This window comes from Microvirga pakistanensis (assembly GCF_004458765.1).
Lineage (GTDB): Bacteria > Pseudomonadota > Alphaproteobacteria > Rhizobiales > Beijerinckiaceae > Microvirga > Microvirga pakistanensis.
The window spans coordinates 1-113,417 of the sequence record NZ_SPJX01000012.1 but is presented as its reverse complement, the minus strand read 5'-3'; the positions used below and the strand labels follow the sequence as shown (position 1 = coordinate 113,417).

Annotated in this window: 103 protein-coding genes, 2 tRNA genes and 3 pseudogenes (1 of these 108 running past the window's edge); 47 read left to right on the top strand and 61 right to left on the bottom strand. The window is 64.0% G+C overall.

The features are described 5' to 3' along the window. The 3 genes from E4K09_RS00585 to E4K09_RS00575 form a co-directional block, all read right to left on the bottom strand. On the bottom strand, positions 1–750 hold the 5' portion of the coding sequence (locus E4K09_RS00585) for a bifunctional riboflavin kinase/FAD synthetase (RefSeq protein ID WP_134494228.1). The gene continues 222 nt to the left of window position 1, outside the view; the window shows 750 of its 972 coding nt (coding positions 1–750); it begins with the start codon at positions 748–750; its stop codon lies beyond the left edge, outside the window. Between the two features lie 45 nt (positions 751–795). Then, positions 796–1,677, bottom strand: a complete 882-nt coding sequence (locus tag E4K09_RS00580; RefSeq protein WP_134494226.1) for a TIGR01459 family HAD-type hydrolase — start codon at positions 1,675–1,677, stop codon at positions 796–798. A 75-nt stretch (positions 1,678–1,752) separates the two neighbouring features. Next, on the bottom strand, positions 1,753–3,114 hold the full coding sequence (locus tag E4K09_RS00575; protein WP_134494224.1) for an EAL domain-containing protein: 1,362 nt from the start codon (positions 3,112–3,114) through the stop codon (positions 1,753–1,755). 158 nt (positions 3,115–3,272) lie between these two features. Here E4K09_RS00575 and E4K09_RS00570 point away from each other — a divergent pair, with 158 nt between their 5' ends. From E4K09_RS00570 to E4K09_RS00540, 7 genes are all read left to right on the top strand, one after another. Then, a complete protein-coding gene (locus tag E4K09_RS00570; RefSeq protein WP_134494223.1) occupies positions 3,273–3,494 on the top strand; it encodes a heavy-metal-associated domain-containing protein in 222 nt (73 codons plus the stop codon). 102 nt (positions 3,495–3,596) lie between these two features. Then, a complete protein-coding gene (gene aptA / locus E4K09_RS00565; RefSeq protein ID WP_134494221.1) occupies positions 3,597–4,946 on the top strand; it encodes an omega-aminotransferase AptA in 1,350 nt (449 codons plus the stop codon). A gap of 219 nt (positions 4,947–5,165) precedes the next feature. Continuing rightward, complete coding sequence (gene hisS / locus E4K09_RS00560; RefSeq protein ID WP_134494219.1) at positions 5,166–6,650, top strand: histidine--tRNA ligase; 1,485 nt, start codon at positions 5,166–5,168, stop codon at positions 6,648–6,650. 72 nt (positions 6,651–6,722) lie between these two features. Continuing rightward, a complete protein-coding gene (locus tag E4K09_RS00555) occupies positions 6,723–7,172 on the top strand; it encodes a hypothetical protein (RefSeq protein WP_134494217.1) in 450 nt (149 codons plus the stop codon). A gap of 236 nt (positions 7,173–7,408) precedes the next feature. Beyond that, positions 7,409–8,506: an ATP phosphoribosyltransferase regulatory subunit gene (locus E4K09_RS00550; RefSeq protein WP_134494215.1), complete on the top strand. Its 1,098-nt coding sequence runs from the start codon at positions 7,409–7,411 to the stop codon at positions 8,504–8,506. Beyond that, positions 8,503–9,477 (top strand): ATP phosphoribosyltransferase, encoded by a 975-nt coding sequence (hisG, locus tag E4K09_RS00545; RefSeq protein WP_134494213.1) that lies wholly within the window; start codon positions 8,503–8,505, stop codon positions 9,475–9,477. Before E4K09_RS00550 ends, hisG begins: the two co-directional genes overlap by 4 nt. A 152-nt stretch (positions 9,478–9,629) precedes the next feature. Then, positions 9,630–10,121 carry an META domain-containing protein gene (locus tag E4K09_RS00540; protein WP_134494211.1) on the top strand — a complete coding sequence of 164 codons (492 nt, stop codon included), beginning with the start codon at positions 9,630–9,632 and terminating at the stop codon, positions 10,119–10,121. A gap of 111 nt (positions 10,122–10,232) precedes the next feature. On the opposite strand, the gene E4K09_RS00535 is transcribed toward E4K09_RS00540, so the two are convergent. Beyond that, positions 10,233–12,329, bottom strand: coding sequence for an ABC transporter ATP-binding protein/permease (locus E4K09_RS00535; RefSeq protein ID WP_134494209.1), 2,097 nt, complete (start codon positions 12,327–12,329; stop codon positions 10,233–10,235). Positions 12,330–12,600: 271 nt separating this feature from the next. Here E4K09_RS00535 and E4K09_RS00530 point away from each other — a divergent pair, with 271 nt between their 5' ends. The 4 genes from E4K09_RS00530 (at position 12,601) to E4K09_RS00515 (ending at position 16,079) form a co-directional block, all read left to right on the top strand. Beyond that, positions 12,601–13,695, top strand: a complete 1,095-nt coding sequence (locus E4K09_RS00530; protein ID WP_134494207.1) for a methionine ABC transporter ATP-binding protein — start codon at positions 12,601–12,603, stop codon at positions 13,693–13,695. Further along, the gene (locus E4K09_RS00525; RefSeq protein WP_134494206.1) at positions 13,685–14,350 is read left to right on the top strand and encodes a methionine ABC transporter permease; all 666 of its coding nucleotides are present in this window, start codon (positions 13,685–13,687) and stop codon (positions 14,348–14,350) included. The genes E4K09_RS00530 and E4K09_RS00525 overlap by 11 nt, the downstream gene beginning before the upstream one ends. 40 nt (positions 14,351–14,390) lie before the next feature. Next, positions 14,391–15,176 (top strand): MetQ/NlpA family ABC transporter substrate-binding protein, encoded by a 786-nt coding sequence (locus E4K09_RS00520; RefSeq protein ID WP_134494204.1) that lies wholly within the window; start codon positions 14,391–14,393, stop codon positions 15,174–15,176. A gap of 117 nt (positions 15,177–15,293) precedes the next feature. Then, positions 15,294–16,079, top strand: coding sequence for a MetQ/NlpA family ABC transporter substrate-binding protein (locus E4K09_RS00515; RefSeq protein ID WP_134494202.1), 786 nt, complete (start codon positions 15,294–15,296; stop codon positions 16,077–16,079). A gap of 89 nt (positions 16,080–16,168) precedes the next feature. Here E4K09_RS00515 and E4K09_RS00510 read toward each other — a convergent pair whose 3' ends face one another. Next, positions 16,169–17,248, bottom strand: coding sequence for a flavodoxin family protein (locus E4K09_RS00510; RefSeq protein WP_134494200.1), 1,080 nt, complete (start codon positions 17,246–17,248; stop codon positions 16,169–16,171). A 194-nt stretch (positions 17,249–17,442) separates the two neighbouring features. On the opposite strand from E4K09_RS00510, the gene E4K09_RS00505 reads away from it, so the two are divergent. Next, on the top strand, positions 17,443–18,270 hold the full coding sequence (locus E4K09_RS00505) for an aldo/keto reductase (protein WP_134494198.1): 828 nt from the start codon (positions 17,443–17,445) through the stop codon (positions 18,268–18,270). 86 nt (positions 18,271–18,356) lie between these two features. Here E4K09_RS00505 and E4K09_RS00500 read toward each other — a convergent pair whose 3' ends face one another. Together E4K09_RS00500 and E4K09_RS00495 are read right to left on the bottom strand one after the other, a co-directional pair. Next, complete coding sequence (locus tag E4K09_RS00500; RefSeq protein WP_134494196.1) at positions 18,357–18,905, bottom strand: VOC family protein; 549 nt, start codon at positions 18,903–18,905, stop codon at positions 18,357–18,359. Positions 18,906–18,975: 70 nt separating this feature from the next. Further along, positions 18,976–19,455, bottom strand: a complete 480-nt coding sequence (locus tag E4K09_RS00495; RefSeq protein ID WP_244610294.1) for a MarR family winged helix-turn-helix transcriptional regulator — start codon at positions 19,453–19,455, stop codon at positions 18,976–18,978. Positions 19,456–19,549: 94 nt separating this feature from the next. Between E4K09_RS00495 and E4K09_RS00490 the strand changes: the two genes are divergently transcribed. Both E4K09_RS00490 and gstA read left to right on the top strand, forming a co-directional pair. Then, positions 19,550–19,999 carry a DoxX family protein gene (locus E4K09_RS00490; RefSeq protein ID WP_134494194.1) on the top strand — a complete coding sequence of 150 codons (450 nt, stop codon included), beginning with the start codon at positions 19,550–19,552 and terminating at the stop codon, positions 19,997–19,999. Between the two features lie 27 nt (positions 20,000–20,026). Further along, a complete protein-coding gene (gstA, locus tag E4K09_RS00485) occupies positions 20,027–20,644 on the top strand; it encodes a glutathione transferase GstA (RefSeq protein ID WP_134494192.1) in 618 nt (205 codons plus the stop codon). 71 nt (positions 20,645–20,715) lie between these two features. On the opposite strand, the gene groL is transcribed toward gstA, so the two are convergent. The 3 genes from groL to E4K09_RS00470 form a co-directional block, all read right to left on the bottom strand. Then, a complete protein-coding gene (gene groL / locus E4K09_RS00480) occupies positions 20,716–22,362 on the bottom strand; it encodes a chaperonin GroEL (RefSeq protein WP_134494190.1) in 1,647 nt (548 codons plus the stop codon). Positions 22,363–22,413: 51 nt separating this feature from the next. Next, entirely contained in the window at positions 22,414–22,701 is a 288-nt protein-coding gene (gene groES / locus E4K09_RS00475) for a co-chaperone GroES (RefSeq protein ID WP_134494188.1), read from the bottom strand. A gap of 193 nt (positions 22,702–22,894) precedes the next feature. Next, positions 22,895–23,740 carry a DMT family transporter gene (locus E4K09_RS00470; RefSeq protein WP_134494186.1) on the bottom strand — a complete coding sequence of 282 codons (846 nt, stop codon included), beginning with the start codon at positions 23,738–23,740 and terminating at the stop codon, positions 22,895–22,897. Between the two features lie 215 nt (positions 23,741–23,955). On the opposite strand from E4K09_RS00470, the gene E4K09_RS00465 reads away from it, so the two are divergent. Next, positions 23,956–24,702, top strand: coding sequence for a L,D-transpeptidase (locus tag E4K09_RS00465; RefSeq protein WP_244610293.1), 747 nt, complete (start codon positions 23,956–23,958; stop codon positions 24,700–24,702). 139 nt (positions 24,703–24,841) lie between these two features. On the opposite strand, the gene E4K09_RS00460 is transcribed toward E4K09_RS00465, so the two are convergent. From E4K09_RS00460 to E4K09_RS00450, 3 genes are read right to left on the bottom strand one after another with little or no spacing between them, the layout of a single operon-like run. Beyond that, positions 24,842–25,516 (bottom strand): DUF2076 domain-containing protein, encoded by a 675-nt coding sequence (locus E4K09_RS00460; RefSeq protein WP_134494184.1) that lies wholly within the window; start codon positions 25,514–25,516, stop codon positions 24,842–24,844. Between the two features lie 60 nt (positions 25,517–25,576). Continuing rightward, entirely contained in the window at positions 25,577–26,161 is a 585-nt protein-coding gene (locus E4K09_RS00455; protein ID WP_134494182.1) for an NUDIX hydrolase, read from the bottom strand. Then, positions 26,158–27,009, bottom strand: a complete 852-nt coding sequence (locus tag E4K09_RS00450) for an SDR family NAD(P)-dependent oxidoreductase (RefSeq protein WP_134494181.1) — start codon at positions 27,007–27,009, stop codon at positions 26,158–26,160. The genes E4K09_RS00455 and E4K09_RS00450 overlap by 4 nt, the downstream gene beginning before the upstream one ends. A gap of 376 nt (positions 27,010–27,385) precedes the next feature. On the opposite strand from E4K09_RS00450, the gene tyrS reads away from it, so the two are divergent. After that, entirely contained in the window at positions 27,386–28,636 is a 1,251-nt protein-coding gene (gene tyrS / locus E4K09_RS00445) for a tyrosine--tRNA ligase (RefSeq protein WP_134494179.1), read from the top strand. A gap of 82 nt (positions 28,637–28,718) precedes the next feature. Here the strand turns inward: tyrS and E4K09_RS00440 are convergent, their stop codons facing one another. The 5 genes from E4K09_RS00440 to E4K09_RS00420 form a co-directional block, all read right to left on the bottom strand. Then, complete coding sequence (locus tag E4K09_RS00440; protein ID WP_134494177.1) at positions 28,719–30,167, bottom strand: chromosome partitioning protein ParA; 1,449 nt, start codon at positions 30,165–30,167, stop codon at positions 28,719–28,721. A 173-nt stretch (positions 30,168–30,340) separates the two neighbouring features. Further along, positions 30,341–31,696: a glycolate oxidase subunit GlcF gene (gene glcF / locus E4K09_RS00435; RefSeq protein ID WP_134494175.1), complete on the bottom strand. Its 1,356-nt coding sequence runs from the start codon at positions 31,694–31,696 to the stop codon at positions 30,341–30,343. 9 nt (positions 31,697–31,705) lie between these two features. Further along, positions 31,706–32,320, bottom strand: a complete 615-nt coding sequence (locus tag E4K09_RS00430) for a DUF2585 domain-containing protein (RefSeq protein WP_134494173.1) — start codon at positions 32,318–32,320, stop codon at positions 31,706–31,708. A gap of 1 nt (position 32,321) precedes the next feature. Further along, a complete protein-coding gene (locus E4K09_RS00425) occupies positions 32,322–33,509 on the bottom strand; it encodes an FAD-binding protein (protein WP_134494171.1) in 1,188 nt (395 codons plus the stop codon). Continuing rightward, positions 33,506–34,939, bottom strand: coding sequence for an FAD-linked oxidase C-terminal domain-containing protein (locus E4K09_RS00420; RefSeq protein ID WP_134494169.1), 1,434 nt, complete (start codon positions 34,937–34,939; stop codon positions 33,506–33,508). Before E4K09_RS00420 ends, E4K09_RS00425 begins: the two co-directional genes overlap by 4 nt. Before the next feature lie 140 nt (positions 34,940–35,079). Here E4K09_RS00420 and E4K09_RS00415 point away from each other — a divergent pair, with 140 nt between their 5' ends. From E4K09_RS00415 to bfr, 7 genes are all read left to right on the top strand, one after another. Next, a complete protein-coding gene (locus E4K09_RS00415) occupies positions 35,080–35,469 on the top strand; it encodes a c-type cytochrome (RefSeq protein WP_134494167.1) in 390 nt (129 codons plus the stop codon). Beyond that, entirely contained in the window at positions 35,466–36,260 is a 795-nt protein-coding gene (locus E4K09_RS00410) for a (Fe-S)-binding protein (protein ID WP_134494165.1), read from the top strand. The genes E4K09_RS00415 and E4K09_RS00410 overlap by 4 nt, the downstream gene beginning before the upstream one ends. Positions 36,261–36,267: 7 nt before the next feature. After that, on the top strand, positions 36,268–37,701 hold the full coding sequence (locus E4K09_RS00405; protein WP_134494163.1) for a LutB/LldF family L-lactate oxidation iron-sulfur protein: 1,434 nt from the start codon (positions 36,268–36,270) through the stop codon (positions 37,699–37,701). Next, entirely contained in the window at positions 37,698–38,369 is a 672-nt protein-coding gene (locus tag E4K09_RS00400; protein ID WP_134494161.1) for a LutC/YkgG family protein, read from the top strand. The genes E4K09_RS00405 and E4K09_RS00400 overlap by 4 nt, the downstream gene beginning before the upstream one ends. Positions 38,370–38,431: 62 nt before the next feature. Then, entirely contained in the window at positions 38,432–39,001 is a 570-nt protein-coding gene (locus tag E4K09_RS00395; RefSeq protein ID WP_134494159.1) for a putative glycolipid-binding domain-containing protein, read from the top strand. A gap of 119 nt (positions 39,002–39,120) precedes the next feature. Then, complete coding sequence (locus E4K09_RS00390; RefSeq protein ID WP_134494157.1) at positions 39,121–39,378, top strand: (2Fe-2S)-binding protein; 258 nt, start codon at positions 39,121–39,123, stop codon at positions 39,376–39,378. A gap of 80 nt (positions 39,379–39,458) precedes the next feature. Further along, on the top strand, positions 39,459–39,944 hold the full coding sequence (bfr, locus tag E4K09_RS00385) for a bacterioferritin (RefSeq protein WP_134494155.1): 486 nt from the start codon (positions 39,459–39,461) through the stop codon (positions 39,942–39,944). 110 nt (positions 39,945–40,054) lie between these two features. Here the strand turns inward: bfr and E4K09_RS00380 are convergent, their stop codons facing one another. The 3 genes from E4K09_RS00380 to E4K09_RS00370 all read right to left on the bottom strand — a co-directional run bounded on the left by E4K09_RS00380 (position 40,055) and on the right by E4K09_RS00370 (position 46,290). After that, complete coding sequence (locus tag E4K09_RS00380) at positions 40,055–42,778, bottom strand: bifunctional acetate--CoA ligase family protein/GNAT family N-acetyltransferase (RefSeq protein ID WP_134494153.1); 2,724 nt, start codon at positions 42,776–42,778, stop codon at positions 40,055–40,057. 213 nt (positions 42,779–42,991) lie between these two features. Then, entirely contained in the window at positions 42,992–43,465 is a 474-nt protein-coding gene (locus E4K09_RS00375; protein WP_134494151.1) for a hypothetical protein, read from the bottom strand. Between the two features lie 62 nt (positions 43,466–43,527). Further along, on the bottom strand, positions 43,528–46,290 hold the full coding sequence (locus tag E4K09_RS00370; protein ID WP_134494149.1) for a PAS domain-containing sensor histidine kinase: 2,763 nt from the start codon (positions 46,288–46,290) through the stop codon (positions 43,528–43,530). Positions 46,291–46,488: 198 nt separating this feature from the next. Here E4K09_RS00370 and E4K09_RS00365 point away from each other — a divergent pair, with 198 nt between their 5' ends. From E4K09_RS00365 to E4K09_RS00345, 5 genes are all read left to right on the top strand, one after another. Continuing rightward, positions 46,489–46,869 (top strand): phasin, encoded by a 381-nt coding sequence (locus E4K09_RS00365; protein ID WP_134494147.1) that lies wholly within the window; start codon positions 46,489–46,491, stop codon positions 46,867–46,869. A gap of 35 nt (positions 46,870–46,904) precedes the next feature. Continuing rightward, positions 46,905–47,408: a phasin family protein gene (locus tag E4K09_RS00360; protein ID WP_134494145.1), complete on the top strand. Its 504-nt coding sequence runs from the start codon at positions 46,905–46,907 to the stop codon at positions 47,406–47,408. A gap of 43 nt (positions 47,409–47,451) precedes the next feature. Continuing rightward, the gene (locus E4K09_RS00355) at positions 47,452–47,895 is read left to right on the top strand and encodes an NUDIX hydrolase (protein WP_134494142.1); all 444 of its coding nucleotides are present in this window, start codon (positions 47,452–47,454) and stop codon (positions 47,893–47,895) included. A gap of 311 nt (positions 47,896–48,206) precedes the next feature. Beyond that, a complete protein-coding gene (locus E4K09_RS00350) occupies positions 48,207–48,914 on the top strand; it encodes an outer membrane protein (protein WP_134494140.1) in 708 nt (235 codons plus the stop codon). Positions 48,915–49,194: 280 nt separating this feature from the next. Then, complete coding sequence (locus tag E4K09_RS00345) at positions 49,195–51,756, top strand: sensor domain-containing protein (protein ID WP_166802083.1); 2,562 nt, start codon at positions 49,195–49,197, stop codon at positions 51,754–51,756. Between the two features lie 99 nt (positions 51,757–51,855). Here E4K09_RS00345 and E4K09_RS00340 read toward each other — a convergent pair whose 3' ends face one another. After that, a complete protein-coding gene (locus E4K09_RS00340; RefSeq protein WP_134494136.1) occupies positions 51,856–52,071 on the bottom strand; it encodes a hypothetical protein in 216 nt (71 codons plus the stop codon). Between the two features lie 347 nt (positions 52,072–52,418). On the opposite strand from E4K09_RS00340, the gene E4K09_RS28645 reads away from it, so the two are divergent. Together E4K09_RS28645 and E4K09_RS00335 are read left to right on the top strand one after the other, a co-directional pair. Continuing rightward, positions 52,419–52,586, top strand: coding sequence for a hypothetical protein (locus E4K09_RS28645; RefSeq protein WP_166802082.1), 168 nt, complete (start codon positions 52,419–52,421; stop codon positions 52,584–52,586). Positions 52,587–52,731: 145 nt separating this feature from the next. Further along, entirely contained in the window at positions 52,732–53,040 is a 309-nt protein-coding gene (locus E4K09_RS00335) for a hypothetical protein (RefSeq protein WP_134494134.1), read from the top strand. Between the two features lie 104 nt (positions 53,041–53,144). Here E4K09_RS00335 and E4K09_RS00330 read toward each other — a convergent pair whose 3' ends face one another. Then, positions 53,145–54,203 (bottom strand): calcium-binding protein, encoded by a 1,059-nt coding sequence (locus E4K09_RS00330; RefSeq protein WP_134494132.1) that lies wholly within the window; start codon positions 54,201–54,203, stop codon positions 53,145–53,147. Between the two features lie 630 nt (positions 54,204–54,833). Between E4K09_RS00330 and E4K09_RS00325 the strand changes: the two genes are divergently transcribed. Together E4K09_RS00325 and E4K09_RS00320 are read left to right on the top strand one after the other, a co-directional pair. Further along, on the top strand, positions 54,834–55,700 hold the full coding sequence (locus E4K09_RS00325) for a hypothetical protein (RefSeq protein WP_134494131.1): 867 nt from the start codon (positions 54,834–54,836) through the stop codon (positions 55,698–55,700). Positions 55,701–56,584: 884 nt separating this feature from the next. After that, positions 56,585–57,430: a lysine/arginine/ornithine ABC transporter substrate-binding protein gene (locus E4K09_RS00320; RefSeq protein ID WP_134494129.1), complete on the top strand. Its 846-nt coding sequence runs from the start codon at positions 56,585–56,587 to the stop codon at positions 57,428–57,430. A gap of 261 nt (positions 57,431–57,691) precedes the next feature. Here E4K09_RS00320 and E4K09_RS00315 read toward each other — a convergent pair whose 3' ends face one another. The 9 genes from E4K09_RS00315 to E4K09_RS00275 are packed head-to-tail and all read right to left on the bottom strand — an operon-like array spanning position 57,692 to position 65,884. Beyond that, positions 57,692–58,039, bottom strand: coding sequence for a RidA family protein (locus E4K09_RS00315; RefSeq protein ID WP_134494127.1), 348 nt, complete (start codon positions 58,037–58,039; stop codon positions 57,692–57,694). A gap of 28 nt (positions 58,040–58,067) precedes the next feature. Then, positions 58,068–59,186 (bottom strand): NAD(P)/FAD-dependent oxidoreductase, encoded by a 1,119-nt coding sequence (locus E4K09_RS00310; RefSeq protein ID WP_134494553.1) that lies wholly within the window; start codon positions 59,184–59,186, stop codon positions 58,068–58,070. A gap of 5 nt (positions 59,187–59,191) precedes the next feature. After that, a complete protein-coding gene (locus tag E4K09_RS00305) occupies positions 59,192–60,652 on the bottom strand; it encodes an FAD/NAD(P)-dependent oxidoreductase (RefSeq protein ID WP_134494125.1) in 1,461 nt (486 codons plus the stop codon). Next, a complete protein-coding gene (locus E4K09_RS00300; RefSeq protein WP_134494123.1) occupies positions 60,649–60,972 on the bottom strand; it encodes a (2Fe-2S)-binding protein in 324 nt (107 codons plus the stop codon). Before E4K09_RS00300 ends, E4K09_RS00305 begins: the two co-directional genes overlap by 4 nt. Further along, the gene (locus tag E4K09_RS00295; protein WP_134494121.1) at positions 60,953–62,089 is read right to left on the bottom strand and encodes an NAD(P)/FAD-dependent oxidoreductase; all 1,137 of its coding nucleotides are present in this window, start codon (positions 62,087–62,089) and stop codon (positions 60,953–60,955) included. The genes E4K09_RS00300 and E4K09_RS00295 overlap by 20 nt, the downstream gene beginning before the upstream one ends. A gap of 4 nt (positions 62,090–62,093) precedes the next feature. After that, complete coding sequence (locus E4K09_RS00290) at positions 62,094–62,894, bottom strand: ABC transporter permease (RefSeq protein WP_134494119.1); 801 nt, start codon at positions 62,892–62,894, stop codon at positions 62,094–62,096. Beyond that, positions 62,891–63,751: an ABC transporter permease gene (locus E4K09_RS00285; protein WP_134494117.1), complete on the bottom strand. Its 861-nt coding sequence runs from the start codon at positions 63,749–63,751 to the stop codon at positions 62,891–62,893. Before E4K09_RS00285 ends, E4K09_RS00290 begins: the two co-directional genes overlap by 4 nt. Then, a complete protein-coding gene (locus E4K09_RS00280; protein WP_134494115.1) occupies positions 63,751–64,803 on the bottom strand; it encodes an ABC transporter ATP-binding protein in 1,053 nt (350 codons plus the stop codon). Before E4K09_RS00280 ends, E4K09_RS00285 begins: the two co-directional genes overlap by 1 nt. A 37-nt stretch (positions 64,804–64,840) precedes the next feature. Then, the gene (locus E4K09_RS00275; RefSeq protein ID WP_134494113.1) at positions 64,841–65,884 is read right to left on the bottom strand and encodes an ABC transporter substrate-binding protein; all 1,044 of its coding nucleotides are present in this window, start codon (positions 65,882–65,884) and stop codon (positions 64,841–64,843) included. Between the two features lie 124 nt (positions 65,885–66,008). On the opposite strand from E4K09_RS00275, the gene E4K09_RS00270 reads away from it, so the two are divergent. Continuing rightward, positions 66,009–66,917, top strand: coding sequence for a LysR family transcriptional regulator (locus E4K09_RS00270; protein WP_244610292.1), 909 nt, complete (start codon positions 66,009–66,011; stop codon positions 66,915–66,917). A gap of 609 nt (positions 66,918–67,526) precedes the next feature. Then, positions 67,527–68,384 carry an efflux RND transporter periplasmic adaptor subunit gene (locus tag E4K09_RS00260; RefSeq protein ID WP_166802081.1) on the top strand — a complete coding sequence of 286 codons (858 nt, stop codon included), beginning with the start codon at positions 67,527–67,529 and terminating at the stop codon, positions 68,382–68,384. A gap of 1,527 nt (positions 68,385–69,911) precedes the next feature. Here the strand turns inward: E4K09_RS00260 and E4K09_RS00255 are convergent. The 7 genes from E4K09_RS00255 to E4K09_RS00225 form a co-directional block, all read right to left on the bottom strand. After that, on the bottom strand, positions 69,912–70,226 hold the full coding sequence (locus E4K09_RS00255) for a hypothetical protein (protein WP_134494105.1): 315 nt from the start codon (positions 70,224–70,226) through the stop codon (positions 69,912–69,914). Between the two features lie 163 nt (positions 70,227–70,389). After that, positions 70,390–70,650: a hypothetical protein gene (locus E4K09_RS00250; protein ID WP_134494103.1), complete on the bottom strand. Its 261-nt coding sequence runs from the start codon at positions 70,648–70,650 to the stop codon at positions 70,390–70,392. A gap of 158 nt (positions 70,651–70,808) precedes the next feature. Beyond that, positions 70,809–71,051 (bottom strand): helix-turn-helix domain-containing protein, encoded by a 243-nt coding sequence (locus tag E4K09_RS00245; protein WP_134494101.1) that lies wholly within the window; start codon positions 71,049–71,051, stop codon positions 70,809–70,811. Between the two features lie 671 nt (positions 71,052–71,722). Beyond that, positions 71,723–71,799 (bottom strand) — tRNA-His (locus tag E4K09_RS00240). Between the two features lie 121 nt (positions 71,800–71,920). Further along, positions 71,921–72,895, bottom strand: coding sequence for a tripartite tricarboxylate transporter substrate-binding protein (locus E4K09_RS00235; RefSeq protein WP_134494099.1), 975 nt, complete (start codon positions 72,893–72,895; stop codon positions 71,921–71,923). Between the two features lie 62 nt (positions 72,896–72,957). Continuing rightward, complete coding sequence (locus tag E4K09_RS00230; protein WP_134494097.1) at positions 72,958–74,460, bottom strand: tripartite tricarboxylate transporter permease; 1,503 nt, start codon at positions 74,458–74,460, stop codon at positions 72,958–72,960. After that, positions 74,460–75,128: a tripartite tricarboxylate transporter TctB family protein gene (locus tag E4K09_RS00225; RefSeq protein WP_134494095.1), complete on the bottom strand. Its 669-nt coding sequence runs from the start codon at positions 75,126–75,128 to the stop codon at positions 74,460–74,462. Before E4K09_RS00225 ends, E4K09_RS00230 begins: the two co-directional genes overlap by 1 nt. A gap of 475 nt (positions 75,129–75,603) precedes the next feature. On the opposite strand from E4K09_RS00225, the gene E4K09_RS00220 reads away from it, so the two are divergent. From E4K09_RS00220 to E4K09_RS00210, 3 genes are all read left to right on the top strand, one after another. Further along, a complete protein-coding gene (locus tag E4K09_RS00220) occupies positions 75,604–76,272 on the top strand; it encodes a TerC family protein (RefSeq protein WP_134494093.1) in 669 nt (222 codons plus the stop codon). A gap of 63 nt (positions 76,273–76,335) precedes the next feature. Then, positions 76,336–77,037: an AzlC family ABC transporter permease gene (locus tag E4K09_RS00215; RefSeq protein WP_134494091.1), complete on the top strand. Its 702-nt coding sequence runs from the start codon at positions 76,336–76,338 to the stop codon at positions 77,035–77,037. After that, positions 77,034–77,357, top strand: coding sequence for an AzlD family protein (locus E4K09_RS00210; RefSeq protein WP_134494089.1), 324 nt, complete (start codon positions 77,034–77,036; stop codon positions 77,355–77,357). Before E4K09_RS00215 ends, E4K09_RS00210 begins: the two co-directional genes overlap by 4 nt. On the opposite strand, the gene E4K09_RS00205 is transcribed toward E4K09_RS00210, so the two are convergent. The 6 genes from E4K09_RS00205 to E4K09_RS00180 all read right to left on the bottom strand — a co-directional run bounded on the left by E4K09_RS00205 (position 77,322) and on the right by E4K09_RS00180 (position 81,978). Further along, positions 77,322–77,801 (bottom strand): arsenate-mycothiol transferase ArsC, encoded by a 480-nt coding sequence (locus E4K09_RS00205; RefSeq protein ID WP_280177431.1) that lies wholly within the window; start codon positions 77,799–77,801, stop codon positions 77,322–77,324. The two genes, E4K09_RS00210 and E4K09_RS00205, sit on opposite strands and share 36 nt — an antisense overlap. A 3-nt stretch (positions 77,802–77,804) precedes the next feature. Next, on the bottom strand, positions 77,805–78,290 hold the full coding sequence (locus tag E4K09_RS00200; protein ID WP_134494087.1) for a UPF0262 family protein: 486 nt from the start codon (positions 78,288–78,290) through the stop codon (positions 77,805–77,807). Positions 78,291–78,306: 16 nt separating this feature from the next. After that, positions 78,307–79,599 carry a histidinol dehydrogenase gene (hisD, locus tag E4K09_RS00195; RefSeq protein WP_134494085.1) on the bottom strand — a complete coding sequence of 431 codons (1,293 nt, stop codon included), beginning with the start codon at positions 79,597–79,599 and terminating at the stop codon, positions 78,307–78,309. Beyond that, positions 79,599–80,036 (bottom strand): DUF2948 family protein, encoded by a 438-nt coding sequence (locus E4K09_RS00190; RefSeq protein ID WP_134494083.1) that lies wholly within the window; start codon positions 80,034–80,036, stop codon positions 79,599–79,601. The genes hisD and E4K09_RS00190 overlap by 1 nt, the downstream gene beginning before the upstream one ends. A gap of 408 nt (positions 80,037–80,444) precedes the next feature. After that, positions 80,445–81,734 carry a UDP-N-acetylglucosamine 1-carboxyvinyltransferase gene (gene murA, locus E4K09_RS00185; RefSeq protein ID WP_134494081.1) on the bottom strand — a complete coding sequence of 430 codons (1,290 nt, stop codon included), beginning with the start codon at positions 81,732–81,734 and terminating at the stop codon, positions 80,445–80,447. 61 nt (positions 81,735–81,795) lie between these two features. Further along, a complete protein-coding gene (locus E4K09_RS00180) occupies positions 81,796–81,978 on the bottom strand; it encodes a hypothetical protein (protein ID WP_134494080.1) in 183 nt (60 codons plus the stop codon). A 152-nt stretch (positions 81,979–82,130) separates the two neighbouring features. Between E4K09_RS00180 and hemA the strand changes: the two genes are divergently transcribed. Both hemA and E4K09_RS00170 read left to right on the top strand, forming a co-directional pair. Next, a complete protein-coding gene (gene hemA, locus E4K09_RS00175; RefSeq protein ID WP_134494078.1) occupies positions 82,131–83,357 on the top strand; it encodes a 5-aminolevulinate synthase in 1,227 nt (408 codons plus the stop codon). A 65-nt stretch (positions 83,358–83,422) separates the two neighbouring features. Beyond that, positions 83,423–83,497: transfer RNA gene (locus E4K09_RS00170), tRNA-Thr, on the top strand. Between the two features lie 401 nt (positions 83,498–83,898). On the opposite strand, the pseudogene E4K09_RS00165 reads toward E4K09_RS00170, so the two are convergent. From E4K09_RS00165 to E4K09_RS00145, 5 genes and pseudogenes are all read right to left on the bottom strand, one after another. Further along, positions 83,899–84,087, bottom strand: a pseudogene (locus tag E4K09_RS00165) (IS6 family transposase); the annotation flags it as partial. Positions 84,088–84,309: 222 nt separating this feature from the next. Beyond that, positions 84,310–85,596: a four-carbon acid sugar kinase family protein gene (locus E4K09_RS00160; protein ID WP_134494076.1), complete on the bottom strand. Its 1,287-nt coding sequence runs from the start codon at positions 85,594–85,596 to the stop codon at positions 84,310–84,312. Between the two features lie 14 nt (positions 85,597–85,610). Next, a complete protein-coding gene (locus E4K09_RS00155) occupies positions 85,611–86,876 on the bottom strand; it encodes a ribulose-bisphosphate carboxylase large subunit family protein (protein WP_134494074.1) in 1,266 nt (421 codons plus the stop codon). 8 nt (positions 86,877–86,884) lie between these two features. Next, a complete protein-coding gene (locus E4K09_RS00150) occupies positions 86,885–87,424 on the bottom strand; it encodes a VOC family protein (RefSeq protein WP_134494072.1) in 540 nt (179 codons plus the stop codon). A gap of 94 nt (positions 87,425–87,518) precedes the next feature. After that, positions 87,519–88,535, bottom strand: a complete 1,017-nt coding sequence (locus E4K09_RS00145; protein WP_134494549.1) for a TRAP transporter substrate-binding protein — start codon at positions 88,533–88,535, stop codon at positions 87,519–87,521. 105 nt (positions 88,536–88,640) lie between these two features. On the opposite strand from E4K09_RS00145, the gene E4K09_RS00140 reads away from it, so the two are divergent. Together E4K09_RS00140 and E4K09_RS00135 are read left to right on the top strand one after the other, a co-directional pair. Beyond that, a complete protein-coding gene (locus E4K09_RS00140; RefSeq protein ID WP_134494070.1) occupies positions 88,641–89,696 on the top strand; it encodes a LacI family DNA-binding transcriptional regulator in 1,056 nt (351 codons plus the stop codon). A gap of 105 nt (positions 89,697–89,801) precedes the next feature. Further along, positions 89,802–91,625: a TRAP transporter large permease subunit gene (locus tag E4K09_RS00135; protein ID WP_425293797.1), complete on the top strand. Its 1,824-nt coding sequence runs from the start codon at positions 89,802–89,804 to the stop codon at positions 91,623–91,625. A gap of 194 nt (positions 91,626–91,819) precedes the next feature. Here the strand turns inward: E4K09_RS00135 and E4K09_RS00130 are convergent, their stop codons facing one another. The 11 genes from E4K09_RS00130 to E4K09_RS00080 all read right to left on the bottom strand — a co-directional run bounded on the left by E4K09_RS00130 (position 91,820) and on the right by E4K09_RS00080 (position 102,702). Next, positions 91,820–92,677: a PPC domain-containing DNA-binding protein gene (locus tag E4K09_RS00130; protein ID WP_134494066.1), complete on the bottom strand. Its 858-nt coding sequence runs from the start codon at positions 92,675–92,677 to the stop codon at positions 91,820–91,822. Beyond that, complete coding sequence (locus E4K09_RS00125; protein ID WP_134494064.1) at positions 92,674–93,582, bottom strand: alpha/beta fold hydrolase; 909 nt, start codon at positions 93,580–93,582, stop codon at positions 92,674–92,676. The genes E4K09_RS00130 and E4K09_RS00125 overlap by 4 nt, the downstream gene beginning before the upstream one ends. Positions 93,583–93,594: 12 nt before the next feature. Then, on the bottom strand, positions 93,595–94,398 hold the full coding sequence (locus tag E4K09_RS00120; RefSeq protein ID WP_134494062.1) for an SDR family NAD(P)-dependent oxidoreductase: 804 nt from the start codon (positions 94,396–94,398) through the stop codon (positions 93,595–93,597). Positions 94,399–94,459: 61 nt separating this feature from the next. After that, positions 94,460–94,852 (bottom strand): PPC domain-containing DNA-binding protein, encoded by a 393-nt coding sequence (locus E4K09_RS00115; RefSeq protein WP_244610289.1) that lies wholly within the window; start codon positions 94,850–94,852, stop codon positions 94,460–94,462. Then, complete coding sequence (locus E4K09_RS00110) at positions 94,845–95,399, bottom strand: PPC domain-containing DNA-binding protein (protein WP_134494060.1); 555 nt, start codon at positions 95,397–95,399, stop codon at positions 94,845–94,847. Before E4K09_RS00110 ends, E4K09_RS00115 begins: the two co-directional genes overlap by 8 nt. Beyond that, complete coding sequence (locus E4K09_RS00105) at positions 95,399–95,941, bottom strand: gamma carbonic anhydrase family protein (protein WP_134494058.1); 543 nt, start codon at positions 95,939–95,941, stop codon at positions 95,399–95,401. The genes E4K09_RS00110 and E4K09_RS00105 overlap by 1 nt, the downstream gene beginning before the upstream one ends. An 11-nt stretch (positions 95,942–95,952) precedes the next feature. Continuing rightward, positions 95,953–96,747, bottom strand: coding sequence for an SDR family NAD(P)-dependent oxidoreductase (locus tag E4K09_RS00100; protein WP_134494056.1), 795 nt, complete (start codon positions 96,745–96,747; stop codon positions 95,953–95,955). 56 nt (positions 96,748–96,803) lie between these two features. After that, entirely contained in the window at positions 96,804–98,441 is a 1,638-nt protein-coding gene (locus E4K09_RS00095) for an acyl-CoA synthetase (RefSeq protein ID WP_134494054.1), read from the bottom strand. Next, a complete protein-coding gene (locus E4K09_RS00090) occupies positions 98,438–99,607 on the bottom strand; it encodes an acetyl-CoA acetyltransferase (RefSeq protein ID WP_134494052.1) in 1,170 nt (389 codons plus the stop codon). Before E4K09_RS00090 ends, E4K09_RS00095 begins: the two co-directional genes overlap by 4 nt. A 90-nt stretch (positions 99,608–99,697) precedes the next feature. Continuing rightward, positions 99,698–101,569: a TRAP transporter large permease gene (locus E4K09_RS00085; RefSeq protein ID WP_134494050.1), complete on the bottom strand. Its 1,872-nt coding sequence runs from the start codon at positions 101,567–101,569 to the stop codon at positions 99,698–99,700. 113 nt (positions 101,570–101,682) lie between these two features. After that, positions 101,683–102,702 carry a TRAP transporter substrate-binding protein gene (locus E4K09_RS00080; RefSeq protein ID WP_134494048.1) on the bottom strand — a complete coding sequence of 340 codons (1,020 nt, stop codon included), beginning with the start codon at positions 102,700–102,702 and terminating at the stop codon, positions 101,683–101,685. A gap of 173 nt (positions 102,703–102,875) precedes the next feature. Between E4K09_RS00080 and E4K09_RS00075 the strand changes: the two genes are divergently transcribed. The 6 genes and pseudogenes from E4K09_RS00075 to E4K09_RS00050 form a co-directional block, all read left to right on the top strand. Beyond that, entirely contained in the window at positions 102,876–103,733 is an 858-nt protein-coding gene (locus tag E4K09_RS00075; RefSeq protein WP_134494046.1) for an IclR family transcriptional regulator, read from the top strand. A 698-nt stretch (positions 103,734–104,431) separates the two neighbouring features. Continuing rightward, positions 104,432–104,815, top strand: a pseudogene (locus tag E4K09_RS00070) (DDE-type integrase/transposase/recombinase); the annotation flags it as partial. A 423-nt stretch (positions 104,816–105,238) separates the two neighbouring features. After that, complete coding sequence (locus tag E4K09_RS00065; protein WP_134494044.1) at positions 105,239–106,933, top strand: peptidase domain-containing ABC transporter; 1,695 nt, start codon at positions 105,239–105,241, stop codon at positions 106,931–106,933. Continuing rightward, the gene (locus E4K09_RS00060) at positions 106,933–109,101 is read left to right on the top strand and encodes a peptidase domain-containing ABC transporter (RefSeq protein ID WP_134494042.1); all 2,169 of its coding nucleotides are present in this window, start codon (positions 106,933–106,935) and stop codon (positions 109,099–109,101) included. The genes E4K09_RS00065 and E4K09_RS00060 overlap by 1 nt, the downstream gene beginning before the upstream one ends. Next, the gene (locus tag E4K09_RS00055; protein WP_134494040.1) at positions 109,101–110,483 is read left to right on the top strand and encodes an HlyD family type I secretion periplasmic adaptor subunit; all 1,383 of its coding nucleotides are present in this window, start codon (positions 109,101–109,103) and stop codon (positions 110,481–110,483) included. The genes E4K09_RS00060 and E4K09_RS00055 overlap by 1 nt, the downstream gene beginning before the upstream one ends. 12 nt (positions 110,484–110,495) lie before the next feature. Further along, positions 110,496–113,417: pseudogene (locus E4K09_RS00050) on the top strand (Ig-like domain-containing protein); the annotation flags it as partial.

The window sequence follows — 113,417 nt, the reverse complement described above, 5'->3', positions numbered from 1 at the left end:
GCCGAAGCTGGCGACCCCGTCGACCGGCTGTCCGTTCACCGATGCGCGCACCGCATAGATGCCGTGCCGCAGGCGGCAATCGTCGGGCAGCCGCATGTTGGCCGTGGGATAGCCGAGCTCCCGGCCCCGCTTGTCCCCGTGCCGGACCGGCGCGCGAACGAACCAGCGATATCCCAGCAGCGTGTTGGCGGCTGCGATGTCGCCCGCCTCCAGAGCCGCCCGGATGGCGCTGGAGGAAACGGGTTCCGAACCCTCCACGATGGCCGGCGCGATGAGGCAGTCGAGCCCCAGCCCGCGGCACAGGCCGCTCATCCGTTCCGGATTTCCCTCGCGCCCACGCCCGAAATGGAAGTCGTGTCCGACCACGACGCCGGAGAGCTCAAGTTCACCCTTGAGGAGGGTCACGAACTCTTCCGCCGTCAGGGAGGCGAGCCTGCCGTCGAAGCGGAGCACGAAGGCGCCCGCGAGACCCAGGCGCGCGAAGATGCCGAGCTTGACCGGCTCGGGCGTCAGGCGAAACAGCGGCCTGTCGGGCTGGAAGAAGCTGCGCGGATGCGGTTCGAACGTGAGAACCGCCGCGGGCCTGCCGGAGCGCAGGGCCATGTCGAGCAGGTGCCGGTGCCCGCGATGCACGCCGTCGAAATTCCCAATCGCCGCCACGGCTCCCTTCAGGCTTTCGGGCACGGGGTCGCCGTCGCGACGGACCACGAAGGAGGACGACACCGGGGCGTGAGGTTCGTTGGAGGGCATGGAGCGGGTCTCTACCTCAACCGGCGGCAGGGTCAAGCAGGCGCCTCACGCCTCCCAGGCGAGCACATCCATGATGGCGGTGGGGGTGACGGGCTGGCGATCCACCCAGTCCTGCACGTGATCGGAGACGAGATCGCCCTCGTGGAGCCCGAGCTCCTTCGCGTGGATGCCTCGCGCGATGAGCAGGGAATCGATGCCGAACCCGGCCGCCCCCGCGATGTCGGTGCGGATCGCGTCGCCGACCGCCAGCACCCGCTCCTTGGGGATGGCGCGTCCGCCGAGCTGCGACGCGACGGCGAGCGCCTTCTCATAGACCGGCGCATGCGGCTTGCCTGCGTAGAACACCTTGCCGCCCATCTCCTCGTAGGCGAGCGCGATCGTGCCTGCGCAGGGCAGGATCATGTGGCCGCGTTCCACGATGAGATCGGGATTGGCGCAGACCATGAGCAGGTTGCGGCGGAGCATGGCCTCGAGACGGGACCGGTAGTTCTCCACCGTCTCGGTCTCGTCGTCGTCGAAGCCGGAGCAGACCACGTAATCCGCCTCCTCGATGGAGCCGAAGCGCACGGCGAGGCCGTCGTACATCGGCATGTCGCGGGGCGGGCCGATGTGGGAGACGACCTTGTCGAGCCGCTCCGCGATGGCGAACCGCGTGAGGTCCCCCGAGGTGACGATGGCGTCATAGGCGGTGCGCGGAACCTTGAACCCGTCGAGCTGCGTCCCGACCGAGGCGCCGGGGCGCGGAGCATTCGAAACGAGAACGACGCGTCCCCCCTTCGAACGGAAGCGCGTGAGCGCGTCGCCCGCGGCCTCGTAGGCCTTCACGCCGTTGTGCAGCACACCCCACACGTCGCACAGGATGAGGTCGTAATTCTCGGCCAGAGGTTTCAGGCCCTCGACGAGAGCGGGACGGGAAGAGGCTGGCATGGGATCTCGCTGGTGGTGGAACCGGGCGGGTAGGCGCTTGCGCCCTCCAAGTCAACCTCAGTCGGCCGGCCGGGCTCAGCCAACGCGTCGCAGGAGCGGCTGCGCATCCTCCGGAGCCGCCGGCCGGGCGGCCGTGCCCAGCACCTCGGCCCTCACCGCGCGGGGCGCCGAGAACACGAAGCCTTGCGCCAGCGGCACGCCGATCTCGGCGAGGACCGGCACCATCTCCTCCTGCTCCACGTGCTCGGCCACGAGCCTGATGCCCTCGCGGCGCAGGGAGGCGGCCAGGTCGCGCACGCCCAGGTCCGGGCCCAGGTGTTGGCTCTCATCACGGCCGGCCGCCACCAGCAGGTCGGCCGGCAGCTTCACGAAGCGAACGCCGAGATCGGCGAGGCCAGGGGGATCGAGGTCGAGATCCGTTGCGGAATCGAGGCAGAGCGGCACGCCCTTGTCGCGCAGGACGCCCAGGGCCTCCCGGCTGTCCGGATCGAGCTCGCGCCAGCATTCCTGCGGGAACTCGAGCACGACCTTGCCCAGGGTCTCGGGTGCGGCGTCCATGACGCCCGTCAGCGACCACAGGAAGCCCGGCTCCCGAACGGAATGGGGCGTCAGATTCACTCCGACAATGGCCTCGCTGCCCTTGGTAATGAGGTGGTAGGCCACCGCCATGGCACGGTTCAGGACACGACGGTCGAATTCCGTGGCGCGGCCGAGGCGCTCGAGGGTCCCGACGAACTCGGAGGGGCCGAGGAGCGTCCCATCGGCCAGGCGCAGGCGCGCCAGGGCCTCGTAGAACCGGATCTTGCGCTGGGGCAACGCCACGATCGGCTGAAGATGCAGCTCGATGGCGTCCGCCTCGAAGGCCTGCATGATCAGCCGCATGCGACGGATCTCCTCCTCGGGCTTGCGGGGCATCGGCTCCGGGGCGGGCCGGCTCTCACTGAGCGACGGAACGGCGGTCTGGGGCAGCAGGACGGGAGCCACATGCTCCTGCCTGGCCTCCTCGGGATCCGGACCACCGTTCAGGCGGCCCTTCAGTTCGGCCACGGCACGGTTCTGGGTGGCGATGTTCTTGGCCAGCTCGCGCACCACGCCCCCGAGCAGTCCCACGGTCCCTTTCACCTCGGCCACGGTGGTGCGCAGAGCGGGCGTGCCCCCGGGCGCCGTCTGCAACAGCTCCTCGAGCTTGACGAGACGCTCGCTGACGAAGGCCAGGTCCTCCCTGGCGGAGTGGGCGACCCTCGCGGCCTCGTCGGCCCTCTTCCAGGCCAGAGCGAGGCCCGCGGAGGCCGCGATGCCGAGAAACGTCACCAGCGGCACCATGGTGGCGGGCGGCAGAAAGCCGACGGCCGCTCCCGTCATGGCAAGGCTTGCGAGCACGAGAGCGAACAATTTCGCCCTGAGCTCCTTATCGATCTGGACCTTCTCGGTCACCATGGGTGCCCCCGCTCCCCAGGTTTGGCGCATATTGGCGAATCACCAATGCAACGATGTTGTACAGACAGGGGCTCGGGCCACAAGCGTCGCATCGCCACGATAGACAACTTTACCGTCCTGCTGTTGCAGAACGCCCACGGTCTGGAAAGGAGACCCCGATGGAAGAACCCCGCAAGGACCTGCTGATGCAGGTGGACGGCATGACCTGCCAAGGCTGCGTCAACGCGGTCACCAAGGCGATCCAGCGCCTGGATCCGGGCGCCCGGGTCGATGTGGACCTGGACCATGGCCGTATTCATGTGGTCACCCATGCACAAAGCGTCGAGGTCGCCCGCGCTCTCGATGCGGCGGGCTATGAAGCTCATGCCATGACAGGCTGATGCGGGGCTTGCACCCCGCTCGCGGCTCTGACCAAAGTTCCTTTTGCGGCGACCGGAGGCGGCTGGTAGGCTTCGCGCGACCAGTCATGTTCGAGGACCATTATGACCGCCCAGACGTCGCGAGCCGCCAACGACATCTCATCACCGAACGACCTGGAGGCCTGGTGGCTTCCGTTCACGGCCAACCGCTCCTTCAAGCAGCGCCCCCGCATGATCGCCCGGGCGAAGGGCATGTACTACTACACGCCGGACGGCCGTGAGGTGATCGACGGCGCGGCCGGTCTCTGGTGCTGCAACGCGGGCCACAACCGGGACGAGATCACCGCCGCGATCCAGGCCCAGGCACAGGAGCTCGATTATTCCCCCGCCTTCCAGTTCGGCCACAAGGGCGGCTTCGCCATCGCGTCCCGCATTGCCCAGCTCGCCCCCGGGGACCTGAACCACGTGTTCTTCTGCAACTCGGGCTCCGAGGCGGTGGACACGGCGCTCAAAGTGGCCCTCGCCTATTGGAACGTGCGCGGACAGGGCAGCAAGACGCGCCTGATCGGGCGCGAGCGCGGCTACCACGGCGTGGGCTTCGGCGGGATCTCGGTCGGCGGCATCGTCAAGAACCGCCAGTTCTTCGGCACCCTGCTCGCGGGCGTCGACCACCTGCCTCACACCTACAACCGCGAGCAGCAGGCCTTCACGAAGGGCGAGCCCGAATGGGGCGCGCATCTCGCGGACGAGCTCGAGCGCATCGTGACCCTGCACGACGCCTCCACCATCGCGGCCGTGATCGTCGAGCCCATGGCGGGCTCCACGGGCGTCATCCCGGCGCCGAAGGGCTACCTGCAGCGCCTGCGCCAGATCTGCGACAAGCACGGCATCCTGCTCATCTTCGACGAAGTGATCACGGGCTTCGGCCGCCTCGGCACGGCCTTCGCGGCCGAACGCTACGGCGTCGTTCCCGACATGATCACCTTCGCCAAGGGCGTGAATTCCGGCACCGTGCCCATGGGCGGCGTGGTGGTGCGCGAAGGGCTCTACAACACCTTCATGAAGGGTCCGGAGCACATGATCGAGCTGTTCCACGGCTACACCTATTCCGGCCACCCGCTCGCCTGCGCGGCGGCGCTCGCCGCCCAGGACATCTACCGGGACGAGAAGCTGTTCGAGCGGGCGAAGACCCTGGAGCCGGTCTGGGCCGATGCGATCCATTCGCTGAAAGGCCAGCCGAACGTGCTCGACATCCGCACCGTCGGCCTCGTGGGCGCCATCGACCTGGCTTCGCGACCCGACGCCGTCGGCGCCCGCGCCTTCGAGGCCATGGACCGCGCCTTCAACGAATACGGCCTGATGATGCGCGTCACCGGCGACACCATCGCCCTCTCCCCGCCCCTCATCGTCACGGAGGAGGAGATCGGCGAGATCGTCGACAAGCTCGCCAAGGTGATCCGGGCGGTGGCTTGAGGCGCGAATAGCCTCCATCGTCGACACTCTTCGTCATGGCCGGGCTCGTCCCGGCCATCCACGTCTTGGGAACCGCGGCGGGACTAAAGACGTGGATCCCCGGGGCAAGCCCGGGGATGACGGTTGATATTGTGAATATGCCAACATCGCTTGCCCCTCCAGCCCGCACGGGTTAGGACGCAGCACGTTTTATCCCTGTAACGGCTGCTGTTTGAACCCATGTCCAAGGCCGACAAGATCAAGGCCCGCGCGCCGCGCGGCTTTGCCGACCGCACTCCCGCCGATTTGTCCGCCACCGAGCGCATGCTGGCGGCGATCCGCGAATCCTACGAGCTCTACGGCTTCGAGGGCGTCGAGACGCCCTTCGTCGAGTATACGGATGCGCTCGGCAAGTTCCTGCCCGACCAGGACCGCCCGAACGAGGGCGTGTTCTCGTTCCAGGACGACGACGAGCAATGGCTGTCGCTGCGCTACGACCTGACCGCGCCGCTCGCCCGGTACGTGGCCGAGAACTTCGACGCGCTCCCCAAGCCCTATCGCAGCTATCGCGCCGGCTGGGTTTTCCGGAACGAGAAGCCCGGCCCGGGCCGCTTCCGCCAGTTCATGCAGTTCGACGCCGACACCGTGGGGGCGGCCTCCGTCGCGGCGGATGCCGAGATCTGCATGATGGCCGCCGACACGCTGGAGAAGCTCGGCCTCAAGCGCGGCGAGTTCATCATCAAGATCAACAACCGCAAGGTTCTCGACGGCGTGCTCGAAGCCATTGGCCTCGGCGGAGAGGACAAGGCAGGCCAGCGCCTCACGGTGCTGCGCGCCATCGACAAGCTCGACCGTCTCGGACCCGAGGGCGTGAGCCAGCTCCTGGGCCCAGGCCGCAAGGACGAGAGCGGCGACTTCACGAAGGGCGCGGAGCTGTCGCCCGAGGCGATCGCGCGCGTGCTCGCCTTCACAGCCGCCAAGGGCGTGGACAATGCGGCGACAGTCGAAAATCTGCGCGGCGTCGTGGGCTCTTCGGCCCGCGGCCTCGAAGGCGCGGACGAGCTTGCGGAGATCGCCGCCCTCGTGGCCGCATCCGGCTACGAGGATCGCGTGATCATCGACCCTTCAGTCGTGCGCGGTCTCGAATACTACACCGGCCCGGTCTACGAGGCGGAGCTCACCTTCCAGGTGCAGGACGAGGACGGACGTCCCGTGCGCTTCGGCTCCGTCGGCGGCGGGGGGCGCTATGACGGCCTCGTGGGCCGCTTCCGGTCGGAGCCCGTTCCGGCCACCGGCTTCTCCATCGGCGTCTCGCGCCTGCTCTCGGCCCTGCAGATGATCAAGAGCCCCATCGTGTCGGGCTCCGAGAAGCCCGGCCCGGTGGTGGTGCTCGTCATGGACAGGGACCAGATCGCCGCCTACCAGCGCATGGTGTCGGCCCTGCGCCAGGCCGGCATCCGGGCCGAGCTCTATCTCGGCTCCTCCGGCATGAAGGCGCAGATGAAATACGCCGACCGCCGTCAGAGCCCCTGCGTGATCATCCAGGGCTCCAACGAGCGCGAGCGCGGCGAGGTGGAGATCAAGGACCTCATCGAAGGCGCCAAGGCGGCCGAGGCCATCGCCTCCAACGCCGAGTGGAAGGCTGCCCGCCCGGCTCAAGTCTCGGTGCCCGAGGACAAGCTGGTGGACACCGTCCGCGAGATCCTGGCGCGGCATTTTCGGTAGGGCCCGGCCGCGCGGGAACCCCTCCGCTTTGCTTGGGGTTGTCTTCTGAAGCTTGACTATCAGGAGACACCCATGGCGAAGGCCAAAGACAAAGAGAAGAAGAGCAGCAGCAAGAAGAAGAGCACCGGCACGAAGCTGGCGAAAAGCGCCAAGAAGTCTGGCCTGATGGATCTGATCAACACGGATCTGGGCCGCGAGATCCTGGCCGACGCCCTGATCGCCGCCGCCGGCGCGGCCGCCGCCGCCCTGACCAAGACCCGTGCCGCCAAGAAGGCCGGCAACGCCGTGGCCGATGCGGGGTCGCAGGGCATGGACCTCACGCAGACGGCCGCCGGAGCCGTGGCGGGTGTGGTGACCGAGGCCGCTCGCCATTTCCTGCCCGCCAGCCTCGCCGGCGGAGCCGACGACCGCGACATGCAGGGCAAGGACGAGAGCAACAAGGTCAAGTACGTCCACCGCTCCAGCGACCACAGCAAGCGCCGCGTCTCGAAAGCCAAGGGCGACACTGCCCAGAAGGAGTGACCGCCTTTCCCGCCTTCACCTCTCCCGTCATGCCCGGCGCTTTAAGCCGGGCATCCACGTCTTTGACCCGGTGCGATTCTCAAGACGTGGATAGCCGGGACTGATCCCCGGATCAGGTCCGGGGACGGCCATGACGACGAGGGGGCGCCCCGCATTCACCCTTCCGGCTGAAAACGGTCGCCTTCCCGGCCCGGCATTGCTAGAGAGCATGCCGGACAAAGGATTAGGCGACACCAGTGACGGAGACGGATGCCATTGTTGCGCTGGTCGCGCTCTTCGAGCGCGAAGGCTATGCGCGTGTCGAGCCGCCGGTTCTGCAGCCCGCGGACGTGTTCATCGACCTTTCGGGCGAGGACATCCGGCGACGCATGTTCGTGACGCAGGACGCGGCGGGCGCGGAGCTGTGCCTGAGGCCCGAATACACCATTCCGGTCTGCCTCCAGCATCTCTCCCGCCGGGCCGCCCGGCCCTCCGGCTACGCCTATGGCGGCCCCGTCTTCCGCATGCGCCCCAACGAGAGCGGCGAATTCCTTCAGGCGGGCCTGGAATCCATCGGCCGCCCGGACGCCGCCGCGGCCGATGCGGAGATCCTCGGCCTCGCCCTTGAGGGCCTGCGCCTGATCGGAGCCCCCGCCCCGGCCGTGCGGATCGGCGACATGGGCCTGCTCCATGCCCTCATCGATGGCCTCGGGATCGCGCCCGCCGCGAAGCGCCGCGTGATCCGATCGATCGTGTCCGGGCAGGGTCTGGCGAGCCTCTCCGAAACCGAAGGCCCAGGTGCCCAAGAACATGCGGGACTGCTCGCCGCCATCGAGGGGCAGGCGCCCCAGGCCGCCAAGGCCTTCGTGGAGGACATCCTGTCGATCGCCGGGATCGCAAGCGTCGGCGGCCGCAGCGCGGGCGAGATCGCCGAGCGGTTCCTGGCCCGCGCCGCGAACCGCACCGGTCTGTCGAACGAGGCGCGGGAGATCCTGGAGCGCTACCTCGCGATCCAGGGCGATCCCGATCAGGCGGCGGAAGCCGTGAGGGCCCTCGCCACGGAGACCAGGCTCGACCTCAACGGGGCCATCGTGCTTTTCGAGGAGCGGACCGGCTTCATGGCCGCGCGCGGGCTCGAGGTCGGCGCCTTCTCGTTCGCCGCCACCTTCGCGCGCAATCTCGATTACTACACGGGCTTCATCTTCGAGATGCAGGACCCGGGCCGCAGCGACGGCAAGCCCATCGTGGGCGGCGGGCGCTATGACCGGCTCCTGCAGCATCTCGGAGCGGAGAGCCCGATCCCGGCGGTGGGCTGCTCCTTCTGGCTCGACCGTATCGTGGGGAGGCCCCGATGACCGATTCCCCCCTCATTCTGGCGGTGCCGTCCAAGGGCCGCCTGCAGGAGAACGCGGCTGCGTTCTTCGCCCGCTCCGGCCTCGTCTTCTCCCAGTCGCGCGGCGCGCGCGACTATCGCGGCACGCTCAAGGGCGTGCCCGACGTGGAGGTGGCGTTCCTCTCGGCCTCCGAGATCGTAACGCAGCTCGCCACCGGGGCGGCGCATCTCGGCATCACGGGCGAGGACCTGATCCGCGAGCAGATCGCCGATGCCGACGAGGCGGTCGAACTGCTCACGCCGCTCGGCTTCGGCCACGCCAACGTGGTGGTGGCCGTGCCGCAGGCCTGGATCGACGTGCGCACCATGGCCGACCTCGACGAGGTCGCGGCGGATCTTCGGGCCCGCCACGGCCGCAAGATGCGGGTCGCCACCAAATACGTGAACCTCACCCGCCGCTTCTTCGCCGAGAAGGGAATCGCAGATTACCGCATCGTCGAGAGCCTGGGCGCGACCGAAGGCGCACCGGGCGCGGGCTCGGCGGAGCTGATCGTGGACATCACCACCACGGGCGCCACGCTGTCCGCCAACGCCTTGAAGATCCTCGACGACGGCGTGATCCTGCGCTCCGAGGCCAGTCTCGTCGCCTCGGCCCGCGCGCCCTGGTCCGGCCGGGCCCGCGCGGCCGCCACCGCCGTGCTCACGCGCATCGCGGCGGAGGAAGAGGCGCGCGAGAGCCGCGAGATCCGCGCCTCCCTCGATCCGGCCAGGGCTTCGTCGCTGGCCTCCCTCGTGCGGGACTTCGACGCCACCCTGCCCTATGGTCATGCGCTCGGCCGCGAGGTCGTTCTCCATTGCCGGACCTCCGCGATGTTCGACATCGTGGCGGCCCTGCAGGGGCTCGGAGCGCAGGACATCACGGTCCGGACCTTCGATTACCTGTTCCGTCCGACCAATGCCCTCACCGAGCGGCTTCTGGGGCGGATCGGCTGACGGTTCCGGCGAGAGGTTTCGCGTCGAGGCCTCTTCACCGGAGCTTCACCTTGCCTGTGGCATCAACGGCTGCGGGACAAAATCGCTCAGGGCGTTGCCTCCACGGTCAAGGCCTCTTATGGTTCCGGCGTTTTTACGATGAAGAGGTTCCGATGAACGCCCTTCGACTTGCAGCACTTCTGGCGGCCTTCGCCACCGCTTCCGCGGCCAGCCTGTCCGTGGCCTCCGCCCAGACGGCGGCAACGCTCGGCCGACCCGCCGGCCCGACCCGTCAGGTGGACACCAAGGTTCCGCAGCCGGGCGCCCAGGGCAAGATCTTCCCCCTCAACTCCTCCTGGGTGGCCGTGAGCCTGAACGGCAAGCCGTTCGGCGGCGAGCGTCCGAGCTTCCGGCTCGACGACCAGATGCGCGCCACCGGGTTTTCGGGCTGCAACACCTATTCCACCACGGCCTATCCCCTGCGCGAGCAGGGCCTCGCCGTGGCGCCCTTCGCCCTGACGAAGAAGTCCTGCGACAAGGCCGCCATGGCCCTCGAGCACGCCTTCCTCATGGCCCTGCGCACCTCCGGCAAATGGGATATCCAGGGCCGCACGCTGATCATCAAGAGCCAGACCGGCGACCTCGTTCTCGAGCGTTCGCTCTAAGAGCCCCCAACCTTTCCGAAAAAGGCCGGCAACATGCCGGCCTTTTTGGTTTCGCGAAGGCCTCGCTCTCCGTTCCAAGAACGTCCGAGAACGACGGAAAGCGCATGGTCTCTACTCGGCCGGCTGCGGCTGCATCATGTCCACGGGGGTCGAGAGACCGTTCTCCCCGCGCTTCAGGTCGATGCGCCGGTCGTGATAGCCCAGCAGCGTCGAGCGGTGGCCGATGGAGACCACCGTCGTGTGCGGCAGCTTCTCCTTGATCACCTGATAGATCTCCGCCTCCGTGGGTTCGTCGAGGGCCGCCGTCGCCTCGTCCAGGAAGAGCCAGTCGGGCTTGGCGAGAAGCGCGCGGGCGACCGCGAGGCGCTGCTGCTCTCCCAGCGACAGGGTCTGTCCCCAGGCGCGCTCGTCGTCGAGCTTGTCGGCGATCTGCGGGAGCTTCGCGGCGCGCAACGCCTCCATGATGGCGGCATCGCTGTAGGCATCCCCCTGGGCCGGGTATGTCACCGCCTCGCGCAGGGTTCCGATGGGGATATACGGGCGCTGCGGCAGCAGCATCATGCTCTGCCCCTCGGGGACCAGGACCTCGCCTTCGCCGAAGGGCCAGATGCCCGCGATGGCGCGGAACAGGGTCGACTTGCCGGAGCCGGAGGGACCCGTCATCAGGGTGCGCTCGCCCGGACGGAAGGCGAGGCCGTCCGCATGCATCAGAGCGCGACCGTCGGGAAGGCGGACATCCAGATTCCTGAGGCGCAGCTCGCGGCTGGCCGCAGGCGTGATCGCGAGCTTGCTCTCGCCGCCGACGCGCTGGGCCGACGCGATAGCGCCCTCGAAGGTGGTGAGGCGGTCGAGCACCGCCTTGTAGTCGGCCAGGGTGGTGTAGATCTGGATGAAGTAGGTGAGCGCCGATTCCACCCGCGAGAAGGCTCCCACCACCTGCTGCATCTGGCCGAGCGAAATCTTGCCGATGAAGTAGTACGGTGCGGTCAGGATGTAGGGAACCACCACGTTGGCCTGGAAATAGGCCGACGTGAAGGTGTTGAGCTTGATGAGGCGGATCACGATCTGCATGTAGTTGTCGACGATCTGACCGAAGCGCCTGGACAATCCCTCCCGCTCGGCGGGCTCGCCCGAGAGAAGCGCGACCTGCTCCGTATACTCGCGCAGGCGCGCGAGCGAGAAGCGGTAGTTAGCCTCCACACGCTCCTGCTGGAAGTTGAGGCCGATCAGGGGACGGCCGATGAGGTGGGTGACCCAGGTGCCGAGGATGGCATAGCCGGCGCAGACCCAGACCAGCAGGCCCGGAACCTCGACATTCGTTCCCGGGAACGTGAAGCCGGCCGAGATGGTCCAGAGGATCGCCACGAAGGACACGAGGGTCGCGGCCTGGTTCATGAGGCCCACGGACAGGGAATAGGTGCTCTCGACGAACTTGCGCAGATCCTCCGAGATGCGCTGGTCCGGGTTGTCCGCGCCGCGGCCGATGAGCTGCATCCGGTAATGCGCGCCGTCGCCCAGCCATTCTCTGACGTAGTAGGTGTTGAGGAAGGCGCGCCAGCGGATGGTGAGCACGTTCTGCAGCAGGACCTCGGTCAGGGCGATAGCGACGAAGACGGCCGCCAGAGGCGTGAAGATGACGAAGAGCTGATACCAGAAGGCCGCGGCGTCCTTGGCCTCGAGGGCGTTGAACATATCGCGCGAGAAGAAGCTGAGGCGGACATTGAGCGCGACCTGGGCGAGGTTGATGGCGATGAGGATGGCGATCATCCAGGTGCCGATGGTTCCCTCGCGCGCCCGCACGAGGCCGATGAACGGAATGCGGATGATGCTGTCGGCCTGGGAATCGAGATAGCGATCGGTGATGGTGCAGATCGTGCGGACTACCGGCACGAAGGACAGGCCGTAGATGAGCGCCCCAAAGGCCGTCGCGCCGAGCGCCGCCGACGGGGGCGGCACGTAGCCCGTGTAGTCGCCGGTGATGAGGCCCAGAACCGCGCCGAGGACCAGCAGAACCAGCACCACGTGGGTGGCAGAGAGCATGATAAGAAAAATGCGCAGGAACGTCGGAATGTCCCGGCCGATCATCAGGATCCCGGCCAGCACCAGGGTCGAGAGCGGCAGGTAGACGGGAACCGCGACCGCTCCCCCGAGGGAGCCCCCCAAGACAGCCAGACCGATGAGTGCCAGCGCCATGCTCGCCTTGATCATTCTTTTCTCCTGACGGGGAACCGTGCTTCGGCTCCATAGGAACATAGCGCAGCCCGATCAACTGCCCTCATGGCGAAAGAAAGGAGAAATGTCCGCCGGCCGGGGGCAATCCCCGATTCGTGATGTCGCGGACCTTGGCGGATGGCGCTCCATCAACAGCGAAGGATGTCTTTCAGAACGGCAGATCCTTTTTAAAGAACAATTCAGTTGACATGAAGAACGCCATCGCCCATCTGTCATGCAACCTGTGAGACGACCTGAAGGCGACCCCATGAACGCCCCCCTCGGATATTTCGGCGATCAGCCCACGCAGCGCCTGATCCCGGCAGAGCCCATCGTGCGCCTGGAGAAGATCTCGAAGACCTTCCCGGGCCGGGATGGCCAGCCCGTCACCGCCCTGCGGGAGATCGACCTTGCCGTGCCGCAGGGCTCGATCCTCGGAGTGATCGGCCGCTCGGGTGCCGGCAAATCCACCCTGATCCGCCTCGTGAACGGCCTGGAGAAACCCACCACCGGCAAGGTGATCGTGGACGGCGCCAACATCGCGGCGCTGCCGGAATCCGCCCTGCGGCACGCCCGCCGCTCCATCGGCATGATCTTTCAGCACTTCAACCTGCTCTCCTCCCGCACGGCGGCGGAGAACATCGCCCTGCCTCTCGAAGTGGCGGGCTACGACAAGGCCGAGATCAAGGCCCGGGTGGAGGAACTGCTGTCCCTGGTCGGATTGACCGACAAGCGCAACCGTTACCCGTCCGAATTATCGGGCGGGCAGAAGCAGCGCGTGGGCATCGCCCGTGCGCTCGCCACGAAGCCCAAGGTGCTGCTCTCCGACGAGGCGACCTCCGCGCTCGACCCGGAGACCACGCGCTCGATTCTCGACCTTCTCTCGCGCATCAACGAGGAGCTGGGTCTCACCATCCTGCTCATCACGCACGAGATGGCGGTGATCCGCAACATCGCCCGCGAGGTCGCGGTGATCGAGGGTGGGCGCATCGTCGAGCAGGGCGACGTGTTCGAGGTGTTCACCCGTCCGCAGCACGAGGTGACGCGCTCCTTCCTGGGCGACGAGGCCGGACGCGTGCTGCCGCCCTATGTCCAGAGCCGCCTGCGGAGGGAAGCCTCGCCGAACAGCCAGACGGTCATCCGCATCGGGTTCCGCGGCCCGCACGCCACCGACCCCGTTCTGGCGAGGCTGGCGCGAGAGGAAGGCATCGAAGCCAATATCCTCTCCGGCGCGGTGGATGAAATCGCCGGCCGCCCCTTCGGCACGCTCGTCGTGGGCGTTCCTGCGGCCGCCGCAAACAAGACGCTCGCATTCCTGAAACAACACGGTCTCGACACGGAGGTGCTCGGCCATGTCGCCTGAGATGATCCGCCTCATCGCCAACTCCACCGGCGAAACGCTCTACATGGTCGCCGTCTCGGCGCTGATCGCCACGCTGTTCGGGCTGCCGCTCGGCGTGTTTCTCGCCACCAGCGGCAAGGGCGAGCTGTTCGCGGCCCCCTGGATCAACCGCGTGCTCGGCGTCGTCGTCAACGCCACGCGCTCGACGCCTTTCATCATCCTGGTGGTGGCGATCATTCCCTTCACGCGCCTGATCGCCGGCACCTCCATCGGCACCAACGCGGCTATCGTGCCGCTCACCATCGCCGCGACGCCGTTCATCGCGCGCCTCATCGAAGGCGCCATCCGCGAAGTGGACCAGGGACTTGTCGAAGCCGCCCGCGCCTTCGGCGCGAGCCCGCTCCAGATCGTCGTGAAGGTTCTCATCCCGGAAGCCCTGCCCGGCATCGTGCTCGGGCTGACGCTCGCCATCGTGTCGCTCCTCGGCTTCTCGGCCATGGTGGGCGCGGTGGGCGGCGGAGGCCTGGGCGACCTCGGCATCCGCTACGGGTACCAGCGCTTCATGCCGGAAATGATGCTGGCAGTGGTCGTGGTGCTCATCGTGCTCGTGCAGGCCGTGCAGAGCATCGGCGACCGCCTGGCGCGTCACCTCAACAAGCGCATCCGCCACGGCTGATCCTTCGTCTCTGTCAGAACCTCGCACAAGGAGTACCCGCATGTCCCTGAAGACCTTTGGCCTCGTCGCCCTTCTCTCCCTCGCCGCCCTGCCGGCCGCCGCGCAGACGCAGACCATCCGCATCGGCGCCACGCCCGGCCCGCACGCGCAGATCCTCGAAGCCGTGAAGCCCATCGCGGCCAAGAAGGGCCTCGACATCAAGATCGTCGAGTTCTCCGACTACGTGGTGCCGAATACGGCGCTCGCCGCCGGCGACATCGAGGCGAATTCGTTTCAGAACCAGCCCTACCTCGACAACCAGGTGGCGGATCGCGGCTTCAAGATCGAAAGCGTCGGCCTCACCGTGAACTTCCCGATCGGCATCTACTCGAAGAAGCACAAGAGCCTCGATGCCCTGCCGAACGGCGCGACGATCTCGATCCCGAACGATCCCACGAATGGCGGCCGCGCGCTCCTGCTGCTCCAGGACAAGGGCCTGATCAAGCTCAAGGACAATGTCGGGTTCAAGCCCACTCCGATCGACATCACGGACAACCCGAAGAAGATCAAGTTCGTCGAAATCGAAGCCGCGCAGGGACCGCGTGTGCTCGACGACGTAGATGCGGGCATCATCAACACCAACTACGCCACCGCCGGCGGCCTCGATCCGGTGAAGGACCCCATCGCCCGCGAGAATCCGAAGGGCCCTTATGTGAACCTCATTGCCGTACGCTCCGCCGACAAGGACAAGCCGTGGGTGAAGGCGCTTCTCGAATCCTATCACTCGCCGGAAGTGAAGAAGTTCGTGGAAGAGAAGTTCAAGGGCTCGGTTCTCACGAGCTGGTAAGATACATCTCCTTTCTCTGAAAATGCCGGGCTTCGCGCCCGGCATTTTTGCTGCTCTCACAGGATGCTTCCCCCGATCCATCCACGTCGTTCAGAACCTCGTACCAGGAGTACCCGCATGTCCCTGAAGACCTTTGGCCTCGTCGCCCTCCTCTCCCTTGCCGCGCTGCCGGCCGCCGCGCAGACGCAGACCATCCGCATCGGCGCCACGCCCGGCCCGCACGCGCAGATCCTCGAAGCCGTGAAGCCCATCGCGGCCAAGAAGGGCCTCGACATCAAGATCGTCGAGTTCTCCGACTACGTGGTGCCCAACGAGGCCCTCGCCTCGGGCGAGCTGGAGGCCAATTCCTTTCAGCATCAGCCCTATCTCGACAACCAGAAGGAAAACCGCGGCTACAAGATCGAGACCGTCGCTCAGACGGTGAACTTCCCGATCGGGGTCTATTCCAAGAAGCACAAGGCGTTCGATGCGCTGCCGAACGGCGCGAGCATCGCCATTCCGAACGATCCGACCAATGGCGGGCGCGCGCTCCTGCTGCTGCAGGACAAGGGGCTCATCAAGCTCAAGGAGAATGTGGGCTTCAAGCCGACGATCCTCGACATCACGGCCAATGCCAAGAACCTGAAGTTCACGGAGATCGACGCGGCCCAGGCGCCGCGCGTGCTCGAGGACGTCGATGCCGCCGTCATCAACACCAACTATGCCACGCAGGCCGGTCTCGATCCGGTCAAGGACGCGCTGACCCGCGAGAATCCGAAGGGTCCCTATGTCAACATCATCGCCGTGCGAGCCGAAGACAAGGACAAGCCGTGGGTGAAGAATCTCGTTGAGGCCTACCGCTCTCCCGAGGTGAAGACATTCGTCGAGGAGAAGTTCAAGGGCGCCGTTCTCACGAGCTGGTAAGCGCCGCAGCCTGATCCGCACGAGGCCGGGCGACGCCCGGCCTTTTTCATGGCCCTTGCGCTTGCGTGCCGAGCCCGTCCGGGCCCCGCCTATTTCTGACGGGACTCCTGCAGGCGCTCCCCCGGCTGCGCCCAGCGTCCCGCCCGCTTCGCCGTGACGGCATCCAGCAGCGCCCAAGCGGCGTTGCGGATTTCGGCCTGCACGTCCAGGTCGCGGTCGAGTTCCTCGTGACTGGTGGCGTAGGGCTTCCAGTAACCGATATAGCGGTCGAGTTCGGCGAGGTTTCCCGCCGGCGTAAGGTCCATGGCCCGCAGCCAATCCGACAGGCTGCGGCGGACGCCCTCCGCCCCTTCGGCATCGCCGTGCACGACGACCGAGAACAGGCGGCCCGACAGGTGCTTGGGATAGTCCCACCCCTTCAGCTCCATTGCCTTGGCCTCCGGCACCGTCTTGCCGTGGGTCGCGGTCGGATCGGGATTCCCGCCATCGGCGCAGACGAGGCGGTCCATCATCAGCTTCAGCGGAGAGGACACCTGGTACCAGTTCACGGGCGTGACGATCATGACCCCGTGCGCCTCCACCCATTTCGGGTAGATGTCGCTCATCCAGTCCTGCGTCTGGCCGAGGGAGTAGTTGGGATAGCAGGAGCAGGGCCAGTGGCAGAGCGGGGCGGCCGTGGAGAAGCAGGTCTTGCAGGGATGGATGTGGCGGCCATACTCCGATGCGATCCTGCTGAGATCCAGAACCTCGACATCCACATTCTCCGCGCTGGCGATGACCTGCCGCGCGATCTCGACGAGTCGATAGGTCTTCGACATTTCACCCGGGCAGGTGTGCTCGCTGCGCGATGCGGATGAGATCAGGAGGAAGCGCGCCGGACCTTCGGGATCCTCATGCCGTTTCTGCGCAAGACCGATGGCGTCCTTCGCGGCGATCCAGTCGACGGCGAGATCGTAATCGGGATCGGCAAAACCCGGTCCGGCCTTGCGGGTCTTCGGGCTCTTGCGATGATGGCTGTAGGCGTCCCATGCCGCATCGGCGACCCGTTGCAGTTCCTCTCCCAGAGGCCCGAAGGCGGGATCCTGGAAGGGTTGCAGGAAGCGGCGGCGGAACTCCGTTTCATCAAGTGTCGGATCGGGGGTGCCGGTCCTCGCGTCAGGGATGGACAAAGAACACTCCCGTTCCTAGATCGCAGGAATGCCAAGCTGCGCAACGCCGGCCGAGTCGCTCTGGTTCCGCTAGGCAATGGTCTCATGGCGGTTTGCTTTCTGCAAAACGTGCCTTACGTCATCGTTCGCCGCGGACCCGAAGGGCCGCGCGTTGCTCTCGCTCTGCCCTCCACCTTTCTCTCCAGGAGCCGTCGATGCCGACCACCCCACCCCTTCGCCTGAACGATGGAAACACGATGCCCCAGCTTGGCTATGGAGTCTGGCGGGTCTCGAACGAGGAGGCCGTCGCCTGCGTGGGCGAGGCCATCAAGGCGGGCTACCGCTCCATCGACACGGCGGCGATCTACGAGAACGAGGAAGGCGTCGGCCAGGCGATCGCCGCCTCCGACGTGCCGCGCTCCGAGCTCTTCATCACGACGAAAGTGTGGAACGACAAGCGCAGCTACGATGGGGCGCTCACCGCCTTCGACGAGAGTCTGAGGCGTTTGAAGCTCGACTTCATTGACCTCTACCTGATCCACTGGCCCGGCGTCAGCGGAGACGGGTTCCTCGATGCCTGGCGCGCTCTGATTCGCCTGAAGGAGGAAGGGCGCGTGAAATCCATCGGCGTCTCGAACTTCCAGGGCCCGCATCTGCAACGGCTGATCGACGAGACGGGCGTCGCTCCCGTCCTCAACCAGGTCGAGCTGCATCCGCGCTTTCAGCAGAAGGAGCTGCGCGCCGTCCATGCGCGGCACGACATCGCCACGGAATGCTGGGGCCCTCTCGGGCAGGGCAGCCTCGTGGCCGACGCGACGCTCGCCGCCATCGGACGCAAATACGGCAAGACGCCGGCCCAGGTGATCCTGCGCTGGCATCTCGACAGCGGCTTCGTGGTGATCCCGAAATCGGTCACGCCGTCGCGCATCCGCGAGAACATCGACGTGTTCGACTTCACGCTCGATGCGGACGACATGCGCGCCATCGAGGCGATGGACGACCCACGCGGACGCGTGGGTCCCGACCCCGCAATCTTCGGCTGACCGGGCCGATCACAAGCGGTCCCGCGAGGGGCCGCTTGTCGCCTCGAACGGGTGGCATGGATTCCATCACCCGGAAAACTTTTCCGTCAGCGTCCCACGGGGTTGAAGCCGCCGCTCTCGTCGATGGGCTCGCGCAGCTCGATCCGGTGACGCCCGTTGTCGCGGATCTGCGCCGTGCGGTAACGCCCGTCGAGCTCATCCTGCGGGTCCTGCAGCACCTCGACTCCCGCCTTGCGCAGGCGCGCGATCTCCCTGTCGACGTCGGGCACGAGAAGGCTGATGACGGGCGTGCGCGTGACCTCGGCGGACCTGCCGGGCGGGCCGCTCGTCTCCTGAAGCACGTGATCGACTTCCGTGATCTCGAGCAGGAAGCCGCTTCGCTCCAGAACCGCATTCCGCCCTTGCACGAAATTCGTCGAGCCGATCAGCCGGAAGCCGAGCTTGTCCTGATACCAGCGGAGGCTCTCGTCGAAATCCGGCGTGCGGATGGACGTGGAGCTCGATTGGGAGCCCGATGGGGACTGCGCCAATGCCTGGGGAGGGCCCGCAGGAAGGACGGCGGCAGCGATCATGACGGCAAGGCTCGCCAGAATGCTGCGCCGTAGGCTGGAGGATGAAGGAGAGCATGTTGTCACGGGTCGTCCCTCGCCGGCTGCCGGAACTTAGCCGTCTTCCTTCATGAACGCCCGTCGGTGCAGTTCGTTCTTAGCTGCAATCGTTCTTCGTCCGATCGTCCTTGCCGTTCATAAGCTTCAGCAGCAGCGCGGCGAGCTGCCTGGCCTCCTGCTCCGTCAGCGTCTCGCCGATGAAGCGGTTGATGGCCGGGCCGTAGACCCCCCACATGCGCCGCTGAAGCGCCCGCCCCTCCTCGGTGATCTCGACGAGCTGACGCCGCTTGTCGCCCGGGAAGGGAATGCGGCGCACGAGACCCTCCACCTCCATGCGGTCCAGAAGACGGGAGATGTTGTACTGCTCGAAGAGCACCGCGTTCTCGATGTCCTTCGGAGAGGACCGACCATCGGGCGCGCGCTTGAGATGCAGAAGCACATCGTACCAGGACAGGTTTGGAAAACCGACCGTTTTCAGCTCCGCCTCGATCTCGCCGACGACCTTCCTCTCCGCCAGGACCAGACGGACCCAGGCATCGGTCACCGCATCCGAAGGGTCTCGCTTGTTTTGCACCACGGCAAAGCCTCCCCTGTTTCGATGCAATTGCATCATATTTGACATTTCCATGCAAGTGCATATGATATCTATGCATCTGCATGGAGTTATTCCGATGTCAACCAGCACCCCATCCACCAACGCCTATGGCGTTCTTCTCCTCCGCGTTTCGTTGGGCGTCATGTTCATCGCCCACAGCCTCCTTCTGAAGTTCGTCACCTTCACCCTCGCGGGCACCGCGCAATATTTCGAATCCCTGGGGCTCCCGGCCTTCCTCGCCTATGCCACGTTCTTTGCCGAGCTCATCGGCGGCGTCCTGCTGGTGCTGGGCGTTCAGAGCCGCTGGGTCGCCCTCGCCCTCCTGCCGATCCTCGTCGGTGCGGCCTGGGTGCATGCCGGCAACGGGTGGGTCTTCTCCGCCCCTGGCGGCGGATGGGAATACCCGCTCTACCTGATCGTGCTCTCGGTGGCACAGGCGCTCCTAGGCGATGGCGCCCATGCGCTGAGCCCCTCCACCCGCCTTCCCCTCCTGTCCGGCCCGGCTTCGCTGAAGACCGCTGCCTGATCCATCTCCAACACCAAGGACCCAATCATGAAACTCTACTATGCTCCAGGCGCCTGCTCGCTTGCTCCCCACATCGTGGCCCGCGAGGCCGGCCTGCCGGTGACCCTCGAGAAGGTGGATCTCTCCAAGCATCGCACGGAGACCGGCGAGGATTTCCGTGCCATCAACCCGAAAGGCTACGTGCCCACCATCACGATGAAGGACGGGTCCCTCCTCACGGAGGCGGCGGCGATCATCCAGTATCTCGCGGACCAGCAGCCGGGCGCAGGCCTCGCGCCGGCCGCCGGCACCACGGAGCGCTATCGCCTGATCGAGTGGCTGACCTTCATCAGCTCCGAGATCCACAAGGGCTTCGGCCCGCTCTGGAACCCGGCCACTCCGGACAGCGTGAAGGCTTCGACGAAGGACCGCCTCGCCAGCCGCTTCGCCTATCTCGACGGGATCCTGGCCAAGCAGCCGTTCCTGATGGGCGAAACCTTCACGATCGCCGACGCCTATCTCTTCACCGTCGTGAACTGGACGAACATCCACAAGGTCGACATCTCGTCCTTCGAGCACCTGAGCGCCTTCCAGGCCCGCGTCGCCGCGCGTCCCAAGGTCCGGGAAGCGCTCGCGGCCGAAGGTCTGCTCAAGCAGGCGGCCTGATCCCCGTCTTGCCCCAACGAAAAAGGCCCCGGATCGCTCCGGGGCCTTTCTTTTGTTCGCGGTGCGAGGACTTAGAAGTCCATGCCACCCATGCCGCCCATGCCGCCGCCCGGCATGGCCGGAGCGCCGCTGTCGCGCTTGGGAGCATCGGCCACCATGGCCTCGGTGGTGACGAGGAGGCCGGCCACGGAGGCGGCGTCCTGCAGAGCGGTGCGGACCACCTTCGCCGGATCGACGATACCGGCTTGGAGCATGTCCACGAACTCCTCCGTCTGAGCATTGAAGCCGAAGGTGTCGGCCTTGTTCTCGGTGATCTTGCCGACCACGATCGAGCCTTCCACGCCGGCGTTCTCGGCGATCTGGCGGATCGGAGCCTCAAGGGCGCGCAGCACGATGTTGATGCCCGCCTTCACGTCCGGATTGTCGTTGGAGAGCTTGGCCACCGCAGCTTTGGCGCGCAGCAGAGCGACGCCGCCGCCGGGAACGATGCCTTCTTCCACCGCAGCGCGGGTGGCGTTCAGGGCGTCGTCGACGCGGTCCTTCTTCTCCTTCACCTCGACCTCGGTCGCGCCGCCGACGCGGATCACCGCGACGCCGCCCGCGAGCTTGGCGAGGCGCTCCTGGAGCTTCTCGCGGTCGTAGTCCGAGGTGGTCTCCTCGATCTGCGCCTTGATCTGGCCGACACGAGCTTCGATGTCTTCCTTCTTGCCGGCGCCGTCGATGATCGTGGTGTTCTCCTTCTCGATGCGGACGCGCTTGGCGCGGCCGAGCATCGGAAGCGAGACGTTCTCGAGCTTGATGCCGAGGTCTTCGGAGATCGTCTGGCCGGCGGTGAGAACGGCGATGTCCTCCAGCATGGCCTTGCGGCGGTCGCCGAAGCCCGGCGCCTTCACGGCCGCGATCTTGAGACCGCCGCGCAGCTTGTTCACCACGAGGGTGGCCAGAGCCTCGCCTTCCACGTCCTCGGCGATGATCAGCAGCGGCTTGCCGGTCTGAACGACAGCCTCAAGGATCGGCAGCATGGACTGCAGGGAGGAGAGCTTCTTCTCGTGGATGAGGATGTAGGGGTCCTCGAGCTCGGCCACCATCTTCTCGGCGTTGGTGATGAAGTACGGCGAGAGGTAGCCGCGGTCGAACTGCATGCCTTCCACGACATCGAGCTCGGTCTCGGCGGTCTTGGCTTCCTCGACGGTGATCACGCCCTCGTTGCCGACCTTCTGCATGGCATGGGCGATCATCTCGCCGATGTCCTTGTCGCCGTTGGCGGAAATCGTGCCGACCTGGGCGACCTCGTCGGAGGACTTCACCTTCTTGGCGCGGGCCTGGATGTCCTTGATGGCCTCGCTGGTGGCGAGGTCGATGCCGCGCTTGAGGTCCATCGGGTTCATGCCGGCGGCCACCGCCTTGGCGCCCTCGCGGACGATCGACTGGGCGAGAACGGTCGCGGTCGTGGTGCCGTCACCGGCGATGTCGTTGGTCTTCGAGGCCACTTCGCGCACCATCTGGGCGCCCATGTTCTCGAACTTGTCGGCGAGCTCGATCTCCTTCGCGACCGACACGCCGTCCTTCGTGATGCGCGGAGCGCCGAAGGACTTCTCGATCACGACGTTGCGACCCTTCGGGCCGAGCGTCACCTTCACGGCATCCGCGAGGATGTCGACGCCGCGCAGCATCTTATCGCGGGCTTCGGTAGAAAACTTAACGTCTTTGGCAGCCATGGGCTTTGCCTCCAGTTAAATTGGAAATCGGGTAACGGGTCGTCCGGCCGATCAGCCGACGATGCCCATGATGTCGGATTCCTTCATGATCAGGAGGTCCTGACCGTCGATCCGCACCTCGGTGCCGGACCACTTGCCGAACAGAACGCGGTCGCCGGCCTTCACATCGAGAGCAGCGATCTTGCCGCTCTCATCACGGGCGCCCGGGCCGACGGCGATGACTTCGCCCTCTTGCGGCTTTTCCTTGGCGGTGTCCGGGATGATGATGCCGCCGGCCGTCTTCTCTTCGGCCTCGATGCGGCGGACGACGACGCGGTCGTGCAGCGGACGGAACTTCATGGAACTTCCCCTTTGACTGTTAGCGCAGCCCCGATGGCCGCGCCCTGGTCTCTGTCCTGTTAGCACTGTCGAAAGGTGAGTGCTAACGGTCCATGCGAGATAAGGGGACGCCGATGAGGAGTCAAGGCGCAGGATTCATGAAACCCTGTTGCGACTTGAAAAGGAAGGGTTTTCTCCTTCACGTTCGCCGGCTCTAGCGCCGGCTGGTGAGCAGCGCCGCGAGCACGATGAGGAGCCCTCCCGCCAGGGTCGCCCAGGTAGGGATCTCGGCGAACACCCCATAGCCGATCAGAACGGCCCAGATGAGGGCGGTGTATTCGAGAGGGGCCAGCCGGGCGGCCTCCGCCTTGGCATAGGCCGTCGCCATGAGAACATGGCCGATGACCCCGAGCACGCCCATCAGCATGAACCAGGCGAGATGCCCGAGATTCAGGGGCTGCCAGGCCCATAGGCCGAACGGCATGGAGAGGACGGCGGGACCGATATTCTGGAAGTAGACGATGTGCAGGTACTTGTCCCGCTGCGCCCGCTGGCGCAGCAGCACGAGGCTCAAGGCATAGGTGATCGCCGACAGAAGGGCCGCGCCGACGCCGGGCCAGGAGCGTGCCGCCGAGGCCTCCTCCGTCTGGCCCAGGACCACGACGAGGGTACCGCCGAAACCGATCACGATGGCAGCGATGATCTTCGGATCGACACGCTCCCTCAGCAGGAGCACCCCGAAGAGCGCGATGAACATGGGCGCCAGGAACGACAGGACCAGGGTCTCGGCCAGGGGCAGCTGGCCCAGCGCGTAGAAGAAGCTTACGGCCGTCACGACCGCGATGACCGAACGCAGCAGGTTCGCCTTCACCGTCTCGCGTCCCGGCCAGCCCGGGCGCAGGGCCGCGACCACGCCGGTGGCGATCACGGTCCCGCAGGCAAAGCGCAGGAAAGTCACCTGGAAGGTCGGGTAGTAGGCGGACATCCCCTTGATGACCGCATCCATGATGGAGAGCACCGCGATACCCGCGGCAGCCCGCAGGGCCGGACCGTATTGCATGAAATCACGACGATGTGAGGCTTCAGGCCTCCAGGATGGAGCCTTTTCAAGAAGAACGAAGTTCTTACAGCAATTTATCAGTCGCTTCATCTCCCGTTTCGCGCTGTCGACAGGAAAGCACGCCGTGAGCTGGCGCACAGGTTCAAACGGCCCCATGGAAACAAAAGCCGCGCTTGCCGTTTATTGAGCGTAACAATGAAAAACAGGATGCTTCAATGCGTGCTTGGATTCCTTGCTCCGCGATGCTTCTTTTCGCCCTCATGCCGTCTGCCGGATCGGCCCAGCCCATCTACGGCAACGGAAATTACTACGGCAATACGTACATTGCGCCGGAGTACAACTATCCCTATGCCCGCACCCAGGATGGCTACCGGGAGGATTACCCGTTCGTCACGCGCCCGGCGACGCGCGGCTCCTATCCCTATGCGACCGGCTCGGTCCGTTCCCGCACTCAGGTGGCGACGCTGCCGCAGGCCTATGAGGATTCCGGCTACGACAACAGCATCGACTACGCCATCGCGCCGCAGTTCCAGCGGCAGATCGTGTCCTATCGCGGCAGCGAAAAGCCCGGCACGATCGTGGTCGATACCAACAACAAGTTCCTCTATCTGGTGCAGCCGGGCGGACGCGCGATCCGCTATGGCATCGGCGTCGGCCGCCCCGGCTTCGAATGGGCCGGCCGCAAGACCGTCTCGATGAAGCGCGAATGGCCCGATTGGCGTCCGCCGGCCGAAATGCTCCGGCGCCGTCCCGACCTGCCGCGCTACATGGAAGGCGGCCCGGACAATCCGCTCGGCGCGCGTGCGCTCTATCTGGGCTCCTCGCTCTACCGCATCCATGGCACGAACGAGCCGCACACGATCGGCCAGGCGGTTTCCTCCGGCTGCATCCGCATGCTCAACGAGGACGTGGTCGACCTCTACAACCGCGTGAAGGTCGGCACGACCGTCATCGTGATTTGAGCCTCGTCATCCTCTTGAACAATCATCATGGCCGGGCATGTCCCGGCCATCTTGTTTTGGAGAGGGGCGGCGCTGCGACGGAGCGGGATCACCGGCACGAGACCGGTAATGACGAGGAGGTGTCAGAGACACTCGCGGATCAGGCCCAGTCGCCCTCGTCTCCGGCGTCGCCGCCGAAATCGGAGAAGTCGTCGCGGGTCTGGTTCGGATTGTCGTAGAGCGGATCCGTGATGCCGGCGAAATCCGTGTTTGCGCCCTGGTCGTTGCCGAGATCCGCCACCGCCGACGGGTCGGCGGCCGGGGTCTCGTCCCCGCCGAACGCATGCGACAGGGCGTTGGCGATCATCATGCCGCCCGCGACGCCCGCCGCCGTCGAGAGCGCCGTCTGCAGAAACCCGCCGCCACGGGAAGGCATCATGCCTCCGCCCCAGGGGCCCCGCGAGGGGGGCATGCCATAGGATTGTTGCATCGGCTGCGGCGCTCCCCAGGGCGAGGCGCGGCGCGTGGGCGGGGTGTTGTAGGCCGGTTCCGGTGGACGCGCGCCTCCGCCGAAGATGCTGGACAGCAATCCGCCCTGCTGCGGCTGGCGGCTCACGTGTTCGAGCTCGGCGCGCAGCTGCTCGTTCTCGGCCTGGAGCCTCGCCAGAGCCTGCTCCTGAACGAAGATGGCCTGCGCCATGGCATAGGGCGCGTAGGGCTGCTGGCGCAGCCTTTCGGCGATGAAGCGCTCAGCCTCCGGATCGCGCGGCTGGTTCGCCACCTGCTCGAGCCGCCGGAAAATATCGGCGATCACCTCACGTTCCTGATCGTTCATGGCAAACCTCCTTCGCGCATGGATCATGAAAGCTTCATGTAAGGGCAGCCCCCCGGTTTGTTAGAGGCGGACAAGGCCGAGCCGTTGCATATTCCGCAGGGCCTCGGGCGCAATGGCTTCGAGCTCCCTCACATCGTGCCACCGGGCCGCGAGCACCTCCGACGGATCGGGGCGCAGACCGCCCTCTACCGCCCGCACGACGTAGCGGATGTCGTGGTGCCAGTGCTCCGGCTCGCCCTTCTGAGGCCGGGCCGGGATGAGATGGCTGTCGATGTCGATCGGAAGGCCGCAAGCCCCGTGCCACGGGTCGAGGGCGAGATCCTGAACGCCGGTCTCCTCGAAGGCTTCGCGCAGGGCGGATTCCGCGAGGCTCTCGGGCGCCTCGTAGTGACCGCCCGGCTGCAGCCATCGCGAGAGGGAGAGATGATGGATCAGCAGGATCCGCCGGCCCGCCCCGTCGAGGATGAAGGCCGATGTGGTCACGTGACCGGGCAACGTGCTCCGGGAATGGATGTCGTCCCCGTTGTCGATCTGCCGCCGCAGAACGGCATGCCGCTGCGGCGCGACCGCGAACGCGCGGGCGTGGTCGTCGAGCAGGCGCGCGACCTGGGCGCGGAAGGCGGAGGGGTCGAACGGGTGGTTCATTTGCCCTCCATCACCTTCCCGAACGCCTCCTTGAAGTCGGGATGCCACCGGGACAGAGCGGGACGGTTCTCGATGATGTCCCCGGCGGCCCAGCGGATGCGCTCCTCGTCCATGGCGCGGGTCGTCTCGTTGTCCGGGCAGAGCACATAGAAATCGCCCCGCTCCAGGGCCGGCAGCAGGAAATCGATGACCTGTTCGGGAGTCCAAGCCCCAGCGGGCTTCTCGGTCACGCCCCTGGCCCGGGTGAAACCCGTGAACACGAAGCCGGGGATCAGAAGATGGGCGGTCACTTGGCAGCCCGGCCTGTTGCGCAATTCGTGCGACAGGGCTTCCGTCACCACTTTGACGCCAGCCTTCGACACATTATAGGCGGTGTCGCCAGGCGGGGTGGTGATGCCCTGTTTCGAGCCCGTATTGATGATGGCACAGGGCGTGCCCTGCTCGGCCATGGCGGGTGCAAAGACCTGCACGCCATTGATGACGCCCCAGAGATTGGTCTGCAGAATGGCCTGCCAGCGCTGCGGATCGCCGAAGAGCTGCCCGCCGCCCTCCGTGCCGGCATTGTTCATCAGCACGGCGACCTCGCCGAAGGCGGCCATGGCTTGGTCCCTCAGGTTCTCCACGTCCTGGCGGCGGCCGACATCGGCAGGAACGGCGAGCACGTTCTGAGAGCCGCCGAGACCGCCCACTTCGGCGGCCGCGCGCTCCAGCGCCTCTCCGGGCAGGTCGGCCAGGCAGACCTTCATGCCGAGCTCCGCGAACCGCTTGGCTGCGGCCAACCCGATGCCGCTCGCGGCACCCGTGATCACGGCGACGCGGTTCGGAGCGATTGCGGGATGATGTGCCATCGGTGGTGTCCTTTGCTCGGGGCTGCGGCCCATGTTCACGGATTGCTGCGATTGCGGCTTCTCTTCAACCTTCGCAAGGCGCGATTGCGCCTCTCAACAGAATCCTGCCTGCCGCAGAAGTGGCGCCGCTGGCCCGCTTTCCAAGGGTAGGTCCATCGCGGCTGCTATGTTCGCGCCATTGACGGAACAGGGGAACACCGGTAGACATGCATCCATGATCACAGGCCACACCATCTTCGTCAGCTATTATACGCCGTCCCCATAGGGCGGCTGCGTTTGGTTGCGACCTTACGATCCATGCCGCCGCATGCCGGCGGCGTTTTCATTTTGGGATCGGTCTCCGGTCTGCGGCTTTCCCCAAGCCCAGGAGACTCTGATGACCCAGCCCGGATCGACCTTTCTGAAGACGCTCACCGAACGCGGCTTCGTTCACCAATGCACCGATATCGCAGCCCTCGACGAGGCGCTCTGCGCGGGTCCCATTGCGGCCTATGTCGGCTTCGATGCCACGGCGGACAGCCTCCATGCCGGCAGCCTCGTCCAAATCATGGTGCTGCGATGGCTGCAGAAGACGGGACACAAGCCCATCATCCTGATGGGCGGCGGCACGACGCAGCTCGGCGATCCGAGCTTCCGCGACACCAGCCGCCCTCTGCTGAGCGATGAGCAGATCGCGCAGAACAGCGCCGGGATCAGGAAGGTGTTCTCGCAATACCTCACCTTCGGTGACGGGCCAACCGATGCGGTGATGGTGGACAATGCGGACTGGCTCGATCCCCTGCGTTACCTGCCGTTCCTGCGCGAGTTCGGCACGCATTTCACGATCAACCGCATGCTCAGTTTCGACAGCGTGCGCCAGCGGCTCGAGCGCGAACAGCCTCTGACGCTGCTGGAGTTCAACTACATGGTGCTGCAGGCCTTCGATTTCCTGGAGCTGTCGCGTCGTCATTCCTGCGTGCTGCAGATGGGCGGATCGGATCAGTGGGGCAACATCGTCAACGGCATCGAGCTGGCCCGCCGCATCGACCAGCGGCAGCTCTTCGGCCTGACCACGCCGCTTCTGACCACCTCGTCGGGAACCAAGATGGGCAAAACGGCGGGCGGCACCGTCTGGCTCAACGGCGATCGTCTCCCGCCTTACGAGTTCTGGCAGTTCTGGCGCAACACCGAGGACGACGACGTGGCGCGCTTCCTTCGCCTCTTCACCGAATTGCCGCTCGACGAGGTGCAGCGCCTGGCTCGGTTGCAGGGAGCCGAGATCAACGAAGCGAAGGAAATCCTTGCAACCGAAGTGACGCGCCTCGCCCATGGCGAGGATGCAGCCCGCGAAGCCGCGGAGACGGCGCACCGCGCTTTCTCGGATCATACGGTGGCGCAAGGATTGCCCAGCATCGAAATCCCGAGCGTGGATCTGGACGCTGGCACTCCTCTGGCGGCGCTCCTTCACCTGGCAGGGCTTGCCGCATCGCGCAGCGAGGCGCGTCGTTTGATCAAGGGGGGCGGAGCCAAGCTGAACGGAGCGCCCATCACGGACGAGAGCGCCCTCGCAAGGGGGACTGATCTGCGCGATGGCGTGCTCGTGCTGAGCGCCGGCCGTAAGCGTCATGCGCTGGTGAGAGCCATCTAGGGGAGCGGAGACCGCCTTCTTTTCTTCTGCGGTCTTATGAGAGCAAGGGCCCCGGATCTGCACCGGGCCCTTGCTCGATTGACTACTCCGCTTCCGCGGACTTCAGGGGATGGACGTTCGTTTCGACCGCAACCGCCTCCTCGCCGAGGAGGCCTGCATCGTCCTCCTGCGCGTCGAGGCGGGTCTTCTTGCGCAGCGCGATGTACTTCTTCTGGATTTTGATGCGGCTCTCGCGGGCGATCTCGAGGGCGCCCTGCACGAGGGAGCGCTCGGCCTTCTCGTTCTGCAGCTCCTCCGTGAGGCGGCGATTGGCGGCCTCCAGCGTGTTGCGCTCCTGCTCGAAGCGCTTGGTGAGCTGATCGATCCGCTCGGAAAGGCTCGCCAGCTTGTTGTCGGAGCTCTCGATCTGGAAGTCCTTGGCGGCGATGGCCTTGTTGAGCATCTCGACACGCTCCTGCAGCTCGATCCGGGAGCGCTGGAGCTCGTTGACCATGGCCACCTGACGCTCGACCTCCTGCTGAGTCGCCTCGAGGCGACGGTCGAGGGTGTTCTTCTCGATGGTCGTTTCCTTGAGGTTGCGCTCGACGCCGCGCAGCGCCTCGTTCTTGTCGCGCAGCTGGTCGCGCGTGTGGGCGAGGATCTTGTCGGTGGCCGCAAGCCGCGAGTTGAGACCCTCGATCTTCATATCCAACGCCGAAAGGTCGGTCTGGTGCGAGGAGCGCTCGGAATCGAGCTGCGTCTCGAGCCGCTGGCGCAGCACCTGCTCGGCCATGAGCTTTGTCTCGAGCTCGGAGGCGCGCTGACGGGTAGCCTCGAGCTGGGTCTCGATCTCGCCGTAGCGGTTGGTCAGGCTGGAGAGTCGATAGTTCTGCTCCTCGGCCACCTTCTGCAGGCGTTTCACCTCATGGTCGAGGAGGCCGTTGCGCTCGCGGGTCTCGATCAGCTCGCGCTCGGCGCGGGCGACCGTCTGGTCGGCCTCCTGCGCCTCCAGGCGCAGGGCCTGGTTCTCTTCCGTGATGTTGCGGGCGCGCTCGGTCTCGATGGCAAGCTGGTTCTCGAGATCGGCGACCATCGCCTCCTTGTCCTTCACATTGAGGCGCAGATCCTCGATGTGGGATTCCTGCTCGCGGGTCTTGGACTCGGCCTTGCGCAGCTGGGACACCGTGGCGGCCAGGTCGTCCATGGCGCGGGCGTGCAGCGTGTTGAGATCGTACAGCTCGCGGCGAAGCGAAGCCGTGGTCTCGGTCTCCTGCTTGAGGACGGCCTCCGTCTCGAGCAGGCGCGACTGGAGCTGGGGATAGGAGCGGATGAGATCGCTCACCGGCTCGCTCAGGAGGGCGAAATCCTCCTTGAGGCTGCGGATCTCCTCCAGCCGGTCGATCATGTTGGCGAAGCGGACGCGGATCAGCTCGTTCTTCTGCCCCACTGAGTCGAGGCTGCCGTTGGGGCGCGCGATGATGGGCTCGGACCTCTCCTGGGGCGCGAGCGCAACGGCGGCCACGGGTGCCCCAGCGTCAGCCTGATGGGACAAAACGCCGATCCCCTCGTCCTGCGACTTCTTGCTGCCAAATCGGTTTCTGAAAGACGTCCAACCCGAAGACATGGTGCCGCCCCTTCACGCCTGCTCGTCATACCTGGGGCACCTTTTACCGCAGAGTCACCCCCGATGGAAACGAAATTTCATTTCGCTGAGCTGCGGCGGATTCACTCGGCCGCCAGGGACGCGGGCTGCGACAGGCGTTTCTGGAAACCCGCCTTTTCGAGGCTTTCCGGCAGCGGGCCGCCGGTGGCCCAGTCCAGAAGCTCGACCGTGTGGACGATCGGAATCTCGGTCCCCTTTCCGATCTGGGTCATGCAGCCGATATTGCCGGTGGCGATCAGGTCGGGCTTCGTGCGCTCGATATTGGCGACCTTCCGGGCTCTCAGCTGCGCGGCGATCTCGGGCTGGAGCAGGTTGTAGGTGCCGGCCGAGCCGCAGCAGATATGGCCTTCCGGCACATCCTTGACCACGAAGCCCGCCTTCTTCAGCAGGGTCTTGGGTTCCGTGCGGATGGCTTGGCCGTGCTGCATGGAACAGGCGGAATGATAGGCGACCACCAGGTCGGTCTCCCGCACCGGATCCGAGAGGTCGAGGGTCATGGCGTATTCGGCGATGTCCTTGGCGATCGCCGAGACCCGGGCCGCCTTCTCGGCATAATCCGGGTCGTCCCGGAACATGAACCCGTAATCCTTGATCGTGGTGCCGCAGCCGGACGCGGTGATGACGATGGCGTCCAGGCCCTCACCGTCCATCTCGGCGATCCACGCGTCGATGTTGCGCTTGGCGAATGCGTGGCCCTGCCGGTCGCGTCCCATGTGGTGAACGAGCGCGCCGCAGCACCCCTCCCCCTTCGGCTGCACGACCTCGACGCCGTGCCGGTTGAGCAGGCGGATGGCGGCCTCGTTGAAGCCTGGCTTGAGCACCGGCTGGGCGCAGCCGGAAAGGATGGCCACGCGGGCGCGGCGCTCCCCTTCGGCCGCGAACGTGCGGGGATCGCCCAGGGGCGAACGGGGCGGCATCCGGGTGGGCGCGAGCTCGATCATGGCCTTCAGCCGGCTGCCCATGAAAGGCAGCGCGCCGATCAGTCCCTTGAGGGGTCTGGCGAGCAAGGCGGCCCCGATGGCGACGCGGAAGCGGTTCGGATAGGGCAGAACCCGCGCCAGCAGCCCGCGCAGGAAGCGATCATGCCCGGGCCGCGTATAGGTGGCTTCGATATAAGAGCGGGCATGGTCGACGAGGTGCATGTAATGCACGCCCGACGGACAGGTGGTCATGCAGGACAGGCAGGACAGGCAGCGGTCGATATGCTTCACCACCTCAGGCGAGGCGGGCTTGCCGCTCTCCAGCATGTCCTTGATGAGATAGATGCGCCCCCGTGGCGAGTCGAGCTCGTCGCCGAGAAGCAGATAGGTCGGGCATGTGGCCGTGCAGAACCCGCAATGGACGCAGGTGCGCAGGATCTTCTCCGACGAGGCCATCGCCGGGTTTTCGAGCTGCTCGGGCGTGAAATTGGTTTGCATCGTTTTATCTCAGACCGCCGATTGCCACTGGTTGATCGCCTCGATCGGATGGATCAGCATGATGATGTTCAAGGCCAGATTGTCGTGGATCCAGTACCCGACGAACAGCTCCATCAGCACGGCCACCGCGATGGTCAGCCAGATCGGGAGAGTTCGGGCGAGAGAGAACCCGAGGATCATGGCAAAAATATCCGAAACCGAGTTGATGACGCTGTCGCCGTAATAGTCGAGGGCGATATTCGTCGCACGATAGCGCTCGATCACCATGTCGGTGTTCTCGAGGATCTCCCACGCGGCCTCCACGCCGATGGCGAGGAGCAGCGCGGCGCCGAACGGCAGCGGCTTTCCGGGCAAGCGGCCGATGAGCCATGCGCCGCAATAGAACAGGAATCCGTGAATGACGTGCGAGGGGGTGTACCAGTCCGTCAGGTGCTGCGAGTTGCCGGAATCGCGCACCACGCCGTGCCAGAGCTCCACGGTGCCGCAGGTGCAGATCGGCGTGCGGCCCATGGCGTAGAGGATCACGGCGGTGGCCGCAACGAGCGCGAGAGCCACGAGGGCATAGGCGGCAGGCGGCAGGCCGCTCCTGCCGGCGGCGGATTCCATCGCGGCGGCGCCGGACATCTCAGACCCCCGCATACATCCGGCCCGGATTGAGGATCCCGGCGGGATCGAGGGAGGCCTTGATGCCTTTCGTGAGCGTCATCAGCGTCTCGCCCTGCGGCTCGAAGACATCCACGGCAGAGCGGGTTTCGGCCGGGGCGCGCACGAGCGTCGCATGGCCGCCGAGCGCTTGCGTCGCCTCGCGCAGGACGGAGGCTCCCGCGTCGCCGTCGACCGGCGTCGAGATCCAGACGAGGCCGCCGCCCCAGTCGTAGAACCATTGCGCATCGAGCGCCTCGGCGATGCGCTTGGTGAGGTCCGGCCCCTTCATGGGCGCCGTCGAGACGCGCCAGATCGCCCGGCCGGCGCCATCGGTCAGCACGGTCGCGTCGCGCAGCGACTGCCAGACGGCCTCCGCGCCCCGGCCCTCCAGGATGTCCGTGGAGCCGCCGAAGCGCTTGAGCAGGCGGCGCAGTTCGCCGAGGCGGTAATCGACCGACACGGAGAACCCTTCGAGCCGGATCAGCGTGCTCGCCCCCTGCCGGTTGCGCGCCGGGATATGGGCGGCGCCCGTGATGTCGAAGGGCGAGCCGAGCGCCTGCGAGAGCGCCTCGATGGCGCGATCGTCCTTGAGGCCGCGCAGCACCAGCGTCACCATGCGCTCCTGTTTGGGCAGCACCTTGAAGGTGACCTCGGTGAGGAAGCCGAGCGTGCCCCAGGAGCCCGCCATGAGCTTCACGAGATCGAGGCCGGTGACGTTCTTCATGACGCGGCCGCCGGATTTCACCACCTCGCCGCGACCGTTGACGAAGCGCACGCCGATGAGGCTGTCGCGCGCGGCCCCGGCCATGATGCGCCGCGGACCGGAGAGGTTCATGGCCGCCACCGCCCCGATGGTGGGCTCGCCCCCGGTACCGAGCAGCGGGCGGTAATCCATGGGCTCGAAGGGAAGTTCCTGTCCCTTCCCAGCGAGAGTGCGCACCACCTCGGAGACGGGCGTGCCGCTGCGGGCGGAGATCACCATCTCGGCGGGCTCGTAGAGCGTGACGCCGGTCAGCGCAGCCGACGAGATCGAAGCGTCCGTCTGGTTGGGACGGCCCATCTCGGCTTTCGTGTTACTGCCGGAGAGGCTGAGCAGAATGCCCTTCTCGGAAGCGTCGCGAATGATCGCGGAGGCGTCCTGCTCGTCGCGGGGGAGATGGGTTGTCACGCGGCGAGCCTTCCTTCGAGGGGGAACACCTTGGCGGGGTTGAGCAGCCAGAGCGGATCGAACACGCCGCGCACGCGCATCTGCTGCGCGAGATCGGCCTCGTTGAACTGGCAGGTCATGAGATCGCGCTTCTCGATGCCGACGCCGTGCTCGCCGGTCAGGCAGCCGCCGACCTCCACGCAGAGCCTGAGAATGTCCTCGCCGGCCTTCTCGGCCTTCTCCATCTCGCCGGGCACGTTGGTGTTGAACATGACGAGCGGATGCAGGTTGCCGTCGCCCGCATGGAACACGTTGGCGACGCCCAGCCCGTAGGATTTCGCGATCTCGTCGATCCGCTTGAGCACGTGCGGCAACTGGCCCGTGGGGATCGTGCCGTCCATGCAGATGTAGTCGGCCACGCGGCCCGTCGCGCCGAAGGCCGACTTGCGGCCCTTCCAGATCGCGGCGCTCTCGGCTTCCGACTGCGAAACCTTCATGGTCTTCGGCCTGAAGGGTTCCGCGATCGCCACGATGCGCCGGAGCATGTCGTCGATCTCCTGGCCGGAGCCCTCCACCTCCACGATGAGCATGGCCTCCACGTCGAGCGGGTAGCCCGCATGGGCGAAGGCCTCGCAGATCTGGATGGCGGGCTTGTCCATGTATTCGAGCGCCACCGGGATGATGCCCGCGCCGATGATCGCCGCGACGCAGGCCCCCGCATCCTCCACCGACGCGAAACCGAAGAGCGCGGGACGCGCGCCCTCCGCCGCGCGAAGAATGCGCACCACCGCTTCGGTGACGACGCCGAGCTGCCCCTCCGAGCCGCAGACGAGGCCGAGCAGGTCGTAGCCCGGGCTGTCGAGATGCTCGCCGCCGATCTCCACCACCGTGCCGTCGAGCATCACCATCGTGACGCCCAAAAGGTTGTTGGTGGTCACGCCGTATTTCAGGCAATGCGCCCCGCCTGAATTCATGGCGATGTTGCCTGCGATCGTGCAGGCGAGCTGGCTCGACGGGTCAGGGGCGTAGAAGAAGCCCTCGTGCGACACCGCCTGGCTGATTCCAAGATTGGTGATGCCGGCCTGGACTCGCGCCGTGCGATTCTCGAAGCTGACGTCCAGCACCCGGTTCATCTTGGCGACCCCGAGGACGATGGCGTCCGGCTGGGGGATCGCGCCTCCGCACAGGGAGGTTCCCGCGCCGCGCGGCACCACCTTGACCCCATGCTCGTGACAGAACCGCAGGACGGCCGAGACCTCGTCCGTGGAGGAGGGCAGCACCACGGCCAGCGGCATCTGCCGATAGGCGGTCAGGCCGTCGGTCTCGAAGGCCCGTCGCTCGTCCTCCGACACGATGAGGGCCTCCGGCGCGACAAGTCGCCCCAAACCCTCGATGATCTCCTTGCGGCGGGCCAGCACGGCCTCGTCCGGCTTGGGAAATGCGATGGTCATGGCACCCTCCCTGGGCGTTTTTTCCGATTGCTTGCGCAGCATGGCTGCCTTTTCGAGATACGGTAGCTGGCCTTGCGAGATATTTCCAATAATGTAGAGCCTCTCTAAGGTGGGGCCCCTATCCAGCAAAGGAGTTTTTGATGCGTTCCTTGGTTCTCTCTGCCGCCCTCCTGCTCGTGGGGCTCACCCAGGCCCAGGCCCAGGACGCCGCCGCCGGCGAGAAGGTGTTCGCGCAGTGCCGCGCCTGCCACCAGGTCGGCCCGAACGCCAAAAATGCGGTCGGGCCTCACCTGAACGGCCTCATCGGCCGCGCCGCCGGATCGGTCGAAGGTTATAACTATTCGCCCGCCAACAAGAATTCCGGACTCACCTGGGACGAAGCGACCTTCCGCGAATACATCCAGAACCCGAAGGCCAAGGTCCCGGGCACCAAAATGATCTATGCGGGCCTCAAGGACGAGCAGAGGATCAACGATCTTGTTGCCTACCTGAAGCAGTTCGACGCCCAGGGGCAAAAGGCCACTCAATGAGCGCTCTGCCTTCCAGCCGGCCCGGGACACCCCGTGTCGGCCTTTTCGTGACCTGCCTCGTCGACCTGATGCGTCCCTCCGTGGGTTTCGCGGCCGTCAAGCTCCTGGAGGATGCGGGCTGCATCGTCGAGGCGCCCGTTCAGACCTGCTGCGGCCAGCCCGCCTACAACTCGGGCGACCGGGGCACCACCCGCGACCTAGCCATGCGGATGATCGAAACCTTCCAGGGCTTCGACTACGTGGTGGCCCCCTCGGGCTCCTGCGCCGGGATGATTAGGAAACATTATCCGGAGCTGTTCGAAGAGGACCCGAACTGGCGCGCCAAGGCGAGCGCGCTCGCGGCCAAGACCTTCGAGTTGACGAGCTTCCTGGTGGACGTGCTCGGCGTCACGCATGTCGACGCGACCTTCCAAGGAGCCGTCACCTACCACGATTCCTGCTCGGGCCTCCGGGAGCTGGGGGTGAAGACCCAGCCGCGCCTGCTCCTGTCGGGCGTGAAGGGCCTCACCCTCGTCGAGATGAACGACAGCGACGTGTGCTGCGGCTTCGGCGGAACCTTCGCGGTGAAGTACAGCGACATCTCCAGCTCCATCGTCGACGCCAAGGCCAAGAACGTGGAAGCCGCGCATGCCCAGACCCTTCTGGCGGGCGATCTCGGCTGCCTCATGAACATGGCCGGCAAGCTCAGCCGCGACGGCAGGCCCGTCGAGGTGCGGCACGTGGCCGAGGTTCTCGCCAACATGACGGACGAGCCGGCCATCGGCCTCGCCAAGGACGCGGCGCACAAGTAAAAGAACCATGACCGTTCACACCACGTCTCCCCAATTCAAGCAGAACGCCACCCGCGCGCTGCACGATGTCCAGCTGCAGAAAGCGCTGAACAACGTGAAGCAGGGCTTCATCGACAAGCGGCAGGCCGCGGCCGACAAGCTGCCCGAATTCGAGGCCCTGCGGGATTCCGCGCGCGACATCAAGAACCACACGCTCGAACATCTCGACCTGTACCTCGAGGCGTACGAGGCGAAGGTGAAGGCCTCCGGCGGCCACGTGCATTTTGCCCGCAACGCGGACGAGGCGCGCGAGATCATCCTGAAGATCTGCCGCGAGGCCGGCGCCAAGACCGTGACCAAGGGCAAGTCGATGATCTCCGAGGAAATCGGGATCAACCACTACCTGGAAGCCAACGGGATCACGCCGGTCGAGACGGATCTGGGCGAATACATCATCCAGCTGCGCAACGAGCTGCCGAGCCACATCATCGCGCCCGCCGTGCACCTGAACGCAAGCCAGGTCGAGCAGGATTTCCGGCGCGTCCACACGCATCTCGACGCCAAGCGCGACCTCTCCGAGCCCGTGCAGCTACTCACCGAAGCGCGCGCCGTGCTGCGCGAGCGGTTCCTGGCGGCGGATGTGGGCATCACGGGGGCGAACTTCCTGGTGGCCGAGACCGGCACGTCGATCATCGTCACCAACGAAGGCAACGGCGACCTGACGCAGATCCTGCCGAAGACGCACGTAGTTCTCGCGTCCATCGAGAAGCTTGTGCCGACGCTCGAGGACGTGAGCCAGCTCCTGCGCGTTCTCGCGCGTTCGGCCACGGGCCAGGAGATGTCGGTCTACACGACCTTCTCGACCGGCCCGCGCCGCCCTGGCGATGCGGACGGCCCTGAGAACTACCACGTGGTGCTGATCGACAACGGGCGCTCCTCCATGCTCGGCACGAGCTTCGAGGAGATGCTGCGCTGCATCCGCTGCGGCGCGTGCATGAACCATTGCCCGGTCTATCACGCGGTGGGCGGACATGCCTATGGCTGGGTCTATCCCGGCCCCATGGGCGCGGTGCTCACGCCGTCGCTCATCGGCGTCGACAAGGCCGGGCACCTGCCCAACGCCTCCACCTTCTGCGGCCGCTGCGAGAGCGTGTGCCCCGTGCGCATTCCGCTGCCCAAGCTCATGCGCCACTGGCGCGAGCGGGAATTCGAGCGGCACCTCACCCCCGCCTCGGTCCGTTCCGGACTGAACCTCTGGGGCTTCTTCGCCAAGCGCCCTGCCCTCTACCGGTTCGCCACCCGCGCCGCCATGGCGACCCTCGGCTTCGCCGGGCGCCGGCGCGGCCGCTTCTCCTGGCTGCCGCTCGCCAAGGGATGGACGAAGCACCGGGACTTCCCTGCCCCGCAGGGCGAGACGTTCCAGGCGCGCTGGCAGCGCGAGCGCAGCAGGAGGACCGCATGAGCGCCCGCGACGACATCTTGGCCGGCATCCGCCGCTCGCTCGGCGTGAAGGGCAGTGAAGCCATCCGCCGGCAGATCGTGCAGGACCGGCTGGAGCGTGCGCCGAGGGGCGTGGTCCCCGCGCGCGGACAGGTCTCCGGCGAGGAGCGCGTCGGTCTGTTCAAGACCATGGCGGAGGCCTCGCTCGCCACCGTCACGGAAGTCGGCTCCCCCGGGGAGGTGCCGCAATCCATCGCGTTGTTCCTGCGCAACCACAATCTGCCTGCGACCCTGCGCATGGGGGACGACCCGCGCCTGCAGGCGATGCCCTGGAGCGACACGACGCTGGAGATCTCGCACGGCCCGAGCGGGGGCGGCGACCTCAATGCCGTCAGCCACGCCTTCGGCGGCGTGGCCGAGACCGGCACGCTCGCCATGATCTCGGGACCGGAGAACCCCTCCACCCTCAACTTCCTGCCCGACAACCACATCATCGTCGTGTCGGCGAAGGACATCACGAGCGACTACGAGTCCGTGTGGAACCGCGTGCGCTTCTCCTTCGGCAAGGGCGGCATGCCGCGCACGGTGAACTGGATCACGGGCCCCTCCCGATCCGGCGACATCGAGCAGACCCTGCTGCTCGGCGCTCACGGTCCCCGGAGGCTGCACGTGATCGTCGTGCGGGAGTAACAGCGGGCTCGAAAAAGCGGCGGGATGGCATATTCTCTCCCTTGCTCAGCTTGGAGGCCGCCATGCCCGCCCGCCCCCTGATCTTCCGCACGCTCCGCTGGTCGGCCTGGGACGGCTGCGCGGCCGGCATGGAACAGGCCGACGTGCGCCCTGCCGATGGGGGCCTCACGATCTCAGGGGTCGTCATCGGCCAGGAGGACGGAGCGAAGTTCGGCCTGCATTACCGCCTCAGAGTGGATTCCGCCTGGCGAACCAGGAGCGTCCATCTTCAGACCACGTCCGGACAGGTGCTGGACCTGGAGAGCAACGGGCAGGGAAGCTGGAGCGAGAACGGCAAGTCCCGGCCGGATCTGCAGGGCTGCCTCGACGTGGACATCCAGGCGACGCCGCTGACCAACACCCTGCCGATCCGCCGGCTCGAATGGAGGGCCGGAGCCGCCGCCGAGATCCGCCTCTGCTACATCGCCGTTCCGGACCTGGCCGTCTCCCCGCAGAGCCAGCGCTACACCGCCCTCGCACCGGGCTCCCGCTACCGTTTCGAGAGCCTCGACAGCGGCTTCGAGGCCGAGCTGCCCGTGGACGAGGACGGCTTCGTCCTGGATTATCCGAGCCTCTTCCGGCGCCTGGGCTGACGACAGCCTCTCTCCCGCTGTGGCATCTGGGCGCGCCAAACACTCTGGCGCCCGGTCGGGAATTCATGTAAGTGTTTGAAATCAAACATTGTTTTTAATAGTTCTAAACTAGAAATCCCATGATCGTCTGCTCCTGCAACATCCTCTCCGACGGCGATGTGAAGGCCTGTCTCAAGCCGGGGCCGGGCTGCCCGCGCACGCCCGCGCAGGTCTATCGCTGCCTGGGCTGCAGCCCCAATTGCGGACGCTGCGCCCGCACGATCCGGGACATCATGGACAAGGCGCTGGCCGATGCGGGAGCGGAGCCGGCGGCCTCCTGCCAGCGGGGCTGCTGCCCCGCTTCCCTCGAAAAAGTGGCCGCCGAGCCGCATCTTTGAACAATGGGGGTTCCACCCTAGTTCATAAATCCTCTAAAGAAGGTCCGACGTTTTTGTCGCCGTTTTGATGTGAGGATAGGATGAAGGGTGATCCGAAAGTTATCGAGTATCTCAATCGCGGCCTGCGCAGCGAGCTGACGGCGGTCAACCAGTACTGGCTGCATTACCGGCTCCTCGACGATTGGGGATACAAGGAACTCGCCAAGACGTGGCGCAAGGAATCCATCGAGGAGATGCACCACGCCGACCGCTTCATCGAACGCATCATCTTCCTCGAGGGCTTCGCCAACCTGCAGGTGCTCGATCCGCTCCGCATCGGCCAGAACATCCAGGAGATTCTCGAATCGGATCTCGCGGCCGAATACGACGCCCGCAATCTCTACGGCGAGGCCGCCGCTTATTGCGACAGCATCGGCGACCGCGTGTCGAAGAACCTCTTCGAAGAGCTGATGGCCGACGAGGAAGGCCACATCGACTTCCTGGAGACCCAGCTCAACCTCGTCGAGCAGATCGGCGTCGAGCTCTACGCCCAGAAGCATATCGGCGGACTCGACGACGATCATTAAGATTCGAGCCTGACGATCCGTCATGCCATGGCCCGCTTAAGAAGCGGGCCATTTACGTTTAGATGCCTCGGATTGATCCCAAAAGCGGGCCCACTTTTGGGTCCGATGCTTTAGACGGCATCGGCCAGCTTGCCGGGCTCTTCGATGGACGCGATGGGGAGTGTCACCAGGCGCAGCTCCGGATCGTCCGGATCGATGCGCACCGAGAAGCCGAGGCTGCGGCACATGTCGAGCATCGTGGTGTTTTCCCGCAGGACCTGCCCGTCGATCTCGTGCAAGCCCTCCACCTTGGCCCATTCGATCATCAGGCGCATGAGGATCCAGCCCAGGCCGAGCCCCTTGAGGTCGGAGCGCAGGAGAATGCCGTATTCGCCCGTCTCGTGGTTCGCGTCGGCGTGGAGGCGAACCGCTCCCATCATCTCGCCGGTCTGTTCGTCGAAGGCCACGAACGCGATGGCGCGGGCGTAGTCGAGCTGCGTGAGCCGCGCCAGGAAGGTGTGGCTGAAATCGCGGACCGGCGCGAAGAAGCGCAGGCGCAGATCCTCCGGCGTGATCTTCTCGAAGAAGCGCCTGAACTCCTCCTCGTCCTCCGGCCTGACGGGACGCACGAAGGCCCTGCGCCCGTTGCGCAGGGCGACGCTGCGCTCCCACTCCGCCGGATAGGGCCTGACGGCGAAGCGCGGGTGCCCGCTTCCCTTCTTCACCTCGGGCGCCACGAGCACGCGCGCGTCCACGGCGATCACGCCATCGTGGTCGGCGAGAAGCGGATTGATGTCGAGTTCGCGCACCTCGGGCACGTCCGCGGCAAGCTGCGCGAGCTTGACGAGGGTGAGCGCGATCGCGCGCTCGTCGGCGGCCGGAACGTCCCGGTAGGCCTTGAGCCGGCGCGACACCCGGGTGCGGGCGATGAGATCGTCCGCGAGCTTGAGATCGAGCGGCGGCAGGGCGAGCGCCCGGTCGTTGATGACCTCCACGGCGGTTCCGCCGCGCCCGAACAGCACGACCGGGCCGAAGGACGGATCGTCCGCGAGCCCCGCGATCAGCTCACGCGCTTTGGCTCGGCGCACCATGGGCTGAACCATGACGCCCGTGATCGAGGCGTCGGGCCGCAGGCGCGCGGCCCGCTCGAAGATGTCGGCGGCGGCTTTGCGCACCGATTCCTCCGTGGAGAGATCGAGCTGGACGCCGCCGATATCGGACTTGTGCACGATGTCGGGCGAGAGCACCTTCACGGCCACGCGCCCTCCTTGCGCAATGATGGGCCTTGCAGCGTCGACCGCCTCGTCCGGTGTTTTGGCCAGGGACACGGGTGCGGTCGGAATATCGTAGGCCCTGAGCAGCGCATCGACCTCGAGGGGATTGAGCCAGCGCCGGTCCTGGCGCAGAACCTCCGCGACGATCACGCGGGCGGCCTCCGGGTCCGGCGAGAAATCGTGGGGAAGGTTGTCGGGCGTCTCCATCAGCTCGGTCTGGGCCTCTCGGTACCGCACGAGCTGAAGGAAGCCGCGCACGGCGTCGGCTTCGGTCGCGTAATGCGGAACGCGCGCCGCTTCGAAGGCGCGGGCGGAATCCGGATCCTCGCCGATCCAGGCTGCGAAGACCGGCTTCTGCCGATACCCCTTGGCGCGGTGACGCTTGATCACGTCGGTGACCGCTCTCGCCACGTCGGCTGCGCCCGCGACCGCCGTCGGCACGTTCAGGATGAGGATCGCATCGTTCTCCGGATCGTCGAGCAGCGCTTCGAGGGCGCCTGCGTAACGGGCCGGATCGGCATCGCCGATGATGTCCACCGGATTGGCTTTCGACCATGTGGGCGGGAGAATGGCGTTCAGCTTGTCGAAGGTCGCCGGCGAAACGCCGGCCAGCGTTCCGCCCATGTCGACGAGGCGATCCGTGGCCAGGACGCCGACGCCGCCGCCATTGGTGAGCAGCGCAAGCCGGTTGCCGGGAAACGGCTTCTGCCGGCCGAGGGTCTCGGCCGCCGCGAAAAGCTGGTCGAGATCCAGAACGCGCAGCAGGCCCGCCCGGCGGAAAGCGGCGTCGTAGACGGCGTCGGAGCCCGCCAGGGCGCCGGTATGCGTGGCCGCCGCCTTCGCGCCCTGCGCATGGCGTCCGGCCTTGATCACCACCACGGGCTTGATGCGGGCAGCCGCACGGGCGGCCGACATGAACTTCTTCGCGTTCCCGATCGACTCGATGTAGAGCAGGATCGCGCGCGTGCCCGCATCGGCGGAAAAGAAGTCGAGGCAGTCGCTGAAATCCACGTCGACCTTGTCGCCCAGCGACACGATGGCGGAAAAGCCGACCTGCCGCTGCGCAGCCCATTCCACGAGCCCCACCGCAACCGCGCCCGATTGGGAGATGAGCGCCAGGTCCCCGGGCTTCGCGTCATGGGCCGCGAAGCTCGCGTTCATCCGCGCGCGGGGCGAAAGAACGCCGATGCAGTTCGGCCCGACGATGCGCAGGCCATGGCGCCGCGCCGCGAGCCTCACCTGATCGGACAGGGAATCTGATCCGTGGCCGAGACCGGCGGTGGCGATGATGGCGGCAGCCACGCTCCTCCGGCCCGCATCCTCGACCACGTCCAGCACGTTGGGGGGCGGCACGGCGATCACGACGAGATCCGGCGTTTCGGGAAGCCTCGCGATCGACGCGAAACAGGGCCGCCCCTCGATCTCCTCATGGTGCGGATTGACCGGATAGAGCGCCCCGGGAAAGCCGCCCTGAATCAGGTTTCTCAGGAAGGTCAGCCCCAGCGAGCCCGGACGCGGGCTGGCCCCCACGACCGCGATGGACCGGGGCGAGAGCAACGTGTCGAGGCGATAGGTGGACATGAACGATCCTTCGTCCCGCGCGTGCCTGGGGAGCGGTTCCCCAAAACTAATGTCTAAAGTCGGAGGGTCAAATGTCCCGGATCAAACACCCATCGGAGGCATGCACGGCCAGGGAGCAGCCAATCGTGCTCGGCACTTCATTCCGGCGAGCCACATCCGCAGGTCCTGTCCATCGAAGCACAAGACCGAACGCAAGGCGGGCCACCGGCAGCTCTAGTTTTTCGTGGGATAGAACCGGAAGCCGAACACGTTCTTGTCGATATAGGTGAAGTTGATCAGCCTTGCCCCCAGTCCCTTTCCGACTTCCACATCCCGCCCGGACGGCGTCGCGGCTCTCATCAACGATATCGGGTCGATATCGTTGATCTCGGGATAGTGAGAGAACCGAAGAGCATCCCTGATCAGCCCGGAGGCAATCTGGGCTTTGCTCGCATGAAAGGTGACGCTGAACATTCGGATGTTTTGCGTCCTGCCATCGACGGAAAAGATGACGGCCGCCATCGGCGTCTCGGACTGAAAGGCGCAGATCTCCCCTTTGCACCTGAGGAATTTGACAGGCGTCCGCGCGACCTTGGGAAAAGATGCGCTGATCTTCTCCGGACTGCCGGTTTGGGATTGTGCCGCAGCAGTGCCGGCCGCGGTCATCGTGCAGGATGCGAAAAGGGCAATGATGAAAAATTTAAACATGGCAGCCTCGTCAATGAGGCTTCATTATAGCAATCCGCAATCGATTTTTAAATGAAATAACGTTATTGCGCCGCCACTCGGGCCGGGGGGAATATCACTTCCACGAGCGTGCCCTCCCTGGGGCTGCTCGCGATCTTCAGGGCGCCGCGGTTGGCCTCGACCAGAGCCTTGGTGAGCGGAAGGCCCAGGCCGGTCCCGCCGGATCTGCGCGAGGTGGCGATCTGGCGAAACGGTTCGAGAGCGGCCTCCACCTCGTCCGGCGTCATGCCGATCCCGGTATCCCGCACTCGGAACGTCACCTCGCCCCGATCCGTCACGGCGGTCGAGACGATCACCTGCCCGCCCGCATCGGTGAATTTGATCGCGTTCGACACGAGATTGAGCACGATCTGGCGCACCGAGCGCTCGTCGACCACGACGGACGGCAGCAGGGATGCGAAGCTCGTGCGCACGACGATGCGGTCGCGCATGGCCTGCGGCTGGAGCAGGGTCACGCAGGACGAGACGAGATCGTTGAGGTTGACGCCCGTGAACGACAGTTCGAGCCGGCCCGCCTCGACCTTCGCCAAGTCGAGAAGATCGTTCACGAGGCTGATCACATGCGAGCCGGAGGCGTGGACGTCGCGCAGGTACTCCTTATATCGCTCGTTCTCGATCGGGCCGAACCGCTCCTCCAGCATCACCTCGGCAAAGCCGATGATGGCGTTGAGAGGCGTGCGGATCTCGTGACTGATCTTGGCGAGAAGATCGGATTTCTGAGCGCTCGCCTCTTCCGCCGCGCGCTTGGCGCCGACGAGCTCGCCTTCCGCTTTCTTGAAGGCCGTCATGTCGCGCAGAACGGCGCAGAACTTGCGGCTCGCGTCCCCGTCTGCGGAGCCTCCTCCATTCCCACTCACTTGCCCACTCACCTGCCCCATGGCCATGAAGAGCGGAATGGTGCCGCCCTGGCGCTCGCGACCCAGCACCTCTCGCCCGTCGTTGAGCAGGCAGGCAACGCCCGTCGAGCGCAGGCCCTCGAGATAGTCGAGCGCTTCCTTGTGGCTTTCGGGCGCGAGCAGAACCGTGATGGGGCAGCCCACCACATCGCGTGGACGATAACCGAACAGGGCCTCGGCCGAGCGGTTCAGGGAGAGGATGCGACCCGTCTCGTCGAACAGGATCACGCCGTCGGTCGCCGTGTCGAGGATCGATTCCAGTTCCTGCACGCGGCTGTCCTGCGCGGCCTGCGCATGGTGCTGACCGAAGGAGCGGCGGATCAGCATGAGCTGCGCGGCCTCGCCGTTCCACTCGACCCCGGAGGCGCGCACCGCGACGGCGACGGTCGAGCCGCCGCGGGTGGTGAGCGCGAGGCGCGTGTCGTCCTCCCCCGCCGGTTCCAGCGCAGGCGAGGCGCGGAACAGCTCGACGAGACCGCCTTCGCTCATGGCCTGTTCGGCTGTTCCATAGCCGGTCAGATCGAGAAGGGAGCGGTTGGCGAAAAGAAGCCGCTCGCCGGAATGAACCAGAATGCCGACCGGGAGACGGTCGAGGATCCGGTCGGCCTCGTCGGATGCCCGTGAAACGGCGGGCGCGGCGGACGCGGCCTGCTTCGGCTCGGCTGCCGAGGCTTCCTCGCGGGCCATATCCTGCTCCGGAATCGCCTGCCCGGCAGGCTCGGCCGTCTCGGAATTCTTTTCCTCCAACCTCGCGCCCAGGGCGCGGGCAATCTCGCGAAACGCGTTGCGCTCGGCGGAGGACAGGCTCGAGGCCGGCGCGGAGCGCATCGTCTCGGCGGGATCGTCCGCCTGGCGCGCCCGGGGAGCTTCCGAAGCTGGGCCGGCCGGTCTCTTCTGTCCGCCGAGCGCCTCCGCCACCCGTTCCCGCAGATGGGAGAACCAGCTCTCGTCGTCCGGCGAGGCGGCTTCGGGCGTGCCCTTTTCCTCCGGAGGAGAGAAAGGCAAGGCTTCATCCGTGAGGAATGGCTCCCCCGTCACGCTTCCCGCAGGAGTCGGGATGGTCTTCTCCCGCATCTCGCTCATGCGCAGCAGGCCGAAGCCCCGATACCCGCTGAGCTCCCCGTCGGCGCCGAAGACCGGCACGCCGCCCAAGGCGACCGGCACCTCCAGGGATGGATCGTCCATCGCCCAGGAGACATTCCTCGCAGTCCAGGTCTCACGGCGCGCGAAGCATCCCGCGATCTCCCCCTCGGGATCCGACACGACGGAGCGCGTCAGTTCGTCCCAGGTTCGGCCCACGATGTCCCCTGCCCGCCTGCCGACGGCTTCGGCAAGGGCCTGCGAGACTTGCGTGAACCGGGTCCTGGCATCGGCCTGCCAGACGAAGCGGACGGAGGCGCGCCGCCGTTCCTGCGCGGCCGAGCCCTGTCCCGAGGCGATCCGCGCGGCATCGAGGGCCACCTCCTGGGCGCTCCCGGAGAACGAGGCCGCGCCCGGCCGCTCGAAACCCGGAGGAACCGGCCCCAGCAGCGCCGTCACCAGAACCTCTTCCCCGTTCTCCAGCACCGCCAGACGGCAGGCGCAGGACACCGGCTGCCAGGGGCGGCTCGGATTGAGGCGCAGCCGCTCCAGGCGCGCGCCCTCGCGGGGAGCCTCCCCGGCCGCCAGGGCTCTCAGGCGCTCGCGGGCGCGAAGGTCGGCCGCAAGCTGGCCAGTCCCGTCGGCGAGCGCTTCGCCCAGGCCCCGCGCGGCGGGCGAGGTCCAGAGGAGCCGTTCGACGGCCCTGTCCCAGACGAGCACGGGCGCACCGGGCCGGGCCATGAGGCCCAGGTCCGCCTCGGCGGAAAGCCGCGCGATCAGCGCTTCGTATCGGTCGGGAGCCCCGTTCATGGCGGCCTTGATCCTATCCCCTGACAGGTTGAGCGTATTGAAGAGGTTTTAGACGAATGTCGGCAAGGTGGCAGCAGGCCTGAGCCCTTGAATCCTTTTACTTTTGGGTAACCTTAATACTCCACGTCCGGTAGCAGTTGATTTTGCACCGCACAATGTGATATTGCACTGCACAATGCCAGGCAAGAGGAGCGATTTATGGCGACGAACCCGAACCAGAACTACGAAATTCCGGCCGAGATGCGCGACTTCGCCGAGAAGAGCGTCGAGCAGGCCCGCAAGGCCATCGACGGATTCATGAGCGCGGCCCAGAAGACCGTCGATACCTTCGAGGGCTCGGCCAATACCGTCCAGGCCAGCGCCAAGGACGCCACCCGCAAGACCTTTACCTATGCCGAGCAGAACCTGGCCGCCGCTTTCGACCTCGCCCAGCGCATGGTTCGCGCCAAGGACATGCAGGAAGCCATGCAGATCCAGGCCGAATTCGTTCGCAACCAGTTCGAGGCGATGCAGACCCAGATGAAGGAATTCGGCTCGCTTGCCCAGTCGGCCATGAAGCAGCCCGGCTCGAAGAAGTAAGCGCCTTCTCACAAAAACCTCCGCGAGGACGCACGATGACGGAAACCAGGAAGACCAGGACCCGCAGCGCCAAGAGCGCCGCCCCCAAGGCCGATCTCATCGCACTGGCGGCAGAGCCTGTCGCAGAGGCGGCGGAGATCGCGCAGGCTGCAGAACTGGCGCCTGCGCCTACGCTCTCTGCCGCGTCCGACAGCGTGTCCAAGGCGAGCGAGTCCATCGTCTTCTCCCTGCGCGATCAGGGCGAAGCGCTCCGTCAGGCGGTGCGCGAAACGGTGGCGGTTTCCGCAAAAGGCGCCCTCGAGGTGAACGACAAGATCATCCAGGCTCTGCAGATCCAGGGCCACGCGGCCCTGGATCTGTGGCGCACGGCGATCGACAATTCCAGGCTTCCCGACGGGTTGAACGCCCAGACGGGAGCCGCGCGCCAAGCCTTCGAGACGGCCTCGTCCCAATGGAAGGACGTTGCGGAAACCACAGCCCGCTGGATGACCAGGAGCGTGGAGCCCCTGCAATCGGCCTTTCTGCGGCAGACCCGCTGATCGTCCGCTACCGGAAACCAGCCCGATGCGTTAAGGCTTGGCCATGATCGGCCAAGCCTTTTTTCATGCCCCCTCTCCCATCCCCGCGGTGATCGCCGTGGTCGTTCACGACGGGCAGGCGCTTCTCGTGCGCAGGGCCAACCCGCCCGATGCGGGCCTTTGGGGCTTCCCAGGCGGCAAGATCGACTTCGGGGAAACCGTCGCGAGGGCCGCACTGCGGGAACTCCTGGAGGAGACGGGCATCACGGGCGAAGCCCAGGAGGTCATCACGACCCTCGACATCCTGGTGCCCTCCGACGACGGCGGCATCCGCCAGCATTACGTCCTGATCGCCGTTCGCTGCCGTTGGCTGGCCGGCATCCCCCGGGCCGGGGACGACGCGCTCGAGGCGCGCTGGTTTCCCGTCGCCGATCTTGATCCCGCCAAGCTGCCCATGAGTGCCGACGTGGATGTGATCGCCCGGCGGGCGGCCGCCATGAACCCATAGGCGCATGGCCCGCGTCCAGAACCCGAGCCGGAACGAAAAAGCCCTGCCTCGGAGGCAGGGCGAAGTTTTCATTGTCTCGAAACTTTGGCTTGGAATGTTCGATCCCGTGATCCTTGTGCGGCGAACATTCGATTCCGGCAATTCCTGCGCAATGACATGGTTTATGGACAGTAAACGTTCATAAAGCGTCAAGCATGTCGCCACTCAATACAGGCAATCATATTGCAGAGGTACCTCCTCCGGGCCTATTGAACCCGGGACAGGCAATTAATGCCTAGCGTGTTTTCGACACCCAACCCGGACCGACAGTGATGCGTATCTCTTCCCTGAGCCTTCTTGCCGCCACCGCAGCCCTTGCCACCGTCGCCTCGGGCGCCCAGGCCGCCGACCTGCCGTCGCGCTACTCCCCCGGGCCAGCCTACAATGCCATGCCGGTCTTCACCTGGAGCGGTTTCTACGCCGGCGTGAATCTCGGCTATGGCCGCAGCTCCGGCGCCAGCCAGTATTACGATCCCGCGTTCAACGTCACCGGTGGCGGCCGCAAGAGCGGCTTCCTGGGCGGCGTCCAGGGCGGCTACAATTACCAGCTCGGCATGTTCGTGGTCGGCGCCGAGGCGGACCTTCAATACGCCGCCATCGGCGACAAGGGCGCGACCTATCGCGGCACCTACTACCGGGGTGAGGACGACGGCTATTTCGGCACGATCCGCGCGCGTGCAGGTCTCGCCGTCGACCGGGCGCTCGTCTTCGGCACGCTCGGCTTCGCGTTCGGCGATATCGGCGGGAACGAGGGCCTCGATGCGGCGATCGGGTATCGTCGCGACGACAGCATGAGTGGGGGCTGGACCCTGGGCGGCGGCCTCGAATACGCCGTCACCGACAACGTCACGGCGAAAGTCGAGGGTCTCTACGTGAACCTCGACACGAGCGACAGCTACGCCCTGGCTGATCGCGTCAACATCCGCCGGGACACGGAAGTCGGTGTGTTCCGCGCCGGTGTGAACTACAAGTTCAACTAAGCGGTCTCGCGTCGATCGAATAAAGGCCCGGTGCTTGCGCCGGGCTTTTTTCGTCCCAAGTCGACGCACCGGGCCGCAGGCGACACCTTGCTGCGTCCCGCATCGCTCCGGATCAGCTTCGGACGGATCTCCCGGCGGTTTTAAGGCTTGCCTCCCGTTCCAAGGCAAAGTCATAATCGGCCACTGAAATAATAGAATTCTTCATCCTGTGGCAGGATGGATTCTCACACCCATGGCCGCGGCCGATTTGGCAGTCAGCGAACATTTGAAGAGTGCAGCTATGCGATTTTGGGGCCAGTCATGGCTGCGCCGTCGTCTCGCCGGCCATCGCGGGCCGTCGGGATTGCAACACGAGCCGCATTCCGCCTCCAGCCTCTCGCGCTATGCCCTCGCCTTCGTAGAGAGCACGTCCGACTGCGTCTTCTTTCTGGATCACGACTGGCGCTTCACCTTCTACAATTCCTGTGCCGCAGCGGAATTGAAGATCAAGACCGACATCATCGGCTGCCGGATCTGGGAGAGATTCCCCAAAACGATCGGCACGATCTTCGAGGAGAACTACCGCCGCGCCATGGCCGAGCGTTCGACGCGGGTCTTCGAGGCATATTTCGAACCCCTGTCCTCCTGGTACGAGGTGCATGCCACGCCGGTGGGAGACGATCTCATGGTCATCTTCCGCAGCATCGATGAGCGGCGCAGCGCGGCGGAGGCCCTCCAGGCACGGGAGCAGCAGCTCGCCACCGTCTTCGGACAAACCATGGTGGGCATCCTGCACCGGGACCGGCAGTCACGGGTGCTGATGGTCAATCAGCGCTTCTGCGACATGGTCGGGCGCAGCCGGGACGAGCTGGACGGCCTCCCGATGAGCGCGTTCACCCACCCGGACGATATCGAACGAGGCATTGCGCTTGAGCAACAGCATCTCGCGAGCGCCCTGCCATTCCAGCTCGAGAAGCGCTACCTGCGCCCGGACGGCACGGCGATCTGGTGTGCCGTCAATGTGTCGTTCGTCTGCGACGAGACGGGGAGCCCCGTCTCGACGATTGCCGTCGCCGAAGACATCACCGCCCGCAAGATGGCGGAAGAACAGGCGCGCGAGAGCCAGCGCCAACTCTCCACCTTCATCAATCATCTGCCGGGGATCGTCTACCAATGCGGCACGGCCGCGCCATGGCCCTTCACCCTTGTCAGCGAGGGAGCGGAGGCTCTGACCGGATACACCGCCGGCGAATTCCTGGACGGCACCATCCGGTGGGGAGAGATCATCCATCCCGACGATCTCCCGATGGTCGATGGCGCCATCGCCAACAGCCTCCGGAGCAAAGAGGTCTTCGATGTGGCGTACCGCATCAGGACGCGGTCCGGCGAAACCCGCTGGATGGCGGATCGTGGACAGTGCATCTATGATGCATCCGGAGAGCCCCAGTTCCTGGAAGGGATCATCAGCGACGTCACCGCTCAGAAGGAAGCCGAGGAAAAGATCCTCTGGGCGGCGCACCACGATCACCTGACACGGCTCCCCAACCGGGCGCTCTTCCAGATCCGCCTGAGCACAGCCCTCGAGCAGTCCGCCAGCCGCAATCGCAAGCTCGGTCTGGTGATCCTGGACGTGGACCACCTGAAAGAGATCAACGACACGCTCGGCCACGACGCGGGGGACGCGGTTCTGCAGACGGTCGCCAACCGCCTGAGCGCCGCCGCGCGCCCGATCGATACGGTCGCCCGCAACGGTGGCGACGAATTCGCCATCATCTTTCCCGAGATCGACAACGAGCAGGACATCAAGACTCTCCTGGCGCCGATCCAGGAGCAGCTGCACAAGCCGCTTCCCTATGCGGGACGCCCGCTCGACTGCCGCGCCAGCATCGGCGCCAGCATCTGGCCGGATCATGCCACGGAAGCGGCCGACCTCGTGAAGCAAGCCGATATTGCCCTTTACACGGCCAAGGCTACCGGGCGAGATAAGATGATGGTGTTCGAACCGTCCATGCGCACGGAGGCCCAGCGGAAAGTGGAAATGCGCAACAATGCACGCGGGGCAATCGATGCTCGCAGCATCGAGCCCTTCTACCAGCCCAAGGTGCACCTGAGCTCCGGCGAAATCGCCGGCTTCGAAGCGCTGCTCAGGTGGCGCAATCCTCACGCGGGGATCGAACTCCCCGGGAGCATCCAGGCCGCCTTCGACGACCCGCATCTCGCCATGGCCCTGAGCAAGCAGATGCACGACATGGTCTTCGACGACATGCGGCGCTGGCTGCAATCGGGCATCCCGTTCGGCCATGTCGCCATCAACGCATCCGCCGCCGAGTTCAGGGGGATGGACTTCGCCGACCGGATTCTGGAGCGCCTGCGGAATGCGGACATCCCGCCGCATTGCCTCGAGATCGAGGTGACCGAGACCGTGTTCCTCGGCAGGGGGGCGGAATTCATCGAGAAGAACCTGAGGGCTCTGAGCGAGGAGGGCGTGAAGATCGCCCTCGACGATTTCGGGACCGGCTACGCCTCCCTCTCGCATCTCAAGCAATTCCCGGTCGACATCATCAAGATCGACCGCTCCTTCGTGCATGACCTCGCCAGCAATCCCGACGATCCGGCCATCCTCCAGGCCGTCGTCAGCCTCGGCAAAAGCCTCGGGATCACCACGGTCGCGGAAGGCGTCGAAACATCCGTGCAGGCGATCTTCCTGCGCAGTCAGGGATGTGACCTCGGCCAGGGCTTTCTCTTCGGCAAGGCGAGTCCGAGCAAACTCATTCCCGACCTGGTGGCATCCTGGAACCCCGGCCAGTTCAGCATCCCCGAACTGGACACCCTCTTCCTGAAGGAAAGGAAGCAGCGGCGCTAGCGCATCGTGCGGCGAAGCCGATCCGTCTCGCCGTCACGGAGTGCTGTGCGCCGAGGAAGGGAGCTGGTTCCACGCCTGCGGAAACAGCCCCTGCATCGCTCACGATTCCGGCTTGCGCCTGCGTGCGGCCTCCGCCTCGCTGAGCTTGAGCGCGAGCAGGCGCCGGGCGGCCTTCCCGCCCGATTCCGGAGCATAGAGCCGCTCGTGCAGAGCCTCGATCTGACAACGCTGAAGCTCGAGCAGAGCCTTCAGGCTTCTGACATGGGCTCTGAGTTCAAGGGCGTCCTGTAAGAGTTCTGGTCCGTGAGTTCTCATGGAACACCCCCTGACGGTTCCGGGATGAATCATAGGTGAATGCGCAATTTCAACGGGACGCTGCGGTCCCAAGGACAATGGAAAAACACGCCGAGAGATCGTTCCGCCGGCCGGAACGGTGCCGCGACCGGCAGGGAATACGCAACCAACAGAACACTGCTATCGATGGGAAAATGGCCCCATGACGAGCCCTGCATCCAGGTGCGGGCCTCTTGCTGTCGATGGAACTGTCTTACATTCGGGCCCGGCGCGCAAGGTCCAAGATGCCGCACGGTCAAGCCTGTCAGGAACCCTGAAACATTCCTGGCATTCTGCTCAAGAAGCGTGATGGTTTCGAGGAGTTGCGCATGCCAGAGAGACGCCACGAGGCGGAAGCGGAGAAGATTCTCGCGCAGATCGGCAGCCGGAACCGTGCCGCGGCCCGGCAAACGCGCCGCATTCTCGCCGAAGCCCTCGAGCGTGCGGAACGCCGCGGGCGGGAGATGTTAGCGAGCCTTAAAGAATCGAGCGGCTAGGCTTTCTCCACGGACAATCGCCACTTCTCCTGCGACATCTCTACCAGGAACGCCCCTGCATCGGACACGTTGCCACCGTGTGCGATAGGGCACAGCGGCAAGACCTCGGACGTGGTGATCTTCCGGTCGCTGGGAGGACAGATTGATGAAAGCCTTGGCAGTAACTTCCATTCTGGGCGCATTCGCGATCTTTTCGTCCACGGCGGCCGTGCTCGCGGAGGACGCCAACACGCGCGTCGCCGCCATGCCCTATTCCGAATGCCTGTCGATCATTGCCGAGGCTGCGCAGGAGATCGGCGAAGCGCCGGTTCAGACGGTCAACAACGATAACGAGACGAGCGTCCGGATCAACGCCGACGACGGTTTCGTGACGGTGTCCTGCAGCCGCGCCGGCAAGATGGTGCTGACGAAGAGTCCCGTGCCCGAAGCGGCCGGCATGACGGCGGCCCGCTGAAATCTCCCCGTCGGAAGATCGCTGAACCTGGATGCCGTGCGGCCGGTGCCTCGACCTTTAAGCAAGGGAGAGGCCGTGCATGGGCCCCTCCCCACATCGATGATTTAGATGACGACGAAATCGGCGTTGGTCAGCTTCAGGTTCGTGGCGAGCTGCGCGAACTTCACGGCAGCCCCATTGCCCGAACCATCCGCGTCGTAGGAGAGCACGCCGGTCTTGCTGTCGTAGACGATGTAGTCGTTGGTATCCTTCGCCTTCGGGCCGACGGTGAAGAAGGACGTGCTCAGCGTGCCCGTCTTCGTGAGCTTCTTGAAGACGGCATTCTCCAGGCGGATCGTATCGTCCTGCACGCTGAAGTCCACGAGCTTGTCGACGTTGGATGAGGACAGCGCCGTATCGAACACGAACGTGTCTTTGCCCGCCCTGCCATAAAGGGTGTCGTTGCCTGCCCCGCCATAGAGGGCGTCATCGCCCGATCCGCCATCGATCCTGTTGGCGCCGGCATTCCCCTTGATGGTGTTCGCCAGGGTGTTGCCGCTCAGGTTGATGGACAAGGAGCCCTGCGCGTAGAGGTGCTCCACGTACTGGGCGAGGGTATGGCTCACCGTCGTGTAGACCTTGTCGCTCGTTCCGCCGGTGGAGGTTTCCACCACCCGGTCGCTGGCATTATCGACATAATAGGTGTCGTTGCCTGCCCCGCCGGTCATGACATCCGCGCCCAGACCGCCGCTGAGCACATCGTTGCCCGCGTTGCCGGTGATCGTGTCGTTCCCGTCGAAACCGTCCAACCTGTCGGCAGAGCTCCCGCCCGTGATCGTATCGTTGCCGGCCAGCATCTTCCGATACAAGGCCATATCGTCGCTCGTCGACGTGGTCTTGGATGCCGCAACAACATCGGTAATGGCGAGCTTGAATCCTTCAAGCACACCCATCTTCTGACCGTCTTCGTAGCCGGTGATGCTGGTGAGGGTGCCGCCTGCCAACATGCCGTTCTTGTACGTGAAGCCGATCCCCCGGTACTCGTCCCTATCGGCCCCGTTCGTTGTGTACTTGGTGACGTACAGGGTTGAGGTGCGCGTATAACCTGCTTCGTTCAACGGCAGATAGAACCTCAGCTCCGCCAGGTTGAAACCGGAGGAGTGCAACCATGTGATTTTTGCCATTCTTGGCCCCCTACATGTTTAGAGGGTATTCAGGAGCATATTCATAACATGGAAGCAATGGCATCTTGCCGCCAAGGAAGCGGGATTCGCAGGTAAATCCTCACAGCCTTAACAGAGGCGAAAGGTAAAAGCTGGGAAGCCGTGATCTCTGCGAAAGAGACAAGGTTACGCAAAATCGCCCTGAGAGTATTCTTCAGTGAAGTCGATCCGGTTTGCCGTCTGGAATGCGGAAAGCCAAAGAAGAGAGGCGATCCCACGCCAGTGAAAACGGCTCCAAGGAAGCATGCCCTCCGGGAACTTGATCCCCACCCGAAATGGCACGCAGCGGGACCGATGACGGACCATAGCTTGGCTTTTCGTTCGGCCACAAATGTTGATCAGACTCCTTGAACTGAACCTCCTATCGGCAACCGAATACCTGCAATTTATCGTGAAACATAGTAATATACCTAACCACAAAGAGTTACCCTCAAATCCCCCGTTTGGGGAACAACTCCTAACCTTTGTTCTTCCTCTGAGAAGCAGCTCAGGGATCGCTGCCTCACGGGAGAAGTGCCGATGAAATGGAATAAACTACAGCAGAGCCGCAAAGAACTTGTTTGCAGCGCGGCAACAATAGCTGCGTTATGTTTGCTTCCGCAGCTTTCCGAAGCGCGCGAGGGTCGCGGTGGTGGCTCCCAGGGCTCGGAGAGTGAAAGCCGGGGCGGCATCGGCGCGGGCGTCGGCGCGAGCCTCGGCGGCTCCCGCGGGGCCGGAGTCGGTATCGGTGCGAGCATCGGCGGTTCGGGAGGCGTCAGCGTCGGCGTGGGTGCAAGCCTTGGCGGTTCCCGCGGAATCGGGGCGGGTGTCGGCGCCAGTCTTGGTGGATCGAATGGCGTCAATGCCGGTGCGGGAGCCAATGTCGGCGGATCCAGAGGCGTGAGTGCGGGTGCTGGAGCCAGCGTGGGCGGCTCCAATAGGGTCAATGCCGGGCTCGGCACCAGTGTCGGAGGCTCGCGTGGCGTGAATGCCGGCGTCGGAGCCTCAATCGGAGGATCCCAGGGTGTGAATGCCGGAGTGGGCGCCTCCATCGGCGGCGCGACCGGGGTGAATGCCGGAGCTGGAGCCTCGATCGGCGGAGCCAGCGGCGTCAATGCCGGCGTCGGAGCCAACGTGGGAGGCACCAGCGGGATCGGCGCAGGGGTCGGAATCGGCATCGGGGGGTCGGGCGGCACCGGCGGGCCCAGCACGCCTGGCCAGCCAGGCACCAACCCACCGGGCACGAATCCACCCGGCACGGGCGGCGTGATCGGTGGCCCAGTCACCCCGGGCGTTCCCGGAATGCCGGGCCAGAATCCCGGCGTCAACAATCGCATCGCGGCCGAGTGGGCGGCGATGAGCCCGGCAGACAGGCAACGCCTGCGCAAGACCTGCGCCGGCGTGCTCGCGTCCCCCGATGGCTATGAGGCAGACCTGGCGGCCCTCTGCCAGTTCATGAACCGTGTCTCCTCGCGATGAGCTGCGTTTCGTATGGGTGGTGGCGATCGCCCCACCCATACGGCCCGCCCGCATGGGCCGTGCTCTGAAGACAACAGGATGGTGCAGCGGTTCGCAGCAGAGGCCCATGGCCGCGAACCCTACCGGCGCCCGCGAAGGCCGATGCTCGCATGATGCTCTCGGATTGTGAGAATGATGCCGCGATGGTCCGCGCGTACCGCAGTGACCGTGACAGGAATTGGACTGGGTTCTTGCCCCATTCACGTCTCCGGGAGCCAGACTCAAACCTGCGAGATCCGAATGGCCTTTGAAGTGCTACAGCCGCCCCGGCTCGAATGCCCCTCAGATCCACGACCTGGCAGCCTGTCTGATCACAAGGGATCAGCAAGCATCATTATCTCTTCATCTTTTTGATTTTGCACATGGGCCACCAGATTATGTAATCGGGAATAATCCCTGGCGAGCAGTGAGCTGCTTACCAGAAGGTCCCATGCGCTTTTCACGGCAATCCATCTCCAGCCTTACCATTCCGGCAGGCAAGCCTTACCACATCTTGGGAACCTCCCCCATGTTATTGAGGCGATCGTCAACCACATCTCCGGGCACAAAGCTGGTGTCGCCGGAATTTATGATCGAGCGACCTACGCTAAAGAGAAAAGGGAAGCTCTCATCGGATGCGCAGACTACCTCCTTGGCCTGAAACATGAACCAGCGCGCGGTTCTCAAGCCAGCTAACGGCATGGGCGTGAGCGTGTTCAGTGTCGCTTATTGAGCATTCAGGCCCAGCCAGTCGCGTTTTACAGTTAAGCCTTGCCTTGTGAGTTAGGCTGGTTGACACAGGTATAGAACCTGCCGCTAAGCCATCTTGTGTGGGTTTGTAACTCGCTTGTACCGGGAGAACAGCAATGAAGCTCGTCAAACTGACTAGCCTTTCGCTCCTGTCTGCGATGCTCGCTTTCGGCGGGGCATCGGCCCAGGAGAAGACCGTCAAGATCGCAACCGAGGGCGCCTATGCGCCGTGGAACTTCACGGGAGCCGGCGGCAAGCTCGAGGGCTTCGAGATCGACCTCGCCAACGATCTGTGCGCGCGCATGAAGGTGAAGTGCGAGATCGTGGCCCAGGACTGGGACGGCATCATCCCGGCCCTCCAGGCCAAGAAGTACGACGCCATCATGGCCGGCATGACGATCACCGACAAACGCAAGGAGGCTATCGAGTTCTCGGTACCGTATGCGGACACTCCAAGCGTTTTCCTGGTCGCGAAGGACTCGCCGCTCGCCAAGATGCCAGGCACCGGCCAGACCCTCAACCTAGGCACGCAGCAGGCTGCGGCCGAGAAAGCCATCGAGGATCTCAAGCCACTCCTGAAGGGCAAGACCATCGGTGTGCAAGGATCGACGATTCAGGCCAACTTCGCTGACAAGTACCTGAAGGGTATGGCCGATGTCCGCGAGTACAAGACCACGGAGCAGCATGATCTCGATCTTGCCGCAGGCCGCATCGATGCGGTCTTTGCCGGTGCTGCCCAGATCATCGGCACCCTCGAGAAGCCCGAGTTCAAGGATTACGGTGTCGTCGGTCCTTCGCTCACCGGCGGTGTACTCGGTGCCGGCATTGCCGCTGGCCTGCGCAAGGAAGACAAAGAGCTGAAGAAAGCCCTCGACGAGGCCATCCAGGCAGCAATCAAGGACGGAACCGTCAAGACCTTGTCGATGAAGTGGTTTAAGACTGACATCGCTCCGCAAGGCTAGGAATGAGCCAGCCGCTCGGTATCTCGGCTCACACCTGCTCTGCCGATAGATCCGTCATTGCAGTGCGCGCCGATCACCAGCAAACGGCTACCTGCCTCGCATTCGCGAGGTTGAGCTAAATGACAGGCTCCAGCACTGAATGCTGGAGCCTGTGGCGCGGCTGCGAGCGTCAGGTAAGGACGCTGGGAGGTTCCGACGGACGCGCCCTGATGCGACGCCGCCGTGGAGAACCCGCCGAGCTCGACTGGTTGGGCCTTCGGCTCAGCCCTTGATGGCCGTGACGACAACCTCAATCAAGGCGCCGCCGCCCAAATCCGAAACGCCGACTGTGGCGCGGGTCGGCAGATTGTCACCGAAGAACTCGGTCCAGACCGCGTCCATCTCCTTCTTCTTCGACAGGTCGGTGACAAAGATCGACGCCGACACGACCTTTGTCGAATCTGTACCGGCTTCTTTCAGGTAACCGGCGATCTTTTCAAGGATGTTGCGGGTCTGCTCACCCATCGAGACACTTGTGTCATCGGCGATCGTGCCGCCGATATAGACGAAGCCGTTTGCCTCGACAGCACGATGCATGATCGGCGTACGGATGTTTCTCTGAATCGTCATATTGTCCTCTCCTGCGTTGAAAGAAAAATCAGGCGGCGAAACGCTCGATGCCCAAGCCGCTGATCGGGGTATTCGTGTTGCCGGTGGCAATGAGTTCGGCCATCACTGCGCCGGCTCCCGGCCCTAGCTGGAAGCCGTGAGCCGAGAAGCCAAACTGATGAAAGATGCCTTCATGGATGCGGCTCTTCCCGAATACTGGAAGATCGTCCGGCATGCGAGCTTCGATTCCCGCCCAAGCGCGGACGATGGTGGTGCCACGCATGATCGGGAAAAGATCCCAAACCGTTTTGGCGTTTTCGGCGAGCTTCGCCCAGTCGAGAACCGTGGTGTTCTGGTCTCGTAGCGCTCTCCCAAGATGACCGCCGCCGATCAGGACGGTGCCATTCGCGAACTGCTTGAACGACAACTTGCGGCCGCGCAAGATCACCACCGGTTTAATGAAATGCTCCACTCTTGCCGTGATCATGAGCATCGGCGCGATGACCTCGAGCGGCACGGGCTCACCCAGGTCGGCCGCAATACGATCGGCCCAGGCTCCGGCCGCATTGACGATTTTGGCGGCACGGACGGCTCCGACATTTGTGCTTACCGTCCAGGCCGAACCTTCAGCCTGGATACCCGTCACACGGACACCCTCGCAAAAGCGCACTCCTAACGCCTCAGCCTTCCGTCGGAACGCCTGCGTCGTTTTGAATGGAAGCGCCGCACCATCGCGACGGGACACGATTCCTCCAGGACAAGTTTCCGCAACAGCCGGGACCAAGCGGCGAAGCTCTCGGGCGTCGATCAGTTCCTCATGCGAGAAGCCAAAGCTGTTCAGTTCGGTCACGCGGGCCCGGAAACTGTCGTACTCGGCCTCGCTCTCGGCCACCAGAACCTGTCCGTCCGATGTAAAGCCACAATCGTCATCAACGAGTTGGGCGATGCGATGCCAAAGCTCCATGGAGTAAACCGAAAGCGGGATTTCGGCCACGTGTCTTGCCAGCTGGCGCACGCCCCCGGCATTCACCCCTGAGGAATGACGCCCGGCGTGGTCCTTTTCGATGACGAGGACTTTGAGCCCACGCATCGCGCAATGCAGGGCTGTCGAGCATCCGTGGATGCCCGCCCCGATAACAATGACATCAGGGGCCCCTCCCCCGAACACACCGCTCACCGTTCGACTGCCTTGATGGCGGCTGGTGTTTTCGGCAAGGCGGCCAGTTCGCCCAGGGTAATCGGCTTGATCGGCGGGCGAAGGCGATACCCCCCCACCTCGTTGGGCGAGACACCGCGCGTATCGGCGATCAACTCGGTCACCGTCAGCCCACAAAGCCGGCCTTGGCACGGCCCCATCCCGCAACGGAGAAACGACTTCATCTGATTGGGACCGGCGACGCCCAGAGCCACGGTTTCACGCAGCTTCCCGGCAGTCACCTCTTCGCACCGACAGACGATCGTGTCATCCGCCTTCGGCACACGGAATGCCTTGGCCGGCCGGTAGAGCACGTCAAGGAACCGCCGTCCTCGGCCGGCGCGCATCAGCTCGGTTCGGACCGGTGCCGCCATCTGATCGCGGTCTTTGGCCGAGAGTCGTCCAAGGCGATGCCCGGCGCCGAGCGCGGCAAGACGTCCACGGAGCGCTGCACTCTCGGCGCCACCAATCCCCGCTCCGTCGCCCGCGATCGTGAATCCCTTTACCGACGTCTCATACCATTCGTCCGTCTGTGGCACCCACGTGAGTTGATCATCGTCCCAGTCGAGAGCGCAACCGACCGCATTCGCAAGATTGATATTGGGGACCACGCCCTGATGGAGCAGCAGGACATCGCACGGAAGCTCTTCCTCCTTTGATCCATGGCGGAAGCGCACGCTCCTGACGCGGCTGTCGCCATCGGCCTCGATCGCCGTGATGCCGCGCACGATCCGCATGCCTCGATGCGCCCCTAGGAGAAGCTTGAGACCCTTGCCCAGGTACGGCGAACGCAGGAAGTCCGATGCGTATCTGATCGCACGTCCCCAGTTTTCGTGCGGAGTCGTGTCGAGCATCACGGAGATCTTCGCACCGGCCGCTCGCAACTGCGCTGTCAGAAGATACAGGAGCGGCCCGGATCCGGCCACGACGACCCTGCCGTCCGGCACAAGACCCGAGGTCTTCAAGGCAATCTGAGCCCCGCCGGCGGTCATCACCCCCGGCAAGGTCCAGCCCGGAATGGGGAATGGGCGTTCCAGGGCTCCTGTTGCGGCGATGACCTGTCGCGCCTGAATGAGACGGGCCGCTCCGCCGACGGAGACACCGACCTCCATACGACCCGGATCGCTCGGGCCCTCGGCTGCCGGACCGACGCTCCACACGGTTGTTTCAGGGGCATATGTGGCCTCACTGGCCGTGAGATCACGAACGAGATCGGTCCCGCGCCAGTAATCAGCGCCGAGCGTCTCCTTTGCCGCCACGGGCGTCGTCGTGATGCCACGATAGATCTGGCCACCCGGCGCAGGGTTCTCATCGATGAGCAGCGTCGAGAGGCCCTGCTCGGCGCCGGTCGCGGCTGCGGCCATTCCCGCAGGTCCGGCTCCGATGACGAGCAGATCATAGCACTCGGACAGAGCCGCAACGTCCTTGATCGTTTTCATGCGGCATCTCCCTTAGCCGAGTACTCCGATGCGATCGATCGAGCGCCCTTCTGGGTTTCGATTGCCATGCCTTCAGCCACGGGGATCAGGCAGCTTTGCCGGTTGCCGATCCCATTGATCGTGACCAGGCACTCAAAGCATACGCCCATCATGCAATAGGGTGCGCGCGGCGCTCCAGAGACGGGAGTGGTCCGGCAGGATTCCATGCCGGATGCGAGCAGAGCCGCCGCAACCGTATCGCCCAGCCGAGCAGTAGCAGGACGACCATCGATCGTGAAGTTGACGGTCTCACCGCCGAGGTCAGGCAGCCGACGAAACATGAAACCTCCGGGAGCTGAATGCTTCAAGGGAGGCAGGAAGCGTTCCCTCGAGAATATGGTGAGCGAGAGTGAGCGTATGATTGGCTGCCAACGTCACGCCTGAATGGCAGGTGACGACAAAAGCCCCAGGACAGCTCTGGGACTGGTCATAGATCGGAAAGCCGTCAGGACTCATGACACGCAGGGCCGACCATGTTCGCACGATATTAAGGCCAGCGAGGAGCGGAAACATGCGCACGGCGCGCTGCGCCATCAGGGAGATAACCGGCGGCGTGACAACCGTATCGAAGCCCAGATCCTCTTGGCTGTCTCCGATCATGACGCCGCCCTCGTCGGTCTGCCGCACCGTCACCATGGGATGGTGCAGGAAAGGCGCGGCCTTTTCGGTCACGATGACCTGTCCCTTGCTTGGCCGCACGGGGGCGTGAAGCCCGACCATGGGCGCGAGCCGCGCATTGCCGAGACCTGCCGCCAGCACCACCTTCTGGACGCGCGCCTGTCCCCAGGGTCCATTGATCAGGAAGCCATCATGATCCGGCTTGATGGACTCGATGGGCGAATTCGGACGGTAATCGACCTTCAATCGCGCTATTGCCGTGTGGAGAGCACGAAACAGGCGCAGGGAGTTGACGTGCCCGTCAAGGGGGCAGAACACCGAGCCGACGACATCCGGGCCGATGGCCGGCAGGCGCCGTTTGGTTTCGTCATGATCCAGAACCTCGTACGGGTACTGCACCATTTTGGGTTGGTTGTGCAGGCGGCGCATCGCATTGATGCGAGCCTCCATCTCGGCCTCGGAGAGACACAGTATGAATCCGCCGGGCTGATGATGAGCCACATCGATATCCGTGTCATCCCGCAGAGACTTCGCCAGCGTGCTCCACTGTTCGGCAGAGGCTTTGGTCCAAGTTGCATATTCCGGCATGCCAAGTCCTTTGGACTGGACCCACACCAGAGCGAAATTTCCACGGGAGGCGCGATAGGCGATATCACCCTCGTCGAACATGAGGACGCGGGCGCCCTGGCGGGCGAGGCCATAGGCCGTGGCTGACCCGACCAAGCCCCCGCCGATGACGGCGATCTCTGATTCCAAACGGATTGCGCTGTTCTGTGTCATAATTCTAGCTCTTGGCGCTCCCGAGGAAGAGACGATCGAGGCCGAACAGTCGATCAAGCACGATCATCACGACCGCTGTCATCAGGATCAGGGACGCAGAGATCGAGCTGACGAGCGGATCGATATTGTCCTGAATGTAAAGGAACAGCCGGACAGGAAGCGTTGTGGTTGAGGGTGAGGCGATGAACACGGTCATGGTCACCTCGTCGAACGAGTTGATAAAGGCCAGCACCCAACCCGACACCACGCCGGGCATGATGAGCGGTAGTGTCACACGGCGGAAGGTGACGAAAGAACTGGCCCCGAGGGAGATGGCGGCATGTTCGATGCGCTGGTCGATTCCATACGAGGATGCCAGCACCAGGCGCAAGGCAAAGGGCAGGACAACGATGATATGGCTCAGGACCAATCCCAGGAACGATCCGCTCAAGCCGATCTGTGAGAAGAACCGCAGGAATGCGATGCCGAGAACGACGTGAGGAATCATCAGCGGCGACAGGAACAATGCGGTGATGGCTTCTCGCCCGATGAAGCGGTAGCGGGCAATTGCCAGAGCCGCCGGCACTGCAAGGCCGATCGCGATCGTCGAGGAAAGCGCCGCAAGCCACAGGCTGTCTCTGAAGGCCCGGAGGAACTCTGGATAGTCGAGGATCGCCTTGAACCAGCGCAGGCTGAAGCCCTTCGTGGGCAGTGACAGGTACCCTTCAGGGGTAAAGGCCACGGCACAGACCACGACAATTGGCGCGAGGATGAACGCGACGAAGATTGCATGGAAGACAAGTGCCAGAGGACCATTGCGTCTCATTCGAACACCTGTGCGTAGCGCCGTTCGATCAGGCGGTTGGATCCGACAATGATGGCAACAAGCGCAACGAGAAGGATCATCGCGATCGCCGCGCCGAGCGGCCAGTTCAGCGTGTTGAGGAACTCGTCATATGCCAGTGTGGCCGCCACCTTCAGGCGCCGCCCTCCGATAATTGCAGGCGTGGCGAACGCGCTCGCGGCAAGTGCGAAAACGATCACTGAACCTGACAGGATTCCAGGCACGATCTGGGGCAGGACCACCCGCCGCCAGACGGTGAATGCGGATGCCCCAAGGGACATGGCGGCATTTTCGACGTCGGGGTTAAGGCGTTGCAGGGCGGCCATGACCGCCAGAACCATGAACGGGACCAGAACGTGCGTGAGTGCAATGACCACTCCGGTTTCAGTGAACATCAGATCGACAGGCTCGCGCGCGATCCCCAGCGCCAGCAATGCTTGGCTGATCAAGCCGGTCGAGCCGAACAAGAGCGCCCACCCCAAAGTCCGTGCGACCACGGATATGAGCAGCGGCCCGATGACGACAAGGAGAAACACACCTCGCCACCGCGGCGTCATCCGGTTCAGGATATAAGCCTCGGGAACGCCGATCAGAACTGTGATCAGGGTCACGAACAAGGCGATCCGCAACGTGCGCCCAAAGATCTCGTAGTAGTACCCGTCGGCGATGACTTCGTGCCAGTTCTTGATCGTGAACTCGGCAACGATCCCTTTGTACTGCCCCCAATCGTAGAACGAGAGGAGCGCCGTCATCACAAGCGGTGAGATCACAAGACCGATAAAAACGAGAAGGGCCGGACCACTGAGGAGCAGCGGAGTGAGCTTCGGGTTCACCGTCATCACACGCCTCTCGAGGCTTCGATCAAGAGATCGTTCTCACCCCATGCCAGACAAACATCCTGGCCCTCCAGCGGCACTGCTGCGCCATCGTTCTGTCGGAGGACGATGAGGGCACCCAACTCTGTTTCGATATGAAACAGCCAGTGCGTTCCTTGGAAAACCCGCGATTGAACGCGGCCCCGGACGCCAAGCGCCGAATCATCAACGAATGAAATCCGCTCTGGACGAACGGTTACGGTTACTGGACCCGCCGGGGAGCGGCCCGGGGCGGGGAGCCGAAAGCCGGCGATATCAACAACATGCCGGCCGCCCTCATTCACCACTTTTGCCGGAAGGGTATTTGTCTTTCCAAGGAAGTTTGCGACGAAGGCGCTCGCCGGCCGGGCATAGGCCTCGTCCGGCCGCGCGATCTGCTCGACCCGTCCCTTGTTCATGATCACGATCCGGTCCGACAACGCCATGGCTTCACCCTGATCATGCGTCACCAGGATCGTCGTGGTCCCAACGGACCGCTGAATTGCCCTGAGCTCGGTCTGCATCTCCTCCCGCAGCTTGGCGTCGAGATTGGAGAGGGGCTCATCCAGCAGGAGGATCGCCGGCTGGATCACCAACGCGCGGGCGAGGGCCACGCGCTGTTGCTGGCCGCCGGACATCCGGCGTGGATAACGGTCGGCCAGTCCCGACAGACCGACGAGGTCAAGCGTCTGCTTGACGCGCTGCTCGCGCTCGGCACGGGGAACGCCCCGCATCTCAAGGCCGAACGCCACGTTCTCCGCGACGGTGACATGCGGGAACAGAGCATAGCTTTGAAACACGACGCCGAGCCCACGCTTGTTAGGCTGGACACCAAAGAGATCGGTGCCGTTGAGCATGGCACGACCTGAGGTCGGTTCGACGAACCCGGCGATCATCTGCAGGGTGGTGGTCTTGCCGCAACCGGACGGCCCGAGGAGCGAGATGAACTCGCCCCTCGCAACCGTCAGATCGAGTGCCTCGACGGCCAACACACCGCCGTAGGCTTTGGTCAGCCGCTCGAGAGCCAGGTAGGACATAGGTCAGATCCTCTAAAGATCGGGTCCGAGAACGCGCTTACCGCTCGACCTCGCGGGTCCAGCGCTTGTTCCAGTCTTCGCGGTGCTGATTGACAACATCCCAATCAACGGCCCGCAGGCTCTTTGCCTGTTCGCCGTAAGGAATGCCCTTCTGCTCATCGGGTGAGAGCGTCACAGTCTGGTTGACGGGCCCGAATCCTGCGCTCTTGGCCAAGATGCGCTGCACATCCGGGGACACCAGATACTGCACGAAAGCCTGGGCTTCCTTGTTGTTCTTCGACCCCGCGATCGTGCAGGCCGCGGTGCCAAGCGCAATGCCACCCTCCTTCGGGTAGACGAACTCCGCCGGGAAGCCCGTATCGGCCAAGACCTTTGCGCGTCCCGATCCCCAGACCGCGATGACGGCCTGTCCGTTCTGGAACAATTCCGTCATTTTCGCGGGCGACGGCTCATAGGCAAGCACGTTCGGGCCGATCTCGTTCTTGAAGGCTTGGAAGCCGGGCTCGATGTTCGTCTCGCCGCCGCCGTTCAAGGCCGCCGCTGCGATGACAGCATGAACGCCGTAGGTATTGTTCAGGGGAGGAACAACGAGCTTCTTCTTGAACTTGGGATCCTTCAGGTCCGCCCATGACGTGGGGGCCGGCCACTTGTTTTCTTCGAAGGCCTTCTTGTTGTACATGAGCCCCGTTGCGACGAGGCCGACACCGATCGCTTTGTTCGACTTGAACTTCACGACCGGATAGACGTCCTTGTAGACATCGGCTTGTTCCAGATCCCCACAGAACCCAAGCGCCACGGCCTGATACGCCGGACCGTCGTCGACCACGATCACGTCGATCTGTTGATTGCCGCGCTGCGCTTGGAGCTTCGCCAATGTGTCTGTCGAGTTGCCGGCAACGTACTCGATCTTAACGCCATGCTTAGCCTCGAATGGCGGAATGATTTCCTTGCGGACCGCCTGCTCGAAGGAGCCGCCATATGAGGCAAAATACAGAACCTTCTGCTGGGCCTGGGCTTGGCTGATCGCAAGCATGCTGATCCCGGCTAGGCACACGGCGCGCGCTAAATTCTTCCTCGTCATTTTATTCTCCCCTCCGCTCGCGGAATGATTTTTTGCGGATGCTTGCCAGCCTTCCAGAGCACGTTCATAACGTCAAATCAGAAATGAAAATGCTTCCATTCCGTATCCTTATGGAGCGATGGTCTTGCCCAGCATCAATCTGCGCCAAGTAGAAGCCTTTCGAGCGGTCATGTTGACCGGCGGCATGACAGCTGCCGCCGAACTGCTCGGGGTCACACAGCCTGCGGTCAGCCGATTGGTGCGGGAATTTGAGGTCTCCTCCGGCCTGTCCCTTTTCGAGCGGCGGGGGAACCAGATCACCCCGACTCCTGCCGCGGCGACACTCCTGGCCGAGGTCGAACGCTCGTTTGCCGGCCTCTCGCGGATTGCCGATCTGGCGCAAGCGATCCGAACACAGGCTGCTGGCAGTCTACGTATCGCTGTTCTTCCTGCCCTTGCCTCTGGCACCCTCCCACGTTTTCTGGGGCAGTTCTTGAGGGATCGCCCGCAGGTGCATGCGTCAGTGCTTGGAATGCCATCGCACCTTGTTGTCGAGGCGGTTGCTGCAGGCCAAGCAGAATTCGGGTATGCAGCAGGCCCCCTTGAGCGGCCCGGCTTTTTGGTCGACCCAATCCCGTCGGCGGCCGTTGTTGCTCTCCCCAAAGGTCACAGGCTCGAAAGTCATCCGATCATCCAGCCCCAAGACCTCGCTAACGAGCGCCTTATCGGGATCGCATCAGGAACTTTGTTTCGTTCAAGGATCGATACTGCACTGGCTGGGATCAACTGCAGCACGCTCATCGAAACACCCTTGACGTATACTGCCTGTGTTCTTGTAGCCGAGGGTGCGGGAGTTAGCATCGTCGATCCGTTTTCCGCCGGTGAATTCACCGATCGGGGTGTTGTTGTGCGCCCTTTTGAGCCTTGGATTGAGAGTGGGATTGTCCAACTCAGGCTCCGCCAGCGCCTACCGACACCGTTAGCGCAATCCTTTATGGAGGCGTTTGCGACCTACCTTTCCGGGTCCGCGGTCAGGCACACCGGACCGCAATAATTTCGTCTCCATGATGTTGTATGTACCAGGAACGGCTTTCGAACCGCGCAGCTTCGAGGAGGTGGAGCGCCACCTGAGGAAACACTGGCTGCCTCTAAGGGAGTTGCCCCTCGAGAAGATCGGACGGGCTCTTGTTGCTACCCGGCTGGAGGAAATTGCCGAGCAGAGCGGGCCAATTGCGTCCAACCGTGCCCGCGCCGCTCTGTCCGCACTTTCGCCTGAGCGGTGGTAGTTGGGCCCGCTGAATCCAATCCCGTCAGAGGCACCATGCGGGTGGCCAGCAAAGTCTCCCGCGAGCACGTGATTACGGACGACGACTTGGTAGCAATCTGGCGGGCCTGCCGCGATCACGATTATGACCGTATCGCTCGGCTCGTAATCCTAACGGGCCAGCGACGCGATCAAGTCGGAGACATGAAGTGGCCGGAAGTAGATCTCGACCGGGGGCTTTGGGCGGTCCCGCGCGAGCGCACAAAGAATGACTTCTCTCTTTGTGAGCCGTAATCCCTTTGCGTTTCAGCTCGTAAGATCGAAGTCCTTGACGGACCACGGCATCCGGTAGCTTGCTGATGCCGCATACGGCGAGGTTGAATGGGACAGGAGGCTACAATGATCTCAATGGAGACAGTCTCCGCGAGATTGCTCGCACTCGGGATCATCCCGGCACTAACCTTGGCTTGCCTGATAATCCAGCCCGCTGCGGCCCAACAGCAGCCCGCGCCGGACGTCCTTGAATACAAGGGAACCGTGGCGGCCGCGCGCGAAGTGGAGGTGGCGCCCCGGCTCGATGGGCTTTTGAGCAAGATCCACTTCACCGCCGGTCAGTTCGTGAGGGAAGGCGACCTCCTGTTCGAGTTTAGATCGAAGGACAGGGAACTCGCGCTCGCACTGGCCCAGGCGAGCCTGAAGCAGGCCGAAGCGCAGCTGCGTCTTGCCGAGGTGAACCTGAAGAACGCCCAGACCCTCCGGACCCGGAACGTGACTTCCGAGGTGCAACTGCTCGAAGCGGAAGCCCAGCGGGACATCGCTGCAGCCAGGGCCGAGGAAGCCCGCACCAACGTGCAACTCGCCGAGCTGGCCTTGAGTGACATGAGCCTTCATGCCCCGATTTCCGGCCTCATAAGCCGGCCTTCGGTCAAGGAAGGCGTGTACATCACCCAAGAGGCCCGCGATGAGAGCCGTCTGGCGACCATCGTCCAGCTGGATCCGATCCGGGTGATCAGCCAGGCTCCGGCCGCCCTGTATTTCCAGCGCGGCGGGATCGTCAGGAATCCCGAGCAGTTTGAGTTCAGTCTTGTCCTGCCGACCGGCGAGACCTATCCGCACAAGGGGCGTCCCGTCGCGGCCAGCTACGAGTTCAATCCCGACACGCAGACCACTCAGCTGACCGTGGAATTTCCCAATCCAGACCATTTGCTGCGGCCGGGCCTCGCCGTTACCCTTCGATTATTGGTCCGCGTGGAGTGAGCGACTGGGCAACGCAGCTTCTGGTGTCGAGCTATCCGCTGTAGCTGCCCAACTCTTCGCAAGATGCTAGGAAGTCTCCCGCGATGAGGGGATCTGACCTGTCCGCCTAGATCGAGGGGAAGGCTTCATCGCCAGCACGGCAACGACGAGCACCAGCATGCCTCCTCCAAAGGGAGCTGCAGCGAAAGCGATGAGTGCTCCCAGAGGCCACAGCAGGGCAATCGTAAGAAAACTGCCCATGATGGCAGCCACCAGTAAAACGATGACCATGTACCCCCCCCTCTCCCGGATTAACTCCGAAGAAGTATAAACTCTTGGTCTTGCGAAGACGAGAGGCTGGACCGCATGGTGCCTATGGGGAGAGTTCGAGCCATAGGGATCCGAATGCCCATGCTTTGCGGGTCCCCTTGCGGCTCTGAAGGCTTGAGTGAGGTCCGGGCTGCTCAGTTTCGCGGCGAAGATTCGAGTTCAAAAAAGTTTTATGTCTAAATGAATTTGGCCTTGTGCCCTCTGGAGCACTTCCCATCTCAGGGGCTCGGATCTGGATGAGGTCAACGACGCTCAGAGTTGCGCTAGATAGCCCTCTCCGGTTTCCGATACTCAACAACAAAAGACTATGCCACTGCCCACGGTTCGCAGCGTTTCGACGCGCGATGCAGCTGGGCCGATTGAATCCGCATGGATGAAGGAAGCGCCCAATGGACCTTGGATCAACGATCAAGACGAGCTTGGTTGCGGCAACCGTCGCGGTAAGTGTATTAGCTACAGCGGCACCCGCAGAAGCGGGAAGCCTACGCAGAGGCTTTATGCCTGGGCTGTTCCAGGGCCTCGCGATTGCAGCATTGGCTGCATCAGCTCAGGCAGCACAGCAGCAGGGTAGCACCATCTACACTGTGGCTCCGCCCGACGTGGAGAGCTTTGGCTATGAGGATCAGGGCCCACCGGCGGTGATCTCACCAAGGCAACCGGCTCGACGCATTACGCGCACAGCACCCAGGGCCACGCCACGCAGCAAGGCACAGGCACTTCAAACACGATCCACCCTGGTCGACCGCTGTAGTGACGCACTTGCTGCAAGCTCACGCCGCCTCGGAGCCGTCGATGTGGACGTAAGAGCGACTGGAGCGGGGGCAAAAAACCATAGCGGCTCTGTCGATGTCCCGATCATCGCCCGCATAGAGTACGCCCGGAATGGTCGAAAGCAGACAAGGCAGGCTCGGGTGACCTGTACGCTCAATCCCAAGGGCCAAGTCGTGGCATTCCGGTAGCGGCCCGCCTCTGCGGCCTCGGTACAGGCAACAGAAAGCCCACTCGGCCTGGGAGGGTCGACAGCCCTGAGTTCCTAGCTTAGCAATAGAGAGCCTAAGCTCGCCATCCGCCTCGGTGTGCAGAACTCAGGCAAGGCCCGGGGGCTCAGTTCCCCGGCCTTTCTGCTGATAAGCCGGAATTGGTGGAGCAGGCCGATCTTGTCCCGCCATCGGCTTTCCAATCCGATACTCCCGGCCAAGCCTACGGATATCGAACTCGTCAACCTCTTGGCTTGGCGGGGGTCTTATTTCTTGCTGGCGGCTGTCTGGAGTTGCGCCTAATCGATGACAGCAACGGAAAGGCTGACGTTGCGATTCCGACGATCTCTCCCTGGTCGTTCGGATCTCCGTTGCCCTGGGTGGCGAGTACGGAGCCAAGTGCAGCGGGGTTGAGGTCTTTCACGACGTGGAAACCCTTGGCGACGAAGCTCACGTCCTCAACCTCGCGCAGCAGACTATTTCCGATCGCGAGCCCTTCGGCGACGCGTTCCGCCACGCGGGTCGCGATCGAGCTGAACGGTTGATCGCCCGCCACATAGACATCGTTGGCAAGATTGCGGACGAACTCCTCCGCCGAAGCGAGATCCTTGAGGGCGAGTTCGCTCGATTGTTCCCTCGGCTGCCGAGCGCGGCGAGCGCGTCCTGGGGCTCGTCCTCGCTTGCGTCGGTCTCGACAGTTCCTGGGCAACTCCCAGGCATCAGGCAGGCTGGCACTCCTGAATGCTGTCTTCATCAAACACGACCTCGAGGAGTGCGTAGGGTGGGCCGCTGAACCATCCTTCGAGTTCGGCTTCCTCCTGAGTGAGATACCGTCTGATTGGGTGCCCATCGACGATGGTCCTGGTCTCAACCAAGTCGATCCTGATGGCCACAATGGTACGAGTTCCGACATCCGTGCAGCGCCAGCGGCCAGCAGGGTTCGTGAACTCGCAGCCGATCTGAAAATCAATGTGCTTCATAGAGTGTTCTCCTGCTTGAGAAGCTCGCTCTGTCCTCGCCTCATTCGCCTCGGCTTTCCCGTCTGCCCTGTAGCAGCCGATCCAACGCGGCTTGAGATTTTGGGTTTGGCTCAGGGGCTTGTGGCGGAGTCCAGATGAGGCACTTGGCTGTTAAGGCATCATGAGCTTTCGCTGCGCTCCCTGAAGCGTAGTCCAGTACCTCCTCCGTTCTCGGGAATGAACTGAATGCCGGCCGCTTCGATCGCTCCCTGCATGGCAGCGAGATTGTTGGCGATCGGCGTTCGCTTGCCAGTCTCGAAATCTCGGATGGTTGAAAGGCTGACGCCGGCCCTTGTTGCAAGATCGGTTTGCGACCAGTCGAGCAGGCCACGAGCGGCGCGGGACAAGGCTGGAGTGAACATGCACTCAGTCTAACGCCCCGCACATTTTTTAGCCACATCACCAAATTTTGGTGACAGGCGTCCCATCCACTTTGGGGATGGAGCAACGCGCAATGGCCTTGGTCCGCGAACAGGATCCCCGAATGCCCACCCAGCCCTGCGTCGCCTGCAGCCTCGATCCAAGCAGCGGCCCTCACCACCCAGCGGCCATCGATCCGGCTCTCGTGGCCATCAGAGAGTGCCAGGACGCCTTGATGTCATACCGCCTTGCTCTGCATGAGCAGGACCGCAATTTCGGTGAGGACTTCCCGCTCGGGAGGATCGGGCTGATGAAACGATGGACGTCTCGCTCATCCCGTGGAGGGCCCTTTTCGGTGTCACTCTAACGATTCTCGCGGGGACGGCTGCGCTCGCCTCCTCCATGCTCACTTACGCCCGAGAGGAAGGCGGAGCAGACACGGCAGCTGAGGCATTGCCTGGCCTAGCGAGTTGCTTGGGCAGGTTTGCCGCAGGCGTCGGGCCGGACAGCTCCATGTCTAAGCCAATCACTTAGTGAACACGTCGCTGAAATTCGAGAAGGTTATGGAAGCTGGGCGATGTCAGAGCCGCGAGTCGAGCAGGCCCGTTACCCTGAAGCGTTTTCAGGGCTCAAACCAACGACATTCAAGGGAGCCAAGCCTTTAATTTTGAAGTGGTACAGCCGCCCCGGCTCGAACGGGGGACCCCCAGATCCACAATCTGGTGCTCTAACCAACTGAGCTACGGCTGCACGTGAGGCAGGGTGTAATCGCGCCCGCGATCAATTTCAAGGCTTCTTTGCGGTCGCAGGCTCAGAAATGATGACGGCGGACCGGATGGTCCGCCGCTTCGAAGACCTGAGGTCGGACGCCTTACTCCGCCGTAGCCCCGGCCGCCTTGAGGACCGGGGTCCAGCGGGCCACTTCGCTCTCGACGAGCTTCTGGAGGGCCTCCGGGGTCCGCTCGGTCGCGCTCGGGATGACGCCGCCGAGCTCGAGCAGACGCTTCTTGGTGGTCTCGTCGTCGAGGGACTTCGACAGCGCGTCGCTCAGCTTCTTGACGATCTCAGGAGGCGTGCCCTTGGGGGCGAACGCCGCGTTCCAGGCGCTGACCTCATAGCCTTCGAGGCCCGCTTCCTTGGTGGTGGGCACGTTCGGCAGAACCGGGGAGCGCTGGGGCGTGGCGATGGCGAAGGCCTTGATGTTGCCGCCCTGGATCTGGGGCGCCACGTTGACGATCTGGTCGGTCATGAAATCGACCGTGTTCGCCATGAGGTCGTTGAGGGCCGGACCCGTGCCGCGATAGGCCACCATGGTGGGCTTCGCCTTGATGACCGAGTTGAAGAAGATGCCGGTCGAGTGGGAGACGGAGCCCACGCCCGCATGGGCCATGTTCACTTTCTCGCCGTTGGTCTTCATATAGTCGAGGAAGCCCTTCAGGTCGTTGGCCGGGAAATCCTTCTTGGCCACGATCACGATGGGCGTGCCCGCCGCGAGGCCGATGGGCGCGAAGTCCTTGGCCGGGTCGTATTTCAGGTTCGGATACAGGGCCGGCGCAGCCCCATGGGTGCCCATGTGGCCCATCATGATGGTGTAGCCGTCCGGCTGCGCCTGGGCACCGCGGGTGATGCCCGTGGTGCCGCCGGCGCCGGCCACGTTTTCGATCACGATCTGTTGACCGAGCGTGCGGGACATGTGGTCGGTGACGATACGGGCGACCACGTCCGTCGGGCCGCCGGCCGCGAAGGGCACGATCATGGTGATCGGACGGGTCGGGTAGTTCTGAGCCTGGGCGCCCGTGGTGGCGAGGCCGGCAACGGCGGCCAGCGCCAGTACGATATTCTTCATCAAGTTCCTCCCTTGGGAAAGTTATGAGCTTACATTGTGGTCAGTCGGGCCCCGAAGGCAAGCTACTCCGTGAACACCTCGTCCCTCCCCTTTCGTATGGAGGGCAGGAGCGCGATGACGAGCAGGATGGCCGCCACGGCAAGCAGGCTCGCGCTGACCGGACGATCGATGAAGGTCGAGAGCTGCCCGCGCGAGATGATGAGCGCGCGCCGCAGGTTTTCCTCCATCAGCTTGCCCAGCACGAAGCCCAGCAGCATCGGGGCCGGCTCGAAGCCGAACTTGATCAGCGTGTAGCCCACGAAGCCGAACAGGGCGATGAACATCACGTCGGTGGGCAGGGAATTGATGGAATAGATGCCGATGCAGCAGAACATCAGGATGGCCGGGAACAGCATCCGGTAGGGCACCTTCAGGAGGCGCACCCACATGCCCACCAGCGGCAGGTTGATGATGAGCAGCATCAGGTTGCCGATCCACATGGAGGCGATCATGCCCCAGAACAGGGTCGGGTTCTTGGTCATCACCTGGGGCCCAGGAATGATGCCGTGGATCGTCATCGCGCCGACCATCAGGGCCATCACGGCATTGGGCGGAATGCCGAGCGTCAGCAGCGGAATGAAGGAGGTCTGCGCGCCGGCGTTGTTGGCGCTCTCCGGCCCCGCCACGCCCTCGATGGCGCCGCGGCCGAAGCGGCGCGGATCCTTGGCGAGCTTCTTCTCCAGCGTGTAGGACGCGAACGGCCCGAGCACCGCGCCGTTGCCCGGCAGGATGCCCAGCATGGCGCCGATGAAGGTGCCGCGCAGGACCGGCTTGTAGGCCTGCTTGAAATCTTGCCTGTTCGGCAGCAGGCGGCCGATGGCCTGGCGCACCACGTCCCGGTGCTCGGTATGGTCGAGGTTGCGCATGATCTCGGCGATGCCGAAGATGCCCATGGCCAGCACGGCGAAGTCGATGCCGTCCGACAGGAACGGCAGGCCGAAGGTCATGCGCTCCTCGCCCGTTTCCAGGTCGAGCCCCACCGTGGAGAGCAGGACGCCGACGAGGATCATGGCGATGGCCTTCAGAATGGAGCCGCGCGCCAGCACCACCGCGAAGACGAGGCCCATGACCATCAGGGAGAAGTACTCGGTCGGGCCGAAGATCAGCGCCAGGCCGGTCAGCGGCGCGCCCAGCGACGCGATGACGAGCGTCGCCACCGTTCCGGCGAAGAACGACCCGATGGCCGCGATGCCGAGCGCCACCCCGGCGCGACCCTGACGGGCCATCTGGTGACCATCGAGGGCCGTCACCACGGAGGTGGCCTCGCCGGGGATGTTGACGAGGATCGCCGTGGTCGAGCCGCCGTACTGGGCGCCGTAATAGATGCCCGCCAGCATGATCAGCGCCCCCGTCGGATCGAGCCCGAAGGTGATCGGCAGCAGCATGGCGATGGTGGCGATCGGCCCCACGCCCGGCAGAACGCCGATGAGCGTGCCGACGAGGCAGCCGAGGAAGGCCAAGCCGATGTTCTGCAGGCTGAGAGCGACGGAAAAGCCGAGGCTCAGGTTGGACAGAAGATCACCCATCAGATCCTCCCGCTATGGTCGGCGACGTCGATTGTTGTGGGGCGGGCTTTTCGGGTCGCGAAGAAGACCGCGATGGCGGCGGCCGCCATGACGATCGCCGTTGCCCGCAGGATCGCCTTCTGCGACCAGCCGGCCGGGAAGAGACCCGCCAGTTCCTGGGGAAAGACCGGAATCGGCAGGTTCAGCAGGTCCCCGAAGAGCACCATGCAGAACGGCGTCAGGCTCAGGCTGAGGATGAGAAGCTCCCTGAAGCGCGCCTCGGGCGTCGCGTAGCCGCCGATCAGGATCGCCAGGGGACCTGCCACCACGAGGCCGAGGCCGGGAAGGCTGAGAGCTCCGAACGAGAAGGGCCGGATCGTCACCGCGAAGGCCAGGATCGCCACGATGACAAAGAACGGGCCGCGCAGGCTCCAGCGCTCGAGCGGCTCCCCGTCGCGAATGAACGCGAAGGCGATCAAGGCGAGACCCGACAGGCCGACCCCGATGGCCAGCCAGCGCGGCAGCATGGCCGGCCCCATGGCGTTCAGGGTGCCCTGGTCGAGATCCCTCGTGAGCCAGAGCGCCAGGGCCGCAAGGGCAATCAACAGAATGCCGCCGGCAATTCCCTGCGGCGCGCGAACCGGGCCGCGGCGCCCGGACAAACCGACGCCCTCGCGAGGAGTAGACATGAACGACCTCCCGACGGACGCTTCACGCGCCCTCTCTCATTCCGCCTGATTTGTGCCCAAGGCCCGGGCCGGGATCAAGCTCCCGTGTCCGGATCAGGTTCCGGTCTTCGGGGAATCCGCGGATTCTCAACAGATTCCCTGGAGTTCCCTGGTCCGCCTCGGTCGGCACTGTGGAACGAAGCCGGATTAAGTTCCTTATATGACACAGGCGTGCCCTGGGACGCATGGCGCGACTTGATCGGCCGCGCCATGTTGTCTAGATGATCGCCCTTATAGCCAGGCCGGGCCCCTCTGGTCGCTCATACTTTGGGCGGCGATGTCGGACTGGATGAACCAGGGTGGCCTGGATTCGTTCAAGAAGACGGGAACGCCCGCATCTGAGCCAGGGCCGGTCGATCCGGCCGCGCCGGTGCGGGACGAGCGTCTCCTCGGGCGTATCGCATGCGCTGCTCTTCAACCGACAATGAGGCAACGCATGTTTGAACTCTCACAATATTTCCCACCCGAGATCGTCGCCTTCCTGATGGTGATCGGCATCGACCTGGCGCTCGCCGGCGACAATGCCATCGTCATCGGCCTCGCCGCGGCCGGCCTGCCCAAGGAGCAGCGCAACAAGGCGATCCTCCTCGGCGTCATCGCGGCCACCGTCCTGCGCATCGTCTTCGCGCTCATCACCACGCAGCTTCTGCAGATCGTGGGCCTGCTCCTGGCCGGCGGCGTCCTCCTCTTGTGGGTCTGCTGGAAGATGTGGCGCGAGCTGCGCACCACCCACGAGGAAGAAGAAGCCGCCGAGGAGGCGCTCGAGGGCGTCGACATCGACAAGGACGGCACCATCGCAGGCGGAGTGCCGCGCAAGACCTTCTCCCAGGCGGCCTGGCAGATCGTGATCGCCGACGTGTCGATGTCCCTCGACAACGTGCTCGCCGTGGCCGGAGCGGCGCGCGAGCACCCCTACATCCTGGCCTTCGGCCTGCTCCTCTCCATCGCCCTGATGGGCATCGCGGCCTCCTACATCGCCCGCCTGCTCCAGCGTTACCGCTGGATCGCCTATGTGGGCCTTGCGATCATTCTCTATGTGGCAATCAAGATGATCTACGAGGGCTTCCACGAGATCTATCCGTATGTGAACGGCGCAACCGGCTAAGAGCATTACCTGAACTTTGACGATTGACGGCGGGGATGCGGGAGGGCAGAGAGCGTAACGCTCATGTCCTCCTCGCCCCGCCCTTTCTTTTCCCTGGCCGGTCTTCGCCACGGCGCGCGCGCCTCGCTGCCGGCGTTTCCCGGCTTCATCATGTTCGCGCTCGCGTTCGGCACGGCGGCGGCCCAGAAGGGCCTGAGCCTTGCCGAGGCGATGGGGCTCAGCCTCTTCGTCTATGCCGGCGCGTCCCAGATGGTCGGGCTCGAAGTCTGGCAGAAGGTTTGGACCCCGACGACCATCCTCACCATCATGATGGTCACGGCCGTGGTGAACTCGCGCATGATCCTGCTCGGCGCGACCCTCCAGCCGTGGCTGCGTCACGAGCCCATCGCCCGCAATGCCCTCAATCTCTTCCTCATCACGGAAGCGGGCTGGCTCATCGGCACGCGCTATCACACCGAAGGCGGGCGCGACGTTGGGGTCCTGCTGGGCGCCGCGATCACCCTCTGGATCGTATGGCAGATCGCAACGATCCTCGGCTTCTTTGCCGGGGCCCTCGTGCCGGAACCCAGGGCCTTCGGACTCGACCTGGTCATGCCGATCTTCTTCAGCGCCATGCTGGTGCCGCTCTGGAAGGGCGTGCGTCCCGCTCTCCCCTGGCTGGTGGCGGGCGCCGTCTCGTTCGTCACGCACGCCCTCGTGCCGGGCTATGGCTACATCGTCGCCGGCGCGCTCGCAGGTGTCATCGCCGGGATGCTGATCGAATGAGCGATGTCGGCGCCTTCATCGCGAGCCCCTGGGGTTCCGCCGTCGCCATCGCGGCCATGACGCTGGTCACCTTCCTGTGCCGCATCGCCGGCGTCGTGCTCATGAGCCATGTGCGGATCACGCCTCGGGTCGAGCGCGGGCTCCGGGCGCTTCCTGGCTCCATCATCCTGGCGACGATCCTGCCGGCTGCGCTCGACAACGGATGGCCTGCGCTCGTCGCCCTCGGGGCCGCGATCGCCGTGATGGCCGCAACCCGGATCGACCTCCTCGGCCTTGCGGCGGGCCTAGGCACCCTCTCCGTCATTCGGGCTCTTCTGTGAGCCTCTGAGCCGCATGCGGATGCGGTACATCAAGCCGTCGCGAATGTTGCGATAGGCATCGAGCACGTGCTCGCGCGCGCCCTGCGTGATCGTGGGATCGGGGGTCGGCCAGTACTCGACCTCCGCCGCGATGGTGCGTGTCAGCTCGAGCGCCGCATGGTGCGCCTCCGGCGAGAGCGAGATGATGAGGTCGAAATTGAGCCCCTCCCACTCCTCCAGTTCCTCCAGGGTCCGCGGCTTGTGCTTGGACGCATCGATGCCGATCTCGGACAGGGTGGAGACCATGAAGCCATCGGTCTCGCCCTTGCGGACACCGGCGGATTGCACATAGACGGACTTGCCGAAATAGTGCCGTGCGATCGCCTCGGCCATGGGAGACCGGACGGCGTTCATCGCGCAGACGAACAAAACCGAATGGATGCGCTTCGAGGGCGTTTCCTCCACGCGTCAGCCTCTCCAGTGAAGCGCGAAGATCAGCGTGAACAGACGCCGTGCCGTGTCGAAATCGACCACGAGCTTTCCGTCGAGCCGCTGCCGCAAGAGTTCGGCCGCCTCGTTGTGCAGCCCCCTGCGCCCCATGTCGATGGCTTCGATCTGAGCGGGCGATGCCGAGCGGATGGCCTGATAATAGCTGTCGCAGATCATCTCGTAATCGCGGATGACCTTGCGGAATGGCGTCAGCGACAGATGATGCGATACCAGATGCGCGCCGTCCTGGGCCGACACCTCGAAACAGAGCTTCTTCTCGATCAGGGAGATGCGCAGGGAATAGGGGCCGCCGTCATAATTCGGCAACGCGAAGGTATTCTCTTCGAGAATGTCGTAGATGGCGATGGCCCGCTCATGCTCCTGATCGGGATTGCCGCGGCCGATGGATGCCTCGTCGAGGGTGACCGCCACGAGGCGGCACCGCTCCTTCGTTGTGCTCGACATCCCCCCTCCGCAAGCCTCACAGGTTCAGGCGGATCGCCACGGACCGTGCATGCCCTTCAAGCCCCTCGGAGCGCCCGAGAGCGATCGCTGCGGGGCCGAGCGCCCGCAAGGCCGCAGGATCGCACTTCAGGATCGAGGATCGCTTCATGAAGTCAAGCACTCCGAGACCGGAGGAGAACCGCGCCGAACGGGCCGTCGGGAGAACGTGGTTGGGGCCGCCCACGTAATCGCCGATGGCTTCGGGCGTATGGCTGCCGAGGAAGATGGAGCCCGCGTTGCGCACGCGCCCTGCCAGCTCCTCCGCATTGTCGGTTTCGATTTCGAGATGCTCGGGAGCGAGGCGGTCGACCAGCGGAATGGCGTTCTCGAGGGTGTCGATGAGGATGATGGCGCCGAAATCGCGCCAGCTCGCGCCCGCGATCTCCGCCTTCGGCAGGGTCTCGAGCTGGCGCGCGACGGCCTGCTCGACCGCATCCGCCAGGGACGCGCTGTCCGTTACGAGAATCGATTGCGCGGCCGGATCGTGCTCGGCCTGGGCCAGCAGGTCGGCGGCGATCCAATCGGGATTGGCATGGGAATCGGCGAGGATGAGCACCTCGGAGGGGCCTGCGATCATGTCGATGCCCACCTGACCGAACACCCGGCGCTTGGCGGCCGCCACATAGGCGTTGCCGGGACCGACGATCTTGGCGACGGGCCTCACGGTTTCGGTGCCGTAGGCCAGGGCCGCGACGGCCTGCGCTCCGCCGATGCGGAACACCTCGTCGACGCCGGCCAGACGCGCGGCCGCCAGCACAAGCGGATTGGTCTCGCCCCGCGGGGTCGGCACCACCATGGCGATGCGGGGAACGCCCGCGACCTTCGCCGGCACCGCGTTCATGAGAACGGAGGACGGATAGCTCGCCCGTCCGCCCGGAACGTAGAGGCCGACCGACTCGATCGCGGTCCACCGCCAGCCGAGGGTCACGCCGAGAGCATCGGTGGTCTGCGAGTCCTGCGGACGCTGGGCGCGGTGATAGACCTCGATGCGCTCCTTCGCGAGAGCGAGAGCCTCGAGCGTCTCCCGGGAGCACTGAGCTTCGGCCGCATCGATCTCCTCGTCGGAGATCCGCAGGGTTTCGGGCTGCAGCGCCAGACCGTCGAAGCGATACGTATAGTCGATCAGCGCCTCGTCGCCCCGGGCCACCACATCCTCGATGATGACCCGCACCGTCTGGTCCACGTCCTCGGACACCTCCCGCTTGGCCGAGAGCAAGGCGGCGAAAGCCTTCGGGAACGAGGCGTCCCGTGCGTCGAGCCGTTGAGCCATTACAGGCGCTCCACCTGCGGCTGATCGTTGTGCTCGGGACGGTTTTCGGCGGCCCAGACAGGACCGATATCTTTCATCTGCATTTCGATGCACTCCAGGTCCACCTGGATGGCCCCGCCATCGGCAAAGATCAAGGTAGCTGTGCCGGAAGGAGCGTCCCGCTCATCGAACGCAATGGCAAGAAGGTTAAGAACGGCATCCTTGTTGGCCTGGTCGATGCCGCGCACGCGCACCGCCTTCACATGCTCGAAATGCATGCAGGTCAGGCGGCGCTGGGGGGTTTGCGCCTCCCAATCGTACCGGCGCGTCTGGATCGCGAACCGGCGCTCCTTGGGAAGATAGACGATGTCGCCGACCCGCAGCAGCGAATCCTGCAGGTGAGCCGAGATGACGGCCAGATCTTCCGGGTCGAACGCAACGAGTCTCAGGAGGTCCATGGCTCTCAACCTATGTTGAACTTTGATCTTTAGGTAGAGAGCCCCCATCCCTCCCGCAACCTGTGCCCTGCGGCCATGCTGCGCTTTCATGGCCAATGGGGACGGGCCCGGTCGAGGCGTGGATCCCCTTCCCGGCGGCTGCGCTCCGGCCGGGCATGACACGCCGCCCGTCATGCCGGGCGCTTTAAGCCGGGCATCCACGTCTCTGACCCGCTGAGGTTCTCAAGACGTGGATGGCCGGGACTGATCCCCGGATCAAGTCCGGGGACGGCCATGACGAACCTGTCCACGCTGGTTCCACGTCACCACCGGCCTTGTGCCGGGGATGACGGGAGAGGAGCCGCGCGGGACCAAGGAGATGCCGGGTAGCCAGGAGAGGCTGGAGGCATGATGCCTCCGGTCTCGGCGTCAGCCCCGGAGACGCTCGATCTGAGCGCCGCAGCGGGCGAGCTTGGCTTCGAGGGCCTCGAAGCCGCGGTCGAGGTGATAGACGCGGTTGATGGTGGTGTCGCCCTCGGCCACGAGGCCGGCAATGACCAGGGAGACGGAGGCGCGAAGGTCCGTCGCCATGACGGGCGCGCCCTTCAGGCCCGGAACCCCATCCACATAGGCGCTGTCGCCGTCGAGCCGGATCTGGGCGCCGAGGCGGGCCAGCTCCTGCACGTGCATGAACCGGTTCTCGAAGATCGTCTCGCGGATGCGCGACGTGCCGTTGGCGCGGGTCATGAGGGCCATGAACTGCGCCTGCAGGTCCGTCGGGAAGCCGGGGAACGGATCGGTCGTCACGTCCACGGCCTGGATGCCGTTGCCGTTGCGGCGAACCCGGATGCCGCTGTGGGTGGGGGACACCTCGGCTCCGGCCTGGCCCAGCACGTCGAGGGCGGCCTGAAGATAGGCGGGACGGGTGTTCTCCAGCACCAGATCGCCCCCGGTCATGGCGACCGCCATGGCGTACGTGCCGGTCTCGATGCGGTCGGGCATGACGTCATGGGAGGCGCCGTGGAGGCTGGAGACGCCCTCGACCACGATCTCCGAGGTTCCGGCTCCGGTGATCCTGGCGCCCATCTTGACGAGGCAATCGGCCAGATCCACCACCTCGGGCTCGCGGGCCGCGTTGCGGATCACGGTGGTGCCGTTGGCGAGCGTCGCCGCCATGAGAGCCACATGGGTGCCGCCGACCGTCACCTTCGGAAAATCGATCTCGGCGCCCTGAAGTCCCTTCGGAGCGGTGGCGATCACATAGCCGCCCTCGATCTCGATGGCGGCCCCGAGCTTGGCGAGCGCCATGATGAGCAGGTCCACCGGACGGGTGCCGATGGCGCAGCCGCCCGGCATGGACACCTTGGCGTGACCGAAGCGGGCGACGAGCGGGGCGATCACCCAGAAGCTGGCCCGCATGGTGGAGACCAGCTCGTAGGGGGCGCAGGTGTCGATGACATTCTTGGCCGTCAGGCGGATCGTCTGGCCGGTTTCCGAGGATTGGCCGGGGCGCCGGCCGGCGATGGAATGGTCCACCCCGAAATTGCTCATGATCCGCAGGAGGGACGAGATGTCCGCGAGCCGCGGTACGTTGCCGAGCTCCAGCGTATCCTCCGTGAGCAGGCTCGCGATCATGAGAGGCAGGGCCGCATTCTTGGCGCCGGAGATCGGGATCAACCCGTTGAGAGGCGCGCCGCCCCGGATGCGAATGCGATCCATGAAACAATATTCCCCTTTGATTGGTGCAAGCTCACGCTATGCGCAACTTGCGTATGATAGGCTAGTCGGACGGCTTGTCGCGCTCAGCCGTAACGCTCAGGCTGACCGATTCGGTTCCAGCCGAGGGTGAGGCAGCCTTGGCGGCCTGCTGGCGTCCGCGAGCCTGGGCCTTCCGTTTCCTCAGGTTTTCCTTCAGGGCCGCCCTGAGCCGCTCGGCTTTGTCTTGCGATTTCACATCAGTCATGGTTCACGCGACCCATCGTCGCCTTTTCCAATAAAGGCTTCGCATGCGGTCCTCAACCGCAATATCCAGGATCCGGCTTTGACCAGGATCAAGGTCGTCTGGCATAATACGCATATGATCCCCGGGCATCGCGTTGCCCACCCGGTGAGATGATGAATTATCAAACCTACTTTACATCAGCCCTCGATCACCTCCAGGCGGAGCGCCGCTATCGCGTCTTCGCCGACATCGAACGGCAGGCAGGCCGCTTTCCCCAAGCTATCTGGCACAGCCCCGAGGGCCCCCGCCCCATCACGGTCTGGTGCTCCAACGACTATCTCGGCATGGGCCAAAACCGGGACGTGACCCGCGCCATGGTGGAGGCCGCCTGGCGGCTGGGCACCGGTGCCGGCGGCACCCGCAACATTTCCGGCAACAGCCATCCCGTCGTGGAGCTCGAGGCCGAGCTCGCGGACCTGCACGGCAAGGAAGCCGCTCTGGTCTTCACCTCCGGCTATGTCTCGAACCAAACCGGCATCTCCACCCTGGCCAAGCTCATTCCGGGCTGCCTGATCCTGTCAGATGCCCTCAACCACAATTCCATGATCGAGGGCGTGCGCCAGTCGGGCTGCGACAAGGTGATCTTCCGCCACAACGACCTCGAGCACCTGGAGGAGCTGCTTCGGGCTGCCGGCGACCGGCCCAAGCTCATCGTGTTCGAGAGCGTCTATTCCATGGACGGAGACATCTCCCCCATCCACGCCATCTGCGACCTGGCCGAACGCTACAGCGCCATGACCTATATCGACGAGGTTCATGCGGTGGGCATGTACGGTCCCCGCGGCGGCGGCATCGCCGAGCGTGAGCAGGCCATGCACCGGATCGACGTGATCGAGGGCACCCTCGGCAAGGCATTCGGGGTCATGGGTGGGTATCTCACCGGCACAAAGGCCGTGATGGACGCGATTCGCAGCTTCGCCCCGGGTTTCATCTTCACCACCGCCCTTCCCCCAGCCGTGGCCGCGGCCGCGACGGCCTCGATCCGCCACCTCAAGGCTTCGTCCGAGGAGCGCCAGAAGCAGCAGCGCCAGGTGGCCCGGACCAAGCAGGTTCTCAGCGGCCTCGGCCTGCCGATCATGGACACGGTCACCCACATCGTGCCGGTGATGGTGGGGAATGCGGAAGCCTGCAAGGCCGCCTCGGATCGCCTGCTGGAGAAGCACGGCATCTACATCCAGCCGATCAACTACCCGACCGTGCCGCGCGGCACGGAGCGCCTGCGAATTACCCCCGGCCCCTTCCACACCGACGCCCACGTCAACGCTCTGGGCGCCGCCCTCGTGGAGGTCTGGACCGCCTTGCGGCTCCCTCTGGAACCAAAAGTGCAGGCAGCCGAATAAAAGATCGATTTCAATCTTGCGCATGGGGCCGCGCTGTGGCAGTAAGCGGCCCTCTTCGTTGGCGCGCTGCCGTAGCTCAGTGGTAGAGCACTCCCTTGGTAAGGGAGAGGTCGAGAGTTCGATCCTCTCTGGCAGCACCATCGACCTCCTTGAGAGACCAAGGACTTGTTATTAAACAAGCACTTGAGACCGCCTCACCTGTACACAAGGGCGGTACACATGGTTCTCAAGATGGCTTCCCCCTGGAAAGATCCTAAGACTGGCGTCTTCTATATCCGCGTAAGGGTTCCTACCGACCTGACAACGATGGTAAAGGGTCAAACCTTCAACATTCCAGTGGGTGATGAGACGGTCCAGGCAAAAGCCGGTGAAGCCGTAAAAGCCTCCCTTAGAACCCGTGACCCTCGCGAAGCTAAGACGCGATTCGCCACTGCCCTGGCTGCCCTCCACGATTAATTCAGGGGTGTGCTTCTTTTTCGGCATAACGGCCTCTGCGGTCCAAACTCGCTTGAGCTTTGGAGCCCGTCAAAGGGGGCAAAACACGGCGATTTAACTGCTCCATCAGGAGCGGAGCATAGTGGGCAGTCAAGCGATGGATGGTCCTGTGGTCAACGGAGATGCCTCGCTTAGTCATCATTTCCTCGAGATATCGCAGGCTCAGGCTGTAAGCGAGATACCATCGGACGCACAGCAGGACCACAGAGCGATCAAAATGCCTGCCCTTGAACATCATGCACCTTCGCCGTTGGCCGGAGGCGTATGCCGAACTGAGTTACCGAAAACTTCGCAACAGATCCAGCTAGTGTCTCCTCGGGGTCAAAATTCACGTTCCCGCCGCTTAACAAATGGCGACACTTGAGTGTCGAAGCAGACCAAACCCTAACGTCTCAAGAGTGCAAGTTGCAGACCTTCTCTCTTCCACATGCTGAAAGGTGAGACCGAGCCCTGTTGCTCACGCACCCGCTTCATCGTGCAGGAATGTCTCGAACAAATCCTCGTGGCCCATCTGGCCACCTTTGAGCATCACAAGCATCTCATCACGGGACGGGTCATCGCTCCGCGCTAGGCTGACCGCAACTCCATTGCTGATTTGGCTATGATAGCCCAGACCCCAGTAGCCGAGATGGCCGACAATCCGGCTCGATGTATCACCGCCGGCAACAGCCAGCCGCCGAACAGGATGACGCTTGAGAACCTCGTCGACCAAGGAGGCACTCGCGGTTGCAAGATCGGCCGCTGCAGAATGCGGAGCATCGCCTGCGTCAGGAGCCGTCGAGAGCATGACGTGCTCGCCTTGAGCCAGCGCAGCCGCTGCTTTCTCAATCATTCGTTCTCGCGCATCTGCACTCGACAGGAGGCTTTCGGGATCAACTGTCAGACGTGTATAAGATTGCGCGGCCGCCATCTGCAATCTTGTCGTGGGAGAAAGACTTCCCACGAAAGCAAGCACAGGCCCATCCATAGATATCTGCGGAGGCCTTAGCAACACCTCCCTTTCTTCGAAGAAGGCTTGGGCGACGCTGCTCGGCCCTACGGCCAAGAGAGAATGGTGCCGGCTTTGCACTCGAAGCAAGCGACCGATGGCGTCTACATGCTGCTCGTCGAGCGCATCGAGCAGCACCGCAGATGCCATATTCGACACGCGCTGCCATTCGGCGTCGATGACCTCTGGGTTCAAAGCCAGCAGCGGCCAGTGAATTGCCTCTATATCCCGCATGCCAAGAGCAGCGAGATGTTGCCGTAGATCGGCTTCGGTCATGGGCGTAGATGGATGCCGGCTCATGGTCGGGTGGCGATCAAGCCGGAAAACACCTCCATCAACGCCGAACGATGCAAACAGATTGGAGAAGACGCAGTAGCGACCAAGCGATGGCTGACCTCCGATTATGGCAACGGTTTCGTGGGTCATATATCCACGCAGGATTGCGGATGCAGCTGCTATATTTCCGCGTGACGACGCACTGTCGAAGGTCGAGCAGCACTTGTAATGCAGGATGCGGACACTGAGATGGCGGAAGAAAGCCCCAACGTGCGCGAGTTCAGCCTGCATTTCATCGGGCGTCATCGTGCGGGCCGCACCCGCAATACCAACAGCATCGAGGTCTCCGACGCGCGCCAGTTGCTGCGGATCTGGAACCCGCAGGAAGAGGAAGGCTCGATGGCCGAGGCGTGCCACGGTCGCGAGCGTATCTGTCGCTCCGGTGAAGTCGTCTCCGTACCATCCATAGGACGGTGTCATGGCAGCCTCATCCCTCAATGCTTGGAGAAAAAGCTGAACGCGTCCGCAAGTGCGCGATGCTTGATGCGTGCGCTGTCAACGCTCTCCCCAGCCTCCACAGCCCGCCAAGCCTCGCGGATGCTCGCGACGCCTGCCGCAGGTCCGCCTGGATGGGCCATGATCCCACCACCTGCCATAAAGAGGAGGTCAGACGTGTTGACGGCCTGATAGGTCTGCTCGACCGTTCCAGCCCATTGTCCGGAAGAAAAAGCCGGCATGACTCGGTCATCCGCCTCACAGAGCGATGTCAAACAATCCTTTGCGCTCTCCGCCACCTCATCATCGGCTTGTGCGAACTTACCCCCGAGGCCGTGCACATGCATGTGGTCGACGCCGGCGAGGCGCCAGAGCGTCTGGTAAGGATGGAAGCCAATACCGAGAGCGGGGTGGCGCGAGAACGCGCCATAGCCATTACGGTGGCCATGAATCACCAGATCGCTGCTGCGCCGCAAGGTCTCGATACTGGAGAATCCGCACCAGTTCAGACTGGCCATGACGCATGTTCCACCCTCTTTCGCCACTAGGTCCGCATGCCGTCGCATAGCATCTGTCTCGTCCGTGATGTTGAACGCGACCATGACGTGCTTGCCGGTTCGATCCTGATGACGGCGCACTGCAGCCATCACGGCTGGAATGCGGGTAGACAGGGGGGAGTGGACTGGATTGGCGGCAATCTCATCATCCTTGATGAAGTCGAGACCAGCGTCGCATAGGCGCTCCACCAGCGTTGCGATTTCCTCAGAACGGAGTCCGACATTCGGTTTGATGATCGATCCAATGAGTGCACCATAAGCGACGCCGGTCAGGCGTCGGGTTCCTGCAATGCCATGCTGCGGCAGAAGATATTGTTTTCGATAGGTGCCGGGCAGCTTGAGGGCTTCAAGCCGCAGGCCGGTCACCTCGCCGAGATCAAAGAGGTTGCCGGCCACAGTCGCGGCAAGCGTCGACAGATTTACCCCGACATTTGCGACCGGAAAACGCACGACGACCTCGCCACGACGCGAGGGTGCCGAGAGGCCCTTGCGGTCAAGCCAGGAACTGCGGACGGAGGGCTGTGCGACCTCACCGAGATCCCGGATCGCGACGACATGAGCACGGGCCCGCTCGCGCAGTTCGTCGGTCTCGCCCTCGACTCGGGTGAAGGTTCCGCAGGACTGCTCGCCCGCCATAACCTCGGCCACTGTCTCAAGCGGCAGGGGCGTTTCGACGAGGTAGGTCGCCTCGTAATGTGCATCAACCATGAGGGACCTCAGAGCTGGGAAAGATCAGGGAACGGCCGGACCGGATCGCGTCCGTCCCACCCTTCGGACGCCTCCCTGATCAGCTGAAACATCTTGCCCTTCGGCCCGGCGACTTCCGACAGCTCGATGACGGTACCGGGATGGTACTCGGTGTCGAAATAGACGAAGCGTCCACGCTCGCCGACTTCACCGCTCATCGCCGGAACGAAACCATGCTTCATCAGCCGTTCCAAATCGGCATCGTAACTCTCGGTCCAGTAGGCTACATGCTGCAGCCCTCTATGACCAGCTTGCTTGAAGTCGCGGTACATAGAGGGAGCATCGTTGCGGGTCTGAATAAGCTCGATCTGGAGCGGACCGGAATTGGCGAGCGCCACGGAATTGTGCGGTCGATAACACTCGCCACGGTACATGTAGTTCTCGATCGGAACCTGTTCCTTATAGAAGAAGGGTCCCACGCCGAGAACGCGCGACCAATAATCCATGGCGGCTTCAATGTCATCGACGACATAGCCAGCCTGCCTGATCTCTCCGAGAAATCGGCTCATACCTTACCTGCATATCTGATGAGGGCGCGGCTTTCTCATCCGCGCCCGAAGAAGATGAAGATCCGACGATTTCCGTTGGATCGCACAGCACACGTCAGGCGAGTGTTCCGACGACGCTCTCAAGATGACCCCAGGCTTCTGGGCCGAACTTCTGCTTCCATTCCTTGTAGAAGCCGGCTTCGCGCAGTTTCGCACGGAAGCTTTCCGTATCGCACTGGTTGAAAGACAGCCCCTTGCTCTGGAGATCAGCCTGCACTGACTCGTTGAGAGTCTTGATGTCTTGCCGCTGCTTCAGGCCCGCCTCGTTGATGGCACGTGAGACGATCTCCTGCACGTCTCCCGGCATTCCCGCCCACTGGCGCCCGTTGGCGATGAACCAGTAGCCGTCCCAGATATGGTTGGTGAGCGCGCAAGAGGATTGCACCTCGTAGAGCTTCGCCACCTGGATAATCGGCAGCGGGTTCTCCTGTGCGTCGACCACTTTGGTCTGGAGCGCCGTGTAGACCTCACTGAACTGCAGGCTGGCCGGCGCAGCTCCGAGACCGGAGAACATCGAGATGCTGATTGGGCTCACCGGAACCCGAATCTTCAGGCCCTTCATCGAGCCGGCGCTCTGGATCGGCGCACCGCTCGTGGTCATTTGGCGGAAGCCGTTGTCCCACATGGTTTCCAGTGCGTGCAACCGGGAATCGGCAATCGCCTTGCGTACGAAGGCTCCAACGGGGCCGTCCATGGCAGCCCAGACCTGGTTGTAGTCTTTGAACGCAAAGCCCACTGCGTTGATCGCTGCGACTGGAACAAGGGTGGCGATCACCAGCGCCGAAGGGGTGAAGAAAGTCAGAGCGCCATTGCGCACCTGGGAGAGCATATCCGTATCGCCGCCAAGCTGGTTGGCAGGGAATATCAGCATCTCAACGCGCCCGTTCGTCTCCTTGGCGATCCTGTCGGCAGCTTCCTTGGCCCGGATGTTTAGAGGATGGCTGAGGGGCAGGTTGTTGCCATAGCGCAGCGTAATCTCGGCCGCATGAGCGTAGCGTGGAATTGAGAAGAGGCTAACGGCGGCCGGAGCAGCTCCGATGCCTTTGAGAAGCGTCCTTCGGCTGATGGTCATGGCGTCATTTCTCCCGAAAAGATGTTTTACTCTTTCCGAATGAAAAAATCCGTCATACAAATGATGCGGTCAAATCATAATTTTGATTTAATTTGATGTAACAACATGGGTGTTCTGGCTGATCTTCCATCCTACAACCGGCGCGTCACCATCGTGGACATCGCGCGCCTCGCTGATGTCTCCACCGCCACCGTCGACCGGGTTCTGAACGGCCGACAGGGTGTAAAGGCGGCGACTGTCAAGCGGGTTATGAAGGCCGCAGCTGAGCTCGGCTACGTGGACGAGAGCGACGAGCGGATCCGGGAGGTGCGGCCGCTCGCGCAGATCTCGTTCATTCTTCCCCAAGGCACGAACCGTTACATCACCATGCTCGGCCGCATGATCAGCGAGATGGCGCCACAGCTGGAACGCTTCTCGATCAAGCCGACTATCGAGTATATCGATAGCTTCAATCCCGACCTGCTCGCGAAGACGCTGCACCGACATGCCAAACATGCGGACGGTATAGCCTTCATGGCGATTGAGCATCCCGTGGTGCGTGAAGCCGTCAATCGCATCACCGCTGCGGGAAAGCCCGTGGTGACGCTGATCTCCGATGTCGCCAGTCCAACGCGGACAGCCTATTTCGGCCTCGACAATCGGGCTGCAGGGCGTATGGCAGGCTATCTTCTTGCACGCTTCATCGCCAAACGGCCGGCCAAGGTTGCCATGATCGCCGGCAGTCTCAGCTACCGCGCTCATGGAGAGCGCGAGATGGGCTTCCTCGACATCCTGCAGGAACTCTATCCTGACATTGAAGTGGTTGGCCTGCGCGAGGGACATGACGACGAGGCGCTCAACTACCGGCAGATGCGGGCGCTTCTCTCCCATCATCCTGATCTGGACGGGATCTACAATATCGGTGGCGGCGCTTCCGGCATCGGCCGTGCGCTCAAGGATGCACGGCGCGAGAAGGACGTGGTCTTCGTCGGCCACGGGCTGACCAGCGATACCCGCGAGTTCCTGCTCGATGGAACAATGGATGCTGTGATCACCCAAAGCGCCGAAGACACCATCGCCAAATGCGCTGCCCTGTTCCGCGACCTGCGGGAGGGGCACAAGCCCAGCAAGCAGCCCAACCCGATGCGTGTCGAAGTCGTCTTCAAGGAAAATCTGCCCTGACGACGAGCGCCCACAACACCGAACAACAATAACCAAATTGAGCCAAGAGCGACGGAGGAGACAATGACGATGGCAGAAAGCATCGGCGTCGGTGAAATCGAGGACATGCCGACCGGTCTGAAAAGCGGGTCAGCGCTCCTCAAGCCCGTCGAGGTGATTGCTTCCGTCACCCTGGTGGTGATCATCGGGCTCCTCTTGATGGGCGTCACCTCGCGCTATATCCTCGCTCTTCCCATCGTCTGGGTCGACGAGGCAGCCGCTTTCTGCTTTCTCTGGCTTGCCATGCTTGGTGCTGTCATCGCTATCGACCGCAATGAGCACCTCCGACTTACCCTCTTCCTTCATATGCTTCCGGAAAGGCTGCGTGGCTTCTTCGGCGCGCTTGGGCCGCTTCTCGTCGCGGTCTTTCTGGTCGGCATGCTGTGGCCTGCCATCGAGTACGTCATCGAGGAATCCTACATCACCTCGGCGGCACTCAATATTCCCATGAGTTGGCGCGTGGCCGCTCTTCCGGTCGGCATCGGCCTGATGGCGCTCCTGGCACTCAGGGAGACGGTGCGTGCTGCCAAGGCATTTGAAATCTCGCTGGCAGCGGCGGTCATCGCAGTTGCAGGTGCGCTGCTGTGGCTTGCCTCCCCGTCCCTACCCTCGCTCGGCCATATCAACATCCTCATCTTCCTTGTGGGTTTTGTTGCCTTCTTCCTTGCCATTGGTGTGCCGATTGCTTTCTGCTTCGGGCTTGGTGCACTCACCTTTCTGACCTTTACCAGTTCGGTCCCGACCATGGTGATGATCGGTCGAATTGACGAGGGCATGTCGAGCCTGATCCTGCTGTCGGTGCCGATCTTCGTGCTCCTTGGCTGCATCCTGGACGCCACCGGCATGGGCCGGGCCATCGTCGAGTTCCTGGCCTCGCTGCTCGGGCACGTGAAGGCAGGCATGTCCTATGTGCTACTCGGTTCGCTGTTTCTGGTCTCCGGCATCTCTGGCTCGAAGGTGTCGGACATGGCAACCGTGGCCCCGGCGCTGTTTCCGGAGATGAAGCGGCGCGGGCACAAGCCCAGGGAAATGATTGCCCTCTTGGCGACCGGTGCGGCCATGGCCGACACGGTGCCGCCTTCGATCGTGCTGATCGTGCTCGGCTCGGTCGCCGGCGTGTCGATCGCCGGGTTGTTCACGAGCGGCTTCGTCATCGCCATGGTGCTGCTCGTGGTGCTCGCCATCCTCGCACGCTGGAAGGCACGTAGCGAAGTCATGGAAGGAATCCGTAGGGCTCCCCTTCGGGTGATTGGCAAGGCGCTGGCGGTGGCCACTCCAGCCCTGGTGCTGCCCTTCCTGATCCGCAGCGCGGTCGGTGGCGGCGTGGCGACGGCCACAGAGGTCTCCACCATCGCGGTCCTCTATGCCCTGATCATCGGCATGGTGCTGTATGGCGGCATCCGTCCCGGCAAGATTTATGACATGCTCGTCGAGACGGCGGCTCTCTCGGGCGCTATCCTGATTATCCTGGGCACGGCCTCTGCCATGGCCTGGGCACTGACCCAGACCGGCTTCGCCTTCAAGATGGCCGCACTGGTCACCGACCTGCCGGGCGGCTGGGTTACCTACATGCTCGTGACGATTGCGGTCTTCATGGTGCTCGGATGCGTGCTCGAAGGGCTGCCGGCCATTGTCTTGATGGCTCCAATCATGTTCCCGATCGCGAAGACTCTCGGGATCAACGATATCCACTACTCGATGGTGGTAGTGACGGCCATGAATGTCGGCCTGATGGCACCGCCCATCGGCATCGGGTTCTACATCGCCTGCAAGATTGGCAACGTCTCGCCGGATGAAGCCATGGGTGCCATCTGGCCCTACATCGGCGCGCTCTTCGTTGGGCTCCTCGTCATCGCTATGATTCCGGCGCTGTCGACAGCTTATCTCTAAGGCTCGATGAAGGCTGCATGCTGCTGCCATGTGGCAGCAGCATGTTGGCGCGCATATCTATGAGATGCTCGCTTCAGATCGAACTCCGAAAATTTCCCAATACTCAGCAATTCTCGCTGTTCACACTGCAAGCGGGAGAAGTCGTTACTCTCGAGAATTCTCAGAATCGAGGAGTCGAAGCACCAACAGCTGCTTCACCGCCCGATTTCCTCAATCACAAGCTCGAAAGTGATGCATACAGGATTATCACCGTGAACAATTTCTCCAGAGGTGATCATTCCGTCCATGTCGACGACATCAAGGTTAAGCCGTGCCTGCCCGTGCCCGTCCTCACTCTTGAAGTGGCCGTCGCGGATTTGGACCTCTGTGGCATGTGATTCCACCCGCGTTCCGTCGACGAAGCGCACGCCATTCAAACTGCCAATCCCATAGACATTGGCTCTTGCAACTCCCTGCCGTATGCAGATCTCCTCGATGGCAAGGCTGACGTCCTGATTGGGACGCACTTTCGCAAGCAGTACTTGCCTGCCTGTCGTTGAGGAGCCCTTTCCAGCATACTGAACCGGTTCGAAGAGGGTGAAGTTCGTCTCCCTGTCGGGCGTGGCCTCGAAGGTCGCATCCCTGAACCCGATGCCTGCCACCTCGATGGGCTCCGCGACTCTAGACAAGGGAGCGAGCATGTGGCCCATCCGCCGCCCTTCGCCCATGTCCCAGACGCCGTGGCAATGGAGAAAGGTCTTTCCGTCCCGCACGCCGACGATCGCGCAGGCGCGGGTCACATTCACCGGCCCGGCCGGTTCGAAGGTCTCGCTATACCAGGCCACATAGCGCGGATCGGACGATGCGGCAGGCATCACATATCGGAATGGTTCGCAGCGGCCGCCCCGGAATTCGACGAAGCCGCCGATGCAGCCACTCCCCCTCATGCCTGCCGCAACTGCCTCGTCGACCGTCAGACCGGGCTCCAGCACGAACCGGATCGGCATCGCCTCTCCCGCCACGGCGGCAAAACGCTCCGCAGCAGCCGGACCCGGATGATCGATGTGTCTCATGATCGGCCCTCCTCCCGCAGCCCTAGATCGGTCCGCATGATCTGCCGCGGGTCGGCCCGCGAGTCCCGGGCTCCCCAGCGCCCCGCCTCCACCCGCGTGAGAAATTCCGTTAGGAGTTGGTTGAACAGCGCCGGCTCCTCAAGGTTCAGGGTGTGACCGGATTTCGGAAGCATGGCCAGACCGGAGCTCGGTATCGTCCGCTTCAGGAAGATACCCGGTTGGATCGAGTGATCGTCCTCGTCGCCGACGACGATGAGTAGCGGCACCGCAAGAGCCGCCAACTCGGCCTCCAGGTCATAAAGCGATGGCCGTCGCATCTGCACGCCGCGCATGGTATTGGCAGCACCCTTGTCGGAATGCTGCGCCATCCGCTCTACGAAGAGTTGCCAACCCCGTGGGTCCTTCTCCTGAAACTGCACCCGCGAGGCGCTCTCCCCGTAGACCGGGGCAAACGCCCGCGCGCCACGCTCTTCGAAGCCTCGCGCCACCTGCTCGGAATTGCGGCGGAAGAACTCCTGATGTTCCCGCTCCGAGCCGTAACCCGCTCCTGCGATGACGGCGGACCGAATGCGATCCGGATAGCGCAGAGCGGCATGCAGACAGGCAAAAGCCCCCATCGAGAGGCCGACGACATGGGCCCTGTCAATGCCGGCTGCGTTCATGATGTCGATGATGTCATCGGCCGCGCAGGCCTGGGAGTACTTCTCCACATCCTCGGGAATGTCCGACGGCGGATAGCCGCGGGCCGAGAAGGTGACGCAAAGGTGCCTGCGCGAGAAGTAGCTGACCTGAGGCTCCCAGCTCCAATGATTCCCGCCGAACTCGTGGACAAACACGATGGGCGTGCCCGTTCCGGTGGATTCGTAGAAGAGCCGTACGCCGTCGCTCGTGGTTGCAAATGCCATCGGGATCCTCCCTCAACGGAACTCTGAGACGGCACAACTCTGCCCACCGTCCACAGGCAGGCAGACACCCGTGATGAACTGCGCCTCATCGGAAGCTAGGAACACGGCGGCATTAGCGATGTCCCAGGCGGTTCCCATCCTGCCGACCGGAACGGCCGCGTTGCGTGCCGCCGCCATCTCCTCCACGGAACCGTATTGCCCGGCGATTTGCCGGTAGATCAGCGGGGTGTCGATCAGGCCGGGCATGATGCAGTTGGCGCGGATGCCCTGGCGGGCATATTGCATGGCGAGCGCCACGGTGGCCTGGTTCACCGCCGCTTTGGTGGCGTAGTAGGCGAAATAGGGATAGCCCGTCCATCGGATCGCCGCGAGGGAGGAGATGTTGACGATGGCGCCGCCGCCCTGACGCAGCATGTGCGGTATGACGACCTTCGCCGTGCGGTAGATAGGGCCGATGTTCAATTTAAGCGCGGCCTCGAACTGCTCCTCGCTGAGCTCGACCGGCCCGCCCATATGGGTGACGCCGACGTTGTTGTGCAGGATGCTGATGCCCCCGAGACGCTCGACGACCTGCGTTACCGCGCTCGCAACCGAGCCCGTGTCGGTGACGTCCGCCGCAACAGCTATGGCCTCGCCACCTTCACCCGCGATAATGGATGCGGTTTCCTCCGCGGCTTCCTGTACCAGGTCGACGCAGGCCACGCGTGCCCCTTCCCGTGCATAGGCGGTGGCAGTGGCCTTGCCGTTTCCCCATCCCGGCCCTGAGGACCCTGCCCCGAACACGATGGCACTCCTGCCCTTCAGACGATCAGCCATTGATCTCCGCTCCATTTCCCAAGACTAATGCCGTAGGCGCTACCGCTGCGGCGCTAACCGTTCACTTCGCAGGAAGCCACTCCTCAAGGGTGACCTCGAACGTCATGCAGATCGGGTTCAAGCCGGCGACGAAAGGTCCGCCGTAGACATTCCCCTCCGGGTCCGCCACGACACCCGTGAGTGCTGCTCTGAGTGAGCCGTCCTCGCCCAGGCGTACCTCGCCCGCTAGGCTGACGATTTCCACGGCGGGACCCTGGATCTGGAGGTACTTGCCATCGATCGTGCCCATGCAGGCATCAACGAGGCTGCCCAGCGCGCCACGCACGAATGCGTTTCTGAAACCTTCGGCGAGACACAGCTTCTCCACGCCCTGGACGAGATCTTCGTTGGGAGCGATCCTCGCGTAGGCCACGCGACCCATTGAGCCGTTCTCGACGGCGATCATCTCACCCATTGATCGATTCCTTGTACGGTTGAAGAAGCGGAATGTTCGTCTCGGGATCGTAGGCCTGCCGGAGTTCGAATTCATCGAGCGAAGTGACGAGAACCGGGATCGGATCGCGGCTGACGATGCAGGTCTCCGTCAGGATGTGACCACCCTTGACCTCACCGCTTTCGGTGCGGATCGCGGCATGGCAATGCACGAGCGGCGAGCCATTGATGCTCTTTCCCAGCGTCGCATTGCCGAAGATCATGTACGTGCGGCCGGCGGGGATTGGTTTGGAATAGGCGATCACGGCCCGCCCCTGCTGATCGCGAGGCGCCACGCAATACTGAACGCCCTCGAAATAGCCGCCGAGTATTGTCGTCGAGGCAGACGTAATCCCGATATCCGCCAGTGGCTTCCCGAGGCCGTCGAAAAGGCTCACGCCGGGCAACAGCGCCAGTCGGACATGCCGCCCCTTGGAAGAGCGAAGGCTTTGGATGCGGACCGGGTTGAACCGGCCGGGGTGGATCAGGGTACGCGGCCGGGGCAGCTGCGTCGTGGCTCCCCGCTTCATCAGAAATCTCCCGAGGCAGGTGCCAGCTCACGCACGTACCGGCGCCAGCGCCTGACGTAAAGAGCCGCACCCTCGGTCAGGTTCTGCACGCCGGCGTCATCGACCTCCCGGACAACACGACCCGGGACACCCATGACCAAGGAATTGTCCGGGATGACCTTGTTTTCGGTGATTAGCGTGTTCGCGCCGATCAGGCAGTTCCTGCCGATCCTCGCTCCGTTGAGGATGGTCGAGCTCATGCCGATCAAGGTGTTCGATCCGATGGTGCAGCCATGCAGCATCACCTTGTGGCCAATCGTGCAGTCCTCACCGATCGTCAGCGGAAACCCGGCATCGACATGGAGTACGCAGTTGTCCTGGACGTTGCTGCGTTCGCCGATCTCGATGATGTCGTCGTCGGCTCGCAACACTGTGCCGAACCAGATGCTGGCCTCGCGCTTGAGGTGAACGTTGCCGATCAGAACGGCACCTGGGGCAATCCAGTACTCGCCCTCCGGGGGAAGGACAGGTGCCGTTTTAGCAAGCGAGAACAAATGAGTCATGTTTGAGCCCTCTAGGCCTGGACAGGCGAATCGAAAGCGGCGGACGGCTTGCCAATGATGCCCGCGGCAGTAAACCCGCCATCAACGCAAATCGTCTGGCCAGTGACGTAGCTGGACTTGCAATCGTCGAGGAGGAAAATGGCTGCCCCCGCGATCTCGGCCGACGATCCATAGCGCCGTTGCGGCACGGTCGCCATCCAGGCGGCGCGTACCTCCGGTGTATGGATCTCCTGCACGAGCGGCGTCTCGATCGGACCGGGAGCGATCGCATTCACCCGAATGCCGAGTGCCGCCAGCTCGACCGCCATGACCTTGGTCATGGTGATCACGCCGCCCTTCGAGGCGCCGTATGCGACGCGTCCCTTATTGCCCATGACTCCCGAAACGGACGCGATGTTGACGATTGAGCCTGCGCCGCGCTCGCGCATGTGCCTGGCCGCCTCCCGCGAGACCACGAAGCTGCCGATCAGGTTGACCTCCAGCATCTTCCGGAAGAGATCGACGCTCGTGTCGAGTGCCGGAACGTCGCGCCCGATGCCAGCCGAATTGACGACTCCGGTCAGGGGACCGAACTCCGCCTCGCAGGCCGCGATCGCGGACACAACAGCGTCCTCATCCGCGACGTTCATCTGCTCGTACCGCACGCGGTCGTCAGGTGCCTCGAGCGAATCGCGGCATCGACCGAGGCTTTCCTGATCCAGGTCCGCGACGACAACGCGCCAACCCTCCGCGAGCATCGCCTCGACGATCGCAAGGCCGATGCCCGACGCTCCTCCGGTCACCAGTACCGTCTGTTCGTAATTCATGTCGGCCTCTCCTGCGGTGCGTCCAGTCGTCCTTCGGGAAAATATGCCGTCTCGGCTCAGGCCGAAGCCTGAGCGGGTCGGTCGAGGGGCAGACAGCCGCGCGCCTCAAGTTCAGCCCGGACATCCTTCTTAGTGATCTTGCCGTAGGCAGACTTTGGCAGGGCATCCCAGAAGAACACCCGCTTTGGAATCTTGTAGCGGGCGACCTTGCCCTCCAGCCATGCCTGGAGTTCCGGCTCGTTGAGCGTAGCGTCCGGCCGCAGCACGCAGACCGCCACGCCAACCTCACCCCAGGTCTTGTCCGGCACGCCGAGGATTGCGACCTCCGCGATGGCCGAGTGCGTCAGGATCTTCTCCTCCGTTTCGCGCGGGTAGACGTTCGAGCCGCCGGAGATGTACATGTCGGAGGCTCGCCCGGTGATGTAGAGGAATCCTTCCTCGTCGAGATGGCCGAGATCGCCGGTCCGGAACCAGCCGTCCCGGAAGGCTTTCGCGTTGGCTTCCGGATTGTCGTAGTAGCCCGCGAACACGGCCGGACCGCAGACGCAGATCTCGCCAGTCTCGCCTGCTTCGAGCTCGCGGCCTTGGTCGTCCTGGATCGAGACCTGCATCCCCGTGCGCTCGTAGCCGCAGGTGCCCACCTTCACGCCGGGAGCATCCTCGGCTTCGTGGAGCGCGGGCGGAAGCACGGTGATATTCCCGGTGACCTCGCCAAGCCCAAAGTATTGGACCAGGACCTTTCCGAGCTTTTTCAGCGCGTGCTTCTGGTCCTCCCGGTACATGGGCGCACCTGCGTAGATTACGTAACGCAGCGACGAGTGGTCGTGCGCGTCGACCGAAGGGTGCTCCGTCAGCATCTTCACGATGGTGGGGACAGTGAACATGTTGGTGATGCGCCAATGCGCCACTAGCCCCCAGGCCTCGTCAGCGTCGAATCGATCGCTCTTGAGCAGAACGGTCTTGACACCCCGCGCCACTTGCACGAGCTGATGAATGCCTGCCCCGTGCGAGAGCGGCGCCAAGACCAGCGAGGCGTCTCGATGCGTGGTGCCCGGCATCAGGTCGCAGAGATGGTTCGTGATCACGAAGGCCATCTGGCCATGGGTGAGAACGGCGGCCTTGGGACGTCCTGTCGTGCCCGACGTGAAGAAGAACCAGCACGGATCATCGTGCTCGACGGGCGCCATCGGCACGCTCTGTCCAGAGTGCTGTGCGACGAGGCCATCGTAATCCTCGCCGAATTCTGATGCCCCGATGGAGATGACGAAGCGAATATCCGGAGCGGCCTCTCGCGAGGCCGCGACATGGTCCGGGAAATCGCAATGGCAGATCATCGCGGAGGCACCGCTCGACCGGGCGAGATAGGCGACCTCGCCCGGGGTTTGACGGTAGTTCGTCGGCACCCAGACCGCACCGAGCCGGAAGCTGGCGAACATCGACTCAAACATCTGGTTGCCATTCTTGGACTGCACCAGGATGCGGTCGCCTTTTCTCACGCCCCGGGCGGCCAGCGCCGCCGCCATGGCGTCCACACGGCGATCGAGCTCGTCCCAGGTCCAGGTATCCTCCCCCCGGACGAAGCCGATCTCGCCGCCGTACCGCCGCGCCACCTGACGCAGGAAGTGGGAGAGGTTCATCACGCGCTTGGAGACGGGTGCAACGCCGCCGATTGGAGCTTGACCGAGATTCGTCATTTGCGCCGTTCCAGGATGGATACGTAGTTGGTGACGGCCGCGCCGCCCATGTTGAAGACGCCCGCGAGCTTGGCGTCCGGGATCTGCATGTCGCCGGCCTGGTTCATGAGCTGGAGGCAGGCCATGATGTGCAACGACACGCCGGTGGCGCCGATTGGGTGGCCCTTCGACTTGAGGCCGCCGGATGGATTGATCGGCAGGCGGCCGTCTTTCTCGGCAATGCCCTCCCGCACGATGCGGTAGCCCTCGCCCGGCGCGGCCAATCCCATCGCTTCGTATTCAATGAGCTCGGCGATGGTGAAGCAATCGTGGGTCTCGACGAGATCGAGGTCGTCCAGTGTTACGCCTGCATGAGCCCGTGCCTTGTCCCAGGCTATACGTGCACCAGCAAAGGCCGTCGGGTCGCGTCGCGAGAGGGGCAGAATGTCATTGACATGCTGGCGGGTGCGGAAAGCGATTGCCTGCTGGAGCCGTTCGGCCGTTTCCTCGTCGGCCACGACGAGCGCAGCTGCCCCATCCGAGATCAATGAGCAGTCCGTCCGCCGCAGCGGGGCCGCCACATAGGGGTTCTTGTCGGAGACCGCATTACAGAACTCGAAGCCAAAGTCGCGTCGCATCTGCGCATAGGGGTTCGCGACGCCGTTCCTGTGGTTTTTGGCGGAGATGCGGGCGAGTTCCTCGCTGCGATCGCCGTAACGCTGGAAGTAGTTCTGAGCGATCCGGCCAAACACCCCGGCGAAGCCGCCATCGATGTCGGCCTCTTCCTTCCTATAGGAGGCGCTCAGCAGGATATCGCTGGTTTCGACCACGGGCTTGGCGGTCATCTTCTCGGCCCCGACGACGAGAGCGATGCGCCCGCGTCCGCTCTCGATGAAGTCGAGGGCCGTGTAGATTGCGGCCGACCCGGTCGCGCAGGCATTCTCCAGACGGGTCGACGGGACATGGGCGAGAGCCGGCTGATCGAGCGCGACCTGGGCGGCCTCGAATCCCTGTTTCGAGAAGCCGTTGTTCATGACGCCGACATAGATCCCATCGATATCCTCAGGTCCAACCCCGGCATGAGCGAGGGCCTCGCCCGAAACCCTGGCCATCAGGCTTTCGACATCGGGATCTTCCAATTTGCCGAAGGGCGTATGGGCCCAGCCGACGATGCAAGCACGTGCCATATCTGCAATTCCTTCAATGTGTGATCGTGTGAAAGCGTTGTCGTAAGTATCCTGGCCGGGCAGTCCTTGCGGACCGTCCGACGGTGATCGTCAGAGGAGCCCGACCGAGATCCAGGGCACCGTAGCGATGATGATGAGGCCCACGAGCAGCGCGACGAGGTACGGCCAGATCGCGCCGATGGCCTCATCCGGCGGGACGTTGCCGATCTTGCAGGCGAGATAGAAACCTACCCCAATCGGCGGCGCCATGAGGCCAATGTTCATCGCAGTCACGATGACCATCGCGTAGTGGATGTCGTTGATTCCGAGGTTCTTCGCGATGGGGAACATGAGCGGAGCCATGAGCACGATGGCCGGCAGGCCCTCGAGCACGCTGCCCAGGATCAGGAAGACCACGATGGTCACGGCCATGAACGAGAGCCAGCCGCCGGGCAGCCCCGTCATAAATGTCGCGAGGCTCTGGGCAACGCCGGCCTGCGTGATCGCCCACGCCATTGCAAGAGCAGTGCCGAGGATCAGCAGGATCGATCCGGTGAGGGCCGCCGTCTCCACGAGCATGGCGTAAAACGTGCGCCAACCGATGCCCCCGTAGAGGACGATGCCGACGAATAATGCATAGATCACCGCAATGGTCGACACCTCGGTTGCCGTCGCCACCCCGCCAGCCACCGTGCTGCGGATGAGGAACGGCAGAACGAGGGCAGGCGCTGCAACGAGGAGAGTGCGCCCCATCAAAGAGACGGGCGCCCGGCGCACCTTGGACATGTCTTCGTGCCGACTCTTCCAACGAGCCAGGATCGCCAAGACCGCGAGCAGGACCATGGCGACAACGATGCCGCTGGTGAACAGGCCTGCGATGGAAACGCCCGCGACGGATCCCAGCACGATCAGCACGATGCTGGGCGGCACGGTGTCAGCCATGGCCGCACCGGTCGCGAGCAGTGCGATCATCTCCCGCGGGCTGTGGCCGCGCCGCTTCATCTCCGGGAACAGCGCCGGAGCGACCGTGGCCATGTCGGAGACCTTCGAGCCGGAGATGCCGGAGACCACGAAGAGCGAGCCGAGCAGCACGTAGGACATGCCAGCGCGGACATGACCGAGCAGCGAGGCCAGGAAATCGATGATGGCCTTGCCCATGCCGGTAGCATCGAGGATGCAGCCCAGGAAGACGAAGATCGGAACCGACAGCAGGATGAGGCCCGACATGCCCTCATCCATACGGCCGATCATGACGAAGGTCGGGACCTGCGTCGCGAAGGCAAGATAGCTCAGCGTGCCGATGCCGAAGCAGAACGCGATGGGAACACCGGCGACGAGACATGCGGCGACGAATACGACGAGGAAGAGAATGATCTTGGCATTGCCGAGTCTGACGAGGGAGGGCGAGAAGTACCACAGTAAACCGGCGATCACGGCAATTGCGAGGGCCGAGATGATCAGGTCGCGCCACGTTGAAGTCCGGAGGGCATACGCGAGAACGATACCCAGCATGGCTATCATGCCGAAGGGAATGGCCGCCGCGCGGAAGGTATTCGGAATTTCCAGTGCGGCAGTGGTGATGTACCACTCCTCCATCGCATAGTCGAATGCCGGGGCGACCAGCGACAGAAGAAAGGAGACGATCACCAGAAGCCCAAAGGTCTCCACAAACCGCTGTGCTCGCTCCGGCATCATGTTGAGGAACAGCGTGAGCCTGAGGTGCTCGTTGCGGTCGAGTGCGATCGCGGACCCGAGCATCGCCAGCCACAGAAAGCACAGCGATGCGACCTCATCGATCCACACCACCGGAAGCGAGAACACATAGCGGGAGGTCACGCCCGCCAGCAGCAGGACAATGATGGCCACGAGCAGCGCCGACGAAACAATTTCGAAGGGCCTAAGAAGGCGGGAGCCCTGCCGGACGTCGCTTTCGACGACGGGCAAGGATTCCGGCGCGGCGAGTACGTGTGCAGAGGAAGCCATATCCAATGTTCCTATGGATTTGTGAGGATCACGTCCGATGGAGGGAGGGTCATCCGCGGACGGGACGACCCTGCGACCTCTAAAGCAGCGGCGTGATCGCTGACACTGACGCCTTACGCCAGGGTGCCAACGGACTTCTCGAGGATCGCCCAGGCCTCGTCACCGTACTTGCCCTTCCATTCGGCATAGAACCCGGCTTTGCGCAGCTTGTCGCGGAACGGCGCCGGATCGGGCTGGTTGACAACCATGCCCTTCGCGGCGAGCTCCTGCTGGAGGCTGGCATTGAGCTTGGCCACGTCCTCGCGCTCCTTCTCCGCCGCGGCGTTGATGTGCTTGGCCACGATGGTGCGGACATCCTGGGGCAGCCGCTCCCAGGCGCGCCGGTTGCCCAGGAACCAGAATCCGTCCCACATGTGGTTGGTCATGGAGAGGTGTTTCTGCACCTCGTACAGCTTCGCGGTCGAGATGATCGCCAGCGGGTTCTCCTGACCGTCGACGACCTTGGTCTGAAGCGCGGTATAGGTTTCGTTGAAGTTGATCGAGGTGGGCGCAGATTCAAACGCCTTGTACATGGACGTCCAGAGCGGCGAGACCGGCACCCGGATCTTAAAGCCCTTCAGGTCGTCGGGCGTGTTGATCGGCTTCGTCGCCGACGTGGTCTGGCGGAAGCCGTTGTCCCAGATCTTGTCCATGACAACGAGGTTCACCTTGGCGATCTGCTGACGGACATATGCGCCCAGGTCCCCGTCCATGGCCTTCCAGACTGATGCGTAGTCCGGGAAGGCGAAGCCCACTCCGTTGATGGAGGCGGCCGGCACGAGCGTCGACAGGATCAGGCCCGACAGAGTGAAGAACTCAACGCCGCCCGAGCGTACCTGGCTGAGCGTGTCAGTATCGGAGCCGAGCTGGCTGCTGGGGAAGATTTGCAGTTCAAAACGGCCATTGGTCTCGGCCTTGATCGCCGCGGCCATTTCCTGAGCCCGCACGTTCATCGGATGGGTTATGGGTAGGTTATTGGCGTATTTGTAGGTGAACTCGGCCTGCTGTGCGCGTGCGATGAACGGCGCCCCTACAACCCCGCCTGCGAATGCGGTTGAGCCGGCAATAAGCAGACGGCGACGAGAGATGATCATGTAAACCTCCTGGCAGGTCTCACGGGACCTTTGCGTTTCCTTGGATCTTTCGGGGTCCATGACATGGACCTTCTTGTTTTCTCAGGTTAACAGGAACGGTAGATTGTGGTTTGTCAAACAGTTATTGTTTTCCCTGCGAACAACGCGTCAGGCAGGCCTGAAAGGTCCACATTATGGAACATCCAAGGAGAACGTCAGCTAGAAGGGCCGTGCAGGTGATCGGCGAGGCCGCTGCCGGAGGCGCTCAAAGCATCGACCGTGCCGCCACCCTACTCCTCCTTGTGGGTCGGGCGGGGCCATTCGGCGCCCGCCTCTCGGAGATTGTCGAGCAATGCGATCTTCCCAAGCCGACTGTCCGGCGGATGCTGCTCGCCCTCGTAAGAGCAGGCCTTCTCGACCAAGATCCGGAAACACGACGCTATTACATCGGGCCTGAGATCTACGTTCTGGGCACTCTCGCAAGCACTCGTTTCGGCATACATCCAATCTCTCTCCGTTCTCTCGTGCGGCTGAGCCAGGAGACTGGCGACACAGCCTTCCTTTCGGTCCCTCGAGGCGTCTACTCCATCTGCGTCCATCGCGAGGAAGGACCGTACCCAATCCGTGTCCATGCGCTTCACGCCGGCGACCGCCACCCTTTGGGGGTCGGAGCCGGAAGTCTTGCGCTATTGTCTGCCTTCACGGACCACGAGATTGAGGAAGTCCTGGCCGCGAACGCGGAGGTCTTAGCTGAGAAGTATCCTAACCATTCGACATCCGTACTCCGCACGCTCGTCCAGGAGACCCGGGCGAAGGGTTACGCGCTCAATCCAGGCCTTATACTCCCGAGCTCCTGGGGCGTCGGCGTTCCCATCCGTGGGGTGGATGGCAGACCTATCGGGGCGCTCTCCATTGCTGCGATCGAAAGTCGGTTGAGCGAAGCCCGCCAGCGAGAGATCGCCTCGCTCCTCAAGAAGGAAGCATCTTGGATAGAGATGCGCCTGAGCGAGGTCGGCACCGCCGACAGACCGTCGAGGAAGAAGGCCAGATAGGCTTGGGCACGCTGGTGCCCGCTGCACGGCTCCCCTTACTCGCAAGACCTCGTGGCACCAGTGCCTGCCGGTGACTGTGAGGATCTTGCCGGTGTCTGCCTGAGCATTCACACATTGCACGGCAGGGTGGCGGAGCCAGACTGGTGGCGACGAGCTGCGCGTCGACCGAGGGTATGGGACACGGAGGGTGATTATGGCCGAGGCTACGTTATCCGCCTTAGCTCTCTCACATGGAGTGAGGCAGCAGCTACGACCAGTGGATACCGGTACCTTAGACTGTGCTCGACGAGGCAGAAGCCACCCTGCACTTCGCTGACATCCTCTATGCGCTGCCGCTGCGGCGTGTAAGCTGGTCCGCCCATCTCCCAGCTCAAGCTGTATGGCGCCGCGCCTGATCAGGAGCTTCTGATGATGAGCGTGGTACAAGGCTCCTTCGCAGAGTGAACAAACCAAACGACAGCCTGCCACTTTCTATCTGAGCTCTAGGATGGATAGTCGGCTTTGGGTCGATCTGAGCCACTGAGCTCTTGCTTTTAAGGGTCAGCCCACGCCGCCGATGCGGAAGTTCGGCCGACGTTTGCGAAGTGCGATCAAGAGACATCCGCCTCAGCGTATCCCCATTCAGGTCATCCGGCACAGATGGTTCAAACGATAGTCCAGCGCGCCTCTGAAGGAACATGGGCGAAGGTTGAGAGGGGCGGAGCCGCCGTGACACAAAAGCTGCCAAGCGCCTGTTGTGCAAGTTGCTCAAGAAGCAGAGCATCGTTCCATGGGTGATGATTACCGATAAGCTCGCCAGCTAGGGCGCCGCCAAGCGAGAAGTCATGCCGGGGGTGGAGCATCGGCAGCATGAGGGTTTGAGCAACGGTGCAGAGAACAGCCATCAGCCTACACGACGACGCGAGCGCATCATGAAGCGCTTCAAGTCAGCCGGACAGGCCCAGCGCTTTCTCTCAGTCTACGATCAGGTTGCCAACCTCGTCCGCCTTCCCGCAAATTCTATTGCCGCTGATCGTCGCCAGTCCCGTGCCCGAGCCTTCGCAGCTTGGGCCGAGGTGACGGGCGTTGCAGTAGGCTTCTGATCTGTCCACCTAATGAGGCGTTGTGCCTTCAGTTCGTTAAATTGACGGTGCTTGTTTGGAAGCAGTTCTTGTTCCCACCCCATATACCATTCAGGTTGACGCGATCCCGCCATCCGACCGAGCACATCATTCAATGACATCTCTGTCGGTCGTACCGACCACGGCCGTGTGATTTGTGGCACCGTATCGTTAACGTTAATAGTTGTTTGACATCAATACAACTAGCGAGGTGTTGACGGTAGGTAACTACTTAGTAATTCTGCAGGCGCAAAGTATTTATAGCCATGGCAGAATGGGAAATGCACCTGTGACGGTGCCGGCCCACAGGCATGATGCCGCCCTGCCGTACCGGTGCAAGCCCGGTATTCATCACAACAATCCGCACCCGATTCTTTCCGCAGCCGAAGGGCTCGATGATTTGTCATGGATAGATCCGTTGCCGCTTCCGGGACATCGATGGGAACAGCCGACGTTTGGCTGACGCGTCCCTTCGCCGGGATGATCAGCCGCTTCGGTGTCGCATTCTTCATCCCGGTCCTGGAAGCGACGCTCCTGATCACGCTCTTGGCGCTGGCCCTGCCGCTCGCATTGCTGCAGGTCTATGACCGGATTCTGCCCAACAAGGCAGTTGGCACGCTGGTCGTCCTCGCGACCACGGTCACATCGGCCATCCTGCTGGAAGCATTGCTGCGGTATGTGCGTAGCCGGATTCTGGCGCGAATGGCGGCGACAGCCGAGGCGCAGGCTCATCGCCAGGCCATGCAGCGGCTCCTGAGTGCCCCACTGGCGGCCCTGGAAGCCCATGGTAACGGCTACTATGCGGAGCGTCTCTCGGCGATCGGCACCCTCCGGGAGGCGTGGTCCGGTCCTGCCCTGCAGGCGATGATCGACCTGCCCTTCGCGCTGTTTTACCTCGTGGCGATCTGGTACCTCGCGGGAATTCTGGTTCTCGTTCCGCTTACGCTGCTCGCTGGCGTGGGGCTTCTGGCCGCGCTGACAGGACGCCGGGTTCGACGCGCGGCGCACAACCTCGCCGTCGCCGAGGAGCGCCGGTTCAACTTTCTGTTCGACACGCTCAACTGCATTCATTCCATGAAGGTGCTCGGTGCCGAGCCTTTGCTCGAGCGCCGCTACGAGCGCCTGCAGGGAAGCTCCGCTCAGCTGCGCCGCACGCTCGCTCATACCACCGCGACGGGTCAGGAGGGTGGGCTGTTGCTCGCTCAGGCGACCACAGTCGCCGTCGCGGCCTTTGGCTGCCATATGGTGCTCTCCGGTCAACTGACCGTCGGCGGCCTGAGCGCCTGCACCATGTTGGTCGGACGCACCATGCAGCCGCTGCTCGGCGGTGTCGCGCTCTGGTCACGCCTGCAGTCGATCGCCGAAAGCCGACGGCGGGTCGCGGAAATCGCGGTGCTTCCGCAGGAGCGGCATATCGGTCGGCCGGCGCTGAAAGTCCCAACCGGCCACATTCTTCTTCGGAATGTCCGGTTTCGCAGCCCGCATCATTCGGACCCGCTGTTCGACGGCGTTCAGCTGACTGTCACGCCAGGTGAGATCATCGGCATCACCGGAGCCAACGGCTCCGGCCGCTCTGCCTTGCTGCGGCTCATCGCCGGGGACCTTCAGGCCACCGAAGGCCACGTGAGCATTGACGGACAGGATCTGACGCAGGTCGATCCGGGACCGGCCCGCCGGATGATCGCTCTCGTGCCGCCCGACCCCGTACTGGTGCGGGGCACGCTGTTGCAGAACCTGACCATGCACCAGCCGGAACTGGAGACGGCGGCCCTTCGGCTGGCAATCGAACTCGGCCTGGACCAGGTCGCAAGCGCTCTGCCCGGCGGCTGGCATACGCAGATCGGCGTTGCCGCGACGCCGTTGCCGCGTGGCGCGGCTCAGCGCATCGGCATCGTGCGCGCGCTGATCGAGCAACCGAAAATCCTGATGCTCGATGACATCACCGCTCAGCTCGACGGCGACAGCGACGCCCGCGTCGCCCGATTGCTGGCTGAACTGCGGGGCAGGATAACCGTCTTGATTGTCACGCACCGGCCCTCCACCCTGGGGATCGCCGATCGGGTATTTGCCATTCGCAATGGCCGACTGGAGCGCGTGTGATGAGCTTGGTCGCCAACGAGCAGTCAAGCACGCCCTTGCATGTGCCGGGAGATCTTCTGACACCGACGGACCTGACCCGCTGTCTGTCGGCCATGTTGTCGCTGATGGGCTGGTCGGGCAGCGCAGACGACCTGCTCGCGGCGCTCCCCCACGCGAAGCCTGAGATTGACATCACCGATGTCCGCAATACGTTGGCCATCCTGGGCTATCCAACGCAGGTCATGCGGCTTCGCCGCAACCGGCTGGATGCGAGGCGTCTCCCGGCCATTCTGCTGCCTCCCGGCGAATCGAGCGCAGTCGTTTACCAGTCGGAGGCGGGGGACCTTCTCCTGTTCGATGGAGCGTCGGGGGAGGTACGGTCCTGCAAGCCTGAAGGTCTCAAGGGAACCTTGCTACTGCTGTCGGAAGCTCACCCCGGATCCGCCCGTCAGGGTTGGTTCAGCGGCGTCGCACGACGCTTTCGGCGCAATGTCCCGGCCCTGTTGTGCATCAGCGGGCTGATCGCGGTGCTCGGCCTGGCGGTGCCTGCATTCACGATGGCCGTCTTCGATACTGTCATTGCCGGGCATAGTCCGGACACGCTGCCGATGTTGATCCTGGGAGTCGCGGGCGCCATCCTGATAGAGGTACTGTTCCGGACCGTCCGCCAGCGCGCGCTTCTGCGCATCGCGGAGCGGTTGGATCGCCTGGTTCCCAGCGCCGTTTTCACGCAGCTGATGTCCTTGCCGACCGCTCTGGTGGAGCGTGCCGGCACCGCGGCTCAGGTGTCGCGCCTGCGCGACTTCGCGGCGATCCGGGAGTTTCTGACAGGCAGCTTCGCCGTCGCCTTGCTGGATATGCCCTTCACGTTGCTGGTCGTCGTTCTCATGGTGCTGTTGGGAGGCTGGATTGCCCTGGTGCCGGTAGGAACAGGACTGGGCTTCGTCCTGCTGTTCCTGGCGACCCGCGCGCCAATGCGCCTGGCCATCGAGCAGGCCGCCCGCGCCAACCAAGCACGCGAGACATTGGCGGTCGAGGCACTGGAGAGTGTCCGCACGCTGAAGCTCGTCGGCGCCGAGGAGCGCTGGAGCGAACGCTACAGCGCCGCTGCGGCCGCAGCCGCCACAGCCTCGGCGCGGGCCGCCACCCTGTCCAGCTCCGCTCTCACTCTCAGCCAGGCGCTGGTCACGCTGTCTGGATTGGCGGCCGCGGCTCTGGGAGTGCTCTCCGTCATGGAGGGCGCCATGACGGCAGGATCGCTGATCGCCGGGATGATGCTGATCTGGCGGATCCTGGGCCCGATGCAGACTTTCTTCCTCATGATCTCGCGCTGGGAGCAGACACAGGCTTCCATTCGCCAGGTCGACGGCCTCATGGCCCTGGAGACGGAGCGGCCTCCTCCGCTGGAGGCCCGCATGGCTCCGCCAGAACAAGGCGGCATCGCGTTCCACCGCGTTACGTTGCGCTATCTCCCCCAGTCCGAGCCTGTCTTGGCCGGCGCCAGCTTCGCCATCCAGCCAGGGCAGGTCGTGGCGGTCACGGGCGCGGAGGGAACCGGCAAGTCCACCCTGCTGCTGCTGGTTGCCGGCTTGTACCGACCGCAGGGCGGTTTGATCCGGATCGACGGACACGACGTACGCTCCTTCAACCCTGCCGTTCTTCGACGCAGCATCGGATGGGTGCCGCAATCTCCAAGCCTCCTCTATGGCACGGTAGCGCAGAATCTGAGGCTCGCCTGCGCCAGCGCTTCCGACGAGCAGTTGCGCGCGGCGGCTGCCGAGGCGGGCGTTCTGGACGCCATCGAGGCACTGCCGCAGGGCTTCGATACCCGTGTGGGCGACAATCACAGCAGCCGCCTGCCCCGCAGCATCCTGCAGCGCATTGCACTGGCCGGAGCCCTGCTGCGCGACGCGCCGATCCTGCTCCTGGACGAGCCGGTCTCCGGCCTCGACGACGCCTGTGCCAAGGCCTTCACGGACGTGATCACCGCGCGGCGCGGCCGCTCCACCATCCTCATGGCGACGCACCGGCCCAGTCATATTCGCTTGGCTGATCGCATCCTGCGCCTGCGTGAGGGACTGGTCGAAGAAGTGGAGCCGCAGATTGCTCCCGTTGGGCCCCGCCCGACGCGAACCCCGATCGGCAAGCCGGTGGCAAGTGCCGCCTTCAACAACACCAGAGTCGGCTGATGAGTAACACCGCACCCGCCCCCAATGTCGAGATCCTGCCGTCGTCACAACAGCGGGCTCTGGTGCCGGTCCTGCCTCGCGCCAGCCGCCGCGCGCGCCCCGACAGCCATGTGCTGGCGCTGGAAGAAGTTCGCGTCTACGGCCTCGAGCGTGCCGTGGTGTTGGGAACAGGCCTCCTCGTGGCCGCCACCTTAGGTTGGGCGATGATGACCACGGTGCCGGAAGTGGCGGTCGGGACAGGCGAGATAGCACCTGCCCGGGCGCCGGCGCCGGTGCAGCACCTGGAAGGCGGCATTGTCGCCGAAGTTCTGGCGAATGAGGGCGACGACATCGAGGCAGGGCAGCCTCTGCTGCGTCTGAACGACGCGGCCACTCAGTCCGAACTGTCCCAAGCCAAGGTGCGACTTGAGATCTTGATACTGCAATCCGAGCGTTTGGCTGCGGTGGCAGAGGGCAACATCAATGCCACTCAGCCCGTTCTCGCGGGGGTCTTCGCCGCACCCCAGCGTGACGCGCTCGAGTCGCGCATGCGGGCGCTGGCCGACAGGGCTGCCGTGCTGCGTGAGCAAGCGGCGCAGCGGCGCAGCGATCTGGCGACACTTTCCGTACAGATCTCCGCTCTCAAGGAACAACTGGCGCTCTATCGCAACGAGCTCAAGATCCGGGAGGATCTGGCGAACAACGGCCTGTCGACCCGTCTTGCCGTGCTGGAGGCCCAGCGTCTGTTCATGAGTGCACAGGCTGAGCATGAGCGCCTGACCGGCCAGCAGACATCTGCTCAACGCAGTCTCGCGGAAGCCGAAGCACGGATCACCGAGATGCAGTCTTCGGCCGTGGACGAAGCACGCCAGGAGGAAGCCCGCATCTCGCTGGAAATTGCCGAGACCACCGAGATCATCCGCAAGCTCGAAGATCGCGAGGAGCGGACCGTGGTGCGTGCCCCGATCGGTGGAGTCCTTCGCGGGCTCGCTGTCCATCGCCCAGGCACGGTGCTGCCGCCCGGCGGATTGATCGCCGAGATCATGCCTCGTGACGTGCCGCTGGTGGCTGATGTGCGGCTCACACCGCGCGATATCGGATTCATCAAGGTTGGCCAGCCGGTGCAGCTGAAGGTGGAGGCCTTCGACTTCTCCCGTTTCGGGTCGGTCGAAGGAAAGGTGGAGCAGGTCTCGGCCGGAACTTTCCTCGACGCGCAGCGGCTGCCCTATTACCGCGCGCGTGTATCCCTCAGTCAACAATTTGTCGGCCGCAATCCGCACCACGCCAAACTTGCTCCCGGCATGACGGTGCATGCGGATATCACCACGGGAACGAAGACCATTCTGCAATATCTGCTGAAGCCGATCTACTCGGCCATGTCAGCATCCTTCCACGAGCGCTGAAAGCTTTGATCGATGACGCAGGAACTTGACCCGACGATCCCGTTCGATGCCAGCGTCGTTGATGAGGAGGCATTGCGCGCACTGCGTGCCGTCCAGCGTATGCTCCCTCAAGGGGACAGCTCCAGCAACACGATGGTGGGTGGAACAGAAGCCGCCGCCGGGCTTGGCATGTCCCATAGGGCGGCGGCCAGCGTCGACAGTGGCATCCCGCCACGGAGCGACATGCTGCTTGCGGCTCAATTCATGCCGGCCGGAAAGCCGGTTGTCGCAGATCCGTTGCCCGACCTGGAGTCCCGCGCCGGCAAGGGCGCCAGCTATCCATTATCCGAACCGCTGCAGGCGACGCTCCCTGAGACACAGCCGATCAACGGCGCGCGCCCGCCGAGGACAGCGCCCCATACGTCCCATGAGGCTGCGCAGGCCTCCCACGGGATTGCACATGATGAAACAGCAAATCTGCTCATCGCGGAAACCCGAACGGGCGTCGCCGGTCCCGGCGCAGTGCCCGCCGTTGCAACTCCTCCCGTCACTGAGGAGCCCCGGCCTGAGAACCATCAAGACGAGCTGGCGTCTACGCCTGAAGTGGTCACGCATGACGCGGAAGGGGACGAGGACACGGCAATCAGGCTGAACCTCGCAGCAGCCGTCACCGACGCGGATGGTTCCGAAACGCTGACCGTCAGCATCCTGGGCATGCCGGAAGGCGCCTCTCTCTCGCACGGATCGCGTCAGCCCGACGGCAGCTGGCGCGTCGATCCCTCGAGTCTGGCCGAACTCACTCTGATCCCCCCGCATGACTTTTCGGGCACCATTCATCTGACCTTGCGCGCCGAGTCACGCGAGCAGAGCGGACATACCGCCACCCGCGAACGGGCCTTTTCGGTGACGATCAATGCGGTCGCCGATGCACCCTACGTCACCGTGGCCGATGCCCGTGGGGAGGAGGACACACCCGTCGGCCTGACGGGCTTGGGCGGGGCACTTTCCGATCTCGACGGCTCGGAGCACCTCTCCTTTGTGCTTGGCGGCCTCCCAGAGGGCGCGGACCTGAGCGCAGGCACCCGCCAAGCGGACGGAACTTGGCTGCTCACGCCCGCTCAGCTCGCGGGCCTGAGTTTGGTTCCGCCAGCTCAGTTCTCCGGCTCGTTTACCCTCACCCTCACAGCGGTGGCAACCGAGAGCCAACCAGACACTCCGAGCGCCCGCACCTCGGCGAGCTTCACCGTCAGTATCGATCCAGTCGCGGAGGACGGCTCAATCGGGGGCGCGGCCGCCGGTGCGGAGGACACGGCCATTCCGCTGCAGCCGACCTTCGCCATGCTCGGCGACGACGCCTCGGAGACATGGTCCCGCTTCACACAGGTATCGGGGATGCCGGCCGGCGCTCGCCTGAGCCATGGCATGGAGGTAAGCGCCGGCGTTTGGCAGGTCGCTACGGCAGACCTGCAGGCCGGCAGGGTGACAGTTCGGCCGCCGGTCGACAGCGATGCGGATTTTACCCTTACCCTGACCGCCACGATCGTGGATACGGGCAACGGTACGACCCACACGCGGGACGTAACCGGGACGTATGCGGTGATCGTGAGCGCAGTCGCGGACGCGCCACAGGTCAGTGCATACGATGTGTCGGACCGTGAGGACCAGCCGATTGCTCTCGACCTGTCGGCGGCATTAACCGATGTGGACGGTTCGGAAACCCTGTCGGTTCGGATCCTCGGCGTCCCGGCGGGTGCCGTGCTCTCGCATGGCATCCGCCAATCCGATGGCAGCTGGAGCATCAACCCGTCGGATCTGGCGGATGTGACCATCACACCGCCGCGCGACTTCTCCGGAACGATCGATCTTACGCTCAAGGCTACGTCTTGGGAAACGTCCGGCGGAGCGTCCGCGGTCAGGCATGCCACTTTCCGGGTGCACGTCAACGGCAGCGCCGATGCGCCGATCGTCCATGCGGCTAATGTCGCGGGCGACGAAGACACCGCCATCCCGCTGAACCTGTCGTCCGCCGTGGCGGATACGGATGGATCGGAGCACCTCTCGTCCGTGCTCATCTCCGGCATTCCGGAAAATTTCGCGCTCTTGCATGGCAGCCGGAATCCCGACGGCACATGGGCGGTCGATCCGGCGGACCTGCACAAGGTCGCGATCATTCCGCCCCACGACTTTTCCGGAACGCTCGATCTGTCCGTACGGATGACGTCACGGGAAAACTCGAATGGATCGGAGACTTCGAGCGACGCCACGTTCCAGATCCATGTGAATGCCGTGGCCGACGCGCCCCGGGTGAGAACGCACGATGCGGCCGGTCACGAGGACCAGTCGATTGCCCTGAACCTCTCGGCTGCCTTAGTCGATACGGACGGCTCGGAATTGCTCTCGGTCGTGCTTCAAGGCCTGCCGGAGGGAACGCGCCTGTCGGCGGGCATCGACAACGGCAATGGCACATGGACTCTCACGCCTGCCCAGCTCTCCGGCCTGATGCTCACCCCACCGGAGAACTGGAGCGGCGACATTCCCGTGACCATGGCGGCTCATGCGCGCGAGACCTCCAATGGCTCGATCGCGACCACCACCACGATGTTCCATGTTCATGTGGAAGCCGTGATAGATGCGCCGGAGGTGCATGCGCATGACGTGTCGGGCGATGAGGATCGGCCCGTTGCCCTGAACCTCTCGGCGGTCTTGGGGGATACGGACGGCTCGGAGGTGCTCGGCGTGAGCATCATTGGAATACCGGACGGTGCGATACTCTCCCATGGCACGAAGCAACTGGACGGCAGCTGGAGCGTGAACGCGGCGGATTTGGAGCATCTGCGGCTGACGCCCCCGCATGATTTTTCCGGGACGGTTGATCTGACCGTGCGGGCGATGTCGCGGGAGACGTCGAACGGATCGGAGGCGGAAACCCGCACCTCGTTCCAGGTTCACGTGAAG

Excerpts from the sequence above, each read along its gene's own strand:
- E4K09_RS00580 (WP_134494226.1), bottom strand. The coding sequence starts at position 1,677 with ATGCCAGCCTCTTCCCGTCCCGCTCTCGTCGAGGGCCTGAAACCTCTG.
- E4K09_RS00575 (WP_134494224.1), bottom strand. The coding sequence starts at position 3,114 with ATGGTGACCGAGAAGGTCCAGATCGATAAGGAGCTCAGGGCGAAATTG.
- E4K09_RS00570 (WP_134494223.1), top strand. The coding sequence starts at position 3,273 with ATGGAAGAACCCCGCAAGGACCTGCTGATGCAGGTGGACGGCATGACC.
- aptA (WP_134494221.1), top strand. The coding sequence starts at position 3,597 with ATGACCGCCCAGACGTCGCGAGCCGCCAACGACATCTCATCACCGAAC.
- hisS (WP_134494219.1), top strand. The coding sequence starts at position 5,166 with ATGTCCAAGGCCGACAAGATCAAGGCCCGCGCGCCGCGCGGCTTTGCC.
- E4K09_RS00555 (WP_134494217.1), top strand. The coding sequence starts at position 6,723 with ATGGCGAAGGCCAAAGACAAAGAGAAGAAGAGCAGCAGCAAGAAGAAG.
- hisG (WP_134494213.1), top strand. The coding sequence starts at position 8,503 with ATGACCGATTCCCCCCTCATTCTGGCGGTGCCGTCCAAGGGCCGCCTG.
- E4K09_RS00540 (WP_134494211.1), top strand. The coding sequence starts at position 9,630 with ATGAACGCCCTTCGACTTGCAGCACTTCTGGCGGCCTTCGCCACCGCT.
- E4K09_RS00535 (WP_134494209.1), bottom strand. The coding sequence starts at position 12,329 with ATGATCAAGGCGAGCATGGCGCTGGCACTCATCGGTCTGGCTGTCTTG.
- E4K09_RS00530 (WP_134494207.1), top strand. The coding sequence starts at position 12,601 with ATGAACGCCCCCCTCGGATATTTCGGCGATCAGCCCACGCAGCGCCTG.
- E4K09_RS00525 (WP_134494206.1), top strand. The coding sequence starts at position 13,685 with ATGTCGCCTGAGATGATCCGCCTCATCGCCAACTCCACCGGCGAAACG.
- E4K09_RS00520 (WP_134494204.1), top strand. The coding sequence starts at position 14,391 with ATGTCCCTGAAGACCTTTGGCCTCGTCGCCCTTCTCTCCCTCGCCGCC.
- E4K09_RS00515 (WP_134494202.1), top strand. The coding sequence starts at position 15,294 with ATGTCCCTGAAGACCTTTGGCCTCGTCGCCCTCCTCTCCCTTGCCGCG.
- E4K09_RS00505 (WP_134494198.1), top strand. The coding sequence starts at position 17,443 with ATGCCGACCACCCCACCCCTTCGCCTGAACGATGGAAACACGATGCCC.
- E4K09_RS00490 (WP_134494194.1), top strand. The coding sequence starts at position 19,550 with ATGTCAACCAGCACCCCATCCACCAACGCCTATGGCGTTCTTCTCCTC.
- gstA (WP_134494192.1), top strand. The coding sequence starts at position 20,027 with ATGAAACTCTACTATGCTCCAGGCGCCTGCTCGCTTGCTCCCCACATC.
- groL (WP_134494190.1), bottom strand. The coding sequence starts at position 22,362 with ATGGCTGCCAAAGACGTTAAGTTTTCTACCGAAGCCCGCGATAAGATG.
- groES (WP_134494188.1), bottom strand. The coding sequence starts at position 22,701 with ATGAAGTTCCGTCCGCTGCACGACCGCGTCGTCGTCCGCCGCATCGAG.
- E4K09_RS00470 (WP_134494186.1), bottom strand. The coding sequence starts at position 23,740 with ATGCAATACGGTCCGGCCCTGCGGGCTGCCGCGGGTATCGCGGTGCTC.
- E4K09_RS00465 (WP_244610293.1), top strand. The coding sequence starts at position 23,956 with ATGCGTGCTTGGATTCCTTGCTCCGCGATGCTTCTTTTCGCCCTCATG.
- E4K09_RS00460 (WP_134494184.1), bottom strand. The coding sequence starts at position 25,516 with ATGAACGATCAGGAACGTGAGGTGATCGCCGATATTTTCCGGCGGCTC.
- E4K09_RS00455 (WP_134494182.1), bottom strand. The coding sequence starts at position 26,161 with ATGAACCACCCGTTCGACCCCTCCGCCTTCCGCGCCCAGGTCGCGCGC.
- E4K09_RS00450 (WP_134494181.1), bottom strand. The coding sequence starts at position 27,009 with ATGGCACATCATCCCGCAATCGCTCCGAACCGCGTCGCCGTGATCACG.
- tyrS (WP_134494179.1), top strand. The coding sequence starts at position 27,386 with ATGACCCAGCCCGGATCGACCTTTCTGAAGACGCTCACCGAACGCGGC.
- glcF (WP_134494175.1), bottom strand. The coding sequence starts at position 31,696 with ATGCAAACCAATTTCACGCCCGAGCAGCTCGAAAACCCGGCGATGGCC.
- E4K09_RS00430 (WP_134494173.1), bottom strand. The coding sequence starts at position 32,320 with ATGTCCGGCGCCGCCGCGATGGAATCCGCCGCCGGCAGGAGCGGCCTG.
- E4K09_RS00420 (WP_134494169.1), bottom strand. The coding sequence starts at position 34,939 with ATGACCATCGCATTTCCCAAGCCGGACGAGGCCGTGCTGGCCCGCCGC.
- E4K09_RS00415 (WP_134494167.1), top strand. The coding sequence starts at position 35,080 with ATGCGTTCCTTGGTTCTCTCTGCCGCCCTCCTGCTCGTGGGGCTCACC.
- E4K09_RS00410 (WP_134494165.1), top strand. The coding sequence starts at position 35,466 with ATGAGCGCTCTGCCTTCCAGCCGGCCCGGGACACCCCGTGTCGGCCTT.
- E4K09_RS00405 (WP_134494163.1), top strand. The coding sequence starts at position 36,268 with ATGACCGTTCACACCACGTCTCCCCAATTCAAGCAGAACGCCACCCGC.
- E4K09_RS00400 (WP_134494161.1), top strand. The coding sequence starts at position 37,698 with ATGAGCGCCCGCGACGACATCTTGGCCGGCATCCGCCGCTCGCTCGGC.
- E4K09_RS00395 (WP_134494159.1), top strand. The coding sequence starts at position 38,432 with ATGCCCGCCCGCCCCCTGATCTTCCGCACGCTCCGCTGGTCGGCCTGG.
- E4K09_RS00390 (WP_134494157.1), top strand. The coding sequence starts at position 39,121 with ATGATCGTCTGCTCCTGCAACATCCTCTCCGACGGCGATGTGAAGGCC.
- bfr (WP_134494155.1), top strand. The coding sequence starts at position 39,459 with ATGAAGGGTGATCCGAAAGTTATCGAGTATCTCAATCGCGGCCTGCGC.
- E4K09_RS00380 (WP_134494153.1), bottom strand. The coding sequence starts at position 42,778 with ATGTCCACCTATCGCCTCGACACGTTGCTCTCGCCCCGGTCCATCGCG.
- E4K09_RS00375 (WP_134494151.1), bottom strand. The coding sequence starts at position 43,465 with ATGTTTAAATTTTTCATCATTGCCCTTTTCGCATCCTGCACGATGACC.
- E4K09_RS00370 (WP_134494149.1), bottom strand. The coding sequence starts at position 46,290 with ATGAACGGGGCTCCCGACCGATACGAAGCGCTGATCGCGCGGCTTTCC.
- E4K09_RS00365 (WP_134494147.1), top strand. The coding sequence starts at position 46,489 with ATGGCGACGAACCCGAACCAGAACTACGAAATTCCGGCCGAGATGCGC.
- E4K09_RS00360 (WP_134494145.1), top strand. The coding sequence starts at position 46,905 with ATGACGGAAACCAGGAAGACCAGGACCCGCAGCGCCAAGAGCGCCGCC.
- E4K09_RS00355 (WP_134494142.1), top strand. The coding sequence starts at position 47,452 with ATGATCGGCCAAGCCTTTTTTCATGCCCCCTCTCCCATCCCCGCGGTG.
- E4K09_RS00350 (WP_134494140.1), top strand. The coding sequence starts at position 48,207 with ATGCGTATCTCTTCCCTGAGCCTTCTTGCCGCCACCGCAGCCCTTGCC.
- E4K09_RS00345 (WP_166802083.1), top strand. The coding sequence starts at position 49,195 with ATGCGATTTTGGGGCCAGTCATGGCTGCGCCGTCGTCTCGCCGGCCAT.
- E4K09_RS00340 (WP_134494136.1), bottom strand. The coding sequence starts at position 52,071 with ATGAGAACTCACGGACCAGAACTCTTACAGGACGCCCTTGAACTCAGA.
- E4K09_RS28645 (WP_166802082.1), top strand. The coding sequence starts at position 52,419 with ATGCCAGAGAGACGCCACGAGGCGGAAGCGGAGAAGATTCTCGCGCAG.
- E4K09_RS00335 (WP_134494134.1), top strand. The coding sequence starts at position 52,732 with ATGAAAGCCTTGGCAGTAACTTCCATTCTGGGCGCATTCGCGATCTTT.
- E4K09_RS00330 (WP_134494132.1), bottom strand. The coding sequence starts at position 54,203 with ATGGCAAAAATCACATGGTTGCACTCCTCCGGTTTCAACCTGGCGGAG.
- E4K09_RS00320 (WP_134494129.1), top strand. The coding sequence starts at position 56,585 with ATGAAGCTCGTCAAACTGACTAGCCTTTCGCTCCTGTCTGCGATGCTC.
- E4K09_RS00315 (WP_134494127.1), bottom strand. The coding sequence starts at position 58,039 with ATGACGATTCAGAGAAACATCCGTACGCCGATCATGCATCGTGCTGTC.
- E4K09_RS00305 (WP_134494125.1), bottom strand. The coding sequence starts at position 60,652 with ATGAAAACGATCAAGGACGTTGCGGCTCTGTCCGAGTGCTATGATCTG.
- E4K09_RS00300 (WP_134494123.1), bottom strand. The coding sequence starts at position 60,972 with ATGTTTCGTCGGCTGCCTGACCTCGGCGGTGAGACCGTCAACTTCACG.
- E4K09_RS00295 (WP_134494121.1), bottom strand. The coding sequence starts at position 62,089 with ATGACACAGAACAGCGCAATCCGTTTGGAATCAGAGATCGCCGTCATC.
- E4K09_RS00290 (WP_134494119.1), bottom strand. The coding sequence starts at position 62,894 with ATGAGACGCAATGGTCCTCTGGCACTTGTCTTCCATGCAATCTTCGTC.
- E4K09_RS00285 (WP_134494117.1), bottom strand. The coding sequence starts at position 63,751 with ATGACGGTGAACCCGAAGCTCACTCCGCTGCTCCTCAGTGGTCCGGCC.
- E4K09_RS00280 (WP_134494115.1), bottom strand. The coding sequence starts at position 64,803 with ATGTCCTACCTGGCTCTCGAGCGGCTGACCAAAGCCTACGGCGGTGTG.
- E4K09_RS00275 (WP_134494113.1), bottom strand. The coding sequence starts at position 65,884 with ATGACGAGGAAGAATTTAGCGCGCGCCGTGTGCCTAGCCGGGATCAGC.
- E4K09_RS00260 (WP_166802081.1), top strand. The coding sequence starts at position 67,527 with ATGATCTCAATGGAGACAGTCTCCGCGAGATTGCTCGCACTCGGGATC.
- E4K09_RS00250 (WP_134494103.1), bottom strand. The coding sequence starts at position 70,650 with ATGAAGCACATTGATTTTCAGATCGGCTGCGAGTTCACGAACCCTGCT.
- E4K09_RS00245 (WP_134494101.1), bottom strand. The coding sequence starts at position 71,051 with ATGTTCACTCCAGCCTTGTCCCGCGCCGCTCGTGGCCTGCTCGACTGG.
- E4K09_RS00235 (WP_134494099.1), bottom strand. The coding sequence starts at position 72,895 with ATGAAGAATATCGTACTGGCGCTGGCCGCCGTTGCCGGCCTCGCCACC.
- E4K09_RS00230 (WP_134494097.1), bottom strand. The coding sequence starts at position 74,460 with ATGGGTGATCTTCTGTCCAACCTGAGCCTCGGCTTTTCCGTCGCTCTC.
- E4K09_RS00225 (WP_134494095.1), bottom strand. The coding sequence starts at position 75,128 with ATGTCTACTCCTCGCGAGGGCGTCGGTTTGTCCGGGCGCCGCGGCCCG.
- E4K09_RS00220 (WP_134494093.1), top strand. The coding sequence starts at position 75,604 with ATGTTTGAACTCTCACAATATTTCCCACCCGAGATCGTCGCCTTCCTG.
- E4K09_RS00215 (WP_134494091.1), top strand. The coding sequence starts at position 76,336 with ATGTCCTCCTCGCCCCGCCCTTTCTTTTCCCTGGCCGGTCTTCGCCAC.
- E4K09_RS00210 (WP_134494089.1), top strand. The coding sequence starts at position 77,034 with ATGAGCGATGTCGGCGCCTTCATCGCGAGCCCCTGGGGTTCCGCCGTC.
- E4K09_RS00200 (WP_134494087.1), bottom strand. The coding sequence starts at position 78,290 with ATGTCGAGCACAACGAAGGAGCGGTGCCGCCTCGTGGCGGTCACCCTC.
- hisD (WP_134494085.1), bottom strand. The coding sequence starts at position 79,599 with ATGGCTCAACGGCTCGACGCACGGGACGCCTCGTTCCCGAAGGCTTTC.
- E4K09_RS00190 (WP_134494083.1), bottom strand. The coding sequence starts at position 80,036 with ATGGACCTCCTGAGACTCGTTGCGTTCGACCCGGAAGATCTGGCCGTC.
- murA (WP_134494081.1), bottom strand. The coding sequence starts at position 81,734 with ATGGATCGCATTCGCATCCGGGGCGGCGCGCCTCTCAACGGGTTGATC.
- E4K09_RS00180 (WP_134494080.1), bottom strand. The coding sequence starts at position 81,978 with ATGACTGATGTGAAATCGCAAGACAAAGCCGAGCGGCTCAGGGCGGCC.
- hemA (WP_134494078.1), top strand. The coding sequence starts at position 82,131 with ATGAATTATCAAACCTACTTTACATCAGCCCTCGATCACCTCCAGGCG.
- E4K09_RS00160 (WP_134494076.1), bottom strand. The coding sequence starts at position 85,596 with ATGACACCGTCCTATGGATGGTACGGAGACGACTTCACCGGAGCGACA.
- E4K09_RS00155 (WP_134494074.1), bottom strand. The coding sequence starts at position 86,876 with ATGGTTGATGCACATTACGAGGCGACCTACCTCGTCGAAACGCCCCTG.
- E4K09_RS00150 (WP_134494072.1), bottom strand. The coding sequence starts at position 87,424 with ATGAGCCGATTTCTCGGAGAGATCAGGCAGGCTGGCTATGTCGTCGAT.
- E4K09_RS00145 (WP_134494549.1), bottom strand. The coding sequence starts at position 88,535 with ATGACCATCAGCCGAAGGACGCTTCTCAAAGGCATCGGAGCTGCTCCG.
- E4K09_RS00140 (WP_134494070.1), top strand. The coding sequence starts at position 88,641 with ATGGGTGTTCTGGCTGATCTTCCATCCTACAACCGGCGCGTCACCATC.
- E4K09_RS00135 (WP_425293797.1), top strand. The coding sequence starts at position 89,802 with ATGCCGACCGGTCTGAAAAGCGGGTCAGCGCTCCTCAAGCCCGTCGAG.
- E4K09_RS00130 (WP_134494066.1), bottom strand. The coding sequence starts at position 92,677 with ATGAGACACATCGATCATCCGGGTCCGGCTGCTGCGGAGCGTTTTGCC.
- E4K09_RS00125 (WP_134494064.1), bottom strand. The coding sequence starts at position 93,582 with ATGGCATTTGCAACCACGAGCGACGGCGTACGGCTCTTCTACGAATCC.
- E4K09_RS00120 (WP_134494062.1), bottom strand. The coding sequence starts at position 94,398 with ATGGCTGATCGTCTGAAGGGCAGGAGTGCCATCGTGTTCGGGGCAGGG.
- E4K09_RS00115 (WP_244610289.1), bottom strand. The coding sequence starts at position 94,852 with ATGGGTGAGATGATCGCCGTCGAGAACGGCTCAATGGGTCGCGTGGCC.
- E4K09_RS00110 (WP_134494060.1), bottom strand. The coding sequence starts at position 95,399 with ATGAAGCGGGGAGCCACGACGCAGCTGCCCCGGCCGCGTACCCTGATC.
- E4K09_RS00105 (WP_134494058.1), bottom strand. The coding sequence starts at position 95,941 with ATGACTCATTTGTTCTCGCTTGCTAAAACGGCACCTGTCCTTCCCCCG.
- E4K09_RS00100 (WP_134494056.1), bottom strand. The coding sequence starts at position 96,747 with ATGAATTACGAACAGACGGTACTGGTGACCGGAGGAGCGTCGGGCATC.
- E4K09_RS00095 (WP_134494054.1), bottom strand. The coding sequence starts at position 98,441 with ATGACGAATCTCGGTCAAGCTCCAATCGGCGGCGTTGCACCCGTCTCC.
- E4K09_RS00090 (WP_134494052.1), bottom strand. The coding sequence starts at position 99,607 with ATGGCACGTGCTTGCATCGTCGGCTGGGCCCATACGCCCTTCGGCAAA.
- E4K09_RS00085 (WP_134494050.1), bottom strand. The coding sequence starts at position 101,569 with ATGGCTTCCTCTGCACACGTACTCGCCGCGCCGGAATCCTTGCCCGTC.
- E4K09_RS00080 (WP_134494048.1), bottom strand. The coding sequence starts at position 102,702 with ATGATCATCTCTCGTCGCCGTCTGCTTATTGCCGGCTCAACCGCATTC.
- E4K09_RS00075 (WP_134494046.1), top strand. The coding sequence starts at position 102,876 with ATGGAACATCCAAGGAGAACGTCAGCTAGAAGGGCCGTGCAGGTGATC.
- E4K09_RS00065 (WP_134494044.1), top strand. The coding sequence starts at position 105,239 with ATGGATAGATCCGTTGCCGCTTCCGGGACATCGATGGGAACAGCCGAC.
- E4K09_RS00060 (WP_134494042.1), top strand. The coding sequence starts at position 106,933 with ATGAGCTTGGTCGCCAACGAGCAGTCAAGCACGCCCTTGCATGTGCCG.
- E4K09_RS00055 (WP_134494040.1), top strand. The coding sequence starts at position 109,101 with ATGAGTAACACCGCACCCGCCCCCAATGTCGAGATCCTGCCGTCGTCA.